An 80877-nucleotide genomic window follows, 5' to 3' on the forward strand; every position below is an offset into this window, starting at 1 on the left:
GGCGATCAGTCCGCCGATGCCGGCGAGTGCGAGCAGCACGCCGAGCACGATCGAACGGTAATTGGGTCTTCCTCGACCGCTGACCGCCGCCACGAAGTCGGCGTCATTGCGATAGAGATTGCGCTCCATCTCGTCGAGAAGACGTTGCTCCTGCTCTGATAGCGGCATCTCATTCCCCTCAGGTTCGGGATCGACGCATCGTCCCACCATTCTAGCCCCGCGGCCCATCGGTAGGCTAGGCGAGTGGCTCACGGTTCCCGGCTCGTCGACCTCGTGCAACACCGCATCGAGGACTTCCTCGCCGACCGCTCTCTGATTCTCCGCTCCATCAGCCCCGATCTGGTGCCGCTCGACGCATTCTCGAAGCGATTTCTCAGCGGTGGCAAGCGGTTCCGGGCCCGATTCTGCTACTGGGGCTTCGAGGCGGTCGCCGGGCGGGGAAGCCCCGAGCCCTCCGACCTGTTCCCGATCGTGTCCGCGGCGTCCGCGCTCGAGCTGTTCCACGCCGCCGCTCTCGTGCACGACGACCTCATCGACCACTCCGACACCCGGCGCGGAGCACCGTCGGCGCACCGGCTGTTCGAGCGTCTCCATCGTGACTCGGACTGGGCGGGCGACGCCGCCGGGTACGGCAGCGCCGCGGCGATCCTGCTGGGCGACCTCCTCCTCGGCTGGAGCGACGAGCTGCTCGACGAGGGCCTCGAGGCACAGCCCGACCGTGCTCGCGCGCGTGCGGCTCGTGCCGAGTTCATCCGCATGCGCACCGAGGTCACCGCCGGCCAGTACCTCGACATCCTCGAGGAGCAGGCCTGGCGCACCCGGGGCGATCACGAACAGCGCGCCCATGCCGAACGGGTCATCGTCTTCAAGTCCGCGAAGTACTCGGTCGAGTCCCCGCTCGCCATCGGCGCCGCACTCGCGGGCGCGACGACTCATCAGCTGCAGTCGCTCCGGGACTTCGGCCTGCCGCTCGGGATCGCCTACCAGCTCCGTGACGACCTGCTCGGCGTGTACGGAGACCCCGAGGTGACCGGCAAGCCCGCGGGCGACGATCTGCGCGAGGGCAAGCGCACGATGCTCGTCGCGATCGCTCGCGAACGCCTCGGCGCGGGCCAGCGGAACCTGCTCGACGAGCTGCTCGGCGATCCCGACCTCGATCCCGATCAGGTCAGCATGCTGCAGCGCACGATCGAGGGCTGCGGCGCGGTCGACGAGGTCGAGGCGCTCATCGGCGCCTGGGTCGCGAAGGCCGGCGACGTGCTCGCCGACGCGCCGATCGACGCCGGCGCGAAGGCCGAGCTCGGCGCGCTCGCGCGCGACGTCGCGCGTCGCGCGAGCTGAGCCGCACCGGGCGGATCGTTCAGGCGAGCGCCTGCGCGACGCGCCGCACCTCGGTCTTCCGGCCCGCGCGCAACGCATCGATCGGCGTCGTGCCGAGGCTGTCCTCCTCGGCGAGCAGCCACTCGAGCGCCTCCTCGTCGGTGAAGCCCGCGTCGCCGAGCACCATCGCGGTGCCGTGGAGCTCGGGCAGGGGCGCGTCGTCTCGCAGGAAGCTCGCGGGCACCTTGAGCACCCCGTCGATCCTCGCGGCGAGCAGGTAGCGCTCGCCGATCAGCTTGCGGACGCGACTCGGGCTCTGCCCCAATCGCTCGACGAGGTCGGGAACGGTCAGCCAGTCGGTCTCAGCGGCGTCGGTCACGTCGTCAAGACTGCCACGACGCAGCCCGGGTCCGGTAGCCAGCCGATCGCCGGGCGACCTCGCGTGACGCGCGGCGAGGTCGTTGACTCGCTCCGGCGCCCATGACAGCGTGAAACGGACCGGGGTGGATCGACGAGGGGGAACACGATGGGCGACAGGACCGGTCGGACCGGGCCGAACGACGAGCGCGGGCGCACGCCTCGCGCTGCACGACAGGGACGGCTGCGCCGCGTGCTCTCGCTCCCCATCGCCATCGCCGGCACCATCGCCGTGACGCTCGGATTCGTCCAGCCCGCGCATGCCGCGGCGGCACCTGCGTCGAAGCGTCAGCCGACCCCGAAAGGCTCGGTGCCGGGCAAGCCGCGCACCGGCGCGGTGAGCGTCGCCTCCGTCGGGGAGGCGATCCCCGGCGAGTACGTCGTCGTCGAGGGCGACACGGTCTCGGGGATCGCCGAGCGGTTCGGACTCGCGACGCCTGACGTGCTCGCGCTCAACGGCCTCAGCTGGTCGTCGCTGATCTTCCCGGGCCAGCGGCTCGTGCTGCGTGCCGCGTCCGCGGCACCCCAGCCCGCACCGGCGCCACCGGCCCAGGCCGAGATCGCACGCCACGTCGTCGTCGAGGGTGACACGATGAGCGGCATCGCCGCACAGCACGGGCTCAGTCTCGACGCCCTGCTCAGCATCAACGGCCTGAGCCGCACGAGTCTCATCTTCCCCGGCCAGTCCATCGTGCTCGCGCCCGCGTCGGCGCCATCGGCGCCGGCCGCTGCGCCGGCGGCTCCGGCGCCCGCGCCTCCGCCCGCACCTGTGGAGACGGTCACGCCCGTCTCCGCACCGCTCACCGACGAGATGCGCCAGCATGCGCGCGTCATCGTGGATGTGGGTCGTTCGCTCGGGGTCCCCGACCAGGGCCTCGTGGTCGCGCTCGCTGCGGCGGCACAGGAATCCGGTCTCCGGAACGTGGACCACGGTGACCGCGACTCGCTCGGGTTGTTCCAGCAGCGGCCGAGCCAGGGCTGGGGCACGCCCGACGAGGTGCGCGATCCCACGCGCGCCGCGCTCGCGTTCTACGGCGGGCCGACCAACCCGAACCCGGGCCGCACGCGCGGGCTGCTCGACATCCATGGCTGGGAGTCGATGAGCGTGACCCAGGCCGCCCAGTCCGTACAGCTCAGCGCCCACCCCGATCTCTACGCCAAGTGGGAACAGCAGGCGCGCGCGTGGCTCGCCGAGCTCGGCTGAGCTGCGCCGAGCTCGGCTGAGCTGACGCACCCTCGCCCATCACGGTCGAGTTTCGATTCCGGCCGCACCCGGTGTCTATCCGGGTTCCGGCATGTCGCGTTCGTACACTGGTACGGTGACCACCCCTCCGCCCGACCCCATGATCGGCCGCCTCATCGACGGCCGGTATCAGGTGCGCTCGCGCATCGCCCGGGGCGGCATGGCCACCGTCTACCTCGCGACCGATCTCAGGCTCGAACGCCGCGTCGCGATCAAGATCATGCACGGCCATCTGGCCGACGACAACACGTTCAAGACGCGGTTCGTGCAGGAGGCGCGGAGCGCCGCGCGGCTCGCCCACCCGAACGTGGTCAACGTCTTCGATCAGGGTCAGGACGCCGAGTCGGCCTACCTCGTGATGGAGTACCTCCCTGGCATCACGCTCCGCGACCTGCTGAAGGACTACACGCGGCTGACGCCCGAGCAGACGGTCGACATCATGGACGCCGTGCTCGCGGGTCTGGCCGCCGCGCACAAGGCCGGCATCGTGCACCGCGACCTCAAACCCGAGAACGTGCTGCTCGCCGACGACGGCCGGATCAAGCTCGGCGACTTCGGACTCGCCCGCGCCGCTTCGGCGAACACCGCGACGGGGCAGGCCTTGCTCGGCACGATCGCCTACCTCTCCCCCGAGCTCGTGACGCGCGGCGTCGCCGACGCGCGCAGCGACCTGTACGCCATCGGCATCATGATGTACGAGATGCTCACGGGTGAGCAGCCCTACGTCGGCGAGGCGCCGATGCAGATCGCGTACCAGCACGCGAACGACTCGGTGCCGACGCCGAGCTCGAAGCAGGCGGGCGTGCCCGCCGAGCTCGACGAGCTCGTGCTGTGGGCCACGTCGCGCGACCCCGAGCAGCGGCCCGCCGACGCGCGCGAACTGCTCGACCGCCTCCGCGAGATCGAGCCGCTCGTGCGCGCCCCGCACGCAGCCCCGCCGAGTCACGCGACCATGGTGCTCACCGGCGCCACCGCGACCGCGACCGCCGAGACACGCGTGCTCGCGCCCACCTCGACCGTGGCGTTCGCGCCCGACCTGCTGCCGCCGGGGGCGGGCGACGAGCCGCCCGCCGACGATGACGACGCCGCAGCGCTCACGGCGGGCGCGGCCCGTCGCCGCCGCCGCGGGTACTGGCTGTTCGCGCTCGTGCTCCTGCTCACGGGGCTCGCCGCGGGAACCGGCTGGTACTTCGGGGCGGGCCCGGGCGCACTCGCGGACGTCCCCGACACGCACGCGAAGACGGTGGCCGAGGCGACCGCCCTGCTCGAGGAGGCCGGGTTCCAGGTCGCGCCCGACGAGCGACACGACCCCGAGGTCCCCGAGGGGCAGGTGTCGGGCACCGACCCGGCCGGCGGCCTGCAGGCGCAGCGCGGCTCCACGGTCCGCATGTACGTCTCGCTCGGGCCGCGCATCCTGCCGATGCCCGAGGTCGTCGGGCTGCCCGAGGCCGAGGCCCGCGAGCAGCTCACGGAGTTCGCGGTCGCCGAGGGCTCGCAGCCGCAGTTCTCCGCCGAGATCGCCGCGGGCTCGGTGATCGGCGTGCTCGACCGCGACGGTGCGCCGGTCGGCGCCGAGTACCCGGAACGGGCCGCGCTCACCCTCATCGTCTCCGCGGGTGCGATCCCCGACGTGGTCGGCCTGCCCCGAGCCGAGGCGCAGGCGGCGCTCGCGGCCGTGAACCTCGCGATGAACGAGGCCGGCGCCGAGTTCGACAACTCGGGCGACATCGCGGCCGACGCGATCCTGAGCGCGCAGCCCACGACCGACCCCGTGCGCCCCGGCGACACCATCGACGTGATCGTGTCGAAGGGTCAGGACCTCGTCGCGGTGCCCAATGTCGTCGGGCAGCGCCTGCAAGATGCGATCGCGGCGCTCGAGGGCGCCGGGTTCACGGTCGCGCACAACTTCCCGGCCCCGTTCGCACCGTTCGTGAACGTCACCTCGCAGGAGCCCGGCGCCGACGCGCGCGCGCTGCGCGGCAGCGAGGTCAAGCTCGTCGGCACGCTGACGCTCTGACCCGAACCGGCCCTGCCGGCCTGCCGATGCCGCCGGACGCAGACCGGCTCCGCCGGAGGCATCCGCCCGCCCGCGCGGCCGACGCGCGCCCAGCGCCCGCGGCGCTTGCTCAGGAACTTCGACGCGACACGCCGCACCCGCGGCGCGCGCCACCGGCGCGTCGCTCCCGTCTTCCTGAGCAGGGCGCGTGCGGGCACGACGGGGGCGCGAGACATCCGTCACCGCGACCGGATGCCTCGCACCCACCTGGTGGCGCGCGCGCCCGAGATATCCGACCGCCACCCACCTGCCCCACGCGCGCTTGCTCAGGAACGCCGACGCGACACGCCGCGCCCGCGGCGCGCGCCACCGGCGCGTCGCCCCCGTGTTCCTGAGCACGGCTCACGCAGGAACGACGAGGGCGCGAGACATCCGTTATCGTGATCGGATGCCCCGCGCCCTCGCCGCGCGTCGCGCGGGCGTCAGCTCGCCGAGAGCTCCTCGGCGACCAGGAACGCCAGCTCGAGCGACTGCATGTGGTTGAGGCGCGGGTCGCACAGCGACTCGTAGCGGGTCGCGAGCGTCGCCTCGTCGATGTGCTCGGAGCCGCCGAGGCACTCGGTCACGTCGTCGCCCGTGAGCTCCACATGGATGCCGCCCGGGTGCGTGCCGGCCGCACGGTGCGCCTCGAAGAAGCCCTTGACCTCGTCGACCACGTCATCGAACCGCCGGGTCTTGTAGCCCGTCGGCGTCGTGATGCCGTTGCCGTGCATCGGGTCGGTGACCCACAGTGGGTGAGCGTCGCTCGCCTTGATGGCCTCGAGCAGCGGCGGCAACGCATCGCGGATCTTGCCGGCGCCCATGCGCGTGATGAACGTCAGGCGACCGGGCTCGCGGTTCGGGTCGAGCTTCTCGACGAGCTCGAGCATGGTCTCGGGCGTCGTCGTCGGCCCGAGCTTCACGCCGATCGGGTTGCGCACGCGCGACAGGAAGTCGACGTGCGCGCCGTCGAGCTCGCGCGTGCGCTCACCGATCCACAGGAAGTGCGCCGAGGTGTTGTACGGCGTGCCCGTGCGCGAGTCGATGCGGGTCATCGGGCGCTCGTAGTCCATGAGCAGGCCCTCGTGCCCCGTGTAGAACTCGGTGCGCTTGAGCTCGTCGAAGTCCGCGCCGCACGCGTCCATGAACTTCACGGCGCGGTCGATCTCGCGCGCGAGCTTCTCGTACCTGGCGTTCGCGGGGTTCGCGGCGAAGCCCTGGTTCCACTGGTGCACCTGGCGCAGGTCGGCGAAGCCACCCTGCGTGAACGCACGGATGAGGTTCAGCGTGGAGGCCGCGGTGTGGTAGCCCTGCACGAGTCGGCGCGGGTCGGCCGCACGCGACTCGGGCGTGAAGTCGTAGCCGTTCACGATGTCGCCGCGGTAGGCCGGCAGGGTCACGTCACCGCGCGTCTCGGTGTCGCTCGAGCGCGGCTTCGCGAACTGGCCCGCCATGCGGCCCATCTTCACGACCGGCATCGACGCGCCGTAGGTCAGCACGACGGCCATCTGCAGCACGGTCTTCACGCGATTGCGGATCTGGTCGGCGGTCGCGCCGGCGAACGTCTCGGCGCAGTCGCCGCCCTGGAGCAGGAAGGCCTCCCCACGGGACGCGGTCGCGAGCCGGTCGCGCAGCATGTCGACCTCGCCCGCGAAGACGAGGGGCGGCAGGGTCGCCAGCTCGGCGGACGCGGCGTACGCCGCCTCCGCGTCAGGCCACGTGGGCTGCTGCTTGATCGGCAGCGTGCGCCAATAGTCGAGGCCCGCGATCACCGAGGGATCTGCGTTCACGAAGGGCTCGACGAGCTGGGTCACTGGAGTTGTCCTATTGCGGTTCGGGCGCCGGACGGCGCGAAACGGGGGTAGGCGGCGCCGCGATCGCGACACTCCGCCGCAGCGAGCCTATCGCGATCCGGGAGGCGCTATCGCGACGGGGTCGCCCGCTGCTCCTTGACCGAACTCGCGTACATGTCGACGTATTCCTGCTCGCTGAGCCGGCGCAACTCGTGCACCAGCTCATCGGTCACGCTGCGCAGCACGAACCGGTCTCCCTCGAGGCCTTCGAAGCGGCTGAAGTCGAGCGGCTCGCCGAGCACGATCCCGATGCGGCGGACCTTCGGCAGGCGCGTGCCGATCGGCATCACATGCTCGGTGCCGATCATGGCGACCGGGATCACCGGAGCCCCCGATTCGAGCACCATGCGTGCGACGCCCGTGCGGCCACGGTAGAGCCGGCCGTCGGGGCTGCGCGTGCCCTCCGGATAGATGCCGAGGATGCGCCCCTCGGAGAGGACCCGCAGGCCCGTGAGCAGCGACGCCTCCGACGCCTTCCCGCCCGAGCGGTCGATCGGCAGCTGACCCGAGGCCTGGAAGAACATCCTCGTCGCCCAGCCCTTCAGGCCCTTCCCCGTGAAGTACTCGCTCTTCGCGAGGAACACCACGGGGCGGTCGACCACGAGGGGAAGGAAGATCGAGTCGATGAACGACAGATGGTTCGACGCGAGGATGACCGGCCCGTCCTTCGGCACGTGCTGCAGCCCGACGACCCACGGCCGGAAGATCGCGAGGAGGATCGGGCCGACCACGATGTGCTTCATGATCCAGTAGAACACCCGTCCTCCTTCCCGCCGGACTGAGCCAGCCTACTCTCCGCCCGGCCGCTCACGAGTGGTCGGACACCCACACCCGGGCGAGGTCGGCCGCGCCGACCACGCCCGCGTCGTTCACGAGCTCGGCGATCACGAAGTCGGGCTCCGGGTGGTAGCCGCGCGCCGGGAGGTGCTGGAGATAGGACTCGCGGATCGGTTCGAGCAGCAGCTCCCCCGCGACGGCGACGCCACCGCCGAACACGAAGCGCTGCGGGTCGAGCACGGCGGACAGGCTCGCGGATGCCTCACCCAGCCAGTGTCCCAGCTGCCGCAGCGCCGACACCGCGCCGGGGTCGCCCGCCTCGATCAGATCGCCGACCAGGCGCCCGTCGAGCCGGCCGTGCGCCTCGCGCGCACGCGCCAGCTCCAGCCCGATGCCGCCGGCGTCGGCGATCTCGTTCGCCATGCGCAGGAGCGCGCGGCCGGAACCGTACTGCTCGATGCATCCGTGTTGCCCGCAGCCGCACGCGAGCCCGCCGGGCACGACCCGGAGATGTCCGAGCTCGGCGCCCGCGCCGAAGCCGCCACGGAAGAGCCGGTCCCCGGCGACGATCGCGCCGCCGACCCCGGTGCCGATGGTCAGCATGACCATGTCGCTCACGAGCCGGCCCGCGCCGAACCGGAACTCGGCCCAACCCGCGGCGTTCGCGTCGTTGTCGACGACCACCGTGCCGCCGACCCGGCGCTCGAGCTTCTCCCGGAACGGCTCGTTCCGCCAGTCGATGTTCGGTGCGTAGAACACCGTGGACTGGGCGGCGTCGATGAACCCGGCGGCCGCGACGCCGACCGCGGCGATCTCGTCGTCGGCGCGCAGCGACTCGATCATCGCGACGACCGCGTCTTCCAGTCGGCCCGTGTCGCCCGGCGTCGGCACGCGGTCGGCGCGCACGATCTGGCCGAGCTCGTCGACCACCGCACCGGCGATCTTCGTGCCGCCGATGTCGATCCCGATCGCGTGCGTCACGAGGGCCGCCTTCCGCTGGTTCCGCTTGGATGCTGAGGAGGGTGCGTGCCACGAAACCGCGGCGGATCGCAAGCCGAAGGCCCCGCTGAGTGCACCGACTAGAGTGTAGTCAACCCCATGCCGAGGTCTGCACGGCCCGACCCCGGGCGGCCTCCCGGTACCGAAGGAGCTACCGTGACCGAATTCGAAACCCCGGCAGTCGTGGCCGCCGACCCTGACGCGAATGCGACGGACCTGCTCGTCGACCGGCTCGCCACCTCCCCCGACCGCGTGCTGTTCTCGCTGCCGACCGGCGACGGCGGCTGGTCGCCCGTGACGACGCGCGAGTTCTACGACGAGGTGATCGCGCTCGCGAAGGGCCTCGTGGCCGCCGGCATCCAGCCGGGCGACAAGATCGGGCTCATGTGCAAGACCCGGTACGAGTGGACGCTCATCGACTTCGCGACCTGGTTCGCCGGTGCCGTGCTGGTCCCCGTCTACGAGACCAGCTCCCCCTCGCAGGTGCGCTGGAACCTCAGCGACTCGGGTGCGATCGCCGTCATCGTCGAGACGCCCGACCACTTCGCACGCTTCGACGAGGTGCACCCCGAGCTGCCGGCGATCCGCAGCGTGTGGCAGATCGACCTCGGCGACCTCGACAAGCTCCGCGCGGGCGGTGCCGACGTCTCCGACGACGAGATCGAGCGGCGCCGCTCGCTCGCGGTCGGCTCCGACATCGCGACGCTCATCTACACCTCGGGCTCGACCGGCAAGCCCAAGGGCTGCGTGCTCACGCACTCGAACTTCGTCGAGCTGTCGCGCAACTCGGCGGTCGCGCTCGAAGAGGTCGTGCTCGACCCCGACGGTGCGTCGACGCTCCTCTTCATCACGACCGCGCACGTGTTCGCGCGGTTCATCTCGGTGCTCTGCGTGCACGCCGGCGTGCGCGTCGGCCACCAGCCGGACACCAAGCAGCTCCTGCCGAGCCTCGGCACGTTCAAGCCGACCTTCCTGCTCGCGGTGCCCCGCGTCTTCGAGAAGGTCTACAACGTCTCGGAGCAGAAGGCCGAGACCGGCGGCAAGGGCAAGATCTTCCGCTCGGCGGCCGACACCGCCGTCGAGTACTCGAAAGCGCTCGAGGCCGGCCACGTGCCGTTCGGGCTCAAGCTCAAGTTCCGGCTCTTCGACGCGCTCGTGTTCAAGAAGCTCCGCCACGCCATGGGCGGCAACGTGAAGTACGCCGTGTCGGGATCGGCGCCGCTCGGCCCGCGCCTCGGCCACTTCTACCACGCGCTCGGCATCACCATCCTCGAGGGCTACGGACTCACCGAGACCACCGCGCCGGCGACCGTGAACCTCGCCACGAAGTCCAAGATCGGGACGGTCGGGCCGGCCCTGCCGGGAGTCGCGGTGCGCACCGCCGACGACGGAGAGATCCAGGTCAAGGGCATCAACGTCTTCAAGGAGTACTGGAAGGACCCGGAGGCGACCGCCGAGGCCTTCGACGGCGAGTGGTTCAAGACCGGCGACCTCGGCAGCTTCGACGCCGACGGCTTCCTCACGATCACCGGGCGCAAGAAGGAGATCATCGTCACGGCCGGCGGCAAGAACGTCGCGCCCGCCGCGCTCGAAGACCCGATCCGGGCGAACCCGCTGGTCGGTCAGGTCGTCGTGGTCGGCGACCAGAAGCCGTTCATCGCCGCACTCGTGACCCTCGACCCCGAGATGCTGCCGGTCTGGCTCAACAACGCCGGCGAAGACGCCGGCATGAGCGTCGAGGAGGCCGCGAAGCATCCGGTCGTGCTCGCCGAGGTGCAGCGCGCGGTCGACGCCGCGAACGAGACCGTGTCGCGCGCCGAGTCGATCAGGAAGTTCACGATCCTGCCGATCGAGCTCACTGAGGCGAGCGGGCACCTCACGCCCAAGCTCAGCATCAAGCGCACCATCATCCTCGACGACTTCTCGGTGCAGATCGAGGAGATGTACGCGGGCGCGCCGGCGACCGAGAGCACCTCGATCATCTGACCCATCCGCTGGTCGAGTAGCGAGCCCCAGCGAGCGTATCGAGACCCGGCGAGCGCGCCGTGACGGCCGCGTGCCGGGTCTCGATACGCTTCGCTACTCGACCAGCGAAGACATCCGACTCGACCAGCGCGAACGCGTCAGAACCAGTCGGACTCGCGGACCTGGCGCATCGCGACCCGCCGCTCGTCCTTCTCCAACCGGTCGAGGTAGAGCAGCCCGTCGAGGTGGTCGACCTCGTGCTGCAGCGCCTGTGCGAGCACCCCGGTGCCCGAGACCTCGACCGGCTTGCCGTCGAGGTCGATGCCTCGCACCCGGGCGAACGGATGCCTCGGGGTCTTGTGCCAGTTCTCGGGCACCGAGAGGCATCCCTCGTCGATCTTCTCGGGCTCGCCGCGCAGCTCGACGATCTCGGGATTGATGACGTATCCGACCTCGCCGTCGACGTTGTAGCTGAAGACCCGCAGGTTCACGCCGATCTGCGGCGCGGCGACGCCCGCGCGCCCGGGCACGCGGACGCTGTCGACCAGATCGGTCACGAGCGCGCGCACGCGTTCGTCGATCTCGCCGACGGGCGACGAGACGGTCTTCAACACGGGGTCGCCGAAGAGTCGGATGGGGCGTTCCGGCACGAGGGCGCTCCGATCAGTTGCCGTGCGGGCGGACGACGACGAGGAGATCCCCGGCCTCGACCTGCTGGGTCTTCGGGATCGCGACGCGCTCGACGACGCCCGCGACGGGCGCCGTGATCGCGGCCTCCATCTTCATGGCCTCGATCGATGCGACCGACTGCCCGGCCTGCACCTCGGCGCCCGCCTCGACCTGGAGGGTCACGACACCCGAGAACGGCGCGGCGATGTGACCCGGCTGCGACGCGTCGGCCTTCTCTGCCGCACGCGCCTCGACCACGATCGAACGGTCGCGCACGAACACGGGACGCAGCTGACCGTTGAGCACGGTCATGACCGTGCGCATGCCCTTGTCGTCGGCCTCGCCGATCGCCTCGAGGCCCGCGTACAGGCGCACGCCGCGCTCGATCTCGACGACGTGCTCGGTGCCGACCTGCAGACCGTACAGGTAGTCGGTGGTGTCGACGACCGACAGGTCGCCGAAGAGTTCGCGGATCTGCTCGAACTGGCGCGTGGGCGCGGGGAAGAGCAGGGTGTTGAGCGTCGACCGCCGGGTCGCGCTGTCGGCCTCGAGCGCCGCGCGCTGCTCCTCGGTGAGCTCGGTCACGCCGACCCGCACGTCGCGGCCGGCGAGGACCTTGGAGCGGAACGGCTCGGGCCAGCCGCCCGGGAGGTCTCCGAGCTCACCGGCCATGAAGCCGATCACCGAGTCGGGCACGTCGTACTTCTCGGGGTTGGCGGCGAAGTCGGCCGGGTCGGCCTTCACGGCCGCGAGGTGCAGCGCGAGGTCGCCCACGACCTTCGACGACGGCGTGACCTTGGGAACCCGCCCGAGGATCTCGTTCGCCGCGGCGTACATGTCCTCGATGAGCTCGAAGTCGTCGGCGAGGCCGAGCGCGATGGCCTGCTGCCGCAGATTCGACAGCTGACCGCCGGGGATCTCGTGGTGGTAGACCCGGCCGGTGGGGCCGGGCAGCCCCGACTCGAATGGACGGTACAGGCGGCGCACCGCCTCCCAGTACGGTTCGAGGTCGGAGACCGCCTCGAGCGAGATGCCCGTGTCGCGCTCGGTGTGCGCGAGCGCCGCGACGAGCGACGAGGCCGACGGCTGGCTCGTGGTTCCGGCCATCGGCGCGCTCGCGACGTCGACCGCGTCGACGCCCGCGCGGCTCGCCGCGAGCAGCGTCGCGAGCTGGCCGCCGGCGGTGTCGTGCGTGTGCAGGTGCACCGGCACGTCGAACCGCTCGCGCAGCGCCGAGACGAGCTTCTCGGCCGCCGCGGGCCGCAGCAGCCCCGCCATGTCCTTGATGGCGAGGATGTGCGCACCTGAAGCGACGATGTCGTCGGCGAGCTTGAGGTAGTAGTCGAGCGTGTAGAGGTCTTCGGCCGGGTCGAGCAGATCGCCCGTGTAGCAGAGCGCCACCTCGGCCACGGCCGTGCCCGTCGCGAGCACCGCGTCGATCGCCGGACGCATCTGCGAGACGTCGTTCAGCGCGTCGAAGATCCGGAAGATGTCGACCCCGGTCGCGGCCGCCTCGCGCACGAACGCGTCGGTCACCTCAGTCGGGTACGGCGTGTATCCGACGGTGTTCCTGCCGCGGAGCAGCATCTGGATGTTCAGGTTGGGCAGGGCCTCACGGAGTGCCGCGAGGCGGTCCCACGGGTCTTCGCCGAGAAAGCGCAGTGCGACGTCGTACGTCGCGCCGCCCCACGCCTCGACCGACAGCAGCTCGGGGGTGAGCCGGGCGACGTACGGCGCGACGGCGACCAGGTCTTTGGTGCGCACGCGCGTCGCGAGCAGCGACTGGTGCGCGTCGCGGAAGGTCGTCTCGGTGACGGCGAGCGGCGTCTGCGCGCGCAGCGCGGCCGCGAAGCCCGCGGGGCCGAGCTCGAGCAGGCGCTGGCGTGAGCCGTCGGGGGCCGGAGCGGTGAGGTCGAGCTTCGGCAGCTTGTCGACCGGCGCCACGTTGATGGGGGCCGCGCCGTTCGGCTGGTTCACCGTGACATCCGCGAGCCAGTTCAGGATCTTGGTGCCGCGGTCCTTCGAGACCCGGCCGCGCATCAGCTGCGGCCGCTCGTCGATGAACGACGTGCTGAGGTCGCCCGCGATGAACGCCGGGTCGTCGAGCACCGCCTGCAGGAACGGGATGTTCGTGGCGACGCCGCGGATGCGGAACTCCGCGAGCGCACGCCGAGCTCGGGTGACCGCCTGCGGGTAGTCGCGACCGCGCGTGATGAGCTTCGCGAGCATCGAGTCGAAGTGCGGGCTGATCTGCGCGCCCGGGTTCACGGTGCCGCCGTCGAGCCGGATGCCGGCTCCGCCCGGCGAGCGGTACGTCGTGATCTTGCCCGTGTCGGGGCGGAAGTTCGCGGTCGGGTCCTCGGTCGTGATGCGGCACTGCAGCGCCGCGCCGCGCAGCTGGATCTGCTCCTGACGCAGTCCCAGGTCGGCGAGGGTCTCCCCCGCCGCGATCCGCATCTGGGAGACGACGAGGTCGACGTCGGTGACCTCCTCGGTCACGGTGTGCTCGACCTGGATGCGCGGGTTCATCTCGATGAACACGTGCTGGCCGGCGCGTTCGCCCGCGGTGTCGACGAGGAACTCGACCGTGCCCGCGTTGACGTACCCGATCGACTTGGCGAACGCGATCGCATCGCGGTGCAGCGCCTGCCGGATGTCTTCGTCGAGGTTCGGCGCGGGCGCGATCTCGACGACCTTCTGGTGCCGTCGCTGGACCGAGCAGTCGCGCTCGAACAGGTGGACCGTCTCGCCGGACGCGTCCGCGAGCACCTGCACCTCGATGTGCCTCGGCCGCAGCACGGCCTGCTCGAGGAACATCGTGGGATCGCCGAACGCGCTGTCGGCCTCGCGCATCGCCTCTTCCAGCGCGGGGCGAAGCTCCTGCATCGTGGCGACGCGGCGCATGCCGCGGCCGCCGCCGCCCGCCACCGCCTTGGCGAAGATCGGGAACCCGATGTCGTCGGCCTGCGCGAGCAGCGCCTCGATGTCGCGCGACGGCTCGGTCGACTTCAGGACCGGGACGCCCGCGCCGATGGCCTGCTGCTTCGCGGTGACCTTGTTGCCCGCCATCTCGAGCACGCGCGTGGGCGGCCCGATGAACGTGATGCCCGCATCCTCGGCGGCCTGCGCGAGCTCGGGGTTCTCGGACAGGAAGCCGTAGCCCGGGTAGATGGCGTCCGCGCCCGACTCCTTCGCGACCCTGATGATCTCCGTCACGTCGAGATACGCGCGTACCGGGTGCCCCTGCTCGCCGATCTGGTAGGCCTCATCGGCCTTCAGGCGGTGGAGGGAGTTCCGGTCCTCGTAGGGGTAGACGGCGACCGTCTTGGCCCCCAGCTCGACGGCCGCGCGAAACGCTCGAATGGCGATCTCACCGCGATTGGCAACCAGGATCTTCGTGAACATGCAGGCCTTTCCGAGACAGATCGGAGACGGATTTGCGCACAGCGAACGTTTAGACATCGTCCGAGGACTAAAGGTAACGTATCTGTTCGTGCACGTTCTCTCCGTCAGCTCCCTCAAGGGCGGCGTCGGCAAGACCACCGTCACGCTCGGACTGGCGTCGGCGGCGTTTGCCCGCGGCGTCCGCACCCTCGTCGTCGACCTCGACCCGCAGTCCGATGTCTCGACCGGCATGGACATCCAGATCGCCGGTCACCTGAACGTCGCGGACGTGCTGGCCTCGCCGAAGGAGAAGATCGTCCGCTCGGCGATCGCACCGAGCGGCTGGTCGAAGTCCAACCCGCAGGCCACCATCGACGTCATGATCGGCAGTCCCGCCGCGATCAACTTCGACGGGCCGCATCCGTCGATCCGCGACATCTGGAAGCTCGAAGAGGCCCTCGCGAACGTCGAGTCCGACTACGAGCTCGTGCTCATCGACTGCGCGCCCTCCCTCAACGCGCTGACGCGGACCGCGTGGGCTGCGAGCGACCGGGTCGGCGTGGTCACCGAGCCCGGCCTCTTCTCCGTCGCGGCGGCCGACCGCGCGCTCCGCGCGATCGAGGAGATCCGCCGTGGGCTGTCGCCACGTCTGCAGCCGCTCGGCATCATCGTGAACCGGGCACGCGTGCAGTCGCTCGAACACCAGTTCCGCATCAAGGAGCTGCGCGACATGTTCGGGCCGCTCGTGCTCTCCCCGCAGCTGCCCGAGCGCACGTCGCTCCAGCAGGCGCAGGGTGCCGCGAAGCCCCTGCACATGTGGCCGGGCGAGAGCGCTGAGGAGATGTCGCAGCATTTCGACCAGCTGCTCGACCGTGTGCTGCGCACCGCGCGCATCGGCGAGTATGCCAACGGCGAGGCGGCGGTCGAGCCGCCGCTCGAGGTCGAGTCCCGCGCCGGCTGAGTCGCGAGTCCGGCGTCAGAAATCTGCCTCGAGCGTCGATGACGAAGAGCTGACCCTCCAGGTGCCCTGCTTTCGGAGGTTCACATACATCGCTCGAACCGTCGGGTATGCCTGGGAGGCTGCGAACCCTCGTCGCTTCGAGTAGTCCATGAGCAGCGGCAGTTCGATGGTTGCACCGTCGAGTTCGGTGAATGCCGCGTTCAACGACTTCCGCATCTCCGAGTAGTTCGCGTCGATCGTCGCTTGTTCGATCTCGTCGCCGAATCCGAGTGCCATCTGTCTTCGCGCCACGTCTCTCGCATTGACGAGGTGGGTGTTCGCCAGTCGCATGTGTCCCTTCGCCGTCTTGCCGCCGACCCCTACGGCGAGGACCTGGAGGAGCTCGATGTTCTCGCGCTCGAGCACGGCACTCCACGACGTGATGGAGCGTTCGTGCGCCCTCGGCAGTGGCATCGAGGCCGGTTGGGTGTCGCCGGTGAACTCCTCGCCCGAGTCGCTCGAGCTGCTACTGGATCCGCGGAGCGTCCGGTACCCCTTCGTCGAGCGAACGCCCGTGCACGGCACGACGGCGAGACAGCCGCGCATGATCTTCCGGCTCGTGACGAGCTTGGCCACCACACCGCCGCCGGCGAGCAGAGCGCTCGCGCCGAAGAAGGCCCACGTCGCGATCGTGAGGTCGTCGTCGGGGAAGAACTTGTCGTCGATCTGCGATTCGACGACCTCGACGGTGGCGAGCACGGCGTCGCCGATGGCGGTCACGAACCCGAGCGTGCCCAACACCGTGAAGACGGGTCCGGCGGTGGTGAGGAACAGGGCTGCCCCCGCGACGGCCAACACGATTCCAGCGACCTGCGCAGCCAGCTGGTGCAGGTCTTCAGCAGCGAAACGACCGCTGGGATCGCTGTAGGTGATGGGGTTCAGGTCGGTGTAGGCGTAGAGGTTCGCCAGGGGCGCGTCGTCCCTCGTCATGAACCTGGCTTGGCTGGGGTCGTAGACGCGCCGGCCGAGCGGCTGACTGCCATCGTCGTGGGTGTACTCCCCAGAATACTGGAACGGGTTGTAGTCGAGCTCACCGACGCCTTCCGGGGTGCCTGTGCCGTGACGGGGATCGCCCGCGACCGTGGCGGAACCGTAGTCGGTGTAGGCGTATGTGGTGGTGACCCTGCCGCTCTGATCGGTCAGGTCCACGATGCTCCCGTGCCGGTCGGTGCCGTAGTACGACACCGCCCCGGTGCCGCCCTCGGGTGTGGTCGTGCGTGCCAGCCTGTTGGCGCCGATCAGATAGCTCGCCGTCCCGCCCTCGCCCTCGGTCGTGCGGTGGCGGTCATTGATGAGCTGGTCCCCGTCCCAGTAGTACCGGGTCGACCCGGCCGGGGTGGCGCGCTCGCGCCGGCCGCCGTCGGCCCAGTACGTGGTCTGGATGCGCACGCCATCCGGTGTGGTGTGCGCGATCTGTCGCCCCGCGGCGTCGTACTCGTAGGAGGCGCCGGCCGCTGAGCCGGTCTGTCGACCCGACCGGTCATAGGCGGCCGACGAGACATTGCCCACCGCGTCCGTCTGCGCCAACGTCCCGCCGTGCACGAGCGATGACACCGACACGATCGAGGCCTCGCTCGGCGTGCCGGCCGCGGTGGTGTCGACGACCGTGCTCGTCCCGGCCTGCACATCCACCTGCCTCGACCACCGCGACACGACCGGCACCGCGCCCGGATCGCCGCCCGGGAACACGCGCTCCTCGCTCACGAACCCGCCCGAGACTTCGGACTCCGTCCGGCCAGTGCGCACGAGCTCCTCGCCCGCATGCCCGGACCACTGCTCGGTCGCGAGCACCGCCGCCCGGTCAGCGCTGAGCTCCAACCGCGTCGACGCGGTCAACCCGTCGGCCGCGGTCGTGGTCTCCTCGAGCACCAACCCGACCGGCAACACCCGCCCGGCCGGCACGACCGAGTCGTACACCCGGCGCAGCGTCGAACCGTCCACCGACGCACGCGCGGTCATCCGTCCGAACTCATCGAACTCGTACGACTCCTGCTCCGATCGGATGCCGCCGCGCGCGTCACGGAACGCCGTCGAGGCCGACACGGGCCGCATACCCCGACCCGGCCCAGCCGGATCCTCAGACGCCGGATACTCGAACGACTGCTCCTGCATCGTCCATTCACCAGACGATGACGACACGATCGCTGACCGCCCCGTGACCCGGCCTCGGCCGTCCACCACCGACTCCACCCGACTCTTCCCATCGGTCAGCCATGATTCGAAGCCCAGCCCTCCGCCGCCGTCGCTCGTCCCGGAACGCGCGCCGGCCGCGGCCACCGGCCACCCCGACGGCGACACCTCACCACGCACGCCCCACTGCCGCGCACTCAGCTCCGCACCCGTCGACATATCGACCACCCGAACGCGATCCACGCGCGACACCCCATCGGACGACCGCTGCCACTCCACCACCGTCGCCCCACCCGACGGCGAGCTCACCCGATGCACCAAACCGGACCGGTCGTACGTCACCATGACCCGAGTGCCCACCGGGTCCACCACATCGGACACCCGCCCACCCGAACGCTCGATGACCCACCGGCCACCCGCTCCGGATCCATTCCCGGGGTGGACCACGTTCGCTCCCGGCGAGACCACCACCCGGTCCGGGTCCGACCAGTCCAGCTCGGTCAGCGCCCCGTCAGCCGACACCACCCCGATCAATCGCCCCGACCGACCCCACGTCCAATCGATCCGTCGCCCGTCCAACGACGTCCGCGCGACCGGCACACCCGTCGCATCGAAGTACGACGACACCCCACCGAGCTCGTGCAACACGTAGGAGTATGCCCGCTCGCCCACCACCCCATCGGGTCTGGCCGGCACGACCGTGCCAGGCGAGGCCGCCTGGAACACGACATCCGACCCCGGATACCCCGCCAAGCCGCTCGGCACCGAGACATCCATCTCGTATGCCCCACCCGACGCAGGCATCACCCACACCCCACCGCGCACCCTCACCCGCGCGAGGCCGAAGGACCACCCATCGCCCAGCGCATCCTCGTCGACCCCGACCGCCCGGGAATCCCAGCGCAACGACATCCCGCCGGCACCCAACGAGAAGCTGAATGACCCATCGACCTCACCCACTGCTCCCTCGAGCCCGTCCCCCAGCGCGAACGAGCCCAAATCCATCTCGCTGTCGCCCTCGGTGCCATCCGCCCACGCCGGCGCCACCGCGCCAACGAGCAGGCCTGCGCACACGAGCATCGCCAGGAACACGCCCCAGGACGTTCGCACACCAGTCCCCGCCCGCGCAGCCCCGATGGCACGCACACCCGCACTCACACGCACACCACGCACACCACGCACGACACATCATCCCCCCGACCAGCTCGCTTGGTAATACTCTGGTGTTACCCGGCTGATTCGGATGTTAATATATGCACTTTCCCCGCGCGGAGCAATGCCTTGGACGTGTGCCGAGAGCGGAGCACGTCTCCCCACGGCGAGCGCCACCTGCAGGTCGAGCACTCCGCAGCGCTCCACGACGAGACGAGTGAGTCGACAGGCCGCTCGTCTCGGCCGGCCGCCGAGAAACGTCTTCGACGCCGGCTACGAGATCCGGCGCGAGCGCTGACCGCGTCGGGCTGCGAGCTCGTCGATCGGGTCGGCGGGCTGCGTGTCGATCTCGACCAGGGTCGACTCGACCTCACGGAGCACCTTGCCGACCGCGATGCCGAACACACCCTGTCCGCGATTCACGAGGTCGATGACCTCGTCGTCGGAGGTGCAGAGGTACACGCTCGCGCCGTCGCTCATCAGGGTGGTCTGAGCCAGATCTTGAACTCCGGCCTCGCGGAGCTGGGTGACCGCGGTCCGGATCTGCTGCAGCGAGATGCCCGTGTCGAGTAGGCGCTTCACGAGCTTCAGCACGAGGATGTCGCGGAAGCCGTACAGTCGCTGCGAACCCGAGCCCGCCGCGCCGCGGACCGTCGGTTCGACAAGGCTCGTGCGGGCCCAGTAGTCGAGCTGGCGGTAGCTGATGCCCGCGGCTCGGGCCGCGACCGCGCCACGGTAGCCGGTGCCGTCATCGTGCTGGGGCAGCCCGTCGGTGAACAGGAGTCCGAGGTCGTAGCGTGATCGATCGCTCCGCTCGAGCTCAGTCATCCGGTGCCCCTCACTGTTCCACGCGTCGTGCTCGGCGCGTGACCCCCACGCTACCGAGCGGACGAACCCCGGCCAAACACATCCGGCCGATCGTCACGGCGTGTCGCATCAGCGAGCCAGCTTCGACAGCGATTGACGCAGCACGCTCCCGTGAATCGTCTCGAGCTGACGCCCGAGGTCGAGCGCGCGCTCGGCCGCGCGAGCACGACCGGCCGGGTCGTTGCGCCGCGACGGCGCGATCGCACGCTCGATCAGCGCCGCCTCGCGCTCTGCGGCGAACCGCACGCCGCGCAGATGCCGCGGCTCGATGCCGACGGCTCGGAGCATGGCGAGGGCCTGCATGACCTCGAGCGCGTCCTCGCCATAGTCTTCGGCCGCGGGGAGCAGCCCGGCGGTCACGGCCTCGTCAAGGAGGGACGGCGCCGCACCGGCCGCGCGCGCGAGCTCGTCCCGCCGGAACCTCGGTGCACGCGCGACTTGCGCGGGTGCCGCACCGGGGAGTGTGGGCGTCTCGCCCGCATCGATCGCCTGCAGGTGCGTGCGGATGACTTTGAGGGGCAGATAGTGGTCGCGCTGCATGGTGAGCACGAAGCCGATGCGCTCGACGTCGCCGGGCGCGAACTTCCGGTATCCCGAAGGGGTGCGTGTGGGCGTGACGAGGCCCTGCTCTTCGAGGAACCGCAGCTTCGACGGCGTGAGTTCGGGGAACTCGGGCTGCAGCCGGGCGAGCACCTGCCCGATTCCGAGCAGCGGCACGCCGCGGCTCGCGGCCTGCGATGCGGCCGAACGGGCCACGCTCTAGCCGCCCGCCACCGACGCGAGGTCTCGGCGCGAGGCGTAGAACGTGAGACGGTACTTGCCGATCTGCACTTCGGCGCCATCGGAGAGCAGCGCGGTCTCGATGCGCACGCCGTCGAAGTACGTGCCGTTCAGAGAGCTGAGGTCTTTCACCTCGAACGCGGTGCGGTGCCTGAGGAACTCGGCGTGCTTGCGCGAGACCGTCACGTCGTCGAGGAAGATGTCCGCGTCGGGATGGCGGCCGACGGTGGTGACGTCCTGGTCGAGGAGGAACCGGGCACCGCTGTTCGGCCCGCGACGCACGATCAAGAGCGCCGAGCCGGAGGGCAATGCCCCGATCGCTTCCTGCTCCTCGGCCGAGACGTCGGCATCGAGCGCACTGAGCTGCGCTGCGGCTTCCCTGCTGAACCCGATGGTCGTGTCATCGGCTCGTCCCGCGCCCTGCGCCGGGTCGAGCGGTGCGCCCGCGTCCATCGTGTCGCCGGCCTGGGTGTTGTCGGAATCCGCCACGGCTAACCTCCCGATCCCAGCGTATCGGATCGCGCGTCGCTCGCCACCCGCGGGACGCGGATCGCGCGGGCCGTCTCGATCGCGTAGATGATGCCGGCCCACCAGTACAGGAACGCGCCCCAGAGCGTGACCGCCCACCCGATCGGCGCGGACACGGCCTCGACCGCGGGGAATGCCGCGCCGAGCATGAGCAGCGGCAGCCCGGTGAAGAGCGCGAACGTGGCGACCTTGCCGAGCTGGTGCACGTGCAACGGCCCGTAGCCGAAGTTCGCGAGCACGACGCCGAGCACGACGATGAGCACGTCGCGCGCGACGATGACGGCCACGATCCACCACGGGACGAGTCCGCGTGCGGCGAGCCCGATGAGCGCGGCGAAGATGTACAGCCGGTCGGCCGCCGGGTCGAGGAGCCGCCCGAGCTTGGTGAGCTGTTTGAGGCGCCGGGCGAGGTAGCCGTCGAGCAGGTCGGTGAGGCTCGCCACGACGAGCACGATGAGGGCGGCGACGTAGTCGCCCAGGACGATGAACACCAGGAACACCGGGACGAGCAGCAGCCGCAGCATGCTGAGCAGGTTCGGAACGGTCCAGATGCGGCCGCTCTCGGCCGTCGTCCCGTCCTCGTGCACCCCTTGATCCTAGCGAGGCCGGGGAGTTCCCCGTTGGACGGCGCGCGACGTGGGAGTCCCGGGATCGCGCGGGAGTCCCGCCATCGGGCGGTTCCCCCTAGACTCGCGCACATGAACGCCCTGACCGTATGTCTCGTGCTGTGCGGAGCGATCACCGTCGCCACGTGGCTCGCGAGCGTCATCACGCGCGAGCACTCCTGGGTCGACCGGATCTGGTCGATCGCACCGATCGCGTACGCGTGGATCCTCGCGTCCGGCGGCGGCTTCGAGCCGCGGCTCGTGCTCATGGCCGTGCTGGTCACCCTGTGGGGCATCCGGCTGACCTTCAACTTCTGGCGCAAGGGCGGCTACCGTCCGGGCACCGGCGAGGACTACCGCTGGGCCGTGCTGCGCGGTCGCATGCCGGGCTGGGCATTCGCGCTGTTCAACGTCGGGTTCATCTCGATCTACCAGAATGCGCTCATCCTCGCGTTCTGCCTCCCGGTCTTCACCGCGTCGCACTCGGGTGTCCCGCTCGGCCCGTGGGACCTCACACTCGCGGTCGTCTTCCTCGCCCTGCTCGCGGGTGAGACGATCGCCGACCAGCAGCAGTGGCGGTTCCATCAGTGGAAGGCGGCCGAGCGTGCGGCCGGCCGTGCTCCGCAGCCCGGCTTCCTGCAGACCGGGTTGTTCCGGTTCTCGCGGCACCCGAACTTCTTCTTCGAGCAGGCGCAGTGGTGGGTGTTCTACGGTTTCGCGGTCGCGGCGACCGGGGTCTGGCTGCACTGGACGATCGCCGGGGCGGCGCTGCTCACACTGCTCTTCATCGGCTCGACGATCTTCACCGAGTCGATCACGCGGAGCCGGTATCCCGACTACGACGAGTACCGGCGGCGCACGTCCATGCTCGTCCCCTGGTTCCCGCGGCCCGTGCGTACTCGCCTCTCACTGGCCGAGTAGCGCGCGAACGGCGCGCACACCGCTCGCGGCGCGGCGTTCAGATCCGTTCGGCGAGCTCGGGCCAGGCTTCGGCGAACCGCGGATGCAGCGGCAGCGCCGCGACCTCGTCCACGGGCACCCACGAGAGCGCGATGCTCTCGGGGTCGCTCACGACCGGAGGGAAGCGTTCGACGGCGTCCGCGACGACCGTCGTGTACGACCAGTAGCCGAGGTCGAGCACCGAGCTGAACCGCACGACCAGCAGACCGGCGGGCACGCCCGCCTCCTCGCCGGCCTCCCGGACGGCCGCGTCGAAGGCACTCTCGCCCTCGTGACGGGCACCGCCGGGCATGCCCCAGGTGCCGCCGAAGTGGCTCCACATCGCCCGGTGCTGCAGCAGCACCTCACGTGCCGGGCTGACGGCGAGCAATCCGGCCGCGCCGAACCGGCCCCAGTACCTGGCGCCGTCGGGGCCCTCGACCCAGGCATCGCCGCTCATGCCGCTCACCCCTCAAGCATGCCTCACGCGCCGCCCTTCAGGGTCAGCGCCGTCACCCGAAGTAGGCTGGAGCGGTGAGCGACGACTCCCCCGTGCGCGTGGATGCCTGGCTCTGGGCGGTGCGCCAGTACAAGACCAGGTCGGCCGCGACTGCGGCCTGCCGCGCGGGACATGTGCGGGTGAACGGTGAGCGTGCGAAGGCGGCACAGCAGGTGCGACCGGGTGACGAGCTCCGGGTCAAGGTGAACGGGTTCGATCGCCGCCTGATCGTGCGCCGGACGATCGTCAAGCGGGTCTCGGCCACGCTCGCCGCGACCGCCATGGACGACCTCACGCCGCCGCCCCCGCCGAAGACCGAGCAGCCGGTGGCCCCGATGCGCGACCGCGGCGCCGGTCGGCCCACCAAGCGCGAGCGCCGAGACCTCGACCGGCTCCGCGGCCGCTGAGGTGCGTAGGGTGGACCATGTGAAGAAGGAGATCTCGCACGAGCCCGACGCGCACCGGTACGCGATGCGGGTGAACGGCGAGCTGGCGAGCGTGCTCGACTACCGCGTGCTCGGCGACTCGATCGCGTTCACCCGGAGCTTCACGAACCCGCCCTACCGGGGCAGCGGGCTCGCCGGCGAGGTCGTCGCCTTCGCGGTCGACGACGTCGAGTCGACGTCGACGCGCACGATCGTGCCGGCCTGCTGGTACGTCGGCGAATGGTTCGAGCGCCACCCCGAGCGGGCGCACCTGCTGGGGCCGCGCACGAGCTGACGCGGCTCAGCCGTCATCGTCCGCGGCTCAGCCGCCATTGTCATGGGAGAACGCTCTCCGCTACGCTCGTCCGCGACCACGACCACGACCACGACCACGACCGCGACCACGACTCCGACGTCGGCGAGGGATGGCAGAGGCCCATGAGCGAGACCCCCGTGAATCGATCCGCCCCCGTTCGGTTGCCCGTCTCCGTCATGCTCGCCGTCGCCGCGCTCTGCGCCTCGGGTGGCCTCACCGCATCCTCGGCCACAGCGCAGGAGGCGTCGCCGACCGGAGGCTGCGACTTCGACAGCGGCCTGTGCGTGATCGATCCGACCAACGTCGAGGCGAATCCCACGGTGATCGTGCCCGCGGACACGCACGTGATGACCGCGGTGGTCGCCGGCGGCGCGGGCGGGGTCAACAGCAGCGGCGTGCTCGGCGGGCAGGGCGGGCTCACCGTGGCGACCTTCCCCGTGACGCCGGGCGAGCAGCTGCGCATCATGCTCGGCGAGGGCGCGGACGGAGCGACTCCCGGCGACGGGTACTCCTCTGGCGGACGCGGCGGACCCGTCTCCGGCACCCCGGCCGGGATGCCGACGGGCGGCGGCGGAGGCGGCTCGACGGCCGTGCTCGACGCCTCGGACACGCCGATCGTGGTGTCGGGCGGCGGCGGTGGCGCCGGCGGTGACGCCGAGGGCGGCGGCGACGCGGGCGGGCAGGGCGGCAACGGCGGGTCGCCGGCCAAGGACGGATGGAACGGGGCCCCGAACGAGGCGAACACCGACGGTGCGGTCGGCGGTGAGGGCGGCGGCGGCTCCACGGCGGACGGCGAGGACAGCTCGGGACTGCCCGCGTCGCCGACGACCGGCGCGGGCGGAGGCGGCTGGAACGGGCACGGCGGTGGCGGCGGCGGGCACGGCGATACCGGCGCCCCGATCCGAGACCTCATCGAGTACGGCGCCGCGGGCGGCGGCGGGGGCGGGCAGTCCTACGTGGCACCGTCGGTCAGCACCTGGACGTTCCTCTCGGCCGGGCCGATGAACTCCGGCGGCGACGGCGTCGTCGCGCTGTTCCCGCGCGCGACGGCCGCGATCTACCAGTGCGCCGACGGCACCCAGGACTACGACCTGGCCGTCGGCGCGACGCGCGTGTTCGGGGTCGTCGGCGGCGGCGCCGGCCAATCGACCAGGGCCGGCGGACAGGGCGGCGGGGGCGCGGTCGTTACCGGGACGTTCGAGGTGGCCGGCCCCGCGCAGCTGCAGGTCGTGGTGGGCTGCAGCGGGGAGCGCGGCGGGTACGGCTGGTCGTCGGGTGGATCCGGCGGCCATGGCGGCGGCACCGAGGTCTCGGGCGGCACGGGCGGCGGCTCGACGCAGATCGACGTCACCGGGGGCGGCGGCCCGAAGCTCGGGGCGGGCGGCGGTGGCGGCGCGGGCGGCGGCATCTTCGACTTCCTGTGCAACTGCGGCGGGGGTGACGGAGGCGACGGCATCCCCGGCCCGATGCCGGGCGGTCTCGGCCTCGCCGGTGGCGGCGCCCCTGGCGGCGGCGAGCTCGGCGGCGACGGCGGCCCGGGCGGCTACGCCGACGGTGCATCCGGCGACGAGGGGCAGCATCGCAGCGACGGCGGCCCGGGCGGTGGCGGCGGTGGCGGGCTCGCCAACGGCGGCAGTTACGGCCGGGCCGGCGGCTTCTCCTCCGCGGGTGGCGGAGGCGGTGCCGGATCCTCGTACGTCGAACCTGGTGCGGGCCTCGTCTCGGGCGGCACGCTCGATTCCAGGGACGGCTACGTCCTCGACGGCATCGCGGTCCTCGTCCCGGTCTTCCCGGCGGCCGAGGCCCCTGCGCCCTCGCCGACGCCCGGCCCGAGCGACCCTGCGGCGCCGCCGGCCGACGGCGGTCCCACCGCGCCCGAGGCCTCGCCCGCGGGCCTGCACACCCTCCCGGCCACCGGCGCACCGTGGAGCGCCGAGCGCACACTGCTGCTCGCCCTGACCGCGCTCGCGGCCGTCGCCTCCGGGGCCGGCCTGCTCTCCCGGCGCCCGGCCCGCGCCCGGCGATCGCCCCGGGCGGGGTGATCAGTCCGGTCCGGCGCCCCCGGCCGTCGCGTGGCAGACTCGCGGACATGGGAGCGACAGGGTGACGACCGGCAGACGGCCGAGCGGACCACCCGCGGCGACCGCGGGCTACTCGGCGGCGCAGGTGCGTGCCGCCGAGGCGCCGCACCTCGCGGCCGGCGAGCCGCTCATGCGGCGCGCCGCGTCGGCGCTGGCTGCGGTCGTCCGGCGCGAGGCAGGGGCGACGGATGCCTCGGGCGGGCCCGTGCTCGTCCTCGCGGGTTCCGGTGACAACGGCGGGGACGCGCTGTTCGCGGCGGCGGAGCTCGCGGACGACGGGTTCGAGGTCGTCGCGGTGCCGGCCGGCGCACGGCTGCACGACGAGGCATCCGTCGCGGCCCTCGCCGCGGGCGTGCGCATCCTCGAGCGCGACGACGACGCCGCGTTCGCGGCGGTCGCGAACGCGGCGCCGCTCGTGGTCGACGGCATCCTCGGAACGGGCAGCGCCGCGCCCGCGCTCCGCGGCCGCGCACGCGAGCTCGTCGCGGTTTTGATCCCGGAGGTCGAGCGGTCCGCGAAGCGGGTCATCGCGGTCGACCTCCCGAGCGGCATCCATCCCGACGACGGGAGCGTGCCCGATCCGACCGTGCTGCGCGCCACGATCACCGTGACGTTCGGCGCGGTCAAAGCGGGTCTCCTGCGGGAGCCCGGAGCGGGGTACGCCGGCCGGGTCGAGCTCGTCGACCTCGGGCTCGGCCCCGAGCTGGCCACCATGGTCCCGCTGGTTCCGGCAGGACTGGGCGAGTCGAAGCGGAGGCGTCCCGCCGATAGCCTGGAACCATGACCGGACCCTCGATGCCGCCGCCCGCTCCCGGCCCGCAGACCGTGCACTACTCGGCACCGCCCGCGCGTCCGCAGCTCGCACCCGGGGTCTCGACGTCGACGCCGTGGATCTGGGTGATTGTGCTGCTGCCCATGGTCAGCCTCGGATCGATCTGGCTCATGGATCCGATCCGATTCATGCCGTCGCCCGCCGAGCTCGACTCGGCCGCGTTCATGCCGCTGCGGATCTGGACGGACCCCGCGATGCTGCTCGTCGCCGGCCTCAGCTACCTGGCGGCGGCCTTGACGATCGTCGCCGCCTTCCTCGACTACCGGGCGCTGCAGCGCATCGGCGTGGTCCGCCCCTTCCACTGGGCCTGGTCGTTCGCCACCCTGCTGGTCTCGTCGCTCGTCTATGTGATCGGTCGCACGGTCATCGTCGGCAAGGTCACTCCCGGCCGAGGCGGCGCGCCGCTCTGGGTCGCCATCGTCGTCACGGTGCTCGGCATGATCAACGTCGGCATCTGGACGGTCTGGCTGCTCACGCGAACCCTCGACTGGGCGTTCACGGTCGGGGCGGTGTGACGTCGGGAACGTGAGTCATTCGCGCGCCGACCCGCCGTAGCGCGCCATCATCGTGCGCACCGCATCGTCGACCACGCGGTGCGTCTCCTCCTCGGTGAGCGACCAGGTACCGTGCATCAGTCGCGGCCAGAAGACGACCGTCGCGATCATTCCGAGGAACTGGGTCGCCGCGACATCGGGATCGTCGACGGCGGCGGCTCCTGCCGCGGTCTCGGCTCGGAAGTAGCGGTGGAGCGCCTCGAGCATGGGGAGCGTCCCGAAGTCGAACGTGCGCTCGCGCAGTTCGGGGAACCGCGGCGACTCGGCGATGATCACCCGGATCAGGTCGGCCATCTGCGGACGTGAGAGCAGTTCGACATAGGCATGTCCCAGGACGACGAGCCCGGCGTGGAAGTCGCCCGCCGGCGGATCCACCACGTCGCCGTCGGGCCCCGCTCCTGCCGCGAGCACGGCCGCCTCGAACAGCTCCGCTTTCGTCGGAAACTGTTTGAACAGGGTCGCCTTGGAGACCCCGGCGCGCTGCGCGACGCGCGCGAGCGAGGCACGGTCGTACCCGAGCTCGAGGAAGAGCGCCGTCGCCGCACTGAGGATCGTGGCCCGGTTGTTCGCCGAGACCTGACGATGGTAGGCCGAGAGCTCGCGAGACATGCGTCGAGCCTAGCAAGAGGTGAGATTCTTGACTCACCTCTTGCGGTTCGATACGTTCGCCAGAGGCGAGTCGACTGACTCGCCTCAATGGAAGGAATCGATCATGCATGACACCGTCGCCCAGACTCCCGCTGGCAAGGTCCTCTGGCATTTCTCGATGTCCCTCGACGGATTCGTCGCGGGACCCGGTCACCGCATGGACTGGATGCCAGAGGCCACCAACCGCCCAAGCCTCGTCGAGGAGTACATCGAGACGACCGGCGCCGTGCTCGGCGGACGGGACGGCTGGGACGCCTTCCCGGATGCGAGCGCCACGTACGGCGGCGCCTGGAGCGGTCCGCTCTTCGTGCTGACCCACCATCCGGAGGACGCGGAACCCGCCGAGGGCGTGACCTTCCTCAACGTGGACGTGGCGGACGCTGTCGAGATCGCGCGGAGCGCGGCGAACGGCAAGAACGTCGAGGTACTCTCCCCCACGATCGGGCGGCAGCTGCTCGAGCGCGGCCTGCTCGACGAGATCGACCTGCACGTCTTGCCGGTCCTGCTCGGCGACGGTATCCGCCTGTACGACCAGCCCGGCGGCTCACCGGTGCCCCTGCAACTCGTCAACGGTGAACCGCTGGAGGAGGTGAACCTGCGCTACCGGCCGCATTCGTCGTGATCCCCGCGCGGTGAAGCCGAACGCTCACCTCGTTCCAGTATGCTGCCATCATCTGGATTGCATCCTCCGAATTGGATGCAGACACATGGAGGTGGCGCCTGATGGGATCCGAACGTGCGATCACCCGCCGAGCGGCGCTGGCGACCGGCGCGGGCGGCGCGCTGGCCGCCCTGCTCGCCGCGTGCGCGGCGCCCGCCGCCACCACCCCGTTCTCATCGCCGAGCCCGACGCCGACCGCTCCCCTGGCCCGCCCGCGCCCGGCTTCCCCGGCTGCGCCCACGCCCGTGGACACCCCGCAGGCCGCACCCGTGCTCGCCAAGGTCGCCGCACCCACCGAGGTCATCACGGGTCTCCCGGGCGAGGGGAATCTGCTCGCCTGGACCGTCGACGACGGCACGAGCTCTGCGGTGGTCGGCGCGTACGCGGCCTTCGCCGCCGAGACCGGGACCCGGCTCACGCTCTTCGCCACCGGAACCTACGATTCCTGGCGCGAGCAGCAGCCCGCGCTCCAACCGCTCGTCGCGAGCGGCCAGGTGCAGATCGCCAACCACACCTGGAGCCACCCCGACCTCACCTCGCTCAGCGACCAGGGCATCCTCGACGAGCTGCAGCGCACGCACGACCGCATCGGCGAGTTGTTCGACGTCGACGCCAGACCGTTCTACCGCCCACCGTTCGGGTATTACGACGATCGGGTCATCGAGGTCGCCGCGTCGATCGGCTACACCGCCCCCACCCTCTGGTACGGCTCGCTCTCCGACTCCGGACTCGTGAGCGAGGACCTCATCGTCGAGCTCGCCTCGACCTGGTTCCTGCCGCAGCACATTGTGATCGGGCACCTGAACTTCGAACCGGTGACCCGCGTGTTCCCGCAGCTCCACGCGATCGTCGAGGAACGCGGCCTCACGACCGTGACCCTCAACGACGTCTACACGAGCGACTACCACCCGTGACCGCGTGATCGCTCGCGAGAATCATGGGCGAGGACCATCACGCCGTCGCGGCTCGGGCTTGCTCAGCGGAGGGCCCGGCCCGACCGGACGTGGTCGATCTGCTCGATCCCGACGCCACCGGCGACCCGGGGGTCGTCTCGGTCAGGTGCGACCGCCGAGCTCGGGGTGCACCGCGACGATGGCCGCAGGCCGCGTCTGGGCGGCCCGGAGCCGGGCGACATCGAACTTGTCGCTGCGATCGAAGTGGTACAGGCCGTTCTGCTCCTGGAACACGTCGGTCAGCTGGGTGTAGCAGTAGCCGAACATGTCGGGGTGGTCGCTGAGCGCGGCGATCTGCCCCTCGAACCTCGCGTAGAACTCCTCCAGGTTGCGCACGCGCTCGCCATAGCCCCAGCCGCTCGACTCCGTGGCGTCGGCCTCGGCCGCGTTCCACCAGATGCCGCCGAACTCGCTGACGAAGAAGGGCTGGCCCCGGTACGGGATCGACCAGGACTCGCCCGTCGTCGGCGACGGGTTGACGAACGGGTCACCCTCGGACAGCCGCGCGAAGTGCGCCGCGAACTCGGCGGGGTCCTGTTCGTACTGGTGGCTGTCGAACACGTCGGACTCGGGAATGCGGTGGGCATACCCGGAGGTGTCGAGCACCGGCCGGGACGTGTCGTACGCCTTCGTGGCGAGGAACATCCCGCGCATGACGTCGTCGAGCGCGGTGATGCGGTCCCCGTAGGCCTGCCAGGTCTCGTTCATGGGGCACCACCCGATGATCGCGGGATGCGAGTAGTCGCGCTCGAGCACCTCCAGCCACTCCTGCACGAACGAGGCGTCCGGCTGCTGGTTGGTCGACTCCCCCTCGCGGCTGTTGCAGCCCCAGTCGCCGAACTCGCCCCACACGAGATAGCCGAGGCGATCCGCGTGGTACAGGTAGCGCTCCTCGAAGACCTTCTCGTGCAGACGGGCGCCGTTGAATCCCGCAGCGAGCGAGAGCTCGATGTCACGCACCAGGTCGGCGTCGGTCGGCGCGGTCATGAGGGTGTCCGGGTAGTAGCCCTGGTCGAGGACGAGCCGCTGGAACACGACCTCGCCGTTGATCCGGATGGCCTTGCCGGTGATCGACACGCTGCGCAGGCCCGCGTACGAGTCGACCGTGTCGAGCACGCGCCCGTCCTCGGCCGTGAGCTCGAACCGGAGGTCGTAGAGGAAGGGATCGGCCGGCGACCACAGCCGCCGGCGGTCCTCCGGAAGCGGCAGGGTCAGGCGCGGGGCCAGGTCGAGGTCGGCGCGCACCTCGGAGCGCACGACCTCGCCGGAGCCGTCGGACACGATGACCGCGACGCGCGCGCCCGGCACGTTCGCCGACAGGGGCACCTCGACGTCGAACGAGCCTCCGGCGAGGTTCGGGGTGATGCGCGGGCGACGGATGGCCGCCTCCGGGACGGGCTCGACCCACACCGTCTGCCAGATGCCCGTCGTGCGCCAGTAGTGCGCGCCGAACGGCTCGTACGTGCGACCCTGCTTGCCGCGCGCCTGCGGCGCATGCGGCTCGTCGCGGGCCCGCACGACGAGCGGCACGTCCTCGCCGAACCGCGCCGCGTCCGTGACGTCGAAGGTGAAGCTCGAGAAGCCGCCCCGGTGACGGCCGACCTCGACCCCGTCGACCCACACCGTCGCGTCGTGATCGACCGCGCCGAAATGCAGGAGCACGCGCATGCCGGCCCACTCCGCAGGCACGTGCAGCGCGCGGCGGTACCAGACCGAATGGTGGAAGTCGAGGTCGCCGATGCCGGACATCGTGCTCTCCGGCGCGAACGGCACAAGGATCTCGCCGGCGAGCTCGGCGTCACGGAGACCGCGTTCGAGGCCCGAGTCGCCGCGATCGATCTCGAAGCCCCATGTTCCGTTGAGGTTCAGCCAGCGGTCGCGGCGGAACTGCGGCCGCGGGTACTCGGGCCGCGGGATGTCGGTGTGTGCGTCGGTCATCGTTCTCGTCCTTGTCAGGCCACGGGGGCAGCGAAGCGGAGGGTCAGGATCTCGAAGGGGCGGAGCCTGAGGTCGACGGAGGCCCCCGCCGTCGACTCCACGATCGCCTCCGACGGAGCCCGGTCTTCGAGCAGGTCGGTAGCCGAGACATCCGCCCAGCCGAAGTTCGTGCGCACGCTCGTGCTCGACCGGTCGCCGTGCGCCTCGTAGAGGCGCACAACCAGGTCGCCCGACCGGTCCTCGGCGAGCTTCACGCTCTCGATGACGATCGCGTCGTCCGAGACCTCGAGCAGCGGTTGCACCGCGGTCCCGCGGACCTCGCGGACCGGCAGGTGCTGCGCGTATCCGTCGGCAATCGCCTCGGGGATGCCGCCCGGGCGCAGACTGACCGTGAACGCGTGCCGGCCCTGGTCGGCGGCGGGATCGGGATACCGCGGGGCGCGCAGCAGCGAGAGCCGCGCGGTCGTCATCGGCCGGCCGTCGGGCGCCTGGGCGCTCCTGATGTCGTGCCCGTACACGACGTCGTTCGCGATCGCGACGCCGTAACCGGGCTCGCCGACCTGGATCCAGCGATGCGCGACCGTCTCGAACCGCGCCGCGTCCCACGAGGTGTTCTGGTGGATCGGGCGGCGGAGGTGACCGAACTGGATCTCGGAGACGGCGTGGCCGGCCCGGAGGTCGAGCGGGAAGGCGAGCTTCAGCAGCTTCTGCGACTCGTGCCAGTCGATGTCGAAGGCGTAGTCGAGGCGGCCGTCGGCGAGCCGGATGGTCACGTCGACGACCGACGCGCCGAGCTCGTAGCGTACCGACACCGCGTCGCCGTCGATGCCGATCGCCGCGGGCTCCACGAGATCGCGGCCGCTGCGCTTGTCCTCGTCGTTGATGTCCCACGCGTCCCACTCGCGGGGCGTGTCGCGGAAGAGCTGCAGCACACCGCCCGCGACGCCGCGCGGCAGCAGCTCGCGCCCCGCGACCCGGTCGAGCACCGACACGAGCGTGCCGCGCCGGTCGATCTCGACGCGCAGGGCGTCGTCTTCGAGCACGAAACGGTCACCGGTCGCCGAGGGCGCGGCGACGCGCGGAGCGACCGCGGCGGCGATGCCCATCGCCGGGACGCCGTGCTGCGCGAGCGGAGCGGCGTTCGCGCTCAGCACCTCGTCGCCGGAGCCGGCGAGCGTCGTGAGCGAGTCCTCGATGAGCGTCGTGACCTGCGTCGCAAGCTCGGCGTACTTCTGCTCGGCCTCCTGGTGCACCCACGCGATCGAAGTGCCAGGCAGGATGTCGTGGAACTGCAGGAGCAGCACGGTCCGCCACGCGCGCTCGAGCACGTCGTAGGGGTACGCGGCGCCGTCGCGGATCGCGGCCGTCGCCGCCCAGAGCTCGGCCTGCCGGAGCAGGGCCTCGGAGTGGCGGTTGCCGCGCTTGCTGCGCGCCTGCGAGATCAGCGTGCCGCGGTGCAGCTCCAGGTACATCTCGCCGGTCCAGACCGGCGGGTCCGCGAGCTCGGCGGATGCCGCGGCGAAGAAGGTCTCCGGGTCGCCGAGCCGCACGCGCGGCGACCCGTCGAGGTCGCGCTTGCGGACTGCGGCACCGAGCATCTCGCGCGTCGGACCGCCGCCGCCGTCGCCCCAGCCGAACAGGCCGAGCACCTGGCGCGCCTCCCCCTTCTGCCGGAACTTGCGCTCGGTTCGGGCGAGGTCCGGCGCACCGAGGTCGGAGTTGTAGGTCTCGGCCGGAGGGAAGTGGGTGAACAGCCGCGAACCGTCGATGCCCTCCCAGAGGAAGCTGGAGTGCGGCATCTGGTTGATCTCGTTCCACGACGGCTTCTGCGTCAGGAAGTACGGCATGCCCGCGGCCCGCACGATCTGCGGGAGCGCTCCGCTGTAGCCGAACGAGTCGGGCAGCCAGCCGACCGTGCTGTCGACGCCGAACTCCTCCCGGAAGAATCGTTTGCCCTGCACGAACTGACGCACGAGCGCCTCCCCGCCGGGCATGTTCGTGTCGGACTCGACCCACATGCCGCCCACCGGGCGGATGCTGCCGGCCTTGACGGCGGCACGCACGCGCTCGAAGAGCTCGGGCTGGGTCTCCTTGAGCCACGCGTACTGCTGGGCCGACGACGCCGCGAAGATGAAGTCCGGGTTGCGCTCGGCGAGGTCGAGCACGTTCGCGAACGTTCGCGCGACCTTCCGCACGGTCTCACGCGTCGGCCAGAGCCAGGCGCAGTCGATGTGCGCGTGCCCGATCGCGGAGACGACCAAGGCGCTGTCGGGCGCACCGCTCGCGAGCACCGGGGCGAGGATCTCGCGCCCGAGCAGCGCCGTGCCCGGCACGTCGTCGGGGTCCATCGAGTCGACCATGCGCTCGAGCGCGTGCACGATCTCGGCCCGGCGCGATCCCTCGGGCGGGAGGACGTCGACGAGGCCGTCGAGCGTCGCGACATCCTGCAGCAGCTCCCACACGACCAGGTCCCGCCGGGCGATCGCAAGCGCACGCAGCCGGTACTGCGGCGCGTCCCCGGCCGTGGCCTTGTCGCCCAGCAGCGTCGGCTCGTACTCGTACGGCACCTGCACGATCGGGTTCGCCGCAGCCTCGATCAGCAGCCGGAATGGCCCGGCCTCCGGCATCGGGACCCACGCGTTGAGCGGCTCGAGCGCCTTGACGATGCTGCCGTCGGGACGGTAGACCGTGCCCTCGGCCTGGAAGCCCGGCTGATCCCCCGTGAACCCGAGGTCGACCACCAGCTCCGTCTCTGCCGGGTCCCACTCCGCGGGCACCTCGCCGCGCACGTCGAACCAGACTGTGTCCCACGGCTGTCCCCATGCGGTCCCGAGCTCGAACGGCTCGAAGCGCTGCGTCAGCGCGTGCGCGAACGGGACGGGCTCGCCGCCGACCGTCCAGGCGCTGATCTCCACGGGTCGCGCATCGCGGTAGAGCTCCGGTTCGATCCGGAATCTCGTGAACCGCCGCACGCGGAGCATCGAGAGCGCGATCGCGTCGAGCTGAACCCGACCGTGAGGATTTGCATCGAGTACCAAGGATCGTCCCCTTCAGACGTAGAGCGTAGAGATGTGGAGCTGTTCGGCGCCGCGCGTCATCCCTTGATCGCGCCGCCCATGCTGGAGCGGAGGAGATAGCGCCGCAGGACCATATAGAGGATCGCGGGCGGGATCATGTAGATGAGCGCGCTCGCGGCGAGCAGTCCCCAGTCGACCTGGTTGAACGCGGTGAACGCGCGGAACAGGCCAATCGACAGCGGGTACAGGTCTGGCGACTGCAGCAGCACGAGCGGCGTGAGGAAGTCGCCCCAGACCGCCATGAAGGTCAGCATGGCCGTCGCGCCGAGGCCCGGCATCACGAGCGGTGCGACGACCCTCGTGATTCCTTGGAACCGATTGTTGCCGTCGAGCCAGGCGGCCTCCTCGAGCTCGACCGGCACCGCGTCGATCGCCCCCTTGAGGAGCCAGAGCGTGATCGGCAGCGCGTGCGCCGCCTCCACGAGGATGAGGCCGAACAGCGTGTTGTCGAGGTGCACCTGCACCATCAGCAGGTACAGCGCAACGATGGTCGCGGGCGCCGGGATTACGCGGATCAGGAGGATCGCGAACATGAACGTCGTGCGACCGCGGAACCGGAACCGGGACAGGGCATACGCGCCGATGACGCCGAGCGCCAGGTTGAGCGCGGTCGCCAGCACCGAGATGATCAGGCTGTTGGTGAGCAGCATCGGGGTGTTCGCGTCGGTGAAGAACCGCACGAAGTTGTCGAGGCTGAAGTCGGGGACCTTGACCGTCGAGCCGGCGTCGGCATCGAACGCGCTGAGCGCGAGCCACGCGAACGGGACCAGGCAGAACAGGGCGAGCAGTGCGATCAGCACGTACTGGATCGAGCGCTGCAGCACCGTTGCCAGAGGCATCCTGCGACGCTTCCGGCGACCGCCGGAACCCTGACGGCCCGCGTTGCGGGCGCCGCCCTGGAGCGTGCCGGCCGGGCGTTCGCCTGCCTCGAGTGCCACGGATGGTGCGGACATCAGACCTCCACCTTCGAGAGCCGGACGTAGGTCAGGCCGAAGATCATCAGCAGGACCAGCAGGATGACGGATGCGGCGCTGCCGAGCCCGATCTGGGAGTACTGGAAGGCGCGCTCGTAGATGAAGATCGCCGTCAGCTCCGTCGCGTTGCCCGGCCCACCCTGCGTGAGGAAGTAGACCAGCCCGAACACGCCGACCGTGGTGATCGTGGTGAGCAGCAGATAGAGGAACACCGCGCCGCGGATCAGCGGCAGGATCACGTGCCGGAAGACCTGCCACGCCCCTGCGCCGTCGATGCGTGCGGCCTCGAGCAGCTCATCGGGCACGTCTTCGAGGGCGGCCTGGAACATGATCATCGCGAACGCGATGCCGCGCCAGATGTTCACGACGATGATGCAGACCATCGGCGCCGCCTGCAGCGCCGCGACCGGACCGGCGCCGAACACCTCGAGCAGCCGGTTCAGCGTGCCCGAGTCCTGCGGTGAGAGCACGCTCGCCCAGGTGAGGGACGCCACGACCTCCGGCACGACCATCGGCAGCAGCACGGCGGCGCCGAACACGCCCTTGCCCTTCAGCCACTTGCGGCTGAGCAGGAGTGCGGCGGCGAGTCCCAGGATGGTCTGGCCGATGATGGCCGAGAAGAACACGAACTGCGCCGTGTTCCACAGGGATCCGGTGAAGTCCTCCGACCCGAGCAGATACGCGTAGTTGTCGAACCCCACGAACCGGGGGTTCCGCGCGGCCGACCCGGTCAGCTGCGTGTTGGTGAAGCTGAGGTACACGCCGTAGACGGCGGGAAGGACGACGAACGCCGCGATGAGCAGGACCGACGGCCCCAGGAGCAGCGGCACGAGACCGCGCCCCTGGAGCCGTCGGCGCGAGCGCGCCGTCGATGCGACCGAGCTCACTTCGCGATGAGGCTCGGGTCGAGGAAGTCGCGGACCTCTTTGGCGAACTGCTCGGCGGCCTGCTTCCCGTCGGCGTCGCCCGTGAGGATCTTCTCGGTCGCGTTCTGCACGGCCTGCGAGATCTGGTCGGCGCCCTCGCCGATCGGCGGGGCGATGCTCGTCTGCAGCTTCTCCTCCGCGTCGAGCAGCGTCGGCTCGCTCGCGTAGGGCTCGAGTTCCGAGATGCCCTCGCGCGGCGAGGCGGCGCCGACGACCGCGAGCTGGGTCGCGAGCGCCTCGCCCGTGCTCAGCCACTTCACGAGCTCCATCGCGGCCTCGGGGTGTGCGCTCTCGGCGTTCACGGCGAAGTTGAACCCGCCGCCGCTCACGGAGTACGGCTCGGTGCCGTCGACGAGTGCCGGGTAGTTCCAGGTGATGACCTTCTCCTGGACGTCCTCGATCGGCGCGGTGCCCTCGGGGCCCCAGTCGTAGCGCCAGCCCCACGTGCCCTGCGCGGCGACCGGCAGCGTGCCGGCCGGGAACGCCTCGTACTTGGTCGGCTCCCAGGGGTTCGGGTTGAGCAGCGCCTCGACGGGCATCAGGCCCGCCTCGGTGAGCTCGGCGAACAGCTCGAACGAGGCCGTGAGGCCGTCGCTCTCGACCGTCCAGGTGCCATCCTTGGGGTCGTACAGCGTGCTGCCGGTTCCGCCGACGATCGGCAGGAAGCCCTCGGTCCAGGTGCCGCCGCCCCACGCCGTGCCGGCGGGGATGACGATGGGCGCCTCGCCCGTGATCGCCTGCACGGCCTTCAGCCGCTCGATGAGCTCGTCCCAGGTCTCGGGCTGGGCGGAGTCGATGCCCATCTCGTCGAGGACGTCTTTGCGCACGAACAGGTGCTGCAGGCTGGCCTCGTGCGGAACGGAGTAGTAGTGGCCGTCCGAGTGCAGCGCGCGGTCGCGCGAGACGTCGTAGAACGTGTCCCAATCGCTCCAGTCGTCGAGGTACGAGTCGAGCTCGAGCAGGTAGCCGGCGGCCGCCCAGCCGGTGATGTTCGAGCCGCCCGTGTCGATCACGTCGGGTGCGGTGCCTGCGTGCAGCTGCTGGGTGACCTTGGTGCGGAAGTCACCGTCGGTGAGGATGTCGGCGATGAGCTCGACCTCGATCTCCTTGCCTTCGGCCGCCATGGCGGCCTCGAACTCGGGGATCAGCTCGGCCATGAGGTCGGCGCGCGACTGCTGGTACTCGAGCAGGGTGATCGTGATCGGGCCGTCGCCGTCGGTGTCGTCGCCCGCGGAACAGGCGGTGAGACCTCCGGCGAGCAGCGCGCCGGCGGTGAGGACGGCAGCGAGGTGTCTGCGCTTCATTGCGTTCCCTTCCTGCGCTGGTCGGGCCGACCATTATCAATTTGATTGAATAGCGCGCGGTCAGTCTAGATAGGCGTTCGGAAGAAAGTCAATATGACAGGACGTATGCTCCGTCAGCGGGCGGGACGAGCCTCGATCAGGCCGGCAGGTTGAGCTGCCGCGGCGCGTCGAACGTCGTGGCCCACATCGCGAGCGAGGCTGCACCGACCGCGCCGACGTGGTCGCCCAGCGACGTGCCGCGCACGGCGACCTCGTGGAGCTCGCTCCCCATGAACAGGCGTTCGACCAGGTCCGGCACGATCCGGAGAAAGCTCGGCCGGAAGGTCCCCCACTCGGGTCCGCCGAAGACGATCGCGTCGAGGTCGAGCATGTTCGCGAGCTGCCCGGCGACCCTGCCGAATCCCTCGGCGGCGCGATCGAGTATGCCGATCGCTCGCTCGTCGCCCTCCCCCGCGAGCCGGCCGAGCTCCGCGAGCGCCAGCTCGACCGCATACGCGTCGTCACCGTCCACGCCCGGCAGGATCCCCGCCTCGACCGCCGAGGCGACCAGCGTGGCCGGCATGCCCGTCGCGGAGAGGCACCCCCGGCCGCCGCAGTAGCAGATCGGGCCGTCGGGATCGGCGCTCAGATGGCCGATGTCACCGATGTTCGAGCTCGACCCGCGCATGACCTCGCCGTCGAGCACGATCCCGGCCGCGACGCCAGTGCCGAGATAGACGAACGCGAAGTTCGATGCGGACTCGCGCGCGCTCCACACCTCCCCGAGCGCCGCGGCGGTGGAGTCCTTCTCGATGATCACGGGCAGCTGCAGACGCGCCTCGAGCTCGCGGCGCAGCGGCACGAGATCCCACCCGGGCAGGTTCGGCGCACCGATCACCGCCCCCTGCGCGGCATCGATCGGGCCCGGTGTGGCGACGCCGATGCCGGCGACCCGATCGCGCGGAACGCCCGCGCTCACGAGGAGCGTGCTGATCGAGGCCTCGATCGCGTTCAGCACGTCCTCCGGATCGCTCGACTTCGGGGTCGGGCGCACGTTGCTCACGACGACCTCCCCCGCGAGGTCGAGCAGGATGCAGGTGAGCCGTGCCGGGTCGATGTGCAGACCGACGGCGTAGCGGCCCGCGGCCTCGACCTCGAAGATCGCCCGCGGCGCACCGGTGCCCGCGTGCACCCGGCCCGATTCTCGGATCAGGCCGGCGTCGACGAGACGACGTGCGATGTTCGACATGGTCTGCGTGCTCAGGCCGGTCTGCTGCACGAGCTCGACGCGGCTGATGCCCGATGATCGTCTGACGAGGTCGAGGACGAGCATCTGGTTGTAGTCGGCGACACGCGGGAGGTTCGTTCCGCGCCGTGCCGAGCGGCCGTTGGTGGTGCGCGCCGCGCGCGCGTCGTGATCAGGCCGCCCCATGGGTCGATCGTAGGACATGGCCCCATACTATTGCATTCGTCAAATTGATTGAATATATTGGCGAGCGTTTGTGTCGTCACAGTGTGAGGGAGTCAGCGTGCCGGGTGCAGCGAAGCCGAATGTGGTCGTGATCTATGCGGACGACCTCGGCTGGGGCGACCTGCCGTCGTTCGGATCGGACGATCTGCAGACCCCCGTGCTCGATCAGCTCGCGGCGACCGGCATCCGGCTCCCCCAGTGGTACTCCAACTCCCCCGTGTGCTCGCCCTCACGGGCCTCGCTGCTCACTGGGCGCTACCCCGCCCATGCGGGCGTCGAGTCTATCCTGGGCGGCACGCGTAAGACGCCCGGCCTGCCCGCGCAGGAGACCATGGCCTCTGAGCTCCGCCGCCGCGGCTACCGCACCGGCATCTTCGGCAAGTGGCACCTCGGGGTCGCCGAGGAGTACAGCCCGATGGCGTTCGGGTTCGACGAGAGCTTCGGCTTCCGGGCGGGATGCGTGGACTACTACTCGCACATCTACTACTGGGGCGACCACAACCCCGTGCACGACCTCTGGGACGGCGACGAGGAGGTCTGGTACAACGGCGAGTACCTGACGACGACGCTCGGCGACCGGGCCACCGCGTTCATCGCGCGGAACGCCGACCGCCCGTTCTTCCTCTACGTGCCGTTCAACGCCCCGCACTACCCGATGCATGCGCCGGAGGAGTACGTCGCCCGGTTCGCGCACCTGCCGGAGGACCGGCGGATCATGGCGGCTATGATCGCCGCGATGGACGACGCCATCGGCGCGATCCTCGGAGCGCTGGACGACCACGGCCTGCGCGAGGACACCCTGGTGTTCTTCTCGTCCGACAACGGCCCGTCGGCCGAGAGCCGGAACTGGCTGAACGGCGAGGAGGTCTCGTACGCGGGGGGCTCGGCCGGCGGGCTGCGCGGGACGAAGGGCTCGCTCTTCGAGGGCGGGATCCGCGTTCCGGCCATACTCTCCTGGCCCGGCGGCCTGCCGTCGGGGGTGGACCACGACGGGGTCGGGGTCATGATGGACGTGCTCCCGACCATCCTCGAGGCGGTCGACGGCCGGCCGGCCGATGACCCCGGCCTCGACGGCACGTCGCTGCTCTCGCGGCTGCGGGCGCCGCTCGTCGCAGGTGGCGGCGACGCCCGCGGCACCACCGAAGCAGCTGACGCCGAGCGAAGCGTCGGCTGGACCCACGACGGACAGTGGGCGATCCGCCGCGGCGACCTCAAGCTCGTCGTTCGCGCGCAGGAAGGCATGACCCCGCCGCACGCCGTCGACCGGGCGCTCTACGACCTCGCCCGCGATCCGGCCGAGCAGACCGACGTCGCCGAGTCGTTCCCTGCCGAGCTCACCGTGCTCGAGGCCGACCTCGAGGAGTTCCAGGCACGGCATCGGGTGTGGTCGCCCGTCGATGTGTAGCCTCGCCCCTTCTCGCGGCGAGCCGCAGCCCTCGGAGCCTGGCCGTCGTCCGGACGGCACGACGAGCCAGGCTCACGCGAACCACGCCTGGCCGGAGGGGCTGGCTACTCACCTGCGACGGTCTCGACACCGGGGAGCTCACCGAATCGTGCCCTGAGGTCGAGTGAGACGACACGACGACCGGTCTGTCGTGCATGTGCGGCGATGATGAGGTCGTGAGCTCCGCGTGGCGTTCCCGTGCGACGAACGTGGTCGAGCAGCGCCGCATGCTCGACAGCCGTCGGCTTCGTGTACGGGAGTACCTCGATCGTCTCCTCGACGTCCTCCACGAACCTCTCGCGAGCGGGCTTTCTGGTCGCGTCGGCGGCGAGCACTCCGTGCCGAAGCTCGGCGAGTGTGATCGCCGCGATCGCGACGTCATCGAAATCCGAGACCCCGACGGCACCACCGCCGTGGCGATCGAGCTGGATCAACGCGTTGGTGTCGAGAATCAGTCGCGCCACGGAGTGCCCGGATCCGTCGTCAGGAGATGCTCGGCGCCGAGGGCATCGGAAGCGAAGTCATCGTCGACCGCGGGGCTTGCGGCGCGACGGGTGAGGAAGCGCTCGACTGTGCGCTCGCTCGCGGGCACGATACGCGCGATGACTTTTCCGTCGCGCACGATGGTGTACTCCTCGGCGTCGTGTTCGACGCGATCGAGCAGCGCCGAGAACCCGCGTGAGGCATCACGTGCTGAAACGGTGGTCATGACGGCCATCATACGCCTGTGTCAGACACGTCGGACCGAGCCTCCCGCGGATCTGCAGAAGAGCCCCGCAGTAGGCGTGGTCTCCGAGCGCAAAGCGCGCACCGCCGCGGATGGCGACGACGGTGAAGCGGCCTGATTCTGGCCTTGAGACACAAAATCCCCGATCGGCAAGGCTTGAAAACCTGCACTGATCGGGGATAGCGGTGGATCTGAGGGGGTCTGAGTTCAGGACATAGGTCACAGGAGATATGTCCCTCATGTCTCGCGACATAGGTCACAGTCGGGGCCATGTCGAAGCACCGGGTCGTGGTCATGAAGATCGTCACCAGGCAGTTGACCGTCGCGGAAGCCTCCGAACGATACGGACTGTCTCGGAGACAGCTGCACCGGCTCCTCGCCCGCTACCGAGACGGCGGGATCGATGCCGTCGACCCGCAAAGCCGCCGCCCGAAGACGAACTCGCGAGCCACCCCACCTGCTAGCGCCGAGCGCATCATCCAACTGCGCGCCCAGCTCACCGCAGACGGCCTCGACGCAGGCCCGGTCACCATCGCCTGGCACCTCGAACGCGAGGGCCTGCACACCCCGTCACACGCGACCATCCACCGCATACTCACCCGCGCCGGGCTCGTCATCCCAGAACCCCGCAAACGTCCCAGAAGCTCGTACGCACGCTTCGAAGCCGCACAACCCAACGAGACCTGGCAATCCCACTTCACCCACGGGCGCCTCGCCGACGCCGCGTGTACACCGCACGATCCGGCGGAGGCCGCAGCGCCTTCGAATACCTCTCGCCCATCCTCGGCGTCCGACAGAAGAACGGCTCCCCGGGCCACCCGCAAACCCAGGGAAAAATCGAACGCTTCCACCAAACCCAGAAACGCTGGCTCACCGTCCAACCCGCCGCACACACCCTCGCCGAACTCCAAGCTCAACTCGACCGACTCCGCACCGACTACAACGACCACCGCCCCCCACCGGGCACTGAACGGCGCCACCCCGAACCAGGCCTACCAGGCCACACCCAAAGCGCTCCCCGCCGCCAGCCGAGAAGGTCACTACCGGCTCCGCTACGACCATGTCGGCACCAATGGCAAGATCAGCCTCCGCCGCGCCGCACGAATGCACCACCTCGGCATCGGCATCATCCACACCGGCAAACGCGCACTCGCCCTCATCGACGAGACGACCGTCACCGTCATCCACCTGGATACCGGCGAGATCCTCAGCGAGCACACCATCCGACCCGACCGCAGGTACTGGAGAACCGAACTCCAACCACCCGGCCGATGGCCCCCGAAATGACAGATGTCTCGCGACATGCGAGACACATGTCGCGAGACATCACAGCGGTGGATCTGAGGGTGTCTGAGTTCACGACATCGTTGACAGTGCTGATCGGTGGTTTTCGGGGTGATCGTTGACCGATGAGTCGGGTCATCGTTGACATCCGGTACGGGGTGATCGTTGACCGGTGAGTCGTGACATCGTTGACGTGCCCGGTAGCGACAGCATGAGCGGCCATGAGTCGCAAGAACAAGAACCTCGTGATCGTGCGCGCGGTCACCGAGCAGGGCCTGAGCAACGCCCAGGCTGCTGCCCGGTTCGGTGTGACCCGGCAATGGGTCCACACCCTCGTCGTTCGCTACCAGCAAGGCGGACCCGACGCCGTGGAACCTCGCTCCAGAGCACCGAGGCAACCGCCGCGGACCACCGCTGAATCCGTACGGCAACGCATCATCGAACTCCGTCGTGAGCTGATCGCCGGCGGCGCCGATGCAGGCCCGGTCACGATCGGCTGGCACCTCGAACACGAAGGCATCACCGCCCCATCGACGTCCACGATCCGCCGCATCCTGCACGCCAACGGACTGGTGGTCCCTGAGCCGAAATAACGTCCGAAGAGCAGTTACATCCGCTTCCAAGCTGACCTCCCCAACGAGTGCTGGCAAGCCGACATCACCCACTGGTTCCTCGCAGATGGCGCCCGCGTCGAGATCCTCGACTTCCTCGACGACCACTCCAGATACCTGCTCTACCTCCAGGCCGCGCAAGCCTTCACCGGCGGCATGGTCGTCGAAGCGATGAACACCCTGATTGCCACCCACAGTGCGCCCGCATCCACCCTGACCGACAACGGCCTGGTCTTCACCGCACGCCTGGCCGGCCGCAAAGGCGGCCGGAACGGCTTCGAGAAACTCCTCGAAGCTCACCGCATCACCCAGAAGAACGGCAAACCCGGTCACCCGCAAACCCAAGGCACGATCGAGCGCTTCCACCAAACCCTCAAACGATGGCTGAACGCCCGCCCCCGGCCCGAGAACATCGATGCCCTGCAACAGGTCCTCGAAGAGTTCCGCACCTGGTACAACACCAGGCGCCCACACCGCGCAACCGGCCGCCGCACCCCCGCCGACGCCTACACCGCACTACCGAAAGCCACCCCGAACACCGACCACGAACCCGAATGGCGCACCCGCACCGACAAAGTCGACAACCACGGCAAGATCTCACTGCGCTACGCCGGCAAACTCCGCCACCTCGGCATCGGCCGCGCGCACATCGGCACCAACGTCCTCATGCTCGTCCACGACACCCACGTCACAACATCCAACGCTGACACCGGCGAGGTCATCGCCGAGCACACCATCGACCCCAACAGCGACTACCAGCCACCCCGACGGTGAACCCGCACCCCAGCCCCAACAAAGACCCAGCACCGATGACTCACGCGAACCCACGAAAAAGTCCCGAGCCGCGACACGTCTGTCAACGATGTCGCGACTCAGGACAGCGGTGGATCTGAGGGGACTCGAACCCCTGACCCCCTGACGGTGTGCACCGTGGCCGGCACGCACGTGTTTGGTTGTGGATGCCAGCAATTGTAAGGCTGGGCCAGGCTGATGGAGGGGCGCGAAGTGGCCGTTCATGGCCGTCAGATGCAGGTGCTCGTGGATGAAAAGAACCTCAAAAAGGCCTCAGGGAGTGCACACCGCGCGATGTCTCCAGGACACCGAGGTCAAGGTTCTCATCCGCAACGTCGCGGTCGCAGCCGATATCACCGACCGTGTGCACCGTTCTCCTGGATCACGGCATCACGCGGCGCCTCCTCGCGGGAGTACCGGGCTGCGGCGCCGAACAGACATTCAGGACAGGATCGCGGTCGCCTCGAACTTGATGAGTACGCCGGGCCGAAGTGCTGGCTAACCTCGATCAGCGGTGCGGCCGGGACAAGAGCGCCGAGGCCGAGAGCATCGCCACGTCGGCGATGCCGGCCATGAACGCTTCGTTCTTCTCGAGCACTTCGGCCGGCGTCACGCAGATGGCGTACCTCTTCAGGCGAGGATCTGGGAGTGACAATTCGCGTCTGCAATACCTCCGCAGGCTCGGCCTCGCTGATACTCCCTGTCATCTCGGTCGCGGAGGCCTTGAACTCAAGGTGTTGGAGCTTGCAGCCAGAAGCCAGATCCGGAGCGGTCCATAACGCCGCCCTGGACGCGACGAGGCGATGTCGAGGTGAACAGCGGGGTGAGCACTCGGGTGAACTTGAGCACCGACGCCGACCGGGATCCGCCCGTTCATCCATGCTGATCCTTGCGGCGATCTCTCTGGGCCGCATCAACTTCGACGACAAGGACCCCCTGTGTCCAGCACTGATCAGATCCAGCGAGGCGCCGTGAACGGTGTCCGTACCGCCATCGGAGTCGGGGGAATCCTCGCGCTCATCGTCGGCATCTTGATTCTCGCCTGGCCCAGCAAGACCGCCATGGTCGTCACAGCGATCATCGCGGTCTACGCGGTCATCGCCGGCCTCGTCTACGCGGCGCTGGGCATCTTCACGAAGGGACGGGGTGGGTGGTCCCGAGTCGGCCACATCCTCCTGGGCGTGGTATTCGTGGCCGCGGGCATCGTGGCGTTCGCGAACCTCGGTCAGACCGCGCTCTGGCTCGCCGCCTTCCTCGGCATCCTCGTGGGAATCATGTGGATCATCGAAGGTGTCGTATCGCTCTCGACGCTGCGCGCCGCAACCTCGAAGGGCATCACGGTCTTCTTCGCGATCGTATCGATCGCCGCGGGCGTCGTACTGCTGTTCGCCCCGCTGTGGGGTGCTGCCACACTGTGGTTGCTGCTCGGCATCTCGCTCGTCGTTCTCGGAGTCGTCAACGTCGTCCGCGCCTTCCGATTCGGCAAGGTCCGTGACTGATTCCGCGCACGCGGTCGACGGACTCATCAACTTCCGCGACACCGGCGGCCTGGCACTCACGGCCGGCGGCTCGTCGAGCTCTGGAGTCCTGTTCAGGTCCGACGCCCTGTCTGCGGTGAGCCCCGCTGGGCTCACCGCGCTGGCGGCAACCGATATCGGGGTGATCGTCGATTTGCGGACCCCAGCGGAGCGTGCATCGGCACCGGACCGGCTCCCCACCTCACGACCGTTTCACACCGTCGAGCTTTCGATCCTGCAGGGTGCAATGGCGGACCTGGCGTCCCAGTTCCTTCGGCCGGGCGCTTCCGCTCCGACACCGGCTGAACTGGCGCAAGCCGCCGCCGCGGTGCCGACCCTCGGTGACATGTACGTGTCGATGCTGCAGGCAAGCGCTCAGCCGTTCGCCGAAGTAGCGCGCCTTGTCGCGCACTCCAGCGACCGCGAACCGACCGCCGTCCTGGTCCACTGCACCGCCGGCAAAGACCGCACCGGCGTCGCGACGGCGATCATGCTCGATGCCGCAGGTGTCACGCGCACCGCGGTCGTCGATGATTACGCATCCTCGCAGGAGCACCTGGCGGGGCAGTGGGCCGACCAGATGCTGCAGATGATCTCCTCCTTCGGCATGCCCGTGACCCCGCAATTGCGCACCCTTGCGACCGGCACCCCGCCCGAAGCCATCCAACAGGCACTCGAATGGGTCGACACGACCTTCGGCGACTCGGCGTCCTACCTACTGAGCGGCGGATTGACGGGCGAGGAGCTTGCCGCCCTGCGGTCACGGATCGCCGGCTGAGGCCGACCGTCACCGGCCGGACTCCTCCTTCACTCCGGCCGTGGCCGTGATGTCCCGCACCCGCGGGTTCGGCCGACGTCACACAGTGAGGAGACAGGATGAACCGGCGCCGCGTCGTCTGGTCCATGCTCGCTGCGCAGGACCCCGCGCACGCGCGTCTGGTCGTGGCGGTCGCCGTCACGACGGGGGTCCTGCTCAGCGCGCTGTTCGGCCGGGTCCTCATCCACGCCTTCGCTGCCGAGACTGGTCTGCTCGCGATGTCGATCTTCCTGTCCATGCAGGCTGGCACCATGGTCAAAGATACGAGCGCACGCGCGCGTCTACTGACCACCGCGCTGCTGATTCCGACTGTTGTCGCGACGATCGGCACGGCTGCAGTGTTGTCGGCGCACCGATCGATCGTGGTCGGCGGATTCATCGTGATCGCCGGGGCCGCGATCTGGGTCAGGAGGTACGGGCCGCGCGCCGCGGCGGTCGGCTCGCTGACGTTCATGGCGTACTTCTTCACCCTGTTCATGAGGCCGACGGCCGCGGAGCTGTTCGCGTTCGCGCTCGTCGCGGCAGGAGCGGTGGCAGCTCAGCTCATCGTGCGCACCGCACTCCTGCTGAAGCGGCCCCGTAGGGAGTTGGAGGTACTGTTCCGCGAGCTGCGAGCCGGATCGGCTGCGGCTGTGCGGGCTTCGAGCGGGCCGGTATCCGAACGGCGGGAAGACCACAGCCATCGCGCGTTGAGACGCGCGCTCGCGCGACTCGACAGCGTCGGCCGCGCGATCACGGCCTGGCAGCACCAGTTCCAGACCGACCATCACGTCAACGTCGACGAGCAGACGCTCGCCGAGCGAGCCCTCGACGCGCGCGTCGACACCGAAGAGGCGTGCGAAGAACGCGCTCGACGGTGCGAATGCACCGCGCGCGACGTAGCACCGAACGACTCGCTGCGGCAGCGACGACGCGCGGAGAGCGCGCTGTCCGCGGTGCTCGACGAGCGGGCCACACCGTATCGCGTTCAGGCCGCACACGATGTCGCCGAGGAGCTGCTCAGCGAGCCTGCGTCGTCGACGACCGACGCCGAGACCTACCTCCTCGCGCGCAGCACGACGTCCCACGCTCGACTCCGCGATATCGAGCTCACCCGCGAAGCGCGCGCACCGGACCTTCGGAAGCCGCTGGTCCACCGGCACTCTGGGGGCCCGAACAATTCGCCGCACGCGGCCCCATCGAAGACCGCGTCAGCCTCTCGGCGGTCATCGCGTGCGGCGGGTCGGCGGTGGGTGCCGTGGCGGCAGTGGGAGCCGACGACCCGCATGGCGGTCCAGGCGATGATCGCCGCCACCCTCGCTGCGGGGATCGGCGAGGCGATCTCCGCATCCCGCTGGTATTGGGCCGTAATGACCGCGTTTGTGGTCTTCATCGGTGCGACCACCCGCAGCAGCATTCTCACACGCGCGTACCGGCGAATCGCCGGCACGGTCATCGGGATACTCGGCGGAGTCGGGGTCGTCGCGTTGGCCGGAGCCAACGCTGATGCTCTGGTGATCATCTGCGTCGTCGCGGTGTTCGGCATGCTCTACTTCGGACCACTGAACTACCTGTACTCGGCTGCGTTCACGACCGCCATGCTCGTTGCGCTCTATCGGATGCTCGGCGTCCTCGACGGGTCACTCCTCGAGTTGCGGCTCGTCGAGACGATCTCGGGCGCGGTGATCGGAGTGCTGTGCGCCTATCTCATCCTCTCCACCAACTCGCGGAACGTGCTGCTCGCGAACGTCGACGCTTACTTCGACTCGCTCGATGACCTGCTCGGGAAGTTCCGCGCGAAACCGAGCGCCACACCCGCTGCGTTGCTGGCCTCGTTGCAGGAACTGGAAGCCGCCCAATCGAATCTCGATCAAACCGTCGCGTCGATGTCAGCGGCCCTCATCGTCGGCAATCGCGGCGGCTCGCACAGTCAGGCCGATGCGATCCATATGATGTTCATCGCGACGAGAGGGGCCGCTCGGCTCACCCAGGCCGTGATCCGATCGCGGGCACACGATCCTTCGGCCGCGGTTGGCGCCCACGTGGTGGACAGCGCCATCCAAGACGTCCGGCTCGCGACGTCTGCCACGCGTGCCGTTCTCCATGGCGATTACTCGCGCGCAAGCCCTGTCAAGATCTCAGAAAGCGCCGACCTCGTGTCGCGCAACGCGACGCGCCGACCCGTGATCGACCAGCTGCGGAACCTGCCGCCCGATGACGTTCCGTCACGAGAGGCGCTCCTGGCACTCGCGCGTATCGAGTCGGCGCTTCACGGGATCGACCGGGCTGCGAGCGACGCGCGGCACGTGTGACGGTCACTGCTCCCGCGCGCTCTCGGCCCGCGAGAGCGCGAAGACCCCGGCGATCGCAACGGCACCGGCAACGACGAAGACGAGGAAGGCCCATGGCGGTGCGGTACTCGCCTCGCCGAGGATCGCAATGCCGAGGATCACCGCGACCACAGGGTCGATCACAGTGAGCCCAGCGACGACGACTTCGGGTCGGTTCGACGCGTGTGCACGCTGGACGAGATAGATCGACAACCCGCCGGCGACACCGATGCCGAGGAGGCACACGATGGTGAGCAGAGCCTGGGCATCGAGCGTGAAGTGCGTCGCGTGGAGCGCCGCCTGGACGCGGAGGATGACGGTCTTCCCGAGCGTGGCCACAAACGCCGAGAAGATCCCGCCGAGCAGCACCCACACGATCGGCGCAGTCCGCCGATGCCGGCCGACGAAGCAGACGAGTCCGGTGAGCGCCAGGACGACCCCCAGTACGGACAAAACCGCGATCAGCTGAACGTCGGTGATCGCGTGCTGAGTGCTGACGAGCGCCGCAACGGTGACGAACCCCGCGACCCCGACCACACAGACGCCGATCGCTCGGATCACGCTGGCAGCCGGCGGCCGTTTCGCAATCACCGCGGTCACGATCGCGGTGAACACCAATGCCGTGACCCCGACAGGTTGCACGACCATGAGCGGCGCGAAGGTGAGACTGCCCATCTGCAGGACGATCGCGACCCCGAGCAGCGCGGCACCACCGATCCAGGCCCGGTTGCGGACCAGGCGCCCGACCTGCGAACCGCCGCTTCCGCGGACGGTCCCCGATTGCATCGTGTGAACGCCTCGCGCCTGGAGCAGGTTGCCGATCGCGAGTGCTGCCGCTGACAGGGTCGCGAGTCCGATGCCGAGCAGCGGCGCTGACAGGGGCTCCATGCTCACCGCTCGCTTTCGAGGTGCAGCCTCAGACTGATCTCGACCGCATCCAGCTCGTCGAGCACATAGCGGAGCGCGACCGTGCTGTAGTAGCCGGATTGCCCGAGCACATGCAGACGGGCGCGCATGACCGCCGTGAGCGCGAGCTGATACTCGAGCGCCTCCTCGGTGCCGATTTCCGCTGACGCGTGCATCGGAGTGAGCAATCGGCTCGGCTCTGCCAGTCGGACCGCCTCAGAGAACGGGGACCGATCGGCGCGTCGCAGGGTGCCGGACTCCGCAGCCGCCGCCGCGGCATCCCCAAGCTCTCGATTGAGGCGTTTGATCTCTTTGCGCGGCGGCCCGGCCGCGCCATCGCGCCGTAGTCCCACCCAGCGCGCGACAGCAGGGAGCGTGAGCCCCTGGATCAACAGGCTGCCCGCGGAGACGGCGAAAGCGATGAACACCAGCAGATCGCGCTGTGGCGTCTCCGTCGGCAGAGTCTGGGCGGCCGCCAACGTGACCGCACCGCGCATCCCCGCCCAGACGATGACGGCGCTGTGCCGCGCGGTGAGCTCTGACGCCTCATAGTAGGCGCGATCTGCGTGCACGCGTGTGGCCCGACTGGATTGCGGGCCCGTGGTCGCTGCCGCGTCCTGCTTCTCGATCCGACGACGAACCAAGCGGCGCACTCGAGCCGTGTGCAGGCTCATCATCGGCAGGACGTATGCCGTGCGGACGAGCATGAGGAGCACGAATGCGCCCGCGGCGATGCCGAGCCCGGTCAAGAGGCCGACGTCGCCCGTCTCGCTCCGCGTGACGATTCCCCACAGCTCCAGCCCCATGAGCAGGAACACCGCTCCCTCGAGCACGAACGCGATCGTGCGCCACGTGAGCTTGTCAGAGATGCGTTGATCGGGCGTGAGCCACCGTACCGACCCCTGCCCGCACACGACGCCGGCCGCGACCGCCGCGACCAGCCCTGAGCCGCCGAGCGCCTCGGTCGGCAAGTACGCGAGATAGGGCACCGTGAGGCCTAGCGCGGTATTGGCGGTGGCGCTGGAGGTCAGCGCCCGGAGCCGTAGTGCGATGAACCCGGCGATTCCTCCGACGACCAGGGCCGAGACGACGGCCCAGGCGAAGGTGCCGAGCGTCGTCAGAAACGAGAAGCCCGATGCTGCAGCCACGACCGCCGTGCGCATGAGCACGAGCGCCGAGGCGTCGTTGAGGAGCGACTCTCCCTCGAGGATGGTCACGACGCGCCGCGGCGCTCCGACCTTCTTCACGATCGTCGTCGCGACCGCGTCGGTTGGACTGAGAATCGCCCCGAGTGCCACCGCGAGCGGGAAGCCGAGCCCCGGAATCGCCCACCAGAAGAAGACGCCGAGGACGACTGCGCTCACCACGACAAGGAGCATGGCGAGACCGCTGATCGCCGAGAGGTCACGGCGGAATTCGATCGCCGGCGCGGACACGGCGGCCGAGAACAGCAGGGGCGGCAGCACCCCCATGAGGATGATGTTCGGCGCCACCGAGATCGCGGGGAGAATCGGGAGGAATCCGACGGTCACGCCGACCGCAACCAAGATGAGTGGGCCGGCGACACCGATCCGGCTCGAGAGCGAGTTCGAGAACACGATCACGACCACACCCGCAACGATGGCGATCAACAGCATCTCCAGCGACATGGTCACTGCACCAAGTCCGCAACGCCGGAGCCGATGAGCTTCACACCCAGGATGACGAAGAGCACCGTCATGATGACGGCATGGTTCGAGACGAGCCATCCGCGCATTCCCGCAAGTCGATCCTCGACCTTGGTCGGCGAGATGATGCTGACGGACCATGGGATGAGCACCGCCGTGATCCCGATTACGCCGAAGATCAGGATGACCGCGACGATCTCGCCGACCGGCAATGCGGCCTGCGAGATCCGTCCACCAGCCGCGACGAGCAGAGGCAGGTCCTTCGGCGAGAGCGGACCAGAGATGAGGACGCCGACGACGAACGCGCCGACGAGGCCGATCCCGTCGAGCTTCGCCATCCACTTCGGGGGCTCCGTCGATCCGCGCTTGCGCCACTGCAGCGCGGCGAGCACGATGAGGACTCCGCCGAGCACGATCTCGATGAGATCGACGGTGATGTGCGGGCCTGATCCGGCCTCCTCCGTCCCGACAGAGCGCCCCATCATGACGAGGACCCCCACGAAGAGCACCGCGAAGGTGTAACAGCCGAGAATGAACGCGGTCCCGTTGGTGCGCCCCTTCCCCGAGGTCGCCATGAGGATGACCGCGACGATCGCGAGCGGAGAAATCGCGATCGCGACCCCGATCGTCAGCAGGTCCGCTAGCAGAGCGAGCATCAGCGGGCGCCGCTTCCGGCGGAGCGCATCGGCAGATCCGTCGGCGTCGCCTCGACTCGTTCTTCCGGTCGTCGCTGGAGCAACTCGAGCGCGAACCCTGCAACGAAGACGAGAAGGAGCACCACGGCGATATCCCCGACGCCGATCGGACGAAGCGCGAAGAGCCAGAGCACCGCCACGACCGCGAGAGCGATGCGCAGCGCGCGGCGATACCGGCCGAGCCACCCGCCGACCTTGCCCGTGTCGAACCCGCGTGCGGCGAGGGATCGGCGGCCTCGTGCGGTGATCGCATCAGCTCCCGTCCGCAGGCGCCGAGCCGCCTCGGACCGGCCCGTCACCCAGGCTGCGATCACGATCAAGACGCCGATGAGGACGGAGATCCAGCTGGTCTGCCGCATGTCGTCGATCAGCGCGGCGTACACGACGTCGATCGCAGCCGGTGAGAGGTCGAGTTCCAACGCCACGGTCGCTGCCGCGAGCGATCCGATCGAGAGGGCCGCTCCGAGGGACGCCGCGCCCACGAACAGCCCGATGCCGGTACCGTAGACGGCAACGTTTCGACGCCGCGAGAGAAGGATCCCGGTCGCGAACAGTGCGAGCGTGATGACCGGCAACCACCACCCGATCGCATCGGCCGCGGCGTACCCGGCGCGGAGAGCGATGAGACTCTCGGCGCTGCCCACGATGATCGTGCGATCGACCGCGGGGATGAGCATCGCGACCGCGACCCCGCGCTCAGACAGAAGTGTCTTGACATCCTCTAGGAGCGGGCCGACGGCGATTCCGACCCCGTCGGCGTTCAGCACGATGATCCCGCCACCGTCCGACGACGCCGCGAGCGCCAGCGCTCGGTGCGCGCTCCGGAGGGTTGTGGACCACGCGTCCGAGAACGGCTCGGATTCGACGACCGAGCTGATGGTGGCCTGAACGACGTGCTCGAGTCCGGCCGCAGCCGGTTGCCGGAGCAGGTCGAGCGCGGCGGTGGCGGAGGAGGGCAGGCCGAGCTCGGCGACCCCCTCGAAGACCACCTCGGTCAACTCGGCGAAGTCGATCTGAGCTCGGATCGCCGTCATCGCCTCGTCGACGATCAGTTCCTGGAGGGCCGGGTCATCGATGAGCGGGCCGAGCGTCGAGACGAAGGACTCTTCCTGCACGAGCTGGACCCGCGCCCATGCTCCGGCGATCGAAACAGGCACCAGTACCGCGGCGAGGATGAGGCTGACGGCCGACAGTCCGGTACGCCACGATCCACCGTTCGGCCGAACGCGCATCTGCTCAGCCGACAGCCGAGCGTTTTCGATCTCGAGTTCGCGCACGCGCGCCGCGAGCTCGGCTGGATCCTCAGACATCGGCCTGCGCGCCGGACTTCGAGCGCGGTGCGACGAATCGGAGGAACAGGATGATCCAGCTGAAGATGAGCAGGGAAGCGATGAGCTCGACCGCGGTCAGATTGTAGATCCCGAGCGCGAACAGCAGCGCGAGACCGACGACCGCGACGACGTAGACGTAGCCGAGGACGACGAACGCCCTCGGCATCGTCGGCACCAGCCATGGCAACCCGATCACCAGCACGGCGAACACGACGGTCATGCCCGTCGCGACGACGTTGTGGATGAGCAGGAACCGATCGACGGGGAAGACGCCGACGAGGGCCAGCAATACACCGAGCAGCACGAACACCACCCGCACGATGGTCCGCCGGCGTCGCTCGCCGGGCGATCCAGCCGGCAGGGTCGCGGTACCGAGCCGCGCGATCGTGGTGACGATCACGCCCGAGACGATGAGCGTCAGGTTGAACGCAAGCGCGGAGATGCCCCGCGACATGCCGAGCGCCGAGAGGTTCATCTCCCACCAGTGGGGATCGTTCGCGCTGAGCATCGCCGCGAGCATCCCGAAGACCAGGAACACCGCGAGCACGACGGACAGCTGCCGCGGCGACAGGTTCGAGCCACTGAGATACGACAGGTAGGAGCTGACCGCGGCCCCCGCACCCGCAAGGACGACCGCCGGGGAGGCGAAGACGGTCGCGTCTTGGAAGGCGGAGTTCAATACTGTCGCGATGCCGATCCACGCGAGCAGTGCGATCGCTCCGTGTGCGAGCGAGAGGGCAACCAGATCGAACCAGCGATACCGGCCGACGCCGTCGTCGTCACGGTGCCTGAGCCGAGCAGCGGCGAACGCCACCGCCGCCGCGACCGCGCCGGCGATCGCAGTGAAGTCGCCGATCGATCCCCTTCCGTTGATCGAAAGCTCTCTGCCCCAGAACACGAACATCGCGACGAGCATCGTCACACCGAACGAGAAGGCGGCGAGCAAAAGGGCGAGGGATTCCTCGTCCAGCGTTTGCCATCGACGGGTGGCCGTCGATGACCCGACGGTCATCACTGGACGACCGGCTCGTAGTCGCGGCCCGCGGTCGCGTGACGGCGCGTACGGTCCCACGCGGGAAGCACGAGGAGCGATGCGAACAGGAAGCACAGCGCGCCGATGAATGTCCCGTTGTTGGCGAGACCGTCATTGAGCGAATCCCCGCTCGGAAGGATGTATGCGCCGACGGCCGAGATGCCGAAGGCGACACAGCCGACGAAGTTGATGAACACCGACCACCAGGCACGCTTGCCGAGATCGACGAGCTTGGCGATGTGCGCGTAGGCGATGAACGCGAGGACACCGCTCACGAGGAACGCCACTGACCCGCCGGCGTCGGGGTTCCAGACGAACTCCTCCTGCGCGGTAATCGACGTCGCGTGAAGGGCGGCGGTCGTCGAGACATTGAACATGATCGTTCCGAAGGACTGGGTCGCCGCTGCGAGCCACTCCGCGCGCACCATGCGGCCGGGCGCGTAGTCGACGTTCACCGAGATGGCACCGCTGAGGAACAGCTGGATCAGTCCCGCGGTGGTGAAGAACCACGCGCCGATAAAGAACAGCAGGTTCGACCCGCTCGACCCGAGCAGATCCGACAGGCCCGGCGCCGACCCGATCGCGAAGAACGCGGACCCGATCATGAAGCCCCAGCACTGCTTCGTCACGGTCGGCACGAAGATTCGCCGCGGTGGGGTCGCGTTCATCGTCGGGGTGGTCATGGTCATGTTTCTCGATTCACCTCGGAGAGACGGGCGGTCGGGAGAGCGCCGAGCGAGCGGCGCGCTCCCGACGGTGGACTCAGTGGTGGAAGTGGGAGCCGGTCGCCGACTGGTCGGGGAGGGGCGCCTCGAGTGCATCGAGGAACGCGACCTCACCCTTGATGTCGGCGAGCAGCGCCGACGCCAAGTCGCGGCTCAGGCCGACCTTCACCACGATTCGCTGCAAGACCACATCGCTCATGTCGTCGGCCATGGGATAGGCGGGGACGAGCCACCCCTTCATGCGGAGGCGATCAGCGAGGTCATACAGGGTCCACTTGTCGGTGTGACCCTCCTTCAGCACCCAGGCGAACACCGGGATCGTGTCCCCTTTGCTGACGAGGGAGAACGGTCCGATCTTCTCGATCTCGCTCGACAGGTAGGTCGCGACATCGATCGAGTTCTGCTGAACCTCTCGGTAGCCCTCGAAGCCCAGGCGAAGGAACTGGTAGTACTGCAGGAGCACCTGCGAGCCCGGCCGCGAGAAGTTGAGTGCGAGCGTGGGCATGTCGCCACCGAGGTAGCTGACGTGAAAGATCATGCTCTCGGGCAGCACCGCGGTGTTGCGCCAGACGACCCAGCCGACGCCGGGGTACACGAGGCCGTACTTGTGCCCGGAGGTCGAGATCGAGTTCACCCGGTCGAGCTGGAAGTCCCACACGAGATCGGGCTGACAGAACGGCGCCACCATCGCGCCCGAGGCGCCGTCGATGTGGATCTTGATGTCGAGCCCGGTCTTCTCCTGGATCTCGTCGAGCTTCTTCGAGATCGCGATGGCGTCGTCGTACAGGCCGGTGAAGGTCTGGCCGAGGATCGAGACGACGCCGATGGTGTTCTCGTCGACATAGTCTTCGAGGTTGTACCCATCGAGAATGAGGTGGTCGGGGCTGACGGGCACGTAGCGCGGCTCGACATCCCAGTAGTTGCAGAACTTCTCCCATACGACCTGCACCGCGGCCGACATGATGAGATTCGGCTTGTCGTACGGCTTGCCCTCGGCTTTGCGCTTCTCCTGCCACAGGCGCTTCAGCGCGAGCCCGCCGAGCATGCACGCCTCGGACGAACCGATCGTCGAGGTGCCGATGGTGTCGTTCACGTCCGGCACGTGCCAGAGATCGGCGAGGATCCGCCAGCAGCGATCTTCGATCGCCGCGGTCGCGGGATACTCGTCCTTGTCGATCATGTTCTTGTCGGCGGACTCGAGGTAGAGCTTCTGCGCCTCGTCGTCCATCCACGTCGAGACGAAGGTGGCGAGGTTCAGTCGTGAGTTGCCGTCGAGGATCGCTTCGTCGTGAACGATCTGGTAGGCGGTCTCCGGAAGGCTCGGGTTCGGCGGCAGTTTGAATTTGTCGAACTCGGTCGCCTCGCCCGGACGAACGAAGACGGGATTGATGCTCACCGACGAGTCGATGTTCGTCGACTGACGTGCCTTGCTGGTGTTGGTTGTCACATTCGCTCCTTGCGTTCCTGAGTGGTGACGGATGCGGTCACAGGGTGTTCTTGACGATCTCGCCGTTCTTGATGATGAGTTTGAAGTTCGTATCGGGGTCGGCGATCACGGACAGGTCTGAAAGCGGGTCACCGTCGACGAGGATCATGTCGGCCCAAGCGTTCTCGGCGATCACCCCGAGCTTTCCGCCCCGGTAGCTGTTGCGCTCACCGGCGAGCTCGAACAGCGCAGCGTTGCCCGAGGTGAGCATCTTGAGTGCTTCGACGTTGCTGTAGTGCTCACCCAGTCGAGCCGCCATTAGGCTCTGTCGCGGCGCGGACTCTGGCTCGAGGAGCAGGTCGGTGCCCCACGCGGTCTTGACTCCGTGCTGCCTCGCCCAGCCGTATACCCGGTCGGTGCCCTGACAGATCTCAGCGTTCTTCGCGGCACGTGTCGGGTCCGGGTAGTGGTGATCGTCCTCTGCGAACGGCTGAATCGAAAGCCATGCTTCGCGCTCGGCGATGAGCTTGACCGTGTGTTCATCGGCGAGATGCCCGTGTTCGATGGAAATCACACCCGCATCGAGCGCTCGCGCGATGCCCGCGGACGTATAGACGTGCGCGGCGACGTACGTTCCGTAGTCGCTCGCGGCCTGGACCGCGGCACGGACCTCCTCCGGTGTGTACTGCAGCGTGGTGAGCGGGTCGTACAGCGAGGCAGCCCCGCCTCCGAGTGTGAGTTTGATCTGCGTCGCGCCCATCTTCAATTGCTCGCGCACCGCTGCGAGCACCCTCGGTACGCCGTCGGCGACGCGGGTGAAATGTAGATCCTCGGTGCGGCTGGGCGCACCACCGAATTCCCCGGGGACGTCGTAGACGAACGAGAAGTCCGCGTGCCCCGACGTCTGCGAGATCATCGCCTGGCTCGGGAACAGGCGAGGACCGTCGAAGATCCCGCGATCGATCAACGACTTGATCGGTGCCGTGTCGCCGCCCATGTCGCGCACGGTGGTGAATCCGCGCAGCAGCATGCGTTCTGCCTCGGCGAATGTGTTCCCGTAGATCACTCCGGTCGGTCCCTGCAGGAACTCGACCATGGTGTTCGCGTTGCCCGCCAAATGCACATGGGCATCGCTCAGCCCCGGCATCAGGAACCGTCCGCGGCCGTCGATCTCAACGACGCCGTCCGAGGCATCCCCGGCGACCGGTGAAGAAGACACCGCGAGGACGTGCGCACCCTCGACCAGGACGTCGGACGCGTCCTGCGTCCGGGCATGGACGCCGTCGAAGACCCGCACATTACGGATGATCATCCGCTGCGGCGCACGTTTTCCGGTGATCATGGCCGCGAGATTACGGCCGGTCGGGGAGCGAACGATGGCGCAGAGAGAGCATTTCGCCCGCGCGGTCACCACCGGGATAACCCCGCGCGCACCCACCCCTCACCCCGCATTCACCCACTCGTGCGGGAGCGTGAAGTGTGAGTAGTGTCCCATCCAGAGACCGCCGGGAACCGACCCGACGCAGTGTGTCTCCGCATGTGGCGGGGCGAGGAGGATTCGATATGCCCGAGAAGGAACTTGCGCCGAAGCGCGGCAGTCAGCCGGTGGTCAGCGGGAAGGCGATTGCCGCCATCCTCATCTCGATCGCCGCCCTGACCTTCGTCTTTTCCAATGTCGGACCGGCCACACTGAGGTTTCTTTTCCTCCAGTTCACCATGCCGGCGTGGGGATGGTTCCTTGCCGTACTCGTTGCAGGCGTCGTGATCGGGTCGCTGTTCCCCTGGTTCCGCCCGCGCAAGAAATGACCTGTATTCCGTAAAGCGCATTTTCTGGAGTTCCGCTCATGTGCACAAGAGTCGTCTGGCCCGACGCATCAGGATCCGTCCTCGTCGGGCGCAACATGGACTACCACCGCGACCTCGACACCAACCTCTGGAAGCTGCCGCGAGGGATGCGGCGCGACGACGGGGTTGACGGCGCGCTGACGTGGACCTCGGCCTATGGAAGTGTCGTCGCCACGGCATTCGACATGATCTCGGTCGACGGTCTCAACGAGGAAGGCCTGGCAGGCCACGTGCTCTGGCTCGCGGAGTCGAACTATGGCGAGCACGAGCCCGGGCGCCCGGCACTCAGCCAGGCAGTGTGGCTTCAGTACTTCCTCGACAACTTCGCCACCGTCGCCGACGCCGTGGCCTGGATCGATCGCACGCGAGTGCAGGTCGTCCAACTCACCGATCCAGCAACCGGAGAAGTCCCTGCCATCCATCTCGCGCTGGATGACGCAACGGGCGACTCCGCCATCATCGAGTACATCGACGGCGGGCTCGAAGTTCACCATGGGCGCGAGTTCCGCGTGATGACGAACTCCCCCAAATATGACGAGCAGCTCGTCCTGTTGATGCAGATCGACGGGTTCGGCGGGGACCGGCCGCTGCCGGGCACGACACTCGCGACCGACCGCTTCGCGCGCGCCGCGTACTATGTGGACCGCCTCCCGCAGCCGACCACCCAGGGCGAGGCGATCGCATCGATGTTCAGCGTCATGCGGAACGCCGCTCAGCCGTTCCGGCTCCCTGACCCCGGCAAGCCCGATGCGTCGCAGACGATCTGGCAGACCGTCGCCGATCTGACGCGCAGGCGCTATGTCTTCGAATCCACGACACGCCCGAACATCGTGTGGGTCGACCTGACCGAGCTCGACTTCGCGGAGACGGCATCACCGGCGAAGCTCCACCTTGGCAGTCAGCTCGCGATCGAGGGCGGTCTCGCCGGCAACGTCAGCACGAAATTCGCTGACCATGCCCCGATCCATTTCCTCACACTGTCCGACGTCCGCGCCATCTCGGCCCGTGAATCTGAGCGATGACGCGCGCGCCGTGCGTGAGCTGAGGGCGGCCGTTGCCACTGCACGGCCCGAGACGATCGCCCAGACGGCGATCCACAACATCTGGCCGCTGTTCAGCTGCGCATTCGACGAATTGATCCAGGCGATCGAGAGTCTTCCGAGCACGGTCCTCGAGCGCTACCCCACCCTCCGCGCCATCCATCCCATCACGCCCGTACTCGCCCGAACGAACCGCCCCTTCAAGCCGCTCCTCTACCCGGCCGACGCGGACTCGATGAGTTCCGACGAGCTGGACATCCTGCTCCTCGTACAGATGGTCGCTTTCCGGTTCAGCGGCGACGTCGCTGCGGCGGTCATCTACGCCCGGAGGCTCGAGGAGCGGATCGCCGGCGCTCGCGTCGATACCCGCGAACGCATCGACGGCCCGCTTTGGTACTACCACCACCAGATCGGGTCGACGTTGCTCGCCGCGGGCGATTCGGCAACCGCCCTGCGCGAGTTCGCGACCGCGCGGCAGATCGGCCGGATCGCTCGGAGACCGGATGCCGAGCGACTCGCGCTGGGACGCACCGCCCTCGCGCACGCCGCACGTGGATCACTGGACGATGCAGAGCTCGCGCTCGCCGAGCTCGAACTGCAGCCCCGGCCGAGTTCTGCGCATGAGAGTGCGGCGCGCGCCACCGAACGTACCGCGCGTGCCCTCATCGCGGTAGAGCGGTGGTCACCGGATGCCGATGAAGCCTGTGCTCAGCTCGAGCCGTACGACAGCCTCGAGCTGACCTGGCCGTTTGCCCTCCTCGCCCGGGCGAGAGCCCTTATCGCCGACCAGCGTGCGGATGAGGCTCTCGAGGCCGTACGACTCGCGCGCGATGCGCATCCCGATCAACACGGATCGTTCGCGTCCGACGTGATCGCCGCATCGACCATCGCCGCACTGTGCGCGCTCGGCGATGCCACGGCCGCACAGCATGTCGTCGAACACAGCTCGCGATCCGGACTGCTCACCCGGTTCGCGATCGCGCGACATGCGCTGCTCGCAGCGCAGCCGGTAACCGCCGCACGCGAGCTGCGGCAACTCCGCGAAATGCCCCTCGGGCCGACGCAACGCGCGGAGCTCGTCCTCCTTACGGCATGGCTCGAGCGCGTCCGCGCTGGGTCGATCAACGCTGAGATCGCGGTGCAGATCGCCAGGATCGCGTCACGCAGCGGCGCGCGTCGCCTGTTGACGACCATGCCCGCTCAGCTCGTCGCGGAGGTGCGCGCGCAGCTCGCTCCTGATGAGGCCGAAACCTTCGACGCCGCAATCGGCACGCTCACCTTCATCGACGCCCCGCACCGACCGCACCTGACCTCGAGTGAGCGGCGGGTGCTCAGCGCACTAGCGCGGTATGCAACAATCGCGGAAATCGCCGTCGCGTTCCACGTTTCACCGAACACGGTCAAGTCCCAGCTTGCGTCGATCTACCGAAAACTCGGGTGCGCGAGCCGCGAAGAAGCGATGAGGTTCGCGTCTCGCCTGCACCTCATCGACGTCGCGGAGGCGTAAGCACCATGGGCCGACCATCACAGACGGATCGTGCGGGCCTGCTGCGTGCACGGGTGCGAGGGGCGTTTCGTGCGCTGCGATCGGACTCCGCCCCGGCGCGGATCGCGGGGACCGCGGATATCCCCGGGATCCTCGGCGAGCTCGGAGCTGCCCTGCTCGACTCCTCGCAGGCGACCAGTGACGTCCAGCAGACGCTCAGCAGGCTCGCCCACCAGTTCGGACGGCCCGACCTTCGATTCGTCGTCCTGCCAACACTCGTGCTCGTAGAGGACCCGACCACCGATCCCCCACACACGACCTTCTTCCCGGCGGGGGAATATGCGTTGCGTCTCGATCAGGCCGACGAGGTCGACCGCATCGTGCGCCGAGCCGCGACCGAGAACATGACGCCGGCGGACGTGCACACCGCGCTAGAGACGGTCAGGGCCACTCCCCCTCGCTTCGGCTCGATCCTCACGACGATGGGCTATGCGCTCCTTACCGTCGGATTCGGGCTCATGCTCAACCCGACCGTGACCGCTCTGCCAGTGTATGTCGTGCTTGGACTGATGGTCGGGATGATCGTCACGATCGGGAACCGCACTCGGACGTTGTCGCTCATTCTTCCCGTCGCCACTGCGTTCGCCGTGACACTGCTGATCACGCTCTTCGTACGTCCGCTCGTCCATGACGACGCACTGCGCCTCGTCGCACCCGCCCTCGTGGGCTTTCTTCCGGGCCTGACACTGACGATCGCGGCCGTCGAGCTTACATCCGGCCAGGTCATGGCAGGCGCAAGCCGACTCGTGTACGGGATCGCGCGCCTCGGGCTTCTCGCGTTCGGAGTCTTCGCCGGAATCTCCGTCGCCGGCGAACCACCGAGCGTCACCTCGGCACCCGCCCAGCTCGGTGCGTGGGCGCCCTGGGTGGGCATCCTCCTCGTGGCGGTCGGCTACTACCTGTACTCCGTTGCCCCGCGACGATCCCTCATCTGGATCATCTATGCGCTCGTTATCGCATACGTGGGTCAGCTGCTCGGCAACTTCCTACTCGGCGCCGAACTCTCCGGTCTCGTCGGCGCGCTCGTCGTGGTCCCGGCGGTCACGTTCGCCGGCCGGATCAGGGCCGCACCCTCGGCCGCAGTGATGCTGACCTGCGCCTACTGGCTCCTCGTGCCAGGGGCGATGGGCTTCATCGGTTTGAGCGAGGCCGCCGACGGCACCGCGGGCAGCGGAAGCACGATCCTTCGCACCCTCGGATCGCTGACGGCGATCGCGATCGGCATGATGCTCGGTGCCGGGCTTATGCGAGATGTCGGAGTAGCCGCCCGGGGCTGGCGCAACACCCTGAATGAAGATCGGAGCACGACATGACCATCGACACCACCAGGCCTACCTGGACGGTTGTGGGCAGGCCGTTTGCGACGGGGTTCGCGCTCACCCTCGGTGGGTTGACGGCGTTCGCACTCGGCGTCGCCTTCACGAACCTTTCGACGGTGCTCATCTGGGTCGGGTTCGCACTGTTCGCCGCCCTCGGCTTGAACCCCGTGGTGCGCCGGCTCGTTCGGCACGGAATCTCACGCTCGTGGGCGATCGTGATCGTGTGCTCGGGACTGACCGTCACGCTCGCGCTGTTGGTCCTGCTCGTCGTACCCAACGTGGTTGGGCAGGTCACCCAGTTTGTGCGTGATATCCCCCATCTCGTCACAGGTTTCCAGAAGTCAGACTTCTACGTCTGGCTCACCGCCACATTCGGTACGGACGTCAACACGATCGTCTCAGATCTCGAGTCTTTCCTCACACATCCAGAGAACATCGCGTCCCTCGGGCGAGGCGCACTCCAGGTGGGAGGGACGATCGCGACCGGTCTTTCCGGGCTGATCGTCGTGCTCGTGCTGACGCTCTATTTCTTGGCCTCGCTTCCGGCGATGAAATCCGCGTTCCTCCGACTGCTCCCCGCGCGGGCGCGACCGCAGTCGAGCGAGATGAGCGACGAGATCGCTGACTCGGTCGGCGGATATCTGATCGGCATGGTGATCCTGGCCTTCTGCAACGCAGTCGTCTCATTGGTCCTGCACCTGGTGTTGCAGCTGCCCTTCGCGATGCTTCTCGCCGTCGTGGCGTTCTTCATCACCTTGATCCCACTGGTCGGATCTGTCCTGTATTGGGCGATCGCGACCGCTTTCGCGCTCTTCACGGACCCGGTTGCGGCGCTCATCTTCGCACTCGCCTACCTGGTCTACATGCAGATTGAGGCGTACATTCTCACGCCACGGGTCATGAACCGGACGATCTCCGTACCCGGCGCACTGGTCGTCATCGGCGCCCTCGTCGGAGGGACCCTACTCGGCCTCCTTGGCGCCCTGATCGCGATTCCCGTGACCGCGTCGCTCCTGCTGATCGGGAAGCGGATCGTCGTGCCGAGACAGGACTCGAAAACGTAACCGTGTGCGGCGGCGTGCATGCGACGCGTTCACGCGATGTCTGCCGCACCGAGCAAGCGGAGCCGTGTCGCCGTCCTGATCGCCTCGTCGCGCGACGAGCACTCGAGCTTTCGGTAGAGCGATCGCAGCTGTGACTTCACGGTATTCGGCGAGACATGGAACGTCGCCGCGATCGACGCGGTCGACCGGTGCGTTCGCAGCGCGTTCAGCACACGCAACTCCCCGGATGTCAGCGCCGGCCGGCTCAACATCTCCACCTTGGCCATCGACCCGGCAACGCGATCGAAGTCCCGGGCCGTGTCACCGATGAGGTGACCTCGCACCTCCTCGACGAGCTGCCGCGGCATGATGGCGAGCAGCCGTCTGCTCTCGCGCCGCACCGCGATACGTTCCAGTTGCATCGCGGTCTCGCGACTGAGCTCCTCGGCACGCCCCAACTCGAGCCACGCCTTCAAGATTGCCCACTCCGCCCGCTGCGCGGGACCGAGGGCGGGGTCGAGCGACAGCGCTCCCAAGATGTGGCTCGCCTCGTCGTACCAGGCGTCATGCAACGCCAGTCGGGCCATGGCGAGCTTCGTCAGCACACCGGACGATTCTGCCTCCTCCGCGACGCGGCGAGCGCGGGCGAGCTGACCCGTTGCGATGAGCGCGGCCATGGAAGCCGAGGAAATGACGTCGGCGGCGAACGATCCCGGGAAGACCGGATGGGTGCCGGCCGCCAGCCGAATGGCTTCCAGCGCATCGTCCGGTTGCTGACGCGAGAGGAGCGCGCGGGTCCGCGCGAGCAGCGAAAAGGGCCAGGTGAACTCAACCGAGTCGTAGGGCTCGAGGAGTGCGAGGACGTCATCGACGTCATCTGAGACCCGATCGACCGCGATCAGCGCCGCCGCCGTCGATTCCGAGGTACGGCTGGCGTTGGCGTGCGCGCTCGTGGGCAACGGCATTCCGCTCGCGTGCTCGAGTGCACGTTCGGCCTCTCCCAAGGCGCCACGGACGGCGTGGGCGAGCGCGACGCGCCCGAGTGCGACCCGCTCGGCATCCGGCTGCAATGCGTACACGCCAAGCTGACGCGCGGTGGCGAACTCCAGCAGCGCGCGACTGGAATCACCGGCTGCGAGCAGCGTGGAACCGATCTGAAGATGCAGGTACCAGAGCGGCCCGTCCAACCGGTCGCGCGCTTCGACCCGGGTGTGCAGGATGCGGTCTTCGAGGCGTTTCGCATACCCGAGTGCGGCCGGGAGATCTCCACTCAGGCGAAACGCGATCATCTGCGTGAGCACCTGGAAATCGACCTCTTCGGGGCTCATCGTCCGTGCGTCGTCCGTGGAGATGAGCGGCCTGAACGAGCGGTGTGTTCTCGCGAGGACCGGCGTCATGGGGTGCAGGACTCGCAGCATCGGGTATCGCTCGAGCACGCTCGACGGGAGGCTCGTGATGGCTTCGGTCAGCAGATCGGCATGGGCGCTGTAGAGCGGCCAGATGTTCATCGTCGCGGTGCGCGCCACCGCCTCGCCATTCCCAGTCTTCAGGGATCGACGGAGCTCGTCCTCTGCGCGCTGCGGATCGGTCAAGTTCATGCGCTCGGCCTTCGGGATTCTGTTCCCGTCCTGGATGGGATCGTCTCCCGCCACCACACGCTTCCCCCTTGTCAACGCTGATCGTTCACGCCGCCCAATCGGCGAGTCGGCGAACGATCACCCCCTGGGTCTCTGTCTAGCTGAGAACGCGCGACGGGTGAAATATCCCACGCCGGACATCACCCGCCGCATCACCCGATGTTCACCCTACGCTTCGGAGGTCGACCCGGCTCGGATGAATCCGTGGCGCCATGCGGCACGGAGCGCTTCGTCGCGTGTGCCGCTCTCGAGCTTGCGGAACAGGGAACGCAGCTGGGTCTTGATCGTGTTCGATGAGACCCCGAAGGCGGTCGCCATGTCTTTGGTTGAGCGGTGGTCGGCCAGCGCGTGCAGCACCCGGGTCTCGCCGGGCGTGAGACGCGGCCGGCCGATGATTTCGGCCTGCGGCAGACCCGATATCGCCGCATCGAAATCAGTCACCGCTTCGGCCGGTATCAACTCCCGGACCTGTCGCAAGAGTGCCCGCGGGGCGATCGTGACCAGGCGGCGGTAGTCGCGGCGACGCAGGACGCGGTGCACGAGTATCGCCGTGTCCCGCGAGAGCCCCGCCCCGACGGCGACCTCGAACCAGCCGAGGAGGATTGTGCTCTCCGCGCGTTGGGCCGGGTCTGGATCTGCCGACATCAATCGTAGCTCGGCAGCAGCCGCATCCCACTTCGCGTCGCGCAGCATGAGCCGTGCGATGGCAAGACGCGCGAGCATGCCTGGGCTGCCCCCTGCTCGGGTGTGCTCTGCTGCGAAACGACGCGCTGCGCCGACGCTGCCGACTCCCGCAAGGGTGTCTATCGTCGTCGACACGATGACGTCCTGCGCATACGACGTTGACGAGTGCACCGGATGCGCGTCACGCGTGAGTCGGATGAGCTCGAGCGCGTCGTCTGGTCGGTTCTGAGCGAGAAATGCGCGGACACGGCACAGCAATACGAATGGCCAGGTGAGGTCGATCGAGTCATACGGGCTGAGCGCCTCGAGGCGCGCATCGAGATCCGAATCCAAGCGCGCCACAGCGATGAGCGCAGCCGTCGTGTGCTCCGTGCTGATCGACGCCGTCACGTTCGCGGAAGTCGGCGCCACCATGCCGCGCGCCTCCGCGAGCGCTCGTTCGGCCTCCACCAGCGACCCGCGGAGCGCGTGGGCCAGGGCGATGCGGCCCAGCGCAGTGCGCTCCGCGTCGGGTTGTGCCGAAAGCCGGCCGAGCTGGCGCGCCGTCGCGAAGGAGAGGAGCGCACCCGCCGAGTCTCCCGCGGTCAGCAGGGTCGAACCGATCTGGTGATGGAAGTACCACAGCGGGCCGTCGAGGCGGTCGCGCGCTTCGACGCGGACCGTCGCGAGTCGTCCCTCCAACCGCCGTGCATAGACGACCGCGGCATCGATGTCGCCGCTCGTGCGAAATGCGATCATCTGCGTCGCGATGAGGAAGTCGATCTCATCCGGGCCGAGCCGGCGCGCCTCATCGGCGAGGAGCAGCGGCTTGAACGGCTGCGAGGCACGAGCGAGCACCGCTGTGCGCGGATGGATGAGCCGCAGCACGGGGAAGCGTTCGAGATGACTGAGTTCGAGTTTCGTCACGGTCGTGATCAGCAGTTCCGTGTGGTCGGCGAGCAGCGGCCACAGATGGAACATCGCCGCGCGCGCGATCTCGGTCGGTTGCCCGGTGGCGATCGCCTGCTCGAGTTCGCTCCGCGCACGGACCGAATCATTCAGATTCATGGCTCCATACTCCCGCCGCAATGAGTTCTCGCGTACCGGCGCGGGTAGGCGAGTCGAACGCGGTGTCGGTCGGGTCCATCTCGATGATCCGCCCGTGCTCCATGACCGCGACCCGGTGCGAGATGCGCCGGACAGCCAGCAGGTCGTGCGAGATGAACAGGCAGGCGACGCCGGTCTGCTCCTGAAGCGCAATCACGAGGTCGAGGATGCGACCACCGAGTTCGGCATCGAGCGCCGATGTCGGCTCGTCGCACACGACCACCGGTGCCGTACCCGCGAATGCGCGGGCGATCGCGACGCGCTGCTGCTGACCCCCGGACAGCGCGGAGGGCACGCGGTCGAGCAGATCGAGGTCGAAGCCCGCGCGCTCGGCGAGCAGGTCAGGGGTCGCGTCACCACCGAGAAGCTCGATGGCCCGCTTGAGCGTCTTCCGCACGTTCCGGCGCGGATTGAGGGATGCCTCGGGGCTCTGGAACACCAACTGCACCGCCCCCCGCGCTCTCGGCGCAGCCACGCGGACGTCACCGTCGTGTGGGATGAGCCCGGCGAGGGCCAGCGCGAGGCTGGTCTTGCCGCTGCCGGTCCGGCCGACGAGGCCGAGCGTCTCACCGCGGCGGAGCTCCACATGCACGTCGTCGACAACGGTGCGCGTACCTCTCCGCACCCGGATCCCGGTCGCGGCGAGCACGATCTCCGAGTCGCGGGGTGCAGCGATGGCTGACGCACGAGCGGTCCGAACACCCGCGCCCGAGCGCGTCGGCGGCCGGACCAGAGCGGGCGGCCGGTGCATGATCCGCCCCGCCTCCATGGTGACGACCCGCGAGCACCGCGCTGCGGCGAGGCCCGAGTCATGGGTGATCACGAGCATCGCGAAGTCTCGTTCCCGACGAAGCGCCGCGATGAGATCCAAGATCTCCGCCCTCGACACGGGATCGAGGCCCGTCGTCGGCTCATCGAGGATCAACAACGGCGGATGCCCGGCGAGGGCCATGGCGATCATCACACGCTGTCGCTCACCACCCGACAGCTCATGCGGGTACCGGTGAGCAAGTTCGGCCCCGGACAGACCGACGTCATCGATCGACGCGATGGCCGCGCTCCGGGCGTTGCCGCGATCGAGGCCATGGAGCGCGTGCACCTCCGCGATCTGCGCGCCGATCTTCGCCGTCGGAGTGAGCGCGCTGGCCGGATCCTGGTAGACGATTCCGACGTTCTCACGCCGATGCGCCCGCAGGCCGCGCGCCTCGATCCTCTGCAGGTCACGGCCGCCCACGACCAATCGATCCGCCCGCACGACCGCGCGGCGCGGGAGGTAGCCCGTGAGGACGTGCGCGAGGCTGGTCTTGCCCGACCCGGAGGGCCCCATGAGGCCGACCACCTCTCCGTGGTCGATGTCAAGGTCGACGCCGTCGAGTGTCGGCCGCAGCACCCCCCGGTATGGAAGCGCGAGCCGGAGGCCGCGGATCTGTACGAACCCGCTCACCGGCGCACCACCTCCTTGAGATGGTCGCCGACGAGCACGACGGCAACGACGAGCGACACGATGGCGAGCGCAGGGAACGCCAGCGTCCACCACGCCCCCTGGAGATACGCGCGGTTCTCACTCACCGCGAGACCCCAGTCCGGCGAGGGCGGGGTCGACGCTAGGCCGAGGAACGACAGCGAAGTCGACACGAACACCGCACCGGCGAGGGTCAGCGTCGCCTGCACCAAGATCTGCGGCCACACGTTGGGGAGGAGCTCATGCGTCATGATGCGAAGGCTTCGCTCGCCCTGAGCGCGGGCGCTCGTGACGTAGTCCTTCGCCGTCTCGGCGAGGGTCTCAGCGCGGAGCACGCGGGCGATACCCGGAGCGAACAGGACACCGATCGCGATCGAGAGCACGAACGGGCTCGCACCGAACGCCGCGACGACGACCAGCAGCAGCACCATCGCGGGCAGCGCGAGGAAGACGTCGAAGACCCGCATGAGCACCTGCTCGACCCAGCCACGCCGGTAGCCCGCGATCATGCCCAGGCAGGAGCCGAGCCCCGTCGCGATGACCGCGCCGACCAGGCCCCCCAGGATGACGGGCTCGGCCCCCGCGAGCACACGGGCGAACACGTCGCGTCCGATCCGGTCGGTGCCGAACCAGTGCTCGGCGCTCGGCGGCGCAAGCCGCACGCCGGTGTTCTCGAACGGATCGAGACCGAACCAGCGCCAGGTGCCCGCGACGACGAGCCAGAAGGCGAGGACCGCGCATGAGATGACGAAGCTCGGCGCCGCCAGACGGACACCCTCCGCGCTCACGGTGTTCACCGCGCCCCGCGGAGCCGCACGCGTGGATCGAGCATCGCGACGACGAGATCGGCGGCGAGCACGGCCAGCAACGCGGTTCCCCCGGTGACCATGACACCAGCCGCCAGCACGGCCGTGTCCTTGCGCTGCGTGGCGGTGACGAGCAGTTCTCCGAGCCCCGGGTACCCGAACAGCGTCTCGACGACCGCGCTCCCGCCCAGGAGCGTGCCGAGCGCGATTCCCAGTACGGCGACCGTCGGAATGAGCGCGCTGCGTGCGATGTGACGCCGAAACACCGCACCGGGCCTCAGCCCCTTCACCACGGCGGTGCGGTGGAACGGGGAGTCGGATGCTTCGATCACCCCGTTGCGGGCCACACGCGTGACGATCGCGAGCCAAGCGAGCGCGAGCGTGACGGCGGGCAGGAGCATGGCTCCGAACTGCGGCAGCACACCTTCCCCGAACCCGTCGGCTGCTCGGACCGGGAGGACCGGCAGCACGACCGCAAGCGCGATGAGGAGCAGGACCCCGACGACGAACTCGGGCACGGCCGCGATCGCCATGATGACGACCGTGAGCGCGCGATCGACTCGCGCACCTTCGACGCGCGCCTGGACCGACGCGATGCCGATCGAGACGGGAACGAGAATGGCGAAGGCGAGCAGACCCAGCAGTACCGAGTTGACGAACCGTTCGAGGACGAGTGCACGGACCGGGACGCCGTACACCAGGCTCATCCCCCAGTCGCCGGTCACGAATCCGCCCAGCCATCCCGCGTATTCCGCGAACAGGCCGCCGCCCACGTCATGAGCGGTGTTCCACGCTGCGACCTGCTCGGGCGTGGCATACGGCCCCAGCGCGTTTCGACCAGGGTTGCCGGGCGCTGAGCGGAGGAGGGCGAAGACGAGCGCCGACACGATGAGCAGCACCAGAGGCAGCTGGACGAGTCGCTGCCCGACCAGCCGCATTGCATCGCTGCGCCGATCCGGGATCACTGCGTCTTCGAGATCCCCGCGAAGTTGTAACCCGTGTAGAAGTCGATCGCTCCAACGAACTCGCCCTCGACGCGCGGGTTCTGCAGCGCCTGCGACTTCGAGTAGGCGGGAATGATCACCGGCACCTCTTCCCATTGGAGACGCCCGATCCGATCGACCAGGGCCTGCCGTCCGGCTTCGTCCGTCGTCGCGTCGAACTCGACGGCGAGCGCGTCGAGGTCGGGGGCCGCGAACTCGGACGCATTCCACGGGGAGCCCGCCGCGTAGACGAGGGAGAGGTACTCCGACGGCACGCGCTTCGCCCAGTTGGTCACGGTGACCGGCGCGGTGAGCCACGGTGTTTCGGCCCCGTCTGCGTAGTACGCCTCCGAGCTCATGACGTTCAGATCGACCTCGAACCCCGGGACCTCGTTGAGCTGCTGCTGCAGCACTTCACCGAGGAGCTGGTACGACGTCGTAATGGTGAAAGAGAGCCGGCGGTCGCCGAGCAGATCCGCGACGCGATCGAGATCCCGTTCGCGCTGCTCGAGACCCTGGGGTTGAGGACGGTAGTCGGGGAAGAACGTCGTGTCATTCGCGACGTCAGCGTTCCCCTCATAGACGGCGTCGACGATTGCGGCGCGATCGACCGCCCAGGCGAGCGCCTCACGCGCGGCCCGGTCGTCGAACGGTGGTGTGGTCACGTCGAGGGCGATGCCGTCGAACCGGTTGTAGCCGGAGGAGATCGCGTCGTACTCCGACACTTCGACGGCGGCAGCCACCTCCGCGGTGAGGCCAATACGGTCGATCTCGCCGGCTTGGAAGGCAAGGATCGACGCCTGGGTATCGTCGTAGATCCGCAGCTCGACACCGTCGAGTTCGATCGCTTCAGCGTTCCAGTAGTCGGGATTCCTGGTGTAGCTGGCGCCGACGCCGATGATGTACTCGTCGAGGAGGAATTGTCCGGCGCCGACTGGATTCTCGAGCCACGTGCCCACCTCGTATCCAGCGGGGAGAATGCCCGTGTTCGTGCCGGTGAGCAGGACGGGGAAGTCTGAGAACGGCCGTTGAAGTGCGAACTCGACCGTTTGGGCGTTACGTGCGGTCGCCGACGCGAGGATGCCGGCAAACGTGCTGCGAGCGGGCGAGAGGCTATCCTCGGCGATGATCGAGTCGAATGTCGCGACGACGTCATCTCCGGTGACGGGTCGCCCGTCGTTGAACGTCGTTCCCTGGCGCAGCACGACGGTCCAGGTGAGCCCGTCTTCGGAGGGCCACCAGTCGTCCGCCAGGCGCGGGTTCACGGCGCCGTCCCGATCAAGGCTCACGAGCGGCTCGGTGACGAGTCCCGTGATCGCCAATGCGCTGGCGGCCGACGCGAGCAGCGGATCGATCTCGGTACCCGGATCCGTGATCGGAATCCGGTAGACGGCGTCATGATCCGCAGCCGACTGATCGGCAGTCGCACCGCACCCCGCGAGCACGAGGACGGCGATACCGATAACGGCGGGCGAGATGAGAGCACGGGCGCTGCGCGAAGATGACATTCGACCTCGAGGCTGGCTGGAAGCGACACAACGAGTCCGACACTACTGCGTTCCGATGACATCCGAAGCCAGCTCGGCACGACCTGAACGGGAGGGCGACCCTCGCGCACCGCTCTCCCGTTCACGTCCTTTCAATCATGGGAGCGATTCTCTCAGACGCCCGCCCCCTCGAGCAGGGCCTGCGTTCCGTCGCCCCCGAGCGCACTCAGCTGGTGCGTCATCACCACCCGCGGCTGCTTCGCCTCGGCGAGCGCATCGAGGTCGAAGGAGGTCCAATTGAAGGCGTCGTACGAACGGAAGAAGAACTTCTTCCGCTTGAGATCGGACATGTTGGTCCACACGGTGTACTCCGTGGGCGGGCCGGACTTCCCGCCGTCGATGCCCTGGAACTTGACACCTTCACCGCCGGCGCCCTGCGGTGGGCTCGTGGTCGCCCCGCGCGGGCGGTCGAAGTTGTCCATGATGCGGGAGAGGGTCAGCAGCGCCGTGTCGGCATCCTCGACCTTCTCGACGAAGTTCGAGTAGTACACGGCCCGAATGAACCGGTCGACCGAGGTGTTCGAGCTCGGGAGCGCAACAGTCGCGATCCCCGAATCCGGCTGGTGAACGTCGAGCGTGCCGAACGTGGCGGATGATGCATCGACGTTCGAGAGGTGGGTCCAGTTGCCGAGATTCGTGAGGTGCCACGGGAACGTCGGGCCGTTGGTCATGACGCCGACGGGGTTGTCGTAGACGTTCTCGATGCCGTCGTGCCACTCGATGACGATTGACGCGCCGGTGGCGTCGTGCACCACGAGGTGGAACGGGAAGACGGCGTTGCCGACGAGCGCGATGCGGGTAAGGAAGACGGCCTGCTCCTTGAGAGCGGCTTTGACCTCCTCCACCGTTGCGCTCTGGCTGAGCACCCAGGACCCGAGGTCCCACGCCTGGAGCGCAGCGATCGTGTTGTCGGCCGCGGTACCGGGAGCCCCGGACGAGGGGTACGCCAGCAGGCTGAACGTGACGCCCTCTGAGTTCAGGCCCTCGATGACCTTGAGGTCGTTCTGTGTGAGCGGCGCTTCCTTCGAAGGCATCCGCGCCGGCGCCGTCACGGCGATGAATCCGTACTTGCCGGCGTACTTCACCGGTTCACCGCCGGGTGCTTCACTCTCGAACGGAACACCCGGCGGCACGTAGGCAAGCACCCACGGCTCGTCGATGTCGAGCTCCAGCGTCCGGCCGAAGTAGGGCAACCCGTTGAGGTCGGTGTATTGCAGTGAGGTGCACATCTCTCGAGACCTTTCGAAGATCACGTTCCCGTATGCCGGGCGGGCCGGCCAGTCGTGTTGAACAGTACCCATGCACGTGGATCGGTCGATGCGACGAACGCCAGTTATCACCCGCCCACTACGCCGCCCTTTCACCCTCTCGCCACCCAGCCGGTGGTCATCGAGGGGCGCGGGTCAGCGAGCTGCGCAGCGAGCGGAGGACGAGGAGCATCCCGCCGAGTCCGACGATCGTGCCGAGGAACGGGTACAGGGTGACATCCTCAGTGAGCTGCGGACCGTCGCCCGACACCACGAGGAACACGGCGATGACGAGCAACGAGACGCCGATGAGCGTGGTCACGACCTGCCCCACGAGCGAGCTGATCCACTTGCGCTCCCGCGGATCTCGGAACATCTGCAGGTTCAGCCCGAACGTCCCGTTCTCGAGCTGCGAGCCGATCACTTCCACACGACGCGGCAGACGTCGCAACTGCTCCGCCACAACCTGCAGCTGAACGTGAGCGTCAGCTGCGAACCCGTGGGACTCGGTGACGAGTCGCGCGAAATGCCGAGTCCGCGAGAGCGCCTGCTCCACCATGTCGTATTCGGGCACGACCCGCCGCAGGGTTCCCTCCAGGGATGCGATCGTGCGGAATACGAGCACCAGTGCGGGTGGCAATGAAAGCTGATGCCGTCGCAGCACATCGATGACGTCGGTGAAGATCGAGCTGTCGGTTCGGCCGCTGTGGACTCGGGTCAGGATGACGCCGACCTCGTGCTGGAGGACGTTGCGGTCGATCTCGGCTTCCGGGTCAGCGGGCGCGGTGATCATCAAGAGCAGGTCGGTTAGTGCGATGTCGTCCTCAGTGCCCATCGCCGACATCATCGCGACGAGGACGCGACGGAGGCTTCGTTCGACGATGCCGACGGAGCCGAAGTCGATGAGGGTGATCTCACCGTCGGCGCGAAGGATGAGGTTGCCCGGGTGGAGGTCCGCGTGGAAGACACCGCGGACCGCGATCTGCTCGAACACGGTGTCGACGAGCGAGTCCGCGATGTCGCGTGCAGTCGGCAGCGACGCGGGTCGGAGTACCGAGATCGCACCTGCGAGGGGGCCGGCGGACATCTCCGCCGTGTCCACGCCCCACGTCTCTGCGGCGGCGGCCGTCATCTCTGGCGGCAGCGCCCCGTTGAGCTTCGAGAACGGCGTCCCCACGACGCGCTCCTGCACCATCATCCTCGGGGTGCATAACCGCGCATATACGACTGGCACATGAATCGTCGAGACGCTGGACCGGTGGAGGGTATCCCGTAGCAGCTCGGTGTTCTCCAGCTCGATGCGATAATCCAGTTCTTCCTTCAATGATCGGACGAACTCACCGACGAGTGCGCTGAGTCCGTACGATCGCGCCCATTCAGCTCGCCGTTCGGCTTTGGCGGCGAGTCGAACGATGATGTCCGAATCGATCAGCACCGACTCACGGGCGTCCGGTCGCTGGATCTTGATCACGACCTCGGCGCCCTTCGCTTCACCGTCCGCGGGTCTGATCCGCGCCGCGTGCACCTGGGCCAGGGATGCCGCGGCCAGCGGCGTCTCGTCCACCCATTCGAACCACTCTTTGAGGGGGCCGCCGAGCTCGATCTCGATGGCCGACCGAACGTCCTCCCACTGAAGCGGCGTCGTCTGCATCTGGAGCGTCGCGAACGCCGTGGTGAACTCGGGAGGCAGAATATCGTCTCTCGTGGAAAGCACTTGGCCGATCTTCACGAACGTCACGCCGGCCTCGTTCATGGCGGCGACGATGGCACCGGAGATGTCCTGTTCCTCGCCACGACGGTGGCTCCCGTACAGGCTGAGGCCGTGCGCGGACGCGATGCGCAGGATCTCGAAATAGCGATGCATGCGCTTCCGGCGGCGAAACGCCCCCCTGACCGTTCGCACGGGGTGCCAGCCGCGTCCTGACGGCCAGAACAGCTCGGAGATCAGGATGATCGTCACCGCGAAGACGAACTGCCACCCGAGCGCGACGGCGATGAAGACCACGCCGATCGGGCTCGCGACGACCAATTGCCCGTCCACCATGACGTCGCCTGCCTCCAACGCCAGGCACACGATCGGCACGGTGAGGGCATAGACGATCGCGACGAAGACGATCGCTCGAACCCAGCCGATCGCCGTCCCCAGCACATGCTGCGCGACCCATGCGGCGGAGACGCTGAGCACCGCTCCGAGCAGGATCGTGGCAACGACCTCCAACATCCGACCTCCCGGGTAATCGCTTCACACTAGGCACACGTCGGACTCGGGCTCAGGGATGCCGGAGTGGTTTCACCCGCCGTATCGTCGACGCCTGGTCGCGCCCTCACCCGACCATCACCCGGGCGAAATCGTCCTCGCGCTCATCCCCGTTTCACCCGTTCGGATGTCTCGCCCGGGCGGCCACGACCGTAGCCTGAGGTCATGGAACCGACCGCCGACGACCCAGAACTCGGCCTTGTGCTGAGCGGCGGCGGCGCGTTCGGCGCCGCGCACATCGGCGTCCTGCAGGTCCTCGCAGCGCGGGGCATCCGACCCGCCATCGCGGTCGGGGCTTCGTCAGGTGCACTCGTCGCCGCGGCGTACGCGTCTGGTGCCGAGCCCGATGTGATCACGCGCGCCGCATCCGCATTCCGGTGGGCACGCATCGCTCGGATGAGTCTGGCGCCGCGGTGGGGCCTGCTCGACACGCGCATCGTGTCCGACACCGTCCGAGAGGTGCTCGGCGAAGACCCGCTCATCGAAGACCTTCCGCGGCGCTTCGCGGCGTACACGACGGACCTCAGGACCCGAACGGGCGTCACCATCGATCGAGGCCCACTGAGCATGGCGCTCCGCGCAACTATCGCGATCCCCGGCCTCCTGCCGCCGGTGCGGCATGGAAACCTGCTGCTGGCCGACGGTGGACTGACCGACAACGTGCCCGTGGTGTCGGCACGGACGCTCGGAGCGTCGCGGCTCATCGTTGTACGACTCCACGCGAAATGGGAGAACGTCCGGATGATGCGAACGGTCGCGGCGACCGGCGATCTCACCGCCGATCCATCCGTCGTGCTCATCCAGCCCGAGATGCAGCGGATGGCGCAGTGGAGGATGACCGACATTCAGCGGCTCATCGCCGAAGGCCGCCGAGCGGCCGAAACAGCGCTGGACAACGAACGTGACCGGTCTGCGATCCCCTGATCAGGCGATCCGCGGGTGAGGCTGTGGTGATGCAGCGGATGCCCCAGAGGGTGAAAGTCCGAGAGCGCGAGTCATCCCTCGCGCAGCCATCTGCATCCTGGACACATGGGTGCGCGCGGAACGCGCCCACGTGCGCGTCCCGCACGTCTGGATGACGGCTCGGGCGGCACCGACCATGAAAGCCGAGACGAGGACACGAGATGGGCAATATCTGGCGTGTGTTCGTCCGTGACCTCAAGCGTCTCGGCAGGGTGCCACTCGCATGGGTCATCATCGGCGGCGCTCTCATCACGCCTTCGCTCTACGCGTGGTTCAACATCTCCGCGTTCTGGGACCCGTTCGACAACACCAAGAACCTCAGCATCGCCGTGGTCAATCTCGACGAGGGCGCCTCGACGTCGCTCACGGGCGACGTCAACGTCGGCGATCAGTTGGTCGCACAGCTGAAGGACAACGACGACCTCGGTTGGCATTTCCTCTCCGAGGCCGAGGCGATGGACTCGATCAAGAGCGGCGAGAGCTACGCGGCGTTCGTCGTACCCGCGACGTTCAGCCAGGATCTCCTCAGTCTCACCTCGGGTGACTTCACACAGCCGAAGCTCGAGTACTACGTCAACGAGAAGTTGAACGGGGTGGCGCCGGAGATCACCGACACCGGGGCGACGACCGTCCAGACACAGATGACCGACGCGTTCACCGAACAGGTGGCCGATGCCGTGGCGACGGCTATCCAGAGCGGCGGCTCGGCCATCGAGCAGGACCTGCTCGACACGGAGGCCTCGTTCGTCGCCGACCTCGAGCGGGCGATGCAGGTCGTCGGAGAAGCCCGGGCTCAGCTGGGTGTGCTGCAGACCGATCTCACCGCAGCCGGTGAAGGCCTGCGCGTCGATGTCTCCACCCTCGGCACGATCGATGTCGCCCTGGCGGACACACAGGTCACTCTCGGTGACGCGCAGAATCTCACGGATCGCGCTCAAGCCGACCTCCTGCGGCTCGCCGGTGAAGGATCGACCGGACACGTGATCGGATCAGCCGAGGTCGCCGAAGCGGCGGCCGCGGCGCTGGCAGGCATCGGACAGGTCAGCGCCGCGACCAGCTCGCTCTCGGCGGCTGTGGATGCACAGCGCTCACTCTTGGCCGGAGCCGAAGGCCTGCTGGGCGGGTTCGATCAGCAGCTCGCGCAGACCGTGACCGCCCTGGTGAGCCTGGACAACGGCCTGGCGACGCTCGAATCGGATCTGAGCGTGGCCGTGACTGATCTGCGCTCGTTGGGCGGTGCCGCCCTATGGCAGGGCCTCGAGTCACTCACCTCGCTGAACGCCGAACAGATCGGACAGTTCATGTCGACGCCCGTCGAGGTTGAGCAGCACACGATCTTCCCGACGGCCACGTACGGCTCGCAGATGGCCGCGCTGTTCATCAATCTGTCCCTGTGGATCGGCGCCTTCGTGCTGGTCGTGATCCTCAGGCTCAATGTCGACAGAGAGGACATCCCGAATCTGACCGAACGACAAGGGTACCTCGGGCGATGGCTGCTATTCGCGATGATCGCCGTGGCGCAGGCGATCACGTTGAGCATCGGCAACCTCATCATCGGCGTCCAGCATGTGAACGCCTTCGTGTTCACGCTTACGCCGATCCTGATCGGACTGAGCTACCTGAGCATCATCTACGCCCTTTCCGTCACGTTCGGATACATCGGTAAGGGGCTCGTAGTCATCCTCGTGATCATGCAGATTCCCGGTGCGTCGGGCATCTACCCGATCCAGCTCATGCCGGAGTTCTTCCAGTCGCTGTATCCCTGGTTTCCCTTCACCTACGGGATCGACGCCATGCGGGAGGTGATCAGCGGGTTTGCGGGACTCGCATACTGGCGCTACATCGGCATGCTTCTGCTGTTCGTCGCCGTCGCGTTCTTCATCGGTCTCGTCTTGCGACCGCACGTTGCGAATCTCACCCGACTGTTCACGCAGGAGGTCGCCGACACTGAGCTGTTCACCGCCGAGAGCGGAGCCCCCGCAGGCGCGGGCTACCGGCTGGGACATGTGTTGCGCGCGCTCGCGAACCGCGCGAGCTACCAGCGGCGACTTGCGAAGCGCGCGCTTCCGTTCGCCCGATCGTACAAGCGGGTCCGCACCGCGATCATCGCCGTCGGCGGCGCCGGCATCCTCGTGATCGCCGCCCTCGCGATCATCTATCCCGATCACAAGACCGAGTTCGTCGGTTCGTGGATTCTCTGGCTCGTAGCCGTGTTCGCAGCGCTGGTGGTTCTCGAGTACATCCGCTACAGCCTCCGGCTGTCGACAGAAGTGGGCGATATGCCGGACAAAGAACTGCATCGGCAACTCCAGCAGCTCGAGGCAGACCGGTGAGCGGCATCTGGCAGCTCTTCACGAGCGACCTGCGCCGCGCGACCCGCAGCGTGATGGCCGTCATCGTGCTGTGTGGACTGGTCGTGATCCCCTCTGCCTTCACCTGGTTCAACGTGATCGGCAGCTGGGACCCATTCGGCAACACCAAGAACCTGAAGGTGGCAGTGGCCAGCGTGGACAAGGGATACACCAGCCCGCTCATTCCCGTCCACGTCAACATCGGCAGCGTCGTCGAGTCCGCCCTGCGCGCCAACGATCAGCTCGACTGGGTGATCACCTCCGAGGACGAAGCGATCGCAGGGACCACCTCGGGTGAGTATTACGCGGCGATGGTGCTCCCCGAGGACTTCAGCGAGCGGATGCTCACGTTCTACACGGCGGGGTCGCAGCGCACCCAGGTCGACTATTACACCAATGACAAGTCGAACCCGTTGGCCCCACTCATCACGAGCGAGGGAGCCGATGATCTGACCGCGATGATCAATGCGGAGTTCACGAAGGAGCTCAGCAACGTCGCCCTGAGCCTGGTCTCGGCACTGACCTCCTCGCTCGGCGACCCCGGGGCCGAGGCCGCACTCGTGCGCATCGAGGCTCACGTGGGCGACGTTGCCGTGCAAATGCGCGCGGCATCCGGCACGGCCAGTATGTTCACCGCGCTGATCGAGGCGAGCATTCCGCTCATCGAGAGCGCTTCCGATCTCTTGAGCGAGGTCGAGGCGGAGTTCTCATCAGCCGCGGGCACCGTTCGCGAGGGGATCACGGCTGCCGAACGCGCCGAGGGGGCCGTCGGGCGTGCAGCTGAAGCGCTCTCGACGGCCTTCAGCGCGAGCAGCGCCCAACTGGACCGCTTCGGATCGGAAGTCGACAGCATCTTCTCCGGTGTCGACGAGGACGCCGCCGCCACCACGGCGAAGCTCAGAGAGATGACCACCGAGCTCGACGAGTTGATCGCCGATCACGAGGCCCTGCGCGATAGCCTGCGCGCCGTCGAGACGAGTGTCCCCGAGGACCAGCGACCCGCGCTGACCCTGGTCATCGACGGGCTCGATACGGCGATCGAGCAGGAGCGCGCTCTCGCCGCCGACCTCGAACGTATGTCCGGTGGAATCGCCGAGGGAAATCAGCACCTTCAGCAATTCCGTGGGCAGATTGAAACACGCGTCGCTGCAGCCCAGGAATCCCTGACCAACGCGAGCACGATCTATGCGAACGACCTGCAGCCCGTGCTCCAGGAGCTCGGCCGGACGCTCGTCGCGGTTGGTGCGGCTCTCAACGCGGTGACGGAGGACGTGACGGGCGCCAGTTCATCCTCCGGCGACATCGTGTCGCTGCTCGAGGCTGCCGCACAGGACAACACCGCTCTCGCGGAGGCACTGTCGACGGCGGCCGATGAGGTCGCCGGTGTGGCTGACGCACTTTCGACGGCGATCGGATCTGGCGACCTGGGCGAGATCGGCACGATCATCGGGGCAAATCCGTCTGTTCTCGCCGCGGCGATCGCGCAACCGATCGGTCTGCAGCGCATCCCGGTGTATCCGGTCGTGAGCTTCGGAGCAGGAATGGCTCCGCTGTACTCCATCCTGTCGCTCTGGGTGGGTGCATTGCTGCTGGCGGTGACCCTTCGCGTCGATCCGCCGTCCAGGGCTTTCGCGGAGGGGCCCCGGCTCACCGTCAACCAGCAGTTCTTGGGACGCTACGCGGTCTTCGCCCTGATGGGTCTTGCCCAGAGCACTCTGGTCATGCTCGGAAACATCTTCCTCGTGGGGCTGCAGCCGGTGCACCCATTCCTGCTCCTACTCACAGGGTGGGTCTCATCGCTCGTCTTCACGTTCATCATCTACACGCTCGTGGTGTCCTTCAGTGACGCAGGGAAGGCGCTCGCGGTGTTCCTGCTCGTCATCCAAGTGGCCGGCGCGGGCGGTGCCTACCCGCTCGTGCTGCTTCCAGACTGGTTCCAGAACGTCAGTCCGTTCCTTCCTGCCACCCATTCGATTGATGCGTTCCGGGCGGCCCTGGCCGGCATCTACCAAGCCGACTACTGGATTTCGATTGCGTGGCTGCTCGCGTTCCTCGTGCCGATGTTGCTGCTGGGTCTGGCGCTACGCAAACCGCTCATCGGCTTCAACGAGAAGATGGAAGCGATGTTGCAGTCCACGAAGCTCATGTAACGCCGCTGACCACGCGCGGATGAGTGCGTTGCGCGGGGATACTCTCGAGCGCAACCAGTCCGCGCAGGCGCACTCGTCCCTCGGCGCGTTGCGTTGCTCCGGGACAGATTCGTCGCGCTGGGAAGGTTCTGTCCGATAAACGGCGGGTGAGGTCCGGCGGTTTTCATCGCGCGGTGCGCTCGAGTCGTCCGGCGAACGTGATCGCGAACGCGTTCAGAGTTGGCATCCGTCTGATCACCCACCGGGGCGTGAGGAACGAATCGGTGACAACTTGACCTGCCCCACGAAAAGGGTTCCAGTTTCGGTGGCTAACTGGTGGCCTGATC

Annotated in this window: 65 protein-coding genes and 2 pseudogenes (1 of these 67 cut by a window edge); 28 read left to right on the forward strand and 39 right to left on the reverse strand. The window is 68.5% G+C overall.

The window, feature by feature from the left end:
* Nucleotides 1-168, reverse strand: partial view of a DUF3040 domain-containing protein gene (locus RH864_RS13125; protein WP_310518006.1) — the 5' portion only. 210 nt of this gene lie to the left of the window's left edge; 168 of the gene's 378 nt are visible here — the first part of the coding sequence; its start codon is at nt 166-168; the stop codon falls past the left edge of the window.
* Between the two features lie 75 nt (nt 169-243).
* On the opposite strand from RH864_RS13125, the gene RH864_RS13130 reads away from it, so the two are divergent.
* A complete protein-coding gene (locus RH864_RS13130) occupies nt 244-1341 on the forward strand; it encodes a polyprenyl synthetase family protein (RefSeq protein ID WP_310518007.1) in 1098 nt (365 codons plus the stop codon).
* Between the two features lie 19 nt (nt 1342-1360).
* On the opposite strand, the gene RH864_RS13135 is transcribed toward RH864_RS13130, so the two are convergent.
* The gene (locus tag RH864_RS13135) at nt 1361-1699 is read right to left on the reverse strand and encodes an Rv2175c family DNA-binding protein (protein WP_310518008.1); all 339 of its coding nucleotides are present in this window, start codon (nt 1697-1699) and stop codon (nt 1361-1363) included.
* A gap of 147 nt (nt 1700-1846) precedes the next feature.
* On the opposite strand from RH864_RS13135, the gene RH864_RS13140 reads away from it, so the two are divergent.
* Together RH864_RS13140 and pknB are read left to right on the forward strand one after the other, a co-directional pair.
* Complete coding sequence (locus RH864_RS13140; RefSeq protein WP_310518009.1) at nt 1847-2941, forward strand: LysM peptidoglycan-binding domain-containing protein; 1095 nt, start codon at nt 1847-1849, stop codon at nt 2939-2941.
* 115 nt (nt 2942-3056) lie between these two features.
* Nucleotides 3057-4997 carry a Stk1 family PASTA domain-containing Ser/Thr kinase gene (gene pknB / locus RH864_RS13145; RefSeq protein WP_310518010.1) on the forward strand — a complete coding sequence of 647 codons (1941 nt, stop codon included), beginning with the start codon at nt 3057-3059 and terminating at the stop codon, nt 4995-4997.
* Nucleotides 4998-5458: 461 nt separating this feature from the next.
* Here pknB and RH864_RS13150 read toward each other — a convergent pair whose 3' ends face one another.
* From RH864_RS13150 to RH864_RS13160, 3 genes are all read right to left on the reverse strand, one after another.
* Nucleotides 5459-6787: a class II 3-deoxy-7-phosphoheptulonate synthase gene (locus tag RH864_RS13150; RefSeq protein WP_310518068.1), complete on the reverse strand. Its 1329-nt coding sequence runs from the start codon at nt 6785-6787 to the stop codon at nt 5459-5461.
* A gap of 149 nt (nt 6788-6936) precedes the next feature.
* Nucleotides 6937-7626, reverse strand: coding sequence for a lysophospholipid acyltransferase family protein (locus RH864_RS13155; protein ID WP_310518011.1), 690 nt, complete (start codon nt 7624-7626; stop codon nt 6937-6939).
* Between the two features lie 49 nt (nt 7627-7675).
* Entirely contained in the window at nt 7676-8626 is a 951-nt protein-coding gene (locus tag RH864_RS13160; RefSeq protein ID WP_310518012.1) for an ROK family glucokinase, read from the reverse strand.
* Nucleotides 8627-8800: 174 nt separating this feature from the next.
* Between RH864_RS13160 and RH864_RS13165 the strand changes: the two genes are divergently transcribed.
* On the forward strand, nt 8801-10630 hold the full coding sequence (locus RH864_RS13165) for an AMP-dependent synthetase/ligase (RefSeq protein WP_310518013.1): 1830 nt from the start codon (nt 8801-8803) through the stop codon (nt 10628-10630).
* A gap of 137 nt (nt 10631-10767) precedes the next feature.
* On the opposite strand, the gene def is transcribed toward RH864_RS13165, so the two are convergent.
* On the reverse strand, nt 10768-11259 hold the full coding sequence (gene def / locus RH864_RS13170; RefSeq protein WP_310518014.1) for a peptide deformylase: 492 nt from the start codon (nt 11257-11259) through the stop codon (nt 10768-10770).
* A gap of 13 nt (nt 11260-11272) precedes the next feature.
* Nucleotides 11273-14683, reverse strand: a complete 3411-nt coding sequence (locus RH864_RS13175; protein WP_310518015.1) for a pyruvate carboxylase — start codon at nt 14681-14683, stop codon at nt 11273-11275.
* A gap of 88 nt (nt 14684-14771) precedes the next feature.
* Between RH864_RS13175 and RH864_RS13180 the strand changes: the two genes are divergently transcribed.
* On the forward strand, nt 14772-15623 hold the full coding sequence (locus RH864_RS13180; RefSeq protein WP_310518016.1) for a ParA family protein: 852 nt from the start codon (nt 14772-14774) through the stop codon (nt 15621-15623).
* Nucleotides 15624-15638: 15 nt separating this feature from the next.
* Here RH864_RS13180 and RH864_RS13185 read toward each other — a convergent pair whose 3' ends face one another.
* From RH864_RS13185 to RH864_RS13205, 5 genes are all read right to left on the reverse strand, one after another.
* Complete coding sequence (locus RH864_RS13185; protein WP_310518017.1) at nt 15639-18902, reverse strand: RHS repeat domain-containing protein; 3264 nt, start codon at nt 18900-18902, stop codon at nt 15639-15641.
* A 315-nt stretch (nt 18903-19217) separates the two neighbouring features.
* Nucleotides 19218-19772 carry a MerR family transcriptional regulator gene (locus RH864_RS13190; protein WP_310518018.1) on the reverse strand — a complete coding sequence of 185 codons (555 nt, stop codon included), beginning with the start codon at nt 19770-19772 and terminating at the stop codon, nt 19218-19220.
* Between the two features lie 108 nt (nt 19773-19880).
* Entirely contained in the window at nt 19881-20567 is a 687-nt protein-coding gene (gene ftsR / locus RH864_RS13195) for a transcriptional regulator FtsR (RefSeq protein ID WP_310518019.1), read from the reverse strand.
* Nucleotides 20568-20570: 3 nt separating this feature from the next.
* Complete coding sequence (locus RH864_RS13200; RefSeq protein ID WP_310518069.1) at nt 20571-21044, reverse strand: FHA domain-containing protein; 474 nt, start codon at nt 21042-21044, stop codon at nt 20571-20573.
* A 38-nt stretch (nt 21045-21082) separates the two neighbouring features.
* Complete coding sequence (locus RH864_RS13205; RefSeq protein WP_310518020.1) at nt 21083-21706, reverse strand: CDP-alcohol phosphatidyltransferase family protein; 624 nt, start codon at nt 21704-21706, stop codon at nt 21083-21085.
* Between the two features lie 111 nt (nt 21707-21817).
* Here RH864_RS13205 and RH864_RS13210 point away from each other — a divergent pair, with 111 nt between their 5' ends.
* Complete coding sequence (locus RH864_RS13210) at nt 21818-22645, forward strand: DUF1295 domain-containing protein (protein ID WP_310518021.1); 828 nt, start codon at nt 21818-21820, stop codon at nt 22643-22645.
* A 37-nt stretch (nt 22646-22682) separates the two neighbouring features.
* Here RH864_RS13210 and RH864_RS13215 read toward each other — a convergent pair whose 3' ends face one another.
* Entirely contained in the window at nt 22683-23123 is a 441-nt protein-coding gene (locus RH864_RS13215; protein ID WP_310518022.1) for an NUDIX hydrolase, read from the reverse strand.
* A 74-nt stretch (nt 23124-23197) separates the two neighbouring features.
* Between RH864_RS13215 and RH864_RS13220 the strand changes: the two genes are divergently transcribed.
* From RH864_RS13220 to RH864_RS13240, 5 genes are all read left to right on the forward strand, one after another.
* Nucleotides 23198-23569: an RNA-binding S4 domain-containing protein gene (locus tag RH864_RS13220; protein ID WP_310518023.1), complete on the forward strand. Its 372-nt coding sequence runs from the start codon at nt 23198-23200 to the stop codon at nt 23567-23569.
* Between the two features lie 10 nt (nt 23570-23579).
* Complete coding sequence (locus RH864_RS13225; protein ID WP_310518024.1) at nt 23580-23882, forward strand: GNAT family N-acetyltransferase; 303 nt, start codon at nt 23580-23582, stop codon at nt 23880-23882.
* A gap of 143 nt (nt 23883-24025) precedes the next feature.
* Nucleotides 24026-25945 carry a hypothetical protein gene (locus RH864_RS13230; RefSeq protein ID WP_310518025.1) on the forward strand — a complete coding sequence of 640 codons (1920 nt, stop codon included), beginning with the start codon at nt 24026-24028 and terminating at the stop codon, nt 25943-25945.
* Nucleotides 25946-26006: 61 nt separating this feature from the next.
* Nucleotides 26007-26768: an NAD(P)H-hydrate epimerase gene (locus RH864_RS13235; protein WP_310518026.1), complete on the forward strand. Its 762-nt coding sequence runs from the start codon at nt 26007-26009 to the stop codon at nt 26766-26768.
* Nucleotides 26765-27331, forward strand: coding sequence for a hypothetical protein (locus RH864_RS13240; RefSeq protein ID WP_310518027.1), 567 nt, complete (start codon nt 26765-26767; stop codon nt 27329-27331). Before RH864_RS13235 ends, RH864_RS13240 begins: the two co-directional genes overlap by 4 nt.
* A 15-nt stretch (nt 27332-27346) precedes the next feature.
* Here the strand turns inward: RH864_RS13240 and RH864_RS13245 are convergent, their stop codons facing one another.
* Entirely contained in the window at nt 27347-27979 is a 633-nt protein-coding gene (locus RH864_RS13245; RefSeq protein WP_310518028.1) for a TetR/AcrR family transcriptional regulator, read from the reverse strand.
* A gap of 103 nt (nt 27980-28082) precedes the next feature.
* On the opposite strand from RH864_RS13245, the gene RH864_RS13250 reads away from it, so the two are divergent.
* Both RH864_RS13250 and RH864_RS13255 read left to right on the forward strand, forming a co-directional pair.
* Nucleotides 28083-28640 carry a dihydrofolate reductase family protein gene (locus RH864_RS13250; RefSeq protein ID WP_310518029.1) on the forward strand — a complete coding sequence of 186 codons (558 nt, stop codon included), beginning with the start codon at nt 28083-28085 and terminating at the stop codon, nt 28638-28640.
* A gap of 101 nt (nt 28641-28741) precedes the next feature.
* Nucleotides 28742-29593 (forward strand): polysaccharide deacetylase family protein, encoded by an 852-nt coding sequence (locus RH864_RS13255; protein ID WP_310518030.1) that lies wholly within the window; start codon nt 28742-28744, stop codon nt 29591-29593.
* A gap of 141 nt (nt 29594-29734) precedes the next feature.
* Here the strand turns inward: RH864_RS13255 and RH864_RS13260 are convergent, their stop codons facing one another.
* The 6 genes from RH864_RS13260 to RH864_RS13285 all read right to left on the reverse strand — a co-directional run bounded on the left by RH864_RS13260 (nt 29735) and on the right by RH864_RS13285 (nt 39280).
* Nucleotides 29735-31570: a glycoside hydrolase family 2 protein gene (locus RH864_RS13260; RefSeq protein ID WP_310518031.1), complete on the reverse strand. Its 1836-nt coding sequence runs from the start codon at nt 31568-31570 to the stop codon at nt 29735-29737.
* A 14-nt stretch (nt 31571-31584) separates the two neighbouring features.
* Complete coding sequence (locus tag RH864_RS13265) at nt 31585-34551, reverse strand: alpha-mannosidase (protein WP_310518070.1); 2967 nt, start codon at nt 34549-34551, stop codon at nt 31585-31587.
* A gap of 113 nt (nt 34552-34664) precedes the next feature.
* Nucleotides 34665-35600, reverse strand: coding sequence for a carbohydrate ABC transporter permease (locus RH864_RS13270; RefSeq protein WP_310518032.1), 936 nt, complete (start codon nt 35598-35600; stop codon nt 34665-34667).
* Nucleotides 35600-36508, reverse strand: a complete 909-nt coding sequence (locus RH864_RS13275; protein ID WP_310518033.1) for a carbohydrate ABC transporter permease — start codon at nt 36506-36508, stop codon at nt 35600-35602. Before RH864_RS13275 ends, RH864_RS13270 begins: the two co-directional genes overlap by 1 nt.
* Nucleotides 36505-37851 (reverse strand): ABC transporter substrate-binding protein, encoded by a 1347-nt coding sequence (locus tag RH864_RS13280; protein WP_310518034.1) that lies wholly within the window; start codon nt 37849-37851, stop codon nt 36505-36507. The genes RH864_RS13275 and RH864_RS13280 overlap by 4 nt, the downstream gene beginning before the upstream one ends.
* Before the next feature lie 136 nt (nt 37852-37987).
* Nucleotides 37988-39280 (reverse strand): ROK family transcriptional regulator, encoded by a 1293-nt coding sequence (locus RH864_RS13285; RefSeq protein ID WP_310518035.1) that lies wholly within the window; start codon nt 39278-39280, stop codon nt 37988-37990.
* Nucleotides 39281-39359: 79 nt separating this feature from the next.
* Between RH864_RS13285 and RH864_RS13290 the strand changes: the two genes are divergently transcribed.
* A complete protein-coding gene (locus tag RH864_RS13290) occupies nt 39360-40706 on the forward strand; it encodes a sulfatase-like hydrolase/transferase (protein WP_310518036.1) in 1347 nt (448 codons plus the stop codon).
* Between the two features lie 104 nt (nt 40707-40810).
* On the opposite strand, the gene RH864_RS13295 is transcribed toward RH864_RS13290, so the two are convergent.
* Both RH864_RS13295 and RH864_RS13300 read right to left on the reverse strand, forming a co-directional pair.
* Nucleotides 40811-41209 carry a PIN domain-containing protein gene (locus tag RH864_RS13295; RefSeq protein ID WP_310518037.1) on the reverse strand — a complete coding sequence of 133 codons (399 nt, stop codon included), beginning with the start codon at nt 41207-41209 and terminating at the stop codon, nt 40811-40813.
* A complete protein-coding gene (locus RH864_RS13300) occupies nt 41197-41454 on the reverse strand; it encodes a type II toxin-antitoxin system Phd/YefM family antitoxin (RefSeq protein ID WP_310518038.1) in 258 nt (85 codons plus the stop codon). Before RH864_RS13300 ends, RH864_RS13295 begins: the two co-directional genes overlap by 13 nt.
* 312 nt (nt 41455-41766) lie before the next feature.
* Here RH864_RS13300 and RH864_RS19220 point away from each other — a divergent pair.
* The 5 genes and pseudogenes from RH864_RS19220 to RH864_RS13320 all read left to right on the forward strand — a co-directional run.
* A pseudogene (locus RH864_RS19220) lies at nt 41767-42009 on the forward strand (helix-turn-helix domain-containing protein); the annotation flags it as partial.
* Between the two features lie 188 nt (nt 42010-42197).
* The gene (locus RH864_RS19225) at nt 42198-42878 is read left to right on the forward strand and encodes an integrase core domain-containing protein (protein WP_396129977.1); all 681 of its coding nucleotides are present in this window, start codon (nt 42198-42200) and stop codon (nt 42876-42878) included.
* Nucleotides 42879-42977: 99 nt separating this feature from the next.
* Nucleotides 42978-44129, forward strand: a pseudogene (locus RH864_RS13310) (IS481 family transposase); the annotation flags it as partial.
* A 968-nt stretch (nt 44130-45097) separates the two neighbouring features.
* Complete coding sequence (locus tag RH864_RS13315; RefSeq protein ID WP_310518039.1) at nt 45098-45658, forward strand: HdeD family acid-resistance protein; 561 nt, start codon at nt 45098-45100, stop codon at nt 45656-45658.
* The gene (locus RH864_RS13320; RefSeq protein ID WP_310518040.1) at nt 45651-46454 is read left to right on the forward strand and encodes a tyrosine-protein phosphatase; all 804 of its coding nucleotides are present in this window, start codon (nt 45651-45653) and stop codon (nt 46452-46454) included. The genes RH864_RS13315 and RH864_RS13320 overlap by 8 nt, the downstream gene beginning before the upstream one ends.
* Nucleotides 46455-46774: 320 nt before the next feature.
* On the opposite strand, the gene RH864_RS13325 is transcribed toward RH864_RS13320, so the two are convergent.
* The gene (locus tag RH864_RS13325; RefSeq protein WP_310518041.1) at nt 46775-47629 is read right to left on the reverse strand and encodes a hypothetical protein; all 855 of its coding nucleotides are present in this window, start codon (nt 47627-47629) and stop codon (nt 46775-46777) included.
* A 129-nt stretch (nt 47630-47758) separates the two neighbouring features.
* Between RH864_RS13325 and RH864_RS13330 the strand changes: the two genes are divergently transcribed.
* Nucleotides 47759-48784 carry an FUSC family protein gene (locus RH864_RS13330; protein WP_310518042.1) on the forward strand — a complete coding sequence of 342 codons (1026 nt, stop codon included), beginning with the start codon at nt 47759-47761 and terminating at the stop codon, nt 48782-48784.
* A gap of 3 nt (nt 48785-48787) precedes the next feature.
* Here the strand turns inward: RH864_RS13330 and RH864_RS13335 are convergent, their stop codons facing one another.
* The 8 genes from RH864_RS13335 to RH864_RS13370 form a co-directional block, all read right to left on the reverse strand.
* Nucleotides 48788-49690: a DMT family protein gene (locus tag RH864_RS13335; protein ID WP_310518043.1), complete on the reverse strand. Its 903-nt coding sequence runs from the start codon at nt 49688-49690 to the stop codon at nt 48788-48790.
* A 2-nt stretch (nt 49691-49692) separates the two neighbouring features.
* The gene (locus RH864_RS13340) at nt 49693-51456 is read right to left on the reverse strand and encodes a cation:proton antiporter (RefSeq protein ID WP_310518071.1); all 1764 of its coding nucleotides are present in this window, start codon (nt 51454-51456) and stop codon (nt 49693-49695) included.
* Nucleotides 51360-52031: a GAP family protein gene (locus RH864_RS13345; protein ID WP_310518044.1), complete on the reverse strand. Its 672-nt coding sequence runs from the start codon at nt 52029-52031 to the stop codon at nt 51360-51362. The genes RH864_RS13340 and RH864_RS13345 overlap by 97 nt, the downstream gene beginning before the upstream one ends.
* Entirely contained in the window at nt 52031-53380 is a 1350-nt protein-coding gene (locus tag RH864_RS13350) for a hypothetical protein (protein ID WP_310518045.1), read from the reverse strand. The genes RH864_RS13345 and RH864_RS13350 overlap by 1 nt, the downstream gene beginning before the upstream one ends.
* Nucleotides 53373-54317 (reverse strand): DUF998 domain-containing protein, encoded by a 945-nt coding sequence (locus RH864_RS13355; protein ID WP_310518046.1) that lies wholly within the window; start codon nt 54315-54317, stop codon nt 53373-53375. Before RH864_RS13355 ends, RH864_RS13350 begins: the two co-directional genes overlap by 8 nt.
* Nucleotides 54318-54412: 95 nt before the next feature.
* On the reverse strand, nt 54413-55117 hold the full coding sequence (locus tag RH864_RS13360; protein ID WP_310518047.1) for a hypothetical protein: 705 nt from the start codon (nt 55115-55117) through the stop codon (nt 54413-54415).
* A gap of 79 nt (nt 55118-55196) precedes the next feature.
* Nucleotides 55197-56606: a glutamate decarboxylase gene (locus RH864_RS13365; protein ID WP_310518048.1), complete on the reverse strand. Its 1410-nt coding sequence runs from the start codon at nt 56604-56606 to the stop codon at nt 55197-55199.
* 37 nt (nt 56607-56643) lie between these two features.
* On the reverse strand, nt 56644-57999 hold the full coding sequence (locus RH864_RS13370) for a metal-dependent hydrolase family protein (protein WP_310518049.1): 1356 nt from the start codon (nt 57997-57999) through the stop codon (nt 56644-56646).
* Nucleotides 58000-58148: 149 nt separating this feature from the next.
* On the opposite strand from RH864_RS13370, the gene RH864_RS13375 reads away from it, so the two are divergent.
* From RH864_RS13375 to RH864_RS13395, 5 genes are read left to right on the forward strand one after another with little or no spacing between them, the layout of a single operon-like run.
* A complete protein-coding gene (locus RH864_RS13375; protein ID WP_310518050.1) occupies nt 58149-58391 on the forward strand; it encodes a LapA family protein in 243 nt (80 codons plus the stop codon).
* 38 nt (nt 58392-58429) lie between these two features.
* Entirely contained in the window at nt 58430-59452 is a 1023-nt protein-coding gene (locus RH864_RS13380) for a linear amide C-N hydrolase (RefSeq protein WP_310518051.1), read from the forward strand.
* Entirely contained in the window at nt 59436-60977 is a 1542-nt protein-coding gene (locus RH864_RS13385; protein ID WP_310518052.1) for a LuxR C-terminal-related transcriptional regulator, read from the forward strand. Before RH864_RS13380 ends, RH864_RS13385 begins: the two co-directional genes overlap by 17 nt.
* A gap of 5 nt (nt 60978-60982) precedes the next feature.
* On the forward strand, nt 60983-62329 hold the full coding sequence (locus RH864_RS13390; protein WP_310518053.1) for a threonine/serine exporter family protein: 1347 nt from the start codon (nt 60983-60985) through the stop codon (nt 62327-62329).
* Nucleotides 62326-63399: an AI-2E family transporter gene (locus RH864_RS13395; protein WP_310518054.1), complete on the forward strand. Its 1074-nt coding sequence runs from the start codon at nt 62326-62328 to the stop codon at nt 63397-63399. Before RH864_RS13390 ends, RH864_RS13395 begins: the two co-directional genes overlap by 4 nt.
* 29 nt (nt 63400-63428) lie before the next feature.
* On the opposite strand, the gene RH864_RS13400 is transcribed toward RH864_RS13395, so the two are convergent.
* From RH864_RS13400 to RH864_RS13435, 8 genes are all read right to left on the reverse strand, one after another.
* Entirely contained in the window at nt 63429-65033 is a 1605-nt protein-coding gene (locus RH864_RS13400) for a helix-turn-helix transcriptional regulator (protein ID WP_310518055.1), read from the reverse strand.
* A 150-nt stretch (nt 65034-65183) separates the two neighbouring features.
* A complete protein-coding gene (locus RH864_RS13405; RefSeq protein ID WP_310518056.1) occupies nt 65184-66767 on the reverse strand; it encodes a helix-turn-helix transcriptional regulator in 1584 nt (527 codons plus the stop codon).
* Nucleotides 66733-68229 (reverse strand): ABC transporter ATP-binding protein, encoded by a 1497-nt coding sequence (locus tag RH864_RS13410; protein WP_310518057.1) that lies wholly within the window; start codon nt 68227-68229, stop codon nt 66733-66735. Before RH864_RS13410 ends, RH864_RS13405 begins: the two co-directional genes overlap by 35 nt.
* Nucleotides 68226-69035 (reverse strand): ABC transporter permease, encoded by an 810-nt coding sequence (locus RH864_RS13415; protein ID WP_310518058.1) that lies wholly within the window; start codon nt 69033-69035, stop codon nt 68226-68228. The genes RH864_RS13410 and RH864_RS13415 overlap by 4 nt, the downstream gene beginning before the upstream one ends.
* Nucleotides 69036-69040: 5 nt before the next feature.
* Nucleotides 69041-70018 carry an ABC transporter permease gene (locus RH864_RS13420; protein ID WP_310518059.1) on the reverse strand — a complete coding sequence of 326 codons (978 nt, stop codon included), beginning with the start codon at nt 70016-70018 and terminating at the stop codon, nt 69041-69043.
* The gene (locus tag RH864_RS13425; protein ID WP_310518060.1) at nt 70015-71544 is read right to left on the reverse strand and encodes an ABC transporter substrate-binding protein; all 1530 of its coding nucleotides are present in this window, start codon (nt 71542-71544) and stop codon (nt 70015-70017) included. The genes RH864_RS13420 and RH864_RS13425 overlap by 4 nt, the downstream gene beginning before the upstream one ends.
* Before the next feature lie 152 nt (nt 71545-71696).
* The gene (locus RH864_RS13430; protein WP_310518061.1) at nt 71697-72812 is read right to left on the reverse strand and encodes a linear amide C-N hydrolase; all 1116 of its coding nucleotides are present in this window, start codon (nt 72810-72812) and stop codon (nt 71697-71699) included.
* Between the two features lie 157 nt (nt 72813-72969).
* A complete protein-coding gene (locus RH864_RS13435; RefSeq protein ID WP_310518062.1) occupies nt 72970-75051 on the reverse strand; it encodes an ABC1 kinase family protein in 2082 nt (693 codons plus the stop codon).
* A gap of 201 nt (nt 75052-75252) precedes the next feature.
* Between RH864_RS13435 and RH864_RS13440 the strand changes: the two genes are divergently transcribed.
* The 3 genes from RH864_RS13440 (at nt 75253) to RH864_RS13450 (ending at nt 80551) form a co-directional block, all read left to right on the forward strand.
* Complete coding sequence (locus RH864_RS13440) at nt 75253-76011, forward strand: patatin-like phospholipase family protein (RefSeq protein ID WP_310518063.1); 759 nt, start codon at nt 75253-75255, stop codon at nt 76009-76011.
* 200 nt (nt 76012-76211) lie between these two features.
* A complete protein-coding gene (locus tag RH864_RS13445; protein ID WP_310518064.1) occupies nt 76212-78383 on the forward strand; it encodes a YhgE/Pip domain-containing protein in 2172 nt (723 codons plus the stop codon).
* Nucleotides 78380-80551, forward strand: a complete 2172-nt coding sequence (locus tag RH864_RS13450; RefSeq protein ID WP_310518065.1) for a YhgE/Pip domain-containing protein — start codon at nt 78380-78382, stop codon at nt 80549-80551. The genes RH864_RS13445 and RH864_RS13450 overlap by 4 nt, the downstream gene beginning before the upstream one ends.
* Nucleotides 80552-80877: the final 326 nt, after the last annotated feature.

Origin of the sequence: Agromyces aerolatus (assembly GCF_031432255.1) — a bacterium.
GTDB lineage: Bacteria > Actinomycetota > Actinomycetes > Actinomycetales > Microbacteriaceae > Agromyces.

Bases quoted from the DNA above. Each gene is read 5' to 3' on its own strand.
- RH864_RS13230 (WP_310518025.1), top strand. From the start codon at position 24,026: ATGAGCGAGACCCCCGTGAATCGATCCGCCCCCGTTCGGTTGCCCGTC.
- RH864_RS13445 (WP_310518064.1), top strand. From the start codon at position 76,212: ATGGGCAATATCTGGCGTGTGTTCGTCCGTGACCTCAAGCGTCTCGGC.
- RH864_RS13280 (WP_310518034.1), bottom strand. From the start codon at position 37,851: ATGAAGCGCAGACACCTCGCTGCCGTCCTCACCGCCGGCGCGCTGCTC.
- RH864_RS13435 (WP_310518062.1), bottom strand. From the start codon at position 75,051: ATGTTGGAGGTCGTTGCCACGATCCTGCTCGGAGCGGTGCTCAGCGTC.
- RH864_RS13375 (WP_310518050.1), top strand. From the start codon at position 58,149: ATGCCCGAGAAGGAACTTGCGCCGAAGCGCGGCAGTCAGCCGGTGGTC.
- RH864_RS13285 (WP_310518035.1), bottom strand. From the start codon at position 39,280: ATGTCCTACGATCGACCCATGGGGCGGCCTGATCACGACGCGCGCGCG.
- RH864_RS13215 (WP_310518022.1), bottom strand. From the start codon at position 23,123: ATGAGCGGCGATGCCTGGGTCGAGGGCCCCGACGGCGCCAGGTACTGG.
- RH864_RS13335 (WP_310518043.1), bottom strand. From the start codon at position 49,690: ATGGAGCCCCTGTCAGCGCCGCTGCTCGGCATCGGACTCGCGACCCTG.
- RH864_RS13260 (WP_310518031.1), bottom strand. From the start codon at position 31,570: ATGACCGACGCACACACCGACATCCCGCGGCCCGAGTACCCGCGGCCG.
- RH864_RS13270 (WP_310518032.1), bottom strand. From the start codon at position 35,600: ATGTCCGCACCATCCGTGGCACTCGAGGCAGGCGAACGCCCGGCCGGC.
- RH864_RS13340 (WP_310518071.1), bottom strand. From the start codon at position 51,456: ATGGCTCGTCTCGAACCATGCCGTCATCATGACGGTGCTCTTCGTCAT.
- RH864_RS13360 (WP_310518047.1), bottom strand. From the start codon at position 55,117: ATGACCACCCCGACGATGAACGCGACCCCACCGCGGCGAATCTTCGTG.
- RH864_RS13240 (WP_310518027.1), top strand. From the start codon at position 26,765: ATGACCGGACCCTCGATGCCGCCGCCCGCTCCCGGCCCGCAGACCGTG.
- RH864_RS13425 (WP_310518060.1), bottom strand. From the start codon at position 71,544: ATGTCATCTTCGCGCAGCGCCCGTGCTCTCATCTCGCCCGCCGTTATC.
- RH864_RS13395 (WP_310518054.1), top strand. From the start codon at position 62,326: ATGACCATCGACACCACCAGGCCTACCTGGACGGTTGTGGGCAGGCCG.
- RH864_RS13200 (WP_310518069.1), bottom strand. From the start codon at position 21,044: ATGGACGCGGGCGCACCGCTCGACCCGGCGCAGGGCGCGGGACGAGCC.
- RH864_RS13380 (WP_310518051.1), top strand. From the start codon at position 58,430: ATGTGCACAAGAGTCGTCTGGCCCGACGCATCAGGATCCGTCCTCGTC.
- RH864_RS13255 (WP_310518030.1), top strand. From the start codon at position 28,742: ATGGGATCCGAACGTGCGATCACCCGCCGAGCGGCGCTGGCGACCGGC.
- RH864_RS13190 (WP_310518018.1), bottom strand. From the start codon at position 19,772: ATGACTGAGCTCGAGCGGAGCGATCGATCACGCTACGACCTCGGACTC.
- RH864_RS13350 (WP_310518045.1), bottom strand. From the start codon at position 53,380: ATGTCTGAGGATCCAGCCGAGCTCGCGGCGCGCGTGCGCGAACTCGAG.
- RH864_RS13300 (WP_310518038.1), bottom strand. From the start codon at position 41,454: ATGACCACCGTTTCAGCACGTGATGCCTCACGCGGGTTCTCGGCGCTG.
- RH864_RS13265 (WP_310518070.1), bottom strand. From the start codon at position 34,551: ATGCTCCGCGTGCGGCGGTTCACGAGATTCCGGATCGAACCGGAGCTC.
- RH864_RS13250 (WP_310518029.1), top strand. From the start codon at position 28,083: ATGCATGACACCGTCGCCCAGACTCCCGCTGGCAAGGTCCTCTGGCAT.
- RH864_RS13330 (WP_310518042.1), top strand. From the start codon at position 47,759: ATGGCGGTCCAGGCGATGATCGCCGCCACCCTCGCTGCGGGGATCGGC.
- RH864_RS13345 (WP_310518044.1), bottom strand. From the start codon at position 52,031: ATGCTCGCTCTGCTAGCGGACCTGCTGACGATCGGGGTCGCGATCGCG.
- RH864_RS13175 (WP_310518015.1), bottom strand. From the start codon at position 14,683: ATGTTCACGAAGATCCTGGTTGCCAATCGCGGTGAGATCGCCATTCGA.
- RH864_RS13245 (WP_310518028.1), bottom strand. From the start codon at position 27,979: ATGTCTCGCGAGCTCTCGGCCTACCATCGTCAGGTCTCGGCGAACAAC.
- RH864_RS13390 (WP_310518053.1), top strand. From the start codon at position 60,983: ATGGGCCGACCATCACAGACGGATCGTGCGGGCCTGCTGCGTGCACGG.
- RH864_RS13210 (WP_310518021.1), top strand. From the start codon at position 21,818: ATGAACGCCCTGACCGTATGTCTCGTGCTGTGCGGAGCGATCACCGTC.
- RH864_RS13440 (WP_310518063.1), top strand. From the start codon at position 75,253: ATGGAACCGACCGCCGACGACCCAGAACTCGGCCTTGTGCTGAGCGGC.
- RH864_RS13355 (WP_310518046.1), bottom strand. From the start codon at position 54,317: ATGCTCGTCGCGATGTTCGTGTTCTGGGGCAGAGAGCTTTCGATCAAC.
- RH864_RS13140 (WP_310518009.1), top strand. From the start codon at position 1,847: ATGGGCGACAGGACCGGTCGGACCGGGCCGAACGACGAGCGCGGGCGC.
- RH864_RS13430 (WP_310518061.1), bottom strand. From the start codon at position 72,812: ATGTGCACCTCACTGCAATACACCGACCTCAACGGGTTGCCCTACTTC.